Source organism: Micromonospora parva, from assembly GCF_000718515.1.
Lineage (GTDB): Bacteria > Actinomycetota > Actinomycetes > Mycobacteriales > Micromonosporaceae > Micromonospora > Micromonospora parva.
This window is the reverse complement of sequence record NZ_JNZS01000013.1, coordinates 1-115,343: the sequence shown is the minus strand read 5'-3', so window position 1 is coordinate 115,343 and position 115,343 is coordinate 1. Positions and strand designations below refer to the sequence as shown.

Here is a 115,343-nt window from a genome sequence, read left to right as displayed (position 1 = left end):
GGCGGGCCTGGGCGACAAGGTGGCGATCCACTGGGAGGGCGAGCCGGGCGACACCCGCACCATCACGTACGCGGACCTGCACGCGCTGACCTGCCGGGCGGCGAACGCGCTCACCGACCTGGGGGTGACCGCCGGCGACCGGGTGGCGATCTACCTGCCGATGATCCCGGAGGCGGCGGTGGCCATGCTGGCCTGCGCCCGGATCGGCGCCGCGCACAGCGTGGTCTTCGGTGGTTTCTCCGCCGACTCGTTGAGCAACCGGATCCAGGACGCCAGCGCCAAGGTGGTGATCACCGCCGATGGTGGTTACCGGCGGGGCAAGCCGTCGGCGTTGAAGCCCACCGTGGACGAGGCGGTGGCGAACTCCCCGTCGGTGGAGCACGTGCTCGTGGTTCGCCGCACCGGCGAGGACGTGGCGTGGTCGGAGAAGGACCACTGGTGGCACGAGACGGTGGAGACCGCCTCGGCCGAGCACACCGCGCAGCCGTTCGACGCCGAGCACCCGCTGTTCATCCTGTACACCAGCGGCACCACGGCCCGCCCGAAGGGCATCCTGCACACCACCGGCGGCTACCTCACCCAGGCGTCGTACACGACGCACGCGGTGTTCGACCTGAAGCCGGAGACCGACGTCTACTGGTGCACCGCCGACATCGGCTGGGTCACCGGGCACTCCTACATCGTGTACGGCCCGCTCTCCAACGGCGCCACCCAGGTGATGTACGAGGGCACCCCGGACACGCCGCACAAGGGCCGGTTCTGGGAGATCGTCGACAAGTACGGGGTGAGCATCCTGTACACCGCGCCCACCCTGATCCGGACGATGATGAAGTGGGGCGACGACATCCCGGCCGGCTTCGACCTGTCCTCGCTGCGCCTGCTGGGCAGCGTCGGCGAGCCGATCAACCCGGAGGCGTGGATGTGGTACCGCCAGCACGTCGGCCGGGGCGAGCTGCCGGTCGTGGACACCTGGTGGCAGACCGAGACGGGCTCCATCATGATCTCGCCGTTGCCGGGGGTCACCGCGGCCAAGCCGGGTTCGGCGATGACGCCGCTGCCGGGCATCGTGGCCGACGTGGTGGACGACCAGGGCCAGTCGGTGCCGAACGGTGGTGGCGGCTACCTGGTGCTGCGTGAGCCGTGGCCGTCGATGCTGCGCACCATCTGGGGTGACGACGACCGGTTCATCGACACGTACTGGTCGCGTTTCCAGGGGATGTACTTCGCCGGCGACGGCGCGAAGAAGGACGACGACGGGCACATCTGGCTGCTCGGCCGGGTGGACGACGTGATGTTGGTGTCCGGGCACAACATCTCGACGACCGAGGTGGAGTCGGCGTTGGTGTCGCACCCGTCGGTGGCCGAGGCCGCGGTCGTGGGCGCCACCGACCCGACCACCGGTCAGGCGATCGTCGCGTTCGCCATTCCGCGGGGCAGCACTGACATCAGTGGTGACGCGGGCGAGCAGCTCATCGCCGACCTGCGCAACCATGTGTCGAAGACGCTCGGCCCGATCGCCAAGCCGCGCCAGATCATGCTGGTGCCGGAGCTGCCGAAGACCCGCTCCGGCAAGATCATGCGTCGGTTGCTGCGGGACGTGGCGGAGAACCGGTCGCTCGGCGACGTGACCACGTTGCAGGACTCCTCGGTGATGGACCTGATCTCTTCGGGGATGGGCGGCGCGAAGTCCGACGAGGACTGAAGGTAGGCGTACCCCAACGGTGGGTGGCGGTCCGGACGGGCCGTCACCCACCGTCGTCTTTTGTGGAGGCACGTCCGTCGCACATATGTGATACGGGAGTTAAACAGATAACGCATCGATCACGATCCCGCCGTACGGGTTGTTTGTCATTTAGTTTCACGCTCGTCGGGCGGCCCCGATGAGCCCACGCCACCGGATCCGGCCGACGTCCTCTGCCCGAGAAACGGAGTGGCATGAACAGAAACTCCCGTCCGGGGTCGCGCCGACGACTACTCGTCGCGCTACCCGTCATCGCCCTCGCGGCCACGTCACTGACCGTGAGTGGCAGCGCGGCCGCCAAGCCTTCGTCCGACACCCCGCGGGCGGTGATCGGGGCGGACGAGTACTACATCAACTACGCCGAGCCCGAGGTGCAGCCGGACACCGCCGGCCGTGAGGTGAAGGGCAAGGGTGGCGTCTACACCCCTGCCGTGGAGTCCGCGCGCGAGTTCGACCAGAAGCACGCCCGGGGCAACCCGGTGACGGCGCGGCAGCTGGCCAAGGACGAGGCCAAGTCGCTGAAGACGGGCCAGAACCCGCGCAAGTTCAAGAAGGCGCCGACCACCCAGACGGCGAAGTTGCTGACGCTGCTTGTCGAGTTCAACGACAAGGCCAACGACGACTTCACCGATGTGATGGTCCCCAAGACGGTGTTCGAGGACCGCACCTGCGTGCCCGGCACGGTCCAGAACGGCCCGAAGCACAACAAGATCCCGGACCCGGCGCGCCTGCCCCACGAGGACAACAACTCGATGTGGGTGCCGGACTTCTCGCCGCAGCACTACAACAAGATGCTGTACAGCAAGAAGGGCATCACCGAGCGGGTCCGCACGGACCTGAAGGGCCCGGACGGCAAGAAGGGCATCGACCTGTCCGGTCGCACCATGCACAACATGTACCTGGAGATGTCCAAGAACGCGTACACGGTGGACGGGCAGGCCAGCCCGTGGATCACCGTGCCGCACTCGGAGGGCTGGTACGCGGCCAACCGCTGCTTCCAGGACGAGACCGGCGCCTGGGTTCCCGGCCGTGAGCAGTCGATGAACGGCCACCCGGACAACCCGGCCGGCGCGGGCCGCCTGGCGACCGACGCGATCGACGCGCTCGTCGCGAAGGACCCGAACTTCCCGTGGGCCGACTACGACATCGAGGACCAGGCTGACCGCGACGGTGACGGCAACGTCTTCGAGCCGGACGGCGTGATCGACCACCTCGTGCTGGTGCACGCCGGTCAGGGCAAGTCCCGTGGTGGCGGCGCCGAGGGCGTGTACGCCGTGTGGGCGCACTCCTCCACGGTCGCCGGTGGCTACACCATCCCGGGCACCAACATCAAGGCGTCGAACTACATCGTGCAGCCGGAGGACGCCGGTGTCGGCGTCTTCGCTCACGAGTTCGGCCACGACCTGGGCCTGCCGGACCTCTACGACACGTCCGGCAACGCCGACTCCGACGTGGACTTCTGGGACCTGATGGCCTCGGGCTCGCACTCGGGTGAGATCTTCCAGGCGCTGCCGACGCACATGGGCATCTGGGACAAGTGGGTGCTCGGTTGGGCCGACCCGCTGACCATCCGCCCCGGGTCGAACCCGCGCGAGGTGAAGCTCGGCCAGACCTCACGCACCCCGATCGACTCCGAGGACGGCATCAAGGTCGACCTGCCGGACAAGGTGACGACGCTGGCGACCCCGCACAGCGGCACCAAGATGTGGCACAGCAACAACGACCAGGAGTGGGCCGACGTCAAGCTCAGCCGCTCGGTCGACGTGCCGGCGGCCGCCGACTCGAAGTTCTGGATGTGGAACAACTACATCATCGAGGAGGACTGGGACTACGGCTTCGTCGAGCTCTCCACCGACGGCGGCACGACCTGGACCGAGCAGAAGGTGTACGACGAGGGTGGCACTGTTGTCACCACGCCGGACGGTTACCCGGACCCGAACGGCCGGATGAACGACTTCGGCGGCAAGAAGTACGGCCTGACCGGCAGCACCGACGGCTGGCGGCACGACTACGTCGACCTGTCGGCGTACGCGGGCACGACAGTGCAGCTGCGGCTGCGCCTCGCCACCGACGAGGCCTTCGAGGAGCGCAACTGGTTCGTCGACGACTTCTCGGTCACCGGCGGCGGCGCCACCACCTGGAGTGACGACGTCGAGGGCGGCGACAACGGCTGGACCGCCACCGGCGGCACCTTCGTCGACACCACCGGCGCGGGCTGGAAGGTCTCCAGCGGCACCGAGGTCCACGCCCAGTACTACCTGGCGGAGTGGCGCAACTTCGACGGCTTCGACAAGGGCCTGCAGTACACCTACGACACCATCTACTCCCACGAGGCGTGGAAGGTCGACCGGATCAAGTACAACGCGCCGGGCATGCTGGTCTGGTACCGGGACACCGCGCTCGGCGACGTCAACCACGTCACCGGGCAGATGACCGCGCTGCCCAGCTACGGCGCGAAGGGCGGCCTGCTCATCGTCGACTCGCACTTCGACCCGTACCGGCGTACGGGTGAGGCGGCGGAGAAGGACCCGTCGGTGACGGACAACCTGCCCAGCCGTCCGCAGTCGTCGAACGCGGCCTTCTCGTTGCAGCGGACCTACCCGTTCACCGAGTGCCTGGAGGCGGCGGACGAGCCGTACAGCTCGTACTGCACGAAGTTCAAGGGCCAGGCGCCGGTCAAGGCGTTCACCGACGCCAAGGGCTGGTACCCGGGCATCGAGATGCGCGATGGCGCGGCGTACGCCCGGGACAACGACGCGTCGGTGGTCCTGCCGTCGCGTGACAACGCGCCGTACACCACCCGGGTCACCAACCCGGACGGCAGCCCGGCGCCGGAGTTCTACGGCGTGACCCTGGGCGGTGGCGCGATCGTGCTCGGCACCGGCAACCCCGGTGACCAGGGTGTGAACTACGGCGTCTCGCTCACCATCAAGAAGGCGGCCGCGGACAACTCGTCCGCCACGATCTACGTGACGCCGGCCAAGAAGTAACGGTTTCGCAGATCGACAACTGTAACGGTGGGGCCGGTGGCGGAGACGCTGCCGGCCCCACTGTCGTAAGTGCGATCAAACTGATCGAGGGATGTCGTTGTATACGTTCGCGTCTGGGTCTGCGCTGCTCAGCGCGGCTGATGAACCGGTGGGGTGTGACGGTGAAAAGCATTCCCAACAAAATCTTGCAACAAATCGACGCGTTCGTCTTCCCACCCGTCCCGCCAGTGTCTAAGTTCACCATTGGTCCCACTAGTGGGATCGATCTCCCACCGGCCCGTACCCCCGTTGGGCCGGTTCCCTCACACCGGAGGTACCACGTGCGCAAAGTCGCAGTGGGTCTGCTCGGGCTCTCACTGACGGCGACAGGCCTGGCTTTCGGCCCGTCCGCCTCGGCGGCGCCTCAGCCCAAACTGCCGGCCGCGGCACCGGCCGCTGCCGAACCACAGGCACTGAAGGATGAGCTCCCCGACAAGCTCGAGGACAAGCGCCGCGAGCTGCGTGAGCAGGGCCTCGCCGACGTGCTGAGCGGGCGCAGCAAGCCGATCGAGCGCAACGGCAGCACTGTCGTCAAGGTCGGCCAGGTCGGCAAGACGGGCACCAACGCCAAGGCGCGCTCCGCCGCCGGCGGCGGCCAGGAGACCAGGGATCAGTACGTCGAGCTCAAGCGTGAGCGGACCGACAAGATCTTCGTGATCCTGGCCGAGTTCGGCGACGAGCGCCACCCGTCCTACCCGGACAAGGACATGAACCCGGACATCGCCGGACCGGCGACGTTCGACGGTCCGTTGCACAACAAGATCCCCGAGCCCAACCGGGCCGTGGACAACTCCACCATCTGGCAGCCGGACTTCAGCCCGGAGCACTTCCGCCAGCTCTACTTCGGCACCAACCCGGGCGACGAGTCGCTCAAGCAGTACTACGAGGCTCAGTCCTCCGGTCGCTACACCGTCGAGGGTGAGGTGACCGACTGGGTCAAGGTCCGGTACAACGAGGCCCGTTACGGTCGCTCCGACGACCCGAAGGCCGACGACGACCCGACCGGCGACCCCGCCGTCTGCGGCGACAACGTCTGCTCGAACACCTGGAACCTGATCCGCGACGCCGCCAACCAGTGGGTCGCCGACCAGAAGGCCAAGGGCCGGACGGACGAGCAGATCGCCGCCGAGATGAAGTCCTTCGACCAGTGGGACCGTTTCGACTACGACGGTGACGGCGACTTCAACGAGTCGGACGGCTACATCGACCACTTCCAGATCGTCCACTCCGGCGGCGACCAGGCCGACGGTGACCCGCAGCAGGGTGAGGACGCGATCTGGAGCCACCGTTGGTCGGCGTTCAACAGCTCGCCCGTGGGCCCGCCGAACTTCCCGATCGGCGGCACCCAGATCGGCAACACCGGCGTCTGGATCCGCGACTACACGATCCAGCCGGAGAACGGCGGCCGCAGCGTCTTCTACCACGAGTACGGCCACGACCTGGGCCTGCCGGACGACTACGGCCCGGCCGACAACAGCAACGAGCACTGGACCCTGATGGCCCAGAGCCGGCTCGGCGCGAAGAACGACGCCGGCATCGGCGACCGTGGCGGCGACCTCGGCGCGTGGAACAAGTTCCAGCTCGGCTGGCTCGACTACGAGGTGGTCGCGGCAGGGCAGAAGCAGACGCTGAAGCTCGGCCCACAGGAATACAACTCGAAGGAAGCACAGGCCGTCGTGGTCGTGCTGCCCAAGAGGGAATACACCTTCAACTACGGTCCGCCGTTCGAGGGCTCCAAGCAGTACTTCTCCGGTAACGAGGACAACCTCGACAGCAAGATGACGAGGACGTTCGACCTCACCGGCAAGTCCGCGGCGGCGCTGTCGCTCAAGGGCAAGTACAGCATCGAAGCGGGTTACGACTACCTCTACTTCGAGGCGTCGACAGACGGCGGTCAGTCCTGGACCGACCTGGACGGCACTGTCAACGGCAAGCCGATCGGCGTGGACGGTGCCGGTCGCCCGGCCCTCGCCGGCAGCAGCAACGGCGCCTGGGCGGACATCAACATCCCGCTGACCTCGGTCGCCGGCAAGTCGGCGCAGGTCCGCCTGCACTACGTCACCGACGGTGGCGTCTCCGAGGGCGGCTTCTTCGGTGACGCGATCACCGTGACCGCCGACGGCCAGACCGTGTTCAGCGACGGCGCCGAGACCGACGCCGGCTGGAACCTGGAGAAGTTCGAGGTGGTCGGGGCGACCTACACCCGACTGTTCGACAACTTCTACATCGCCGGCAACCGGTCGTACGTCTCGTACGACAAGTACCTGAAGACCGGCCCGTACTTCTTCGGCTACGCGAACACCCGCCCGGACTGGGTGGACCACTACGCGTACCAGGAGGGCCTGCTCATCTCGTACTGGAACACCCGCTGGTCGGACAACAACACCGCCCCGGCCTCCCCGACCAACCCGGGTGGTCACCCCGGTGAGGGTCGCAACCTGTACATCGACGCGCACCCGCGCCCGATCTACAACCTGACCGGGGCACCGTGGCGGGCCCGCGTCCAGATGTACGACGCACCGTTCAGCCTGAACAAGGCTGACTCGTTCACCCTGCACCTCAACAGCCAGCCGCAGTACATCCGTGGCCAGGCCGCTGAGCCGCTGTTCGACGACACCAAGAAGTACTTCTACGAGGAGCTGCCGAACCACGGCGTCAAGCTCCCCGCGACCGGTGTCAAGATCAAGGTTCTGGAGCAGGACGGCACCTCGATGAAGATCCGGATCAGCTGACCACTGATCCCGCACCAACCAGCGACGCCCGGGCAGGTCAACTGCCCGGGCGTCGCCCGTTGTACGACACCCGCTGACGACGCGGACCGGCTTCTCCGAGGGACGGTCGAGGCGGCTCCCCTGGCCCCCGGTCCGGGACAACCCGGGGCTTTCCCCTGTTCAACGCGACCACCGGGGCCGCCTGCGGCAACCGGGTCCTAGGCTGTCTGCCATGACCGACCAGCGCGACGGAGCCGTCGACGAGTCCTGTGTCCTCACCGAGGGGCCGTGGACGCACCGTTTCGTCGGTGCCAACGGCAGCCGGTTCCACGTGGTCGAGGCCGGCACCGGGCCGATGGTGCTCTTCCTGCACGGCTTCCCCGAGCACTGGTGGGCCTGGCACCAGATGCTGCCGGCGATCGCCGACGCCGGCTTCCGGGCGGTCGCCGTCGACCTACGCGGCTACGGCGCCAGCGACAAACCACCACGGGGGTACGACGGCTACACCCTCGCCGCCGACATCGCCGGGCTGATCCGCGCGCTCGGTGAACGATCCGCGACCATCGTCGGCAGCGGACTCGGCGGCATGGTGGCCTGGACGGTGGCCTCGTTCCACCCGTCCCTGGTCCGCCGGCTCGTGGTGCTCGCGGCACCGCACCCGTTGCGGCTGCGCGCCGCCATCTTCGCCGACCCACGCGGGCAGTTCACCGCCTCCACGCCGGCGTTGAAGTTCCAGCTACCCCGCTACGAGCACGTGCTGACCCGCGACGGCGCCGCGGCGGTCGGCGAGATCATGCGCCGGTGGGGCGGCCCACAGTGGGTGGCCGGGCCGGACTTCGAGGCGTACGCCGAGCGGTGCCGGGAGGCGATGTGCATCCCGCAGGCCGCGTTCTGCGCGCTGGAGGGTTACCGCTGGGCGTTCCGCTCCCTGCTGCGGCTGCACGGCTACCGGTTCGTCCGCCTGATGCAGAAGCCGCTGTCCACCCCGACCCTGCAACTGCACGGCGCCCTGGACGCCGCCTCCCTGCCCCGGACCGCACTGGGCTCCGGCCGGTACGTCGTCGCCCCGTACGAGTGGCGACTGCTCGACGGGGTGGGGCACTTCCCGCACCTGGAGGCACCGGAGCTGGTGCTCGGTGAGATCCTGCGGTGGGCGAAGACCTGACGCGTCAGACCCGCTGTTCGCGCAGGTCGGTGACCTCGGCGGCCGGTGCCCAACCCTGGTAGACGCCGAAGTCGAAGACCTCCAGCCGCATCGCCTCGGCCACCGGCCAGCGACCACCGGTGTACTCCACCCGCAGCCACGCGTCGTGCTCGCCGAGCACGATGAACGGCTGCCCCTTCCAGGTGCAGGTGGTCCGCACGTACGCCAGATCCTCGATCTCGCTCGCCGGCAGCACCCGGACGTAACGGCCCGCCCGGACCTCCTCGAAGCCCTCACCGGGCTCGGGCTGGTAGAGGCGGATGTCGTCGCCGTCCGGGCTGGCCTGGTATTCCCGGCCCTGCCACCGGGCCACGTAACCGTCGCGCATCACGCCTCCCCGACCCGTCGCCAGGTGACCGAGTCGGTGTCCAACTCCGCGACCACCCGCTCGGTGCCGTCCGCGCCGATCCGCCAGAGTTGGGCACCGTGCGGCAGGCGCGCGCTGTCCACTTTGAACTCGGCCACCACGTCGCTGCTCTCACCCGGAGCGAAGCCGTTGCCCCGGAAAGGCGGGCGTTCGATGACCCAGCCCTCCATGGCCCGCATCGCCGACTCGTTCTGACCGCCGTAGGGGATGCGGTAGAGGCTCGGCCGATGCGCCGGCCAGCGCAGCACGTAGATCTCGTCGGCGTCCGGGGCGAACGGCGAGCCGGGGTAGCTGAGGCCGAGCGCCTCGTGCAGCTGAGCCGGTGTGGTCAGGTGGGACAGTTCGCCGGCCCGGTGCACGAACCCGGACACCCGGTCGTACCCACGGTCCAGGTAGTACGCGAGCTGGCTCGGTGCGATCGCCTTCTGCATGACCGTCGGGCGGGTCGGGTCGACAGCCGTCGGGGCGTACCGGGGGCGGGCGGCCGGTTCGGCCGCGGCTGGTGCCTCCACCTGGTCGACTTCCAGGTCGTCGCCGAGCCCCACCTCGGCGGCCCAGTTGGCCAACGCGACGATCTGCTCGCCGGGCAACTTGGCACCGACCGGCGTGCCCGGGTTGACGGCGAACGACCAGTCCTCGTCGGGCCAGCGCCGGATCAGTTGGGCGAACTTCACCCGGACCGTGTCGACGTCCCCGTCGACGTGGTCGGCGAGGCGCTCCGGCGACGTGTAGACCACCACGTACGTCTCGCCGTCGAGTTGCCCGGTACGCCAGACGAAGCCGGGGTCTCCCGGGCGGCTTCCCGGCGTCGAGTCCGGTGCCGCCGGAAGCAGCACCCGGGCCAGCAGCAGGGTGGACAGGAAGGTGTCGGTGCTGCCGGAGCTGGCGGCGCTGAGCAGGTCCTCCTCGACCGTGTTGGCCGGCTCGAACTCGACCGGCGTCGGCTCGTCGGCCGGCGGGTGCGGGCCGTCGCCGCCGAACACGCTCTCGCCGCCGAACAGGCTTTCGCCGCCGGTCTGCTCCGAACCGGTCAGGCCGGCCGACGGAGCACCGCTGTCGGCGCGGTCGGCACCGAGCGGGGTGTCGACACGGCCGTCGAAACCCGGATCATTGAGGCCACCGCCGGCCTCCGTCGGAATCGAGGGGTGCGGGACGGGCGGGCTCGCAACCGGTTGACCGAGGTTGAACGACGCGGGAGCGGAGGGGCCGGGGGGTGACGGATCGAACAGGCCGGGGCCGGGGGGCGACGAGCCGAACGGCGGCGGGGTGGCCTCGGCGGGGCCGGGGCCGGGAGGCGAGGGAACGAACAGGCCCGGACCGGGGGACGGCGAGCCGAACGGTGGCGGGGCGGCCTCGGCGGGGCTGGGCCGGTGGGCCGTCTCGGCCGGCGCGCCGCTCTCGACCGGGTCGGTGAGGTCGCGGGATTCGATGATGGTGCCCTCGATGACGATGGGCGTGAAGCCGCGGCGCGGCGCGGGTGGCCCGGAGACCGGTTCCGCGACGGACTCCGGCAGGTCCTCCGCCGGCCCGAGCCGGCCCGGCCGGTCCTGCGGGATCGCCTGCGTCGCCTCCGCCGAAGGGTCGGGCCGCCCAGGCGCACCGGTCAGGGGAGGCTCAGCGGTCACCCGGAACGCGCGGGTGGGCTCCTCGGCAAGCGGGTTGTGCCGACGCGGCGGCAGCGGCTGGGTGATCTCCTCGCCGGATGCCGGTGCGTCCACGCCCCGGGACGTGCCGAGGCCGCCCTCCGGCCGACGGATCGGCTGGGTGGCTGCCGGGTCCGCTGCCACCTGGAAGGCCCTCGTCGCCGGCTCGTCGGCTGGCGCATCGGCTGGGCGACGGCGCGGAAAGGGCTGACTGCCTCGCCCGAACCGGGTCGGCGGGGCCGCCCGGTCACCCTGACGACCCCCGCTCGCGGCCGGATCACGGGCGGGGCTCGGGTCGAAGAAGGAGCGCCGGGGTGCCGCTTGGGGACCGCTGTTGCCGTTGCCCACGGCGGGGCCGTCGCCGACCGGCCGGGTCGGCGCCGGCCAGCCCCCGCTCGGCCCCTGCTGCTCGGTGGTGGGGGCGGCGGACGCCAACGGGGTGAACCGGGACGGCCGGCCGGTGCGGGGCAGGGCTCCGGCGCCGGGTGCGGGCCGGGGCGGCTCGCTCGGGTGCCGCTGGCCGGCGGCGGGCAGGTCCTCCTGGCCGGCGCGGCGCGGCGGCTCGGCGGGAACCGGTGGGCGGGGTGCCGGGCCCGGCACCGACGGCGTACCGACCCGGGGCAGTCCGCCGCGGCTGGGCCTTCGGGGCGCGATCGGAACACTCTCGGGCGCGGGCGAGGCAGCCCCGGTCGCCGGGGCCGATCCGGCGGCTGACGCGGCGTCGCGAGGTGGCATGCCGGGCCGGGTGCGGGCCAACGTCTCGGCTCGCTCCAGCCGAGCGCGGGCACCCATGGCCCGGCCGGGCAGTCGCACGTCGCCCCGGGACAGCTGCGACACGAACCAGGCCGGCAGGTAACCCTCGACCGGCAGCCCTGGATTGACGGCGAGCCACCACTCGTGGTTGGGCCAACCGGCCGCGAGATCGGCGAAGGGGATGCGGCGGTTGCTGCCGGCGTTGTCGCCCAGGCAGGCCCGCAGTGCGGCGGCGGAGGTGAAGGCCAGGACGTGGGTCCGGCCGCCGGTGGTCCAGGTGCCCCATCCGGCGGGTGGCTGGCCGGGCCGCGTCGGCGCGGAGATCGGCAGCAGCACATCGGTGCGGGACAGGAGCCGGAAGTAGAGCTCCTGGTCGTTGGCGCGCAGCGCGTCGCGCATCGCCACCTCGGCCTCCGTGGCCGGCTCCCATGCGGTCACGGCCACCTCCCCTTCCGAGAACAGGCCACAGGTATCGCGTACAACCTACAAGGTGGCACCAAGATCACAATGGCAGGCCGGCGGCGGCCGGTCAGGGTGTCGAGGAGGCGATAACATCCCGTTCCGGAGCCGACACGATACGGAGGGCGTCGATGTCCCGGTCGATCACGCGCCCGGTCCTCGCAGGTCTGGCCGCCAGCCTGTTGACCGTACCGGCCCTTCCGACCGTCGCCGCCGGGTTCCGGGCGGCGCCGGCCTGCGCGACAGCACTCGCCCCCGTCCGGCCGGTCACCGCCACGCCCTGGCCGCAGCAACGGTACGACCCCGCGCGGCTCGCGCCGCTGGCCACCGGCGTCGGGGTGACCGTCGCGGTGGTCGACTCCGGGGTGGACCGGGCGCACCCGCAACTGGCCGGGCGGGTGCTGGCCGGCGCCGACCTGCTCGACCCCGGCGGGGACGGCCGTCGGGACTGCGCCGGGCACGGCACCGGTGTGGCGAGCATCATCGCGGCGGCGCCCCGCCCCGGCGTCGCCTTCCGTGGGCTGGCGCCGGGCGCCCGGATCCTGCCGGTGCGGGTGAGTGAGCAACAGGTGGTGCAGGGGCGGGAGTCGGGGCGTACGGTCAGCGCCGACGAGTTCGCCCGGGCCATCCGGTGGGCCGTCGACCATGACGCCGACGTGGTGAACCTGTCCGTGGTGCTGTACGCGGACGACCCGGAGGTCCGTGCTGCCGTCCGGTACGCGGTCGACCGGAACGTGGTGCTGGTGGCCGCCGCCGGGAACCTGCACGACAGCGGGGACCCCCGACCGTTCCCCGCCGGCTACGACGGGGTGCTCGGCGTGGGTGCGATCGGGGCGGACGGTGGGCGGGCGACCTTCTCGCAGACCGGCCCGCACGTCGACCTGGTGGCACCCGGCAGCGAGGTGCTGACCGCCGCCCCCGGCGCGGGCCACCACCGGGTCGAGGGCACCAGTTACGCGGCGCCCTTCGTGGCCGCCACGGCAGCTCTGCTGCGGGAGTACCGGCCGGAGCTGACCGCCGCCCAGGTCGCGGAGCGGATCATCGCCACCGCCGATCCAGCTCCGGGCGCGGGCCACGGCGGCGGGTACGGCGCCGGGGTGTTGAATCCCTACCGGGCGGTCACCGAGACCAGCGGCGGCCGGCCGGCGGGAGCGCTGCCGGTGGCCGCGCTCGCCGACGATCGGGCCGACCCGGCGCGACTCGCCCGCCAGACACGCCGGGCCGCCGCTCGGGACCGGGCCCTGTTGGTCGGCGCGGTGGTCGGCATGACGGCGCTCACCGTGGCTCTGCTGGCAGTGGTGGTGCCCCGGGGCGCCCGTCGGCGCTGGCGCCCGGCCGGCCCGGCCTGAGCCCACCCACCCGCGGCCCGAACCTGCGACCGGCCGCGGGCGGGGCGCTGACCCGGACACGGTCAGCGCTCCCGGCCCACATCGCTCACTGGAACAGCCCGGTGTTCTTCTTTTCGGTGTCCAGGTAGTCGGTGGCGGAGTCGTTCACCGCCAGCCTGATGTCACGCAGCATCGCCTGGAGGTCCTGTGAGGCCGAGCGCCACCGCGCCTGCCGCTGCTCGTAGGCCTGCCGCGCCTCGCCCGTCCAGCTCGCCACCAGCGGGGCGGCGTCTCGTTCGAGTTGCCCGAGTTGCGCGTCGAGGGTGTTCAACGCTTTCTGGATGTCAGCGCCGGCCTGCTGCAGCGCGGCGAAGTTGACGACCAGCACACCATGGTCCATCGGATTCCCTCCCCAGCGGGATCAGAGCGGCAACTGGATGCCGCCGCGGTTGGTGCCGGCCACCCGGCTGGCCACCTCGTCGTCGGACACGTCGTACTGCCGGCCGGCGGTGCGGATCGCACCGGCGGTCTCCCGCAGGGCGCGGTGCAGCGCGGCCTGGTCCTGTGACCACTGCTGCTTGACCTGCTCGAACGACCGGCCGCCAGCGCCACGCCAGGCCTGCTGCAACACCTCCAGCTCGGCCAACAGGCCGGTCAGCATGGACTGCAACGACTGGTCCACCTGCTCGAACTTCGCGGCGGTCTGCTGCATGACTGCGGCTTCTGCCTTGGTTTGGGACACCCGGACGTCACCTCGTCTCTCGGATCGCACCTGGCCGTCGACGCGTCCACGGTGGGCGACGCGTCGTCGCTTGGCCCGGTCGTCGAGCACTGAGACACGGGTCAGCGAAGGACTTCGTGGCTGACGGTAGCGACCTCGTAGCAGTTCTGCTACCCCCCGGGCTTCCCCTGTGGACAACCGAGGCGGCCATCGGTCGCTTACGATGTGCCGCAGCCACGTCGCGGCGCGTGACGGGCCGTCAGCGGCGGCCGACCGCCCGACCCGGTTCCCACTGGTCGAGGAGGCACGGTGCCGCACCCACCGACCCCTGTCGACTCCGAGGCAGGGGCCCGCGCACCGGCGACCGGGCCGGGCCGACCCACCGACAGTGGCCTGGCCTCGGCCGATCAGCGCGCGCCCCGCCGCCGGTCGACGGTGGGCCGCTGGGCGGCGGTCGGCCGTCGCGCGGGTGCCCGCACGCGAGCCGGCCAACTGGTCACCGCGCAGGTAGCGGCGGCGCTCGTCCTCGTCGCCCTGGGCCGGCCCGCACCAGTCGTCGCGGTAGCCGCCCTGATGGCCGTGCTGCTGGTGGCGGCCGCCTGGGTGCCGCTTCGGGGGCGCTGGCTCTTCGAGTGGCTGGGCACCGCCGTCGGGCACCTCACCCGCCGCCGGGCGCTGACCGGGCCGGCCGGAGCAGCCGAACTGCTCGACCTGGTCGCCCCGGGCACCGTCGTCCGCTCGACCGAGCTGACCGGTGGGCCGGCGGCCGTCCTGGAGGACACCACGGGAATGGTCGCGCTGCTGGAGTTGGGGGACCCGGGCGACCTGCTGGGTGACGCGTCCCAGGCGATCCCCGCCCCGGCCGCGTTGCTCCCGCCGGCCGGGCCGGACCTGCCCCCGCATCTGGTCCAACTGCTGCTCGCGGGCGCACCGGCACCGGTACCGAGCGCCGGTGGCACGGTCGGCACCTCGTACCGGCAGCTCACCGACGGGCGGCTCGCCGGGCGGGAACGGGCGGTGGTTGCCGTCCGGGTGCTGCGGGTCGACGGTTGGTCCGAGGAGGATCTGCGCCGGGTGCTCGCCGGCACGGTCCGCCGGATCGTCAGGCGTCTCGGGCCGTTGGCCGCGCGGCCGCTCGGGGTGCCGGCGGCGCTGCGCGTCCTGGGCGAGTTGGCCCACCAGGACGACGAACCGGTCCGGGAGTCCTGGCCGGTGATCCGGTCGGGCACCCTGGTCCAGGCCACCTTCCTGCTGACCCGGTGGCCCGACCCGGGCGGTACGGGCGGACGCCGGCTGGTGCCCCGCCTGCTCGCGCTGCCGGCGACGGCCACGACGGTGTCCATGTGCTCGGGTCCGGCGCCGACGATGACGCCGTCGTCGCATTCACCGGCGACCACAACGGTGCCGACCGAGCTGACGGTGCGTCTGGCGGCCGGGACGGCGGCCGAGTTGGCGGCGGCCACCGAGGCGCTGATCCGACTGGTGACCGACCTGGGCGGAAAGTTGCGGCGGCTCGACGGTGCCCACCTGAGCGGGCTGGCCGCCACGCTGCCGCTGGCGTTGCCGGCGTCCGGAGCGCAGCCCCGCCCATCGGCACCCGGGTCGCCGCCCGGCGCGGCGGTGACCGACTGGGAGCTCTCGGTGGGCGACGCGGGGCTGATGGTCGGCACCAACCGGCACGGCCGGGCCGTCACCGTACGACTGTTCCGGCCGGAGAGCACCCGGGTGCTGCTGGTCGGCGGGGTGCGCGCCGCCCAACTGGTGGGCCTGCGCGCGCTGGCACTCGGCGCCCTGGTGGTGGTGCAGACGGTCCGGCCACGCGCCTGGGAGCCGTTCGTCCGGGGGGTTGGCGCACCGGGCGGCACGATCCCGTTGCTGCCGCCGGGTCGGGCGGTCGCCGACGGGGTGGGTACGGCGCTGCGTCCGTTGCTGGTGATCGTCGACGCCGGGCCGGTGGCGGCCGAGGCCGCGCCGGGCCCGCCGTGGCGGGCCACACTGGTGGTACGCGACGAGCTGACACCGGCGGATGTGGACACGCTGAGCCGGGCCGACCTGGCGTTGCTCCAGCCGTTGACCTCCGCCGAGGCCGCCCTGGCCGGAGCCGCGCTGGGGCTGGGCGGCTCGGCCGAGTGGCTGACCCGGATCCGGGAGGACATGGTGGCGGTGGTCAACCGCCGGGCGCTGCGCTGGGCGCTGCTGTCCCCCACACCGATCGAGGGGCAGCTGATCGGGCCGCTGAGGCGCGGCTGACCAGTCGGGCCGCCGAGGCGCGGCTGATCACCAGGATGGCCAGCTGTCGGGTTACGCCGGTGCGTGGTCCGTGGCACGATCCCCGCCATGGGTTTTCTGAAAGGTCTGCTGATTCGGCTGGCCAGCACAGCTCTGGCTTTCTGGCTCGCCACGCTCCTCATTCCGGGCATCTCCCTGGATTCGAACTCGGCCACCGAGACGGTGACCACGCTGCTTCTGGTGGCGGTGATCTTCGGTGTGGTCAACGCTGTTCTCCAGCCGATCATCAAGACCGTCGGCTGCGGCTTCTACCTGCTGACCCTGGGTCTCATCGCCCTGGTGGTGAACGGTCTGCTGTTCCTGCTCACCAGTTGGATCGCCGACCAGGCCGGGCTGCCGTTCGAAGTGGACGGTTTCTGGCCGGCGGCGGTGCTCGGCGCCCTCTTCGTGAGCATCGTGACCTGGATCCTCGGCGCCGTCCTCGACCGGGACTGACCGGCGACCAGCCAGCACCGACCCGGCTTGCCGGGGCCCCGACCTGGTCCGGGGCCCCGGCGGGCCGCTGACCAGAGTTCGGGAATTGGCCGGCCCGGGTGCCCATCCCGGCGGTTAGCGTCGCGGCATGTTCTCACTGACCTACGCCGACGGACACCTGCTCAGCACCGATCCGGCGCGGATCGATCTGGACCTGGTGCACCACTGGTTGTCCACCGACGCGTACTGGGCGCTCGGGCGGGACCGGGAGACCACCGAACGGTCGTTCGCCGGCTCACTGCCGTTCGGCATCTACCGTCCGGAGGACGGCCGCCAGGTGGCGGTGGCCCGGGTCGTCACGGACGGTGCCACCTTCGCCTGGCTCTGCGACGTGTACGTCGACCGGGCCGCCCGAGGTCGGGGGTTGGGCGGGTGGCTGGCCGGTGCGGTCCGCGACCACCTGGCCGAGCTGGGCGTACGCCGGATCCTGCTCTGCACCAACGACGCGCACCAGGTGTACGCCGGGGTTGGCTTCACGCCGCTGGACAACCCGCAGCGGTGGATGCAGCTCGACCGGCGACCGCCGGTGACCCCGATCACCGGAAAGGAACAAAGCAGCACTACGCCCCTTACGGTGGAAGCGTGACACCACTCCGCCTGGGATACCTCTACGGCCTCGGCGCGTACCTGCTCTGGGGTTTCTTTCCGCTCTACCTGAAGCTGCTGCGACCCGCCGGCCCGCTGGAGATCCTGGCCCACCGGATCGTCTGGTCGGTGGTCTTCGTGGCCCTGCTGCTGGCGGCGCTGCGCAACGTCGGCTTCCTGCGGGCGCTGCTGCGCCGCCCCTGGGCGATGGCGGGGATCGTGGCCGCCGCCGCGCTGATCGCTGTCAACTGGGGCACCTACATCTACGGGGTGAACTCCGACCGGGTGGTGGAGACCGCGCTCGGTTACTTCATCAACCCGCTGGTCGTGGTGCTGCTCGGGGTGACGGTGCTGCGGGAGCGGCTACGCCCGACGCAGTGGGTGGCGCTCGGGATCGGCGCGTCGGCGGTCGCGGTGCTCACCGTTGACTACGGTCGGCTGCCCTGGCTGGCACTGACCCTGGCGTTCAGCTTCGCCGGCTACGGCCTGGTCAAGAAGCGGCTGGGGCTGCCGGCGGCCGAGGGGCTCTTCGTCGAGTCGGCGGTGCTGGCGTTGCCGGCGCTGGGCTACCTGGGGTGGCTGACGGCGAAGGCCGACCTCACCTTCGGGCACGTCTCCGCCGGGCACACCGCGCTGCTGGTGCTGGCCGGCGCGGCCACGGCGATTCCGCTGCTCATGTTCGCCGGGGCAGCCAACCGGCTACCCCTGAGCGGCCTCGGCATGATCCAGTACCTGGCGCCGATCCTTCAGCTCGGCTGCGGTGTGCTGATCTTCCACGAGCCGATGCCGCCGGCCCGTCTGGCCGGCTTCGCGCTGGTCTGGCTGGCCCTGATCGTCTTCACCGCCGACGCGGTCCGCAACTCCCGCCGCACCCGGGCCCAGGCCCGGATCCTGGAACCCGTCCCCACCCCGTAATCCCACCCCCCGGCCCCCGCGATCTTGCAGTTTCGGTCGTCGATATGCCCTTCCATGCCCCTTATGAGAGTGCAGAAAGTGCAAGATCGCGGAGGACCGCGCGCAGGGTCAGGGGACGGCGTAGGTGAGGATCGGCGTGCCGTCGGCTCTCTGCAGTTCCACGCTGACCAGCTCGGCGTCGGTGAACCTGGTGGCACCGGTGAAGCTGAGATCGTCACCGGGGGCCGCCAGCCAGGAGCCGATCTGCTCGGTGGCGCCGTTCGGTCCGCGCGCCACGAGCCGGAACGGGTACGCCTTGCCGTAGCTCGTCCGCGCGTCGTACCCGCAGCGCATGGTCACCTCGGTACCCCACTTGGTGCCGGTGAGCCCGAGGTCGGCGTGCACCGGCCCGGCGGCGGCCACCGGTCGCATGGCCACCATCGACACCTGCGGGGCCGGGGTGCCCTGCGCCCCGGGCGGCCCGGCCGGTCGAGGCAGCGCCATTGCGGTGCCCACGCCGACCAGCAGCGCCAGCCCGGCGGCGGCCAGTGTGGTCAGCGCGTACCGTCGCCGGTCCGCGGAGCGTTCCCGACGTCGGCGCTGGCGGGCCTCGGCGAGCAGCGCGGGCACCCTGGGCGGTGCCGGCGGCGGCAGGATCTGCTCCAGTCCCGCCGGGTCGAGGCGTCCGAGCAACCCGGGCAGCACGGCGATCTCGGCGACCGCCTCCCGACACGAGGCGCAGCCGCCGAGGTGCCGCTCGTAGGCCGCCCGCTCGGCAGGGGCCAGTGCACCCAGCACGTACGCGCCGTCGTCGTACGCGAACTCGCACCGGGTCATCCCGTCACCCCCATCTCGGCAAGGACCAACCGTAGAGACCGCAGCGCGTAGTGGGTGCGGGATTTCACGGTCCCCGGCGGCACGCCCAGGCGGGATGCCGCCTCGGCCACCGACCGCCCCTGGTAGAAGCACTCGACCAGCACTTCCCGGTGGGTCGGGCTGAGCCGGTTCAGCGCCTCGGCGACGGTCCACGCCTCCACCGCCCGTTCGGCCTCGTCGATCACCTCGGGCGGTTCGGGCAGGTCGTCGGTGAACACCTCGCCGACCCGGGTGGACCGCCGCCGCCAGGCGTCGATGGCCAGGTTGCGGGCGGTAGTGAACAGCCAGGACCGCACCGATCCGCGTCTCGGGTCGAGTGACTCCGGATGTCGCCAGGCCCGCAGCAGCGTCTCCTGGACCAGGTCCTCGGCCCGCTGCCGGTCCCCGTTGACCAGCCGCAGGGCGTGGGCGTACAGCGCCTCCGCGTGCTCGTCGTGCAGCGCGCGCAGCAGTTGGGCGTCGTGGTCGCTGATGGCGGTCTCCTCGCTTCCGGCGCGCGTGCGGCGGTGGCGTCCGCCTGGGAATACGTGCGGTCACGCCGATCGGTTCAGCCCGAGGTCAGGCCGGTTGCGGGGTGGTTGCCGCCCACGAAGGTGTTCATGCCCGGTTCACACCGTGGCCGACGTGCGCTCACCACGTCCTCCTAGCGTCCGGCTGGTACGCCGCCTGTCGTGCCACCGACTCCTCTGGAGGCCTCCCCCATGAGCGACCGCCCCCGGCTGCTCCCCCTGTTGACCGGCGCCCGCCATGGCACCCGTGACGCCATGACCTGTCTGTACCGGTGCGGAAACGCCTGCGACCACCCGGTGCCGAACACCTCCGACAACGCGTACTTCGGCGACGTGGTGAACGCCGAGATGTCCCGGCGTGGCGTGGTCCGGGCCGGCGCGGTGGGCGCGCTGGTGCTCGGTTTCGGCGGCGCGGCGGCCGGTGCGCTCGCCGGTGCGGCCCCGGCCGTGGCCGCACCGGCCACCATCCCGGACGTCCCGGAGGCCTTCGGTTTCGGCCGTCCGAGCACCGGGGTCGGCAGCGGAGCGCTGACCTTCAAGCCGATCCCACCGAACAAGTTGGACACCCTCGTCGTGCCGAACGGCTACGACCACGCCGTGGTGATCAAGTGGGGTGACCCGGTGCTGCCGGGCGCACCGGAGTTCAACCTGCACCACCAGAGCGCCGCCGCACAGTCCAAGCAGTTCGGTTACAACAACGACTTCGTGGGTGTGCTGCCGCTGGACAAGCAGGGCCGGCGGGCGCTGCTCGTGGTCAACCACGAGTACACCAACGAGGACCTGATGTTCCCGGGCTTCCCCGGCCTGGACGGCCTCTCCGTGGAGCAGCTGCGCACCGCCATGGCCGCGCACGGCATGTCAGTGGTGGAGCTCGAACGGGTCGCGGGCACCGGGCAGTGGCAGCCGGTCAGCAAGGGCCCCCGGCCCTACAACCGGCGGGTCACCGCGCTGAGCACCAAGTTCGACCTCACCGGCCCGGCCGCCGGCTCGGCCTGGTTGAAGACCGCCGCCGACCCGAAGGGTCGTACCGTCGTCGGCACGTTGAACAACTGCGCCGGTGGGGTGACCCCCTGGGGCACCGTGCTCTCCGGCGAGGAGAACTTCAACCAGTACTTCGTGGGCGCCGACGCGGCCCCGGCCGAGCTGAAGCCGAAGCTGGACCGCTACGGCATCGGCACCGCCAGCCGCTACCCCAGCGGCAGCCGCAGGTGGGAGCGCGCGGACGAGCGCTTCGACCTGGCGAAGCACCCCAACGAGGCACACCGCTTCGGCTGGGTCGTCGAGATCGACCCGTTCGACCCGGAGAGCCGCCCGCGCAAGCACACCGCGCTGGGCCGGTTCAAGCACGAGGGCGCCAACGTGATCGTCGCGAAGGACGGCCACGTGGTCGCGTACATGGGCGACGACGAGCGGTTCGACTACCTCTACAAGTTCGTCTCGGACAAGAAGTTCATGAAGGGCAACTCCTGGGCTGCCCGCAAGCACAACCTGACCCTGCTGGAGTCCGGCACGCTCTACGTGGCGAAGCTCGACCAGAGCAGCGCCGCCGAGATCGACGGCTCGGGCAGGCTCCCCACCGACGGCGCCTTCAACGGCCGGGGTCGCTGGATCAAGCTGGTCAGCGGCAACCGGTCGTTCGTCGACGGGATGACCGCCGCGGACGTGCTCACCTTCACCCGGCTCGCCGGTGACAAGGTCGGCGCGACCAAGATGGACCGCCCCGAGGACGTCGAGCCGAGCCTGCTCACCGGCAAGGTGTACGTGGCGCTGACCAACAACACCAACCGCGGCGTCGGCAGCAACCCGAAGGCGGACGAGGCCAACCCGCGCACCGCCAACAAGCACGGGCAGATCCTGGAGCTGGTCGAGGACCGCAACGACAACGCCGCGGAGACCTTCGCCTGGTCGCTGCCGATCGTCTGCGGCGACCCGACCGACCCGTCGACCTACTTCGCCGGGTACGACAAGGCCCAGGTGTCAGCGATCTCCTGCCCGGACAACGTCGCCTTCGACGCCACCGGCAACCTCTGGATCTCCACCGACGGCAACGCGCTGGGCAGCAACGACGGCCTGTTCGCCACCGCCGTGGAGGGTCCGCAGCGGGGTCACCTCAAGCAGTTCCTGACCGTGCCGCTCGGCGCGGAGACCTGCGGACCGTTCATCACCGGCGACAACCGTTCGCTCTTCGTCGCGGTGCAGCACCCGGGCGAGATCAGCGGGGCTTCGGTGGAGAACCCGGCCTCGAACTGGCCGGACGGTGACTACGCCAAGCCGGGCGTGGTGGTCACCTGGCGCCTCGACGGCGGCCCGGTGGGCAGCTGAGGTCGTAACCGCGGCCGAGAGGCCGATGACGTTGTTCCCGGCGGTCCGGCGCTGGACCGCCCCGAGAGGCCCTCTCCCAACCGGGGAGAGGGCCTCTCGGCGGTCAGTTGTCGGAGGCGATGCCGTCGGCCACGCTGCGGGCCACGGTGAGCAGCTTGGCGCGTACCACCCGGGCGGAGGTCATCATCTCGCTGGCCGGCAACGCGCAGGCCAGCACGACGCGGCGTTCCATGTCCTTGTCCGGCGCGACGAGCACCGCGGCGCAGGCCACCCCCTGCCGGAACTGCCCCATCTCCAGCTGCATGCCGCGCCGGTCACCGGCGGCCAGGTCGGCCTCGAAACTCTCGGGGGTGGTCAGCGTGGCGGTGGTGAACGGGCGCATGCCGTACTCACGCAGATAGCGGTAGCGCTGGTCGCTCGTGAGGGTGGCGAGCAACGACTTGCCGAGGGCTGTGGCGTGCGCCCCCTCGTCGAAGCCGGGGACCAGGTCCTCCAGGTAGGGCGAGCGGTGCCCCTCGGCGACCGCGGTGAGGGCCACCTGGCCGCCGACGAACCGACCGAGGTAGTGGCTGTAGCCGGTGTCCAGGGCGGCCCGCCGCAGCGTCTCACCGACCGCCGGTGGACCCCGGAACGCGGTGACAAGCTCCCGGTACCGGTCGGCCACCTCCAACCCCACGATGTACGTGCCGTCCTCGCGACGGATCACGTAGCCCTCGTAGGCGAGGGTGCGGACCAGGTGGTAGGTGGTGGCCACGGTCAGCTCACAGCGCCGGGCGATCTGCTTGACGGTCAGGCCCTTCGGGGCGCGACCGACCGACTCCAGCACCCGTAGCGCTCGGGACACGCTGCGAATCAGGTCCGAAGGTTCTGCCAAGGGGTCGCGCACAACCACCTCCGCCGCCGGGGACTTACACCATATGAAAAACAGGCCCGGTGCGAAATGCCTGTTCGGGTCGAGGATGCCAGATCACCATCCACAGCTAGTGCCCCGCCGGTCACCAGGAGTGCGCTGAGCGGGGCTCACGTAGGTTTGCCCAACGATGACCAACACCGCCAACACCCCCGATCCGGCGCTCGCCCGACCCCATCCGGTCCGGGCCAGCGCCGGCGCAGTCGCCACCACCGTGGCCTGCGTACTCCCCGTCTTCCTGCTCGGCGGTCTCGCCGTGCAGATGGGCACCGACCTCGGCTTCTCGCCGGCCGGCCTGGGCCTGGCCGTCTCCGTCTACTTCGGGGTCAGCGCGCTGGCCTCGGTGCCCTCCGGCCGCCTCGTCGAGCGGTACGGACCGGCAGTGGTGGCCCGCAGCGGCATCCTGCTGGCCGCCGGGTCGATGCTGGCCGTGGCCGCCTTCGCCCGGTCGTACCCGGTGCTGGTCGGCCTGCTGGCGCTCAGCGCCGCCGCAAACGCGCTCGGCCAACTGGCCAGCAACACCGCGCTCGCCCAGCACGTGCCGGCGCGACGACAAGGGCTGTCGTTCGGGGTCAAGCAGGCCGCCATCCCGGTCTCCACCCTGCTGGCCGGGGCGGCGGTACCCACCATCGCGCTCACCGCCGGCTGGCGCTGGGCGTTCGTGGCCGCCGCCGTGGCCGCGCTGACCACGCTTGCCGCCGTACCCCGGCAGCTGCCCGGCCCGGCCCGGCGAGCCGGCGCGACGCGCGCTGCTCGGGCGACGGTGGCGCTGGTGGTGATCGGCGCGGCGGCGACGCTGGCGTCGGGCGCGGCCAACGCGCTGGGCACCTTCCTGGTCGACTCCGCCGCCGCCCGGGGCCTGTCGCCGGGCCTCGCCGGCCTCACCCTGACCCTGGGCAGCGCGGTCTGCGTGGCGGCCCGGGTGGGCGCCGGCTGGTTGGCCGACCGCCGCGACACCGGCCACGTCGCCCTCATCGCCGCGATGCTGCTGGTCGGCGCGGCCGGGCTGGGCCTGCTCGCGGTGACCGGCTCGGTGCCGCTGGTCGTCGGCGTGGTGCTCGGCTTCGGCCTGGGCTGGGCCTGGCCCGGCCTGATGAACTTCGCGGTGGTCCGGCTGCACCCGCAGTCACCGGCCGCCGCCACCTCGATCACCCAGACCGGGGTGTACGCGGGCGGCTGCCTCGGCCCGTTGAGCCTCGGCCCCCTCGCCGCGCACCTCGGCTACCCGGCGATGTGGACCACCGCGGCCGTGGCGATGCTCCTCGCCGCCGCTCTCATGCTCGCCGGCAGCCGACTGTTGACCCGCGTCGCCGCCGCAGCGGGGCGGGGCGGGGATCAGCTGGTGCGGTCGGCGATGTAGTCGCAGAGCGACTCGAGCGCGCTGCGGGAGGGGCCGTGCGGCAGCGGGGCGAGCTGCGCGCGGGCCTCCTCGGCGTAGCTGCGCACCGTCTCCCGGGCCCGCTTGAGCGCCGGGCTCTCCCGCAGCAGCCCCAACGCCTCGGCGTGCAACGCGTCGTCAGTCAACGGGCCGGTCGCCAGGATCTCCCGCAGCCGCACCGACGACGCGTCGGAGTCGTCCGCTTCACGGGCGTAGAGCACCGGCAACGTCGGGACACCCTCGCGCAGGTCCGTGCCGGGGGTCTTGCCCGACTGCACCGACTCGGAGGCGATGTCCAGCAGGTCGTCGGAGAGCTGGAAGGCGACGCCGATCGTCTCGCCGTACCCGGCGAGGGCCTCCACGTGCTCGGGGGCGGCGCCACCGAACATGCCGCCGAACCGGGCCGACGTGGCGATCAGCGAACCGGTCTTCTCCGCGATGACGTGCAGGTAGTGGCTCACCGGGTCGTCGTCGGGGCGTGGCCCCACGGTCTCCGCGATCTGACCGTGCACCAGCCGGGCGAAGGTGCGCGCCTGCAACCGGACCGCCTCGGGGCCCAGATCGGCGGCGATGTCCGCCGCACGGGCGAAGAGGTAGTCACCGACCAGGATGGCGACCGAGTTGGTCCACCGGGAGTTCGCACTCGGCGCGCCCCGACGCACGGCGGCCTCGTCCATCACGTCGTCGTGGTAGAGGGTGGCGAGGTGAGTGAGCTCCATCACCACGGCGGCCGGGACCACCTGCGCACCGGTCGGGTCACCGAACTGCGCGCCGAGCGCCACCAGCAACGGCCGGAAACGCTTCCCACCGGCCTCCACGAGGTGCCGGGCAGCCTCCGTGACGAACGGGTCGGCGCTGGACACGCTGGCCCGCAACTCGACCTCGACCGTGTCGAGCAGGCCCACCACGGACGCCTCGACACGGGGATCGGCGAGATTGAGACCAAGCGCGCCGAACTGACTCGTGCTCGCCCGACCCCGCCGACCGCCGGAGCCGGAGGCACCTGAACGCTCGCCCGCCGGATTCACCACGCCATCAACCATGCCACACCCGTACGACCTGCTCCGGGCCGGGGATACGCACCGGGGGCCGGCACGTGAACACGCGCCGACCCCCGGTGATCGATCCTTCGGCTATCGAACGAATTCGGCAGCTCCGGTCGCCAGATCGAGCAGCGGCGCCGGGGCGACACCCAACACCAGGGTCGCCAGCACACCGATCATCAACGCGGCGGCGGTGAGCCCACCGGGCACTGTGACGGTCGGGGTGGACTCGCCCGGCTCGGAGAGCCACATCATCACCACGACCCGCAGGTACGGGAACGCGAGGATCATGCTGGTCAGCACACCGGCGATCACCAGCCAGGCCTGGCCACCCTCCAGCGCCGGCCCGAAGATGGCGAACTTGCTGGTGAAACCGCTGGTCAGCGGAATACCGGCGAAGGCCAGCAGGATGAACGTGAACAGCGCGGCGAAGAACGGCGACCGCCGGCCCAGCCCGGCCCAGCGGGACAGGTGGGTGGCCTCGCCGTCGTCGTCGCGGACCAGCGTCACCACGGCGAACGCCGCCAACACCGAGAAGCCGTACGCGACCAGGTAGAACATCGTGCCGGCGAGCCCGTCACGGCTCGGCGCCAACACACCGACCAGCAGGTAGCCGGCGTTGGCGATCGAGGAGTACGCGAGCAGCCGCTTGATGTCGGTCTGGGTGACCGCGAGCACCGCACCGACCAGCATGGTCAGCACCGCCACCGCGCCGAGGACCGGGGTGAAGTCCCAGTTGGCGTCGGCGAACGCGACCTGGAAGACGCGCAGCAGCGCACCGAACGCGGCGACCTTGGTGCAGGCCGCCATGAACCCGGTGACCGGGGTCGGAGCACCCTGGTAGACGTCCGGGGTCCAGACGTGGAACGGGGCCGCCGCCGCCTTGAAGAGCAGACCGATGGCGAGCAGCGCCATGCCGGCGAAGAGCAGCACCGGGCTGGCCGGCGACTCGCTCACCGCCGCGTGGATGGTCGCGAAGTCGACGCCGGCCGAGCGGCCCGGGATGCCGGCGGTGAAGCCGTAGATCAGGGCCACGCCGAACAGGAAGAACGCGGAGGCGTACGCGCCGAGCAGGAAGTACTTCATCGCCGCCTCCTGGCTCAGCAGACGCCGGCGACGGGCCAGCGCGCAGAGCAGGTAGAGCGGCAGAGAGAAGACCTCCAGCGCGATGAACATGGTCAGCAGGTCGTTCGCCGCCACGAAGATCAGCATGCCGCCGATCGCGAACGTGGTGAGCGGGTAGACCTCGGTGAGACCGTTGCGCCCCTCGGCCTGCCGCCGGTCGTCGGCCGACTCGGCGGTCACCGCGGCCTGGGCGACGAACGCCCCGCCCCGCTCGACCGAGCGGTCACCGATCAGCAGCAGCGCCATCGCGGCCAGCACCAGGATCGCGCCCTGGAGGAAGAGCGTCGGCCCGTCGATGGCGAGGGCCTGCCCGACGGTGATGATCCGCTCGTCGGCGCTGAGGACCACCATGGTCAGTGCCGCGAGCACCGCGAGCAGCGCCAACGTCAACTGCACCAGATGCCGCCACCGCCGCGGCACCAGGGCCTCGACCAGCACACCGAACAGCGCGGCGCCCAGCATGATCAGGATCGGAGCGATCGCCGCGTACTCGATCGACGGCAGTTTCAACTCGGTCACAGTGCCGACCTTTCGTTCGCGACTGCGCAAGCCTCTGCCCGCGACTGCGGGGCTCGCTTCGCTCTCTCCTCGCGCGGGCGGATGGGGCTCGCAAGCTCACTCCTCGCGCTCACCGAGCCGCCTCCTGGACGGTGCCGCCCACGGACGGCGCCGGGTCGGTTCTGCCGATGTCGTCCATGGTCGCCTGGACGGCCGGGTTGATCACGTCAGTGACCGGCTTGGGGAAGAAGCCGAGCAGCACGATCAGCGCGATCAGGGGGGCAACCACGACCTTCTCGCGCAGGTTGAGGTCCCGGCGCATGCCGTCGACCTCGGTCAGCGCCGGGTTCAACGTGCCCTGGGTGGTGCGCTGCACCATCCACAGCACGTACGCGGCGGCCAGGATGATGCCGAGCGTCGCGATGACCGCTACCGGCTTGTTCACAGTGAACGTGCCGATCAGCACCAGGAACTCGGAGATGAACGGCGCGGTGCCGGGCAACGCCAGCGAGGCGAGACCGGCGAAGAACAGCACCCCGGCGAGCACCGGGACCAGCTTGCCCGCGCCACCGAAGTCACTGATCAAGGACGAGCCGCGCCGGGCGATCAGCATGCCCACCACCAGGAAGAGCAGGCCGGTGGCCAGGCCGTGGTTGAGCATGTAGAGCACCGCGCCGGTGCCGGCCTGCGTGGTGAAGGCGAAGATGCCCACCCCGATGAAGCCGAAGTGCGCGATCGAGGTGTACGACACCAGCCGCTTGAGGTCGTTCTGGCCGACCGCCAGCAGCGCGGCGTAGACGATGCCGATCACGCCCAGGGCCAGCGCCCACGGTGCGAACCACTTCGACGCCTCCGGGAACAACGGCAGGCAGTACCGCAGGATGCCGAAGGTGCCGACCTTGTCCAGCACCCCGACGAGCAGCGCCGCCGCGCCCGCCGGGGCGGCCCCACCGGCGTCGGGCAGCCAGGTGTGGAACGGGAAGAACGGCGCCTTGATGGCGAACGCGAGGAAGAAGCCGAGGAACAGCCACCGCTCGGTGCCGGTGCTGATGTCGACCTGCGAGAGCGCCTGCCAGTCGAAGGTCTTCCCGCCGACCACCCACAGGCCGATCACCGCGGCCAGCATGAACAGACCGCCGACCAGCGAGTAGAGGAAGAACTTCACCGCCGCGTACTGCCGCTGGTGGCCGCCGTAGCTGCCGATGAGGAAGTACATCGGCACCAGCATGACCTCGAAGAACACGTAGAACAGGAAGACGTCGGCGGCCGCGAAGACGCCGATCATCGTGCACTCGAGGACCAGCAGCAGCGCGAAGTAGACGGGCACCGACCGCTTCGACGACTCGGCGTCGTGCCAGGACGCCAGGATCACCAGCGGCACCAGCACCGCGATCAGCATCAGCATCACCAACGCGATGCCGTCGGCGGCGAAGGTGAAGCTGACCCCCCAGTTCGGAATCCACGAGTACGACTCGCGGAACTGGAACCGGTCACCGCCGGCGTTGAAGCTGACCCACATCACCACCGAGAGCACCAGCACGAGCAGCGACCAGGCGAACGCCACCTGCTTGGCCAGCTCCGGGCGGTGACGCGGCAGGAAGGCCACCACCAGGGCGCCCACCAGCGGCGCCACGGTGAGCACCGAGAGGAACGGGAAGTTGGACATTATGCGGCCTTACCTCCGTCGTCACTGCGTGGTCCGCCGGCGGGGGCGGGCGTATTGAGGTCGATCACGCCAACCACCCCGCCTGCACCGCCAGGAACGCCGCCATCACCAGCAGCGCACCGGCCAGGATCGAGGTGGCGTACGAGCGGACAAAGCCGGTCTGCATCCGGCGGAGGCGGCCCGAGCCACCGCCGACCGCGGCGGCGAGCCCGTTGACGAGCCCGTCGACGCCCCGGTTGTCGAGGTACACCAGCGCCCGCGTGAGGAAGATGCCCGGCTTCTCGAAGACCGCCTCGTTGACGGCGTCGGTGTAGAGGTTGCGCCGGGCGGCGGTGACCAGCACCCCGGCCGGCTGCGGCGCGGTGGCCGTACCGGCCCGGAAGAGGAACCAGGCGAGCCCGGCGCCGAGCACGGTGACCAGCAGCGACAGCGTGGTGATCACGGCGTGCGAGAGGACCGCCTCGTGCTCGGCGTGTTCGCCGCCCAGCCCGGCGGTCTGGGTCAGCCAGTCCGGAACGGACGTGGAGAGCAGGAAGCCGGCACCGACCGAGCCGACCGCCAGCAGGATCAGCGGGATGGTCATCAGCTTCGGCGACTCGTGCGGGTGCTCGATGTCCTCGGTCCACCGCTGCGGGCCGTGGAAGGTGAGCACGAACAGCCGGGTCATGTAGAACGCGGTCAGCCCGGCGCCGAGCAGCGCCGCCCCACCGAAGAGCCAGGCGGTCCAGTCGTCCCGCTCGAAGGCGGCCACGATGATCGGCTCCTTGGAGAAGAAGCCGGAGAACGGGAACATGCCGATGATGGCCAGCCAGCCCATCATGAAGGTCAGCCAGGTGATCTTCATGTGCTTCGACAGGCCACCGAAGCGGCGGATGTCGACCTGGTCCTTCATCCCGTGCATGACCGAGCCGGCGCCCAGGAACATGTTGGCCTTGAAGAAACCGTGCGCCAGCAGGTGCACGATGGCCAACGCGTACGCCGCGCCGCCGAGACCGACACCGAGGAACATGTAGCCGATCTGGCTCACCGTCGACCAGGCGAGCACCCGCTTGATGTCGTCCTTGGCCGCGCCGATGATGCAGCCGATCAGCAGGGTGAGCGCGCCGACGCTGACCACCACGAGTTGCAGCGTCGAGTTGGCGGAGAAGATCGGGTTGGACCGGGCGATCAGATAGACACCGGCGGTGACCATGGTGGCGGCGTGGATGAGCGCCGACACCGGGGTCGGGCCCTCCATCGCGTCCGGCAACCACGCCTGGAGCGGGAACTGACCGGACTTACCGGCCGCGCCGAGCAGCAGCAACAGGCCGAGGACCAGCACTGTGGTGCCGGTCAGCGCGCCGACACCGTTGAACACCTCGTCGTACTGGGTGGTGCCCAGGGTGGCGAACATGATGAAGATGCCGATGGCCAGGCCGGCGTCGCCGACCCGGTTCATCAGGAACGCCTTCTTTCCGGCGGTGGCCGCGCTCGGCCGCTCGGTCCAGAAGGAGATCAGCAGGTACGACGCCAGACCGACGCCCTCCCAGCCGAAGTACAGCATCACGTAGTTGTTGCCGAGCACCAGCAGCAGCATCGCCGCGACGAACAGGTTGAAGTACGCGAAGAACCGACGACGGCCCGCGTCGTGCGACATGTACTCCACCGCGTACAGGTGGATCAGGAAACCCACCCCGGTGATCAGCAGTACGAAGACCGCGGCCAGCGGGTCGAACAGCAGGCCGAAGTCGACGCGCAGATCACCGACCGCGATGAAGTCCCAGAGGCTCAGCTCGACCGACTTGTTCTCCAGGCCACGCAGCTGAAAGAAGAAGCTCAGGCCGAGCACGAACGCGGCGCCGATGGCAGCGACGCCCAACCAGTGCCCCCAGCGGTCGGCCCGGCGGCCGAGCAGCAGCAGGATGGCCGCGCTGACCAGCGGGATCGCCACCAGCAGCCAGACGCCCCCGAGCAGCCCCGTGGCCTGGGCGTATTCCACAGTCTCTTCCACCGGTGGACCCCTCTAGTACTTCAGCAGGTTGGCGTCGTCGACGCTCGCGGAGCGTCGCGTCCGGAAGATGGACATGATGATCGCGAGCCCGACCACGACCTCGGCCGCCGCCACCACCATCACGAAGAACGCCATGATCTGACCGTTGAGGTCACCGTTGATCCGGCTGAAGGTGACCAGCGTCAGGTTGGCCGCGTTGAGCATCAGCTCCACGCACATGAACAGCACGAGCGCGTTGCGCCGGACGAGCACCCCGGCGGCACCGATGGTGAACAGCACCGCCGCGAGGACCAGGTAGTAGTCAGGCGTCATGAGTCTGTCCCCTTCAGCGTGGTCTCCTGCGCGGTCAGCTCCCGCACCGGCAGGATCTCCGGCGTGCTCCGCTCCGAGAGGCGGCCGTCCGGCAGTCGGGCCGGGGTGGCCACCGAGGACGAGGTCGCGAAGACGCCGGGGCCGGGCTTCGGGCCGGGGTAGTTGCCCGGCGCGAACCGCGCCCGCATCGTCGACACCTGGTCGACCTTGTCCTGCTTGCGGCGCTCGATGTGCGCGAGCACCATGGCGCCGACCGCCGCAGTGATCAGCAGCGCCGAGGTCAGCTCGAACGCGAAGACGTACTTGGTGAAGAGCAGTCGGGCGATGCCCTGCACGTTGCCCTCCGCGTTGGCCTGCTCCAGGCCGACCGCCGTGGTGCCCTCCAGCGCCCGGTAGAGCGCGCCGCCCACCAGACCGGCGAAGCCCAGCCCCAGCACGATCGCGGCGACCCGCTGGCCGCGCAACGTCTCGATCAGCGAGTCGGTGGAATCCCGGCCGACAAGCATCAGCACGAAGAGGAAGAGCATCATGATCGCGCCGGTGTAGACGATGATCTGCACCATGCCGATGAACGGCCCGGCCTGGAGCACGTAGAAGACGCCCAGGCAGAGCATGGTGAGCACCAGCCAGAGCGCGGAGTGCACCGCGTTGCGGGCCGCCACCATCCCGATCGCGCCGATCAGTGCGAGCGGCCCGAGGATCCAGAAGGTGACCTCCTCGCCGCCGGACACCGCACCCGCCGCGGCCAGCACCGTAGACGTGGTCATGCGTTCTCTCCCTTGCCGGCCGCGACCCGCTGGGCGGCCTGCTCGGCGCCCGGGAACGTCACGCCGGGGTGCTCCTCGACCTGGTAGCGGCCGGGGCCCATCGGTGACGTCTCCGCACCGGCGGAGGTGCCCGGGTTGTCCAGCGCGCCGACGTAGTAGTCCTTCTCGCTGTCACCCAGCCGCATCGGGTGCGGCGGCTGCTCCATGCCCTCCAGCAACGGCGCGAGCAACTGCTCCTTGGTGAAGATCAGGTCCTGCCGGTTGTCCCGGGCCAGCTCGTACTCGTTGCTCATGGTCAGCGACCGGGTCGGGCAGGCCTCGATGCACAACCCGCAGAAGATGCACCGGGCGTAGTTGATCTGGTAGATGCTGGCGTACCGCTCACCCGGCGAGAAGCGCTGCTCGTCGGTGTTGTCGCCACCCTCGACGTAGATCGCGTCCGCCGGGCAGGCCCAGGCGCACAGCTCACAGCCGATGCACTTCTCCAGGCCGTCCGGGTGCCGGTTGAGGATGTGCCGCCCGTGGTAGCGCGGCGCCGACACCGGCGGCTTGAACGGGTAGTCGGTGGTGACGACCTTCCTGAACATGTGCGAGAAGGTGACACCGAATCCCTTGAACGTTCCGGTGATCGCGCCCACGTCACACCTCCCTGGAGTCCGAGCCGGCAACGATGTTGGCCGGCTCCCGCTCGGCGACCACGCGCGTGATACGCGGGCTCGGTGGTACCTGAAGATCCATCGGCGGCAGCGGGAAGCTCCCGTGCGGCCGGTTGTCGACCTGTTCCTGCGTCGTCGGCTTCGGCTTCGGACGCCGGCTGGGCCAGAAGATCGTGGCGATCAGCAGGATGCCGGCCGGAATACCGACGGCGATCATCTTGCCGCGGGTGTCCCAGTCCTCGATGGAGCGCAGGCCCGACAGGACCAGGATCCAGACCAGGTTGATCGGCAGCAGCACCTTCCAGCCGAGCCGCATGAACTGGTCGTACCGCAGCCGGGGCAGCGTGCCCCGCAGCCACACGAAGACGAAGACCAGCGCGATCACCTTGCCGAAGAACCAGAGCATCGGCCACCAACCGGAGTTGGCGCCCTCCCAGATGGTGATCGGCCAGGGTGCCCGCCACCCGCCCAGGAACAGCGTCGTGGTGACAGCGGACATGGTCACCATCGCGACGTACTCGCTGAGCATGAAGAGCGCGAACTTCAGCGAGCTGTACTCGGTCATGAAGCCGGCGACCAGCTCGGACTCGGCCTCGGGAAGGTCGAACGGTGCCCGGTTGGTCTCACCCACTGTGGCGATGAAGAAGATGATGAAGCTCGGCAGCAGCAGGATCGCGTACCAGCCCGGGGCCGGAACCGTCTGGCCGAAGATGGTCAGCTCGGTGCCGTCCCCCTGAGCGGCGACGATCCCGCTGGTGCTCATCGTGCCGGCGGTCATGAAGACCGCCACGATGCTCAGCCCCATCGCGACCTCGTAGGAGATCATCTGGGCGCTCGACCGGAGACCACCGAGCAGCGGGTACGTCGAACCGGACGCCCAACCACCCAGGACGACGCCGTAGACGCCCATCGAGGAGCAGGCGAGCAGCAGCAGCACCGCCACCGGCACATCGGTGACCTGCAACGGGGTGTGGTGACCGAAGATGCTCACCATCGGGCCGAACGGCACCACCGACAGCGCGGTGACCGCGCAGATCACCGAGATGGTCGGGGCGAAGAAGTAGACGACCTTGTCGGCCGCCTTCGGCAGGATGTCCTCCTTGAAGGCCATCTTCAGACCGTCGGCGAGGGTCTGCAGCAGGCCGAACGGGCCGACCTGGTTGGGGCCGGGCCGCACCTGCATGTAACCCACGACGCGCCGCTCGAACCAGACACCGAGCAGGGTGGCCAGCAGCCCGAAGGCGAACGCGAAGACAATCTTGCCGAGAACCAGCCACCACGGATCCCGGCCGAAGTCGGCCAGCGTGGGGTCCTGGGCGAGGATTGACGGAGTCACTGGTTACCCCCGGAGTTAAGGAGCGGACCCGGGAGACCGGTCTCGTCGGCCGCCACGCGCCCGGCCGGAATGGCCGTACTCGGTGCGGGGACGGAGATCCGGACGACCGCGCCGGACGTCGCCCCGAGGCTGCGCCGCACTGTCGAGCCGGGTGAGTTGGTCGGCAGCCAGACCACGCCGTCCGGCATCTCGGTGAGTTCCGCGGGCAGGGTCAGCGCCCCCCGGTCGGTGCCGACAGTGACGGCGTCACCGTCGACCACACCGAGCGCCTCGGCGGTGCCCTTACCCAGCCGGACCACCGGCGGACGGGCGGTGCCGGCGAGGTTCTCGTCGCCCTCGGTCAGCGTGCCGAGGTCCACCAGCTGGTGCCAGGTGGCCAGCACGGCTTCCCCGGCCTTCGGCTCCGGCACCCGGCCCGGCGCGACCGACGGCGCGGCCGGCCGCGACATCCGCGTCGCCGGCAGCGTGCCCAGCTCGCGGCGCACGCTCAGCACGTCGGCGGTGCCGAGGCGCACGTCGAGCAGCGCGGCCAGCGCGTCGAGCACCCGGCCGTCGGTCATCGCGGTGGTGTTCAGGACCGCCTCGAACGGGCGCAGCCGACCCTCCCAGTCCAGGAAGCTGCCGGCCTTCTCGGCCACCGGGGCGACCGGCAGCACCACGTTCGCCCGCCGGGTCACCGCGCTGGCGCGCAGCTCAAGGCTGACCAGGAACGGCACCGCGTCCAGAGCGGACTCGGCCAGTCGCGGGTCGGCCAGGTCGGCCGGGTCGACACCTCCGACGACCAGCGCGCCGAGCTGCCCGTTGGCCGCCGCGCTCAGGATGCCGTCGGTGTCCCGGCCGGCCTGACTGGGGATCACCCCGGCCGGGATGTCCCACGCCTCACCCAGCTCGGCCCGAGCGGCCGGTTCGGTCACCAGGCGTCCACCGGGCAGCAGGTTGGGCAGGCAGCCCGCGTCGACCGCGCCGCGGTCACCAGCGCGCCGCGGCACCCAGGCCAGCTTCGCGCCGGTACGCCGGGCCACGTCGGCCGCGGCGGAGAGCCCACCCGGCACGGTGGCCAACCGCTCGCCGACGATCAGGATCGCGCCAGGGGCGCTCAGCGCCTCGCTGACCGTGGCGTGCTCGGCGAGCACGCTGGCCTCCTCGCCCGGCACCACCCGGGCCAGCTTGGCACCGAGCTTCTCCAGGCCGCGCGTGGCGAAGGGCGCCAGCGCGTACACCGTCAGGGTCTTCTTCAGGTACGCCTTGCGCAGCCGCAGGAAGAGGATCGGGCACTCCTCCTCGGGCTCCAGGCCGACCAGCACCACCGCCGGCGCGTTCTCCACGTCGGTGTAGGTGACGTCGGTGACCCCGGCGACCGAGCTGGCCAGGAAGTCGGCCTCCTCGCGGGAGACCGGTCGGGCCCGGAAGTCGATGTCGTTGGTGTTCAACGCGACCCGGGCGAACTTGGCGTACGCGTACGCGTCCTCGACGGTCAGCCGACCGCCGGTGAGCACCGCGGTGCCCTGCCCGCTCTCCCGAGCCGTGTGCAGCCCCTCGGCAGCGACCGTGAGCGCCTCGCTCCAGGACGCCTCGCGCAGCTCACCGGTCTGCTCGTCGCGGACCAGCGGCGTGGTCAGCCGGTCGGCGGCCCGGGTGTACTGGAAGCCCCACCGGCCCTTGTCGCAGTTCCACTCCTCGTTGACCTCCGGCTCGTCGCCGGCCAGCCGGCGCAGCACCTTGCCGCGCCGCCAGTCGGTGCGCTGCCCGCAGCCGGCCGAGCAGTGCTCGCAGACGCTCGGGCTGGAGACCAGGTCGAACGGGCGGGCGCGGAACCGGTACTGGGCACCGGTCAACGCGCCCACCGGGCAGATCTGCACGGTGTTGCCGGAGAAGTAGGAGTTGAACGGGACGTCCCCGCTGTCCTCGCCGGACTCCACGCCGTACGCGTCGTCCCGGTAGATGTTGATCTCCTCAGCGGACGACCGGCCCATCAGGTCGATGAACTTGTCGCCGGCGATCTCCTCGGAGAACCGGGTGCAGCGCTGGCAGAGCACGCACCGCTCGCGGTCCAGCAGCACCTGGCTGCTGATCGCCATCGGCTTCTCGTACTCCCGCTTGTGCTCGTGGAAACGCGAGTCGGTGCGGCCGGTGGACATGGCCTGGTTCTGCAGCGGGCACTCACCACCCTTGTCGCACATCGGGCAGTCCAGCGGGTGGTTGAGCAGCAGCAGCTCCATCACCCCCTCCTGCGCCTTCTTGGCCACCGGGGAGGTGATCTGGGTGCGGACCACCATGCCGTCGGCGACGGTCTGGGTGCAGGAGGCGACCGGCTTGCGCTGCCCCTCCACCTCGACCAGGCACTGCCGGCACGCGCCGGCCGGGGCCAGCAGCGGGTGGTCGCAGAACCGGGGGATCTCGGTGCCCATCTGCTCGGCGACCCGGATCAGCAGTGCCCCCTTGGGGGCGGTGACCTGGACGCCGTCGATGGTGAGGGTGACGGTCTCGGTCTGCTTGGCTACGTCGGTCATCAGAGTCGCCCTTCATTCGCGACTGCGGGACTCGCAAGCTCGTTCCTCGCGCTCATCAGTGCGCACCCACCAAGGTCTTCTCCGACAGCTTGGGAGCTTTACGACCCTCGATGTAGTCGAGGTAGTCCTGCTTGAAGTACTTCAGCGAGGAGGTCACCGGGCTGGTCGCGCCGTCACCCAGGCCGCAGAACGACCGGCCGAGGATGTTGTCACAGGTGTCCAGCAGGGTGTCCAGGTCTTCGTGGGTGCCCTGACCGGCGAGGATCCGCCGGTAGACCCGGACCATCCAGTAGTTGCCCTCACGGCACGGGGTGCACTTGCCGCACGACTCGTGGTGGTAGAACTCCAACCACCGGTACGTCGCGTAGACCGGGCAGTCCTGGTCCGAGAAGATCTGCGTGGCAGTGGTGCCGAGGATCGAGCCGGCCGCCGCCACCCCCTCGAAGTCGAGTGGCACGTCCAGGTGCTCGGCGGCCAGCAGCGGGGTGGACGAGCCGCCCGGGGTCCAGAAGCGCAGGTTGTGGCCGGGCTGCATGCCACCGGCCAGCTCCAGCAGCTCGCGCAGCGTGACACCCATCGAGCACTCGTACTGGCCCGGGTTGGCGACCCGCCCGGAGAGCGAGTAGATCATCGGCCCGGAGGACTTCTCGGTGCCCATGCTCTTCCACCAGTCGGCCCCACCGAGCACGATCGGCGGCACGCTGGCGATGGTGCCGACGTTGTTCACCACCGTCGGGCTCGCGTACAGGCCGTGGGTGGCCGGGAACGGCGGGCGCAGCCGGGGCTGGCCCCGGAACCCCTCCAGCGAGTCCAGCAGCGCCGTCTCCTCGCCGCAGATGTACGCGCCGGCGCCGGAGTGCACCACCAACTCCAGGTCGTAGCCGCTGCGCAGGATGTTCCGGCCGAGGTAACCCTTGTCGTACGCCTCCTGGACCGCGTTGCGCAGCCGACGCGCGGCGTGCACCGCCTCGCCCCGGATGTAGATGTAGGCGCGGGCGGCCCGGATCGCGTACGACGCGATGATCACGCCCTCGACCAGCGCGTGCGGGTCGTGGGTCATCAGCGGCAGGTCCTTGCAGGTGCCCGGCTCGCCCTCGTCGGCGTTGACCACCAGGTAGTGCGGCTTACCGTCGCCCTGCGGGATGAAGCCCCACTTGAGGCCGGTCGGGAAGCCGGCGCCACCCCGGCCGCGCAGCCCGGAGTCCTTGATCAGCTGGATCAGGTCGTCCGGGTGGGCCTTGAGCGCCTTGCGCAGCGCGGCGTAGCCGTCGAGCTGCTCGTACGTGCCGATGCGCCAGGCGTCCGGCGACAGCCAGCGCTTGGTCAGCACCGGCGTCAGCTTGGCCAGCGTCTCCGGGCGGGGAGTGGTCACTTCTGGGCCCCCGTTTCGCTCGCGTCAGCCGATCCGGCGCCGTCGGCGTCCGTGTCGGCCTTCGCTTCGGTGAGGTTGCGCTCCTGCGCCCCGGCCTCGTCGCCGGCGGGCTTGCCGTCGCCGGCCGGCGCGTTGGCCGCCACGCCGGCCGCCTCGGCCGAGCGCGCGTCGCCGGCCTGTGGCGCGGTGCCGCTGCTGTCCGCCGGGGCCTTCGTGCCGGGCGCGTCCGGCACAGCGGTGCCCGCGTCCGGCTGCCGGGTCTCGGCGGTACGCACCTGCGGCGACTTGTCGTCCGGTGCCTTCACGTCCCGGGTGGTGCTGCCGGCGGCGGCCGCCGGCTCGGCGACCCCGGTCGGGGCGGACGCCCCGTCGCCACCCTTGACCGGCGCGGCGCTGGCCTCGACGGGCGCCGGCTTGGCGGCCTCCGCCTTCGCCTTCGCCTCGGCGGCGGCCTTGTCGGCCTCGGCCTTGCTGCGGATCGGGGTGTTGGGGTCGAAGTTCGGCACCGAGACGCCGTGCTGCTGGGCCAGCCGCAGCCCGCGCAGGGTCGGCTCGCCCGGCCCGCCGTCGGCGACGGCACCGTCGCGGTCGTCGGCGAAACCGGCGAGCTGCACCGCCATCTCCTTGAGGGTGCAGAGCCGGGCGCCCCGGGTCGGCATCGGCCGGCCGCCGGCCCGCAGCTCGTCGACCACACCGACAGCGGTGGAGGGGTCCACGCCGTCGAAGAAGTCGTAGTTGACTGTCATCACCGGGCCGTAGTCGCACGCCGCCAGGCACTCGGCGTGCTCCAGCGTGATCGTGCCGTCGGCGGTGGTCTCGTCGTGCCCGACGCCCAGGTGCTCGGAGAGGGTGTCGTAGACCTCCTGGCCACCGAGCACGTTGCACATGGTGTTGGTGCAGACGCTGACCAGGAAGTCACCGGTCGGCTTGCGCTTGTACATCGTGTAGAAGGTGGCCACCGCGCCGACCTGGGCCTTGTTCAGCCCCAGCACCTCGGCGCAGAACGCGACACCGGCCGGGGAGACGTAGCCCTCCTCGGCCTGCACCAGGTGCAGCAGCGGCAGCAACGCCGAGCGGGACCGGTCCGCCGGGTAACGGGCGATGATCTCGCGCGCCCGCTCCCGGGTCTCGTCAGTGAAAGTCGTCATCAGCGCCGCCTTCCGTTCGCGACTGCGGGGCTCGCAAGCTCACTCCTCGCACTCACCGGTCACAACCCCCCATGACCGGGTCCAACGAGGCTCCGCCGGCGATCACGTCGGCGATCAGACCGCCCTCGGCCATCGCCGGGAGGGCCTGCAGGTTGACGAAGCTCGGCTCCCGGTAGTGCACCCGGTAGGGCCGGGTGCCACCGTCGGAGACCGCGTGGACGCCCAGCTCGCCGCGGGGCGCCTCGATGGCGACGTACACCTGGCCGGGCGGGACCCGGAAGCCCTCGGTCACCAGCTTGAAGTGGTGGATCAGCGACTCCATCGACTGACCCATGATCTTCGCGACGTGCTCCAGCGAGTTGCCCATGCCGTCAACGCCGATGGCCAGCTGCGCCGGCCAGGCGATCTTGCGGTCGGCGACCATCACCGGGCCCGGGCGGAGCCGGTCCAGCGCCTGCTCGACAAGCTTCAGCGACTCCCGGATCTCGGCGAGCCGGACCTGGTAGCGACCCCAGACGTCACCGTCGGGGTGGGTCGGCACGTCGAACTCGTACGTCTCGTAGCCGCAGTACGGCATGGTCTTGCGCAGGTCCCAGGCAAGGCCGGCGGAGCGCAGCACCGGGCCGGTGATGCCGAGCGCCACGCAGCCGGTGACGTCCAGCACCGCGACGTTCTTCGTCCGCTCGGTCCAGATCGGCTGGCCGGAGAGGAGGTCCTCGTACTCCTTGAGCTTCTTCGGCATCATCTTGAGGAACTCGCGGATCTTGACGACCGCGTCGTCCGGCACGTCCTGCGCCACACCGCCGGGCCGCACGTACGCGTGGTTCATCCGCAGACCGGTGATGGTCTCGAAGATGTCGAGGATGTACTCCCGCTCCCGGAAGCCGTACAGCATGATCGAGATCGCGCCCAGCTCCATGCCGGTGGTGGCCAGCCAGACCAGGTGCGACGAGATCCGGTTGAGCTCCATCATCAGCACGCGGATGGTGGTGGCCCGCTCGGTGATGTCGTCGGTGATGCCGAGCAGCTTCTCGACGGCGAGGGCGTACGCGGTCTCGTTGAAGATCGGGGCGAGGTAGTCCATCCGGGTCACGAAGGTCGAGCCCTGGACCCAGTTGCGGTATTCGAGGTTCTTCTCGATGCCGGTGTGCAGGTAGCCGACGACCGAACGGGCCTCGCGGACCGTCTCGCCCTCGAGCTCCAGGATCAGCCGCAGCACCCCGTGCGTGGACGGGTGCTGCGGACCCATGTTGACCACGATGCGCTCGTCGTTGATCGGGTCGGTGCCCGAGACGATCGTGTCCCAGTCCCCACCGGTGACGGTGAAGACCCGACCCTCGTCGGTCTCACGCTCGCTGGCGTAGTTCGACGTCGTCACTGGTACGACCTCCGCTCGTTCGGCGGCTGGATCTCCGCGCCCTTGTACTCGACGGGGATGCCGCCGAGCGGGTAGTCCTTGCGCTGCGGGTGCCCCTCCCAGTCGTCCGGCATGAGGATCCGGGTCAGGCTGGGGTGGCCGTCGAAGACGATGCCGAACATGTCGTACGCCTCCCGCTCCTGCCAGTCCGCGGTCGGGTAGACGGCGGTCACGCTGGGCAGGTGCGGGGCCTCGACGGAGACGGCGGCCTCCAGCCGGACCCGCCGCCGGTACGTCATCGAGGTGAGCAGGTAGACCACGTGCAGGCGACGCTCGTCGGCGCCCAGGTAGTCCGCGCCGGACACCGAGGAGCAGAGCTCGAACCGCAGCGCCAGGTCGTCGCGCATCACCTGGCAGACCTCGGCGATCCGCTCCGGGCGTACGTGCAGGGTCAGCTCACCCCGGTCGACCACGACCTTCTCGATGGCGTCGTTGAAGGCCGGGTACGCCTCCTCCAGCGCGTCGCGGACCTCGTCGAAGTAGCCCCCGTACGGCCGGGACGCCTCCTCGATGGGCTGGCGCTGGCGGACCAGGCCGCCGTAACCGGACACGTCGCCGGTGCCCTGGTTGCCGAACATCCCGCGACCGGCCGGGCTGGCCGGCGGGAACTCGGCGGGGGCGCCACTGGTGGCGCCGGCCGGCACCACCGGCAGCGGTACGCCGCCGTCGTTTGGCTTGTCCGTGGGTGACGTCATTTCGGGCCTGCCTGCGGGTGGAGGTGGTTCTGAGCGTTCATCCAGTTCTCGATGCGCAGCTGCTCCTCGCGCCCCTCGCGGACCGCCCGGGTCCACTCGGCGCGCCGGGCCTTGTCGTTGCGGTACGAGGACGGCATCGAGCCGTAGGGCACCACCGGAACGTCGCCGCGCTCCTGGCGCGCGGCCAGCATCTTGCGACCGTTCGGGCCCAGTGGCTCGTACATGATCTTTTCGCGGAGCTTGAGGATCGCGTCGATGAGCATCTCCGGCCGGGGCGGGCAGCCGGGGAGGTACATGTCGACCGGCACCACGTGGTCGACGCCCTGCACGATCGCGTAGTTGTTGAACATGCCGCCGCTGCTGGCACAGACGCCCATCGAGAGCACCCAGCGCGGCTCGGCCATCTGGTCGTAGATCTGGCGCAGCACCGGGGCCATCTTCTGGCTCACCCGGCCGGCCACGATCATCAGGTCGGCCTGCCGGGGCGACGCCCGGAAGACCTCCATGCCCCAGCGGCCCATGTCGTAGTGCGGACCACCGGCGGCCATCATCTCGATGGCGCAGCAGGCCAGGCCGAAGGTGGCGCCCCACACGGACGACTTCCGAGACCAGTTGACCAGCTTCTCCACCGAGGTGAGCAGGACGCCGGCGGGAAGCTTCTCCTCGATGCCCATCTGACGTTCCTTCCTCAGTCCCAGTCCAGGCCGCCGCGCCGCCACACGTAGGCGTACGCAACGAAGACCGCGACGATGAACAGGACCATCTCCACGAAGCCGAAGATCGGCAGAGCGTCGAACGAGACCGCCCAGGGGTAGAGGAAGATGATCTCGATGTCGAAGACGATGAAGAGCATCGCCGTCAGGTAGAACTTGATCGGGAACCGCCCGCCGCCGACCGGCTGCGGGCTGGGCTCGATGCCGCACTCGTAAGCCTCGAGTTTGGCCTTGTTGTAGCGCCGGGGACCGGCGAAGCGGGCGGCGCCGACGGAAAACAGCGAGAACGCCGCGGCGAGGGCGAACAGCCCGATGATCGGTGCGTAAGGCGAGAGCGACATCGTTTTCTCCTGCTCGTCCTTCCCTGCCCTCGGTGCTTGACGAAAATCACACTATTCACGTCCCTCGCAGTGGCAGTCGGCGGGGGTCGATCTTTGTCGGCGCCGGGGCCGTGACCAGCACCGATGCCGTCCTACGTATACAGTTCCGGCTGTCGTCGATGACCGCTGGACCCGCAGGGCCACTCCTCGCGCTACACGGCGGGAGCGGCTTTCGTCATCGCGTTGATGACCCGGTCCATCGCGTCCCCGCCGCGCGGGTCGGTCAGGTTGGCCAACAACTTGAGCACGAAACGCATCAGCGTCGGATGCGGCATGCCGTGTTTGGTGGCGATCCGCATGATCTCGGGGCGGCCGATCAGTTTCACGAAGATGCCGCCCAACCGGTAGTAGCCGCCGAGTCGGGCCTTCAGCTCGTTCGGGTACGCCAGCAGCGCGCGCTCCCGCTCCGGGCCGGCCGGCCGGGCGAGGGCCTGGACCACGACCTCCGCGGCCAACTCGCCGGACTCCATGGCGTACGCGATGCCCTCACCGTTGAACGGGTTGACCATGCCGCCCGAGTCGCCGACCAGCAGCACGCCGCGCGTGTAGTGCGGCACCCGGTTGAAGCCCATCGGCAGCGCGGCGCCCAGGATCGGGCCGTCGGCGTTGGCCTCGTCGGTCATCCCCCAGTCTTCCGGGGTGTTGGCGAGCCAGTCGGTGAGCAGCCGGCGATAGTTGGTCTTGCCGAACGCCGAGGACGAGTTGAGCACGCCGAGGCCGACGTTGACCCGCCCGTCACCGAGGCCGAAGATCCAGCCGTACCCGGGCAGCAAGTTGTCGCCGCTGTCCTTGCTGCGCAGCTCGAGCCAGGACTCCAGGTAGTTGTCCTCGTGCTTGGCCGGCGAACGGTAGTAGCGGCGGACGGCCACACCGATCGGCCGGTCCTCCCGCTTGGCCAGCCCGAGCGCGAGCGGGAACCGGCCGGAGACACCGTCGGCCGCGACGACCAGCGGGGCGCGGAAGGTGGTGGGCTCCTTGCCCGGCCCGACCTCCGCCTCGACGCCGGTGACGCGACCATCGTCGTCGAGCACGGGGCCCAACACGTTGACGCTGGTCCGCAGCTTCGCGCCGGCCGCCACCGCCCGCTGGGCGAGCAGGTCGTCGAAGTCCAGTCGCGTGCGCACCAGACCGTAGTTGGGGAAGCTGGCCAGCTCCGGCCAGTCCAGTTCCAGGCGCACCCCACCGCCGATGACCCGCAGGCCGCGGTTGTGCAGCCAGCCCGCCTCAGGCGAGGTGTCCACACCCATCCGGATGAGTTGGCGCACCGCGCGCGGGGTCAACCCGTCGCCGCAGACCTTCTCCCGTGGGAACTCGGTCTTCTCCAACAACAGCACCCGTACGCCGTGCCGGGCCAGGTGGTACGCAGTCGCTGATCCACCGGGACCGGCGCCCACGACAATGACGTCGGCGTCGTGTTCCACCGCGGTCATTCGCGCCTCCTCCCGCATGCTCGTGAAATGCTTCACAAGCCAGACGGGACGAGTGTATGACCGGCGTCATACCAGCGCAGGATCAGGGGTACCTAACTCGCCGATGTGACACCCCATGACCGTCCACAGCGGTCAGGTGTCAGGCCGGGCTGGAGGCGTCCAGGCCCGCGTCGACCCGGATCGTCTCCGGCAGATGCTCGCGGAGCGCCCCGCCCGCCGCGCGGTCCAGCGCGGCCAGCACCTCGGCGACCACCTGCCGGACCTCGACCGGGTCGGCCCCGGCCAGCTCGCGCAACTGGGCGATGAGTTCGGCCGCGTCGTCGTCGGTGGCGGCCACCGGGTCCGCCGGGTCTGCTCCGGTCATGCGGTCGAGCGTACGGGGCAAAGTGGACTAAGGCCTGATATTAGCGGAACCTGAATAATGTCCGCGCCCGCTGGAGGGGTCCGCCGCTACTGGCGGATCCCCCGGTGCAGGGCCACCACGCCACCGGTCAGGTTGCGCCACGCCACCCGCCCCCACCCGGCCGCGGCCACCCGCCCGGCCAGCGCGGACTGCGCCGGCCAGGCCCGGACCGACTCGGCGAGATAGACGTACGCCTCGGGGTTGCTCGACACCGTACGAGCCACCGCCGGCAACGACCGCATCAGGTACGACAGGTAGACCGTCCGGAAGACGGGGTTGACCGGGGTGCTGAACTCGCAGACCACCAACCGGCCACCCGGCCGGGTCACCCGGGCCAGCTCACGCAGCGCCGCGTCGGTGTCGTTGACGTTGCGCAGCGCGAAGGAGATCGTCACCGCGTCGAAGCTCGCGTCGGCGAACGGCAGGCGCAGCGCGTCCCCCGCCAACAGCGGCACCTCGGGCCGGGCCCGCTTGCCGGTGTGCAGCATGCCCAGCGACAGGTCCACCCCGACCGCGTACGCCCCGGACTGGGCCAGCTCACGCGTCGAGACGCCGGTGCCCGCGCCCACGTCCAACACCCGCTCGCCCGGCCGCAACCCGAGCGCCGCCCGGGTGGCCCGACGCCAGGAGCGGTCCTGCCCCAGCGAGATCACGGTGTTGGTCAGGTCGTAACGCTCTGCCACGCCGTCGAACATCGCGGCGACCTCGTGCGGCTGCTTGTCCAGACTGGCGCGCTGGCCCTGCGGGGTACGGCTCACCCCTCCACTCTGCCAGCCGCCCGCCAATCGACACTCGCTGGGTGGCGTGGCACGCACCACTGACGCGAAGGGGCGGGGTGGTCGCCCACCCCGCCCTCGCGTCGTGCCTGCGTCCCTGACGCCTCAGTCAGGACGCGTACCGCCGTCGCTGTCGCGCCTCGTCCGCGCGCCGTCGCCAGCGGCCCGGTGTCAGTCGGTCGACTTCTCGTCGGCCGGCGAGACCACCACCACCTTGCGGCGACGGGTGAGCACCAGCAGCGCTCCACCCACGAGCAGGATGACCGCGCCGATACCGCCGATCAGGCCGACCTGCACACCGGTCACCGGCAGGCCACCACCTCCCGAGCCGCCACCGGTGGAGCCGCCACCGGCACCCGGCGAGACGGTCGCGCCCGGCGTCGTCGTACCGCTCGGACCCGGCGTCGGAGTGACAGTCGCGCTCGGCGTCTGGGTCGGCGTGGCCGTCGCGGTCGGCGTCGGCGTGACCGTCGGAGTGTCAGTCGGGGTCGGGGTCGGGGTCGGGGTCGGGGTCGTCGTCTCCGTCGGAGTGGCCGTCGGGGTCGGCGTCTCGGTCGGGGTGACCGTCGGCGTCGGGGTCGGCGTCTCCGTCGGGGTCGGCGTCTCCGTCGGAGTCGGAGTCTCCGTTGGGGTCGGCGTCTCCGTCGGAGTCGGCGTCTCGGTAGGAGTCGGGGTCGGGGTCTCCGTCGGGGTCGGGGTCTCCGTCGGGGTCGGCGTCTCCGTCGGAGTCGGAGTCTCCGTTGGCGTCGGGGTCTCCGTCGGCGTGACGGTCGGTGTCGGGGTCGGCGAGCCGGTCGGGGTGACCGTCGGCGTCGGAGTGGGCGACCCCGTCGGAGTGACAGTGGGCGTGGGCGTCGGCGTCGGGTCCACGGCCAGGTCGACGAAGACGTCGAAGACCGCCTGGTTGTCGCCCTCGTCGACCTCGGTGAAGGTCTTCCGCTGTGCGGTGCTGGCCCGCCGCGGCTGCTCCTCGGGCCTGCCGGCTGCCACGTCCAGACCGTGCGCCACCAGCTCGCCGACCCGCAGCACCGGCTCGGTGACGTCCTTACCGACGGTCACCTTGATGTCCGCCGTGTAGTAGTCACCGGGCCGGATCACCGCGCCGTCGTCCTGACAGAGCGCCTGAGCGACACCGAACGTCTGTGTGGTGCAGGTGTCCGGCAGCGTGTCGAAGGTGACGCCCGCCGGGAGGGTGAGCACGTAGGCGAGGCCGGTGGCCTTGCGACTGCCGTCGTTGTAGACCGCCCAGTCGACCGGCACCGTCTCGCCCGGCCGCACCGGACGAAGGTCGGGGTCGTCACCGTTGACACCGTTCACCACGACGTTCGCGTTGACGTCCTGCACCCAGCTGGTGAGGTCGTACCCGGGCTCGGTGACGGTGATGTCGTGCTCGACCTTGTTGTCTTCCTTGTTGGGGTCCTCGGTCGCCGACCGGATGGTGACCACCAGGGTGCCGGCAGCGCCCTTGCCACCGGTGGAGAAGATCGGGATGCCGAAGTCCTCGCTGGTGCCGGCGGCCAGGTCACCAAGGCGGCAGGTGAACTTCTTGCCGTTCACCCGGCAACCGTCGGGCACCACGACCCGAACCTTGTTCATCGTCAGCTTGCTGGTGTCCACCGTGTAACTGACACCCTTGGCGTCTTCCTTGCTCCGGGTGTTGTCGACAGTGAACTTGAACGGCTTGCTCTTGGCCTCCGTCACGCCCTTGGCCAGGTTGTAGCTGAGCGGCACCAGGGCCAGATCGGCCTGCTCGGCCGCCAGCACCGGGGCGGCAACGGCGGCGATGCCACCGGCCGCGATCAGCGCCACGACACTGGCGCGCACCAGCGTCGAGCGGTGGAACGCTGTCATCAGTCCCCCGGGGGTAGGGAAGAAAGAATGGTTGCGGAACGAGCGGACGCTATCGGAGGCCGTTCTCCCACGCCAGCAGGCGGACCCGATTTCATCCGTCCGGCCCGAGCTGGGCAGACAGTGCGGGCGGGATGGTCACCCATCCCGCCCGTACTGCCGTGCGTTATATGAACGACCCGCAGCGGGCCGATGGAGGACAGCCCCGTACGTCGACGGTGGTGCCAGATATGAGCCGGGACGCTAGCCGCCGACGATCATCTCCACCAGACCCGGACCGGACAGGCTGACGCTGCGGCGGCGGGGACCACCCGTACCGCCGGGGCGATCCGGCGGGAGCATGAGCGTCGATCAGCCGAACGGCCACCTGCCGACCGTCAGCTGACGTCCACCAGGGGTAGGGACTTTCCCGCACCACCGCCGGGCAGCGCGATCGAGGAGAAGTGCGAGACCACCCGCTCGTCGGTCGGGTCGTCGGCCGGCGTGTGGTGCACGGCGAGCCGGTTGTAGAGGGTGTCGCGCTGTGCGGGGATCCGGTCCGCCGAGCGGATCATGCCGATCAACTCGTGCAGGTTGGAGCGGTGCCGCGCACCGGCGGAGGAGATCACGTTCTCCTCCAGCATGATCGAGCCGAGGTCGTCCACGCCCATGTGCAGGGAGAGCTGCCCGACGTCCTTGCCGGTGGTCAGCCAGGACGCCTGCAGGTGCGGGACGGTCTCGAAGAACAGTCGGGCCACCGCGACGAGGCGCAGGTATTCCACCGTGGTCGCCTGGGTGCGGCCCTTGAGGTGGTTGTTCTCCGGCTGGTACGTCCACGGGATGAAGGACCGGAAACCGCGGGTGCGGTCCTGCACGTCCCGGATCATGCGCAGGTGCTCGATCCGCTCGGCGTGCGTCTCGCCGGTGCCCATCATCATGGTGGCGGTCGACTCGATGCCCTGCCGGTGGGCCAACTCCATGACCTCCAGCCAGCGCTCGCCCGACTCCTTGAGGGGGGCGATGGCCTTGCGGGGCCGCTCAGGCAGCATCTCCGCGCCGGCGCCGGCGATCGAGTCCAGACCGGCGGTCTTGATCCGGGCGATGGCCTCGTCCAGGCTCACCCCGGAGACCTTGGCCATGTGCAGGATCTCGCTGGGGCCGATCGAGTGGATGACCAGGTTCGGGTACGCCTGCTTGACCGAGGAGAACAGCTCCTCGTAGTACTCCACGCCGTAGTCGGGGTGGTGCCCGCCCTGGAGCATCACCTGGGTCGCGCCCAGCTCGACCGCCTCGCCGCACCGGCGCAGGATCTCCTCGGTCGGGTGGGTCCACCCTTCCTGGTGCTTGGGCGCGCGGTAGAAGGCGCAGAACTTGCACGCCGTCACGCAGACGTTCGTGTAGTTGATGTTGCGGTCGATCAGGTACGTGACGACGTTGTCCGGGTAGCGCCGCCGGCGCACCGCGTCCGCCGCCTCACCCAACGCGTGGAAGGGCGCCTCGGTGTAGAGCAGCAGGGCCTCCTCGGGCGTGATCCGCCCGCCGTCCGCGCCGCGCTGCAGGATGTCGTCGATCTCCCGGCTCACCGTCACACCCCGAGCCTACGCCGACGACGCGCCCCTTCCCTGAGGGGTGCTTAAGGCTGTGATTCGCTCCGCACGCGCCAGGCCGGCACTGAACCGGGTCACCGCCACACCCTCACCGCGATCTTGCAGGTACCGTCGCGACACACGGGGCATTCCGCGCATACCGACGACCGAAACTGCAAGATCGACGCGGGCGAGGGGCGATCAGGCGTCGTAGTCGATCGTGAGCTTGTCGGTGGTAGGGCTGGACTGGCAGGTCAGGACGTAGCCGGCGGCCAGCTCGTCGGGCTCCAGCGCATAGTTGCGGGCCATCGTGACCGCGCCGTCGACGACCTTCGCCTTGCAGGTGGAGCAGACGCCACCCTTGCAGGCGTACGGCAGCTCGCCGCGCACCTTCAGCGCGGCGTCCAGCACCCGTTCCTCGCGACCCATGGTGAAGCTCGACGAGCGGCCGTCCAGCACGATGGTCACCTCGGCCCCGGCACCCGCATGGTCGACGGGCCGGCGCACCGGCTCCGGCGGCGCGTCGACGTGGAACAGCTCGGTGTGCACCGCCGACTCGGGCAGACCGCGTGCGGTCAGCACGTCCCGGACGTCGACCACCATGCCGTACGGGCCGCAGAGGAACCACTCCTCGATGACGTCGCCCGGCACGATGGTGTCCAGCAACCGGCTCAGCCGCTCGGCGTCGATCCGACCGGACAGCAGCGGCGACTCGCCCTGCTCCCGGGAGAGGACATGCACCAGGTGCAGCCGGGTCGGGTGGCGGTCCTTCAGGTCGGCCAGCTCCTCGGCGAACATCACGGTGTTCGCCGTGCGGTTGCCGTACACCAGTGTGAAGGTGCTGGCCGGCTCGACGGCCAGGGCGGTCGCGACCAGCGCGAGCACCGGGGTGATGCCGGAGCCGGCGACGACCGCGCCGTAGTGCCGGGCGCGCTCCGGTGCGAACGCCGTGGTGAAGGTGCCCAGCGGCGGCAGCACCTCGACGGTGTCGCCACCGCGCAGCGCCCCGCAGGCGAACGCGGAGAAGGCGCCGCCGGGGATCTCCCGCACCCCGATCCGCAACCGGCCGCGCCGGGCCAGGTCGTCGGGGGTGGAGCAGATCGAGTACGACCGACGCACGTCGGCGCCGTCCGGCGCGGCCTGGCCCGGAAGACGCACGGTGAGGTGCTGGCCCGCACGGAACGCGAATGTCTCCCGCAGTTCCTCGGGTACGGCGAAGGTCACCGCCACTGAGTCGTCGGTGAGCCGGTCGACGGCGGCGACGGACAACGGGTGGAAGACCGGCCGACGGCGAACCGGGCGGGTGATGGTGACAGTCACAGCGCCTTCAGGTGGTCGAAGGGTTCGGAGCAGGAACGGCACCGCCACAGCGCCTTGCACGCGGTGGAGCCGAACCGGCTGACCTGCTCGGTCTCCGGCGAGCCGCACCGCGGGCAGCGGACCGCGAGGGTCAGCGACACGACGCCGGCGGCGGGCACCGGGGCGGGCGGGGCGATCCCGGCGGCGGCGAGCTTGGCCCGCCCGCCCTCGGAGATCCAGTCGGTGCTCCACGGTGGGCTGTAGACGGTCCGGACCTCGGCGTCCGGGTGGCCGGCGGCGGCAAGCGCGCGGCGGATGTCGGCCCGGATCACGTCCATCGCCGGGCAGCCGGTGTAGGTCGGGGTGATGGTGACGGTGACCCGGCCACTGGCCGGATCCTCCTCGACCGCGCGCAGGATGCCCAGCTCGTCGATGGTGATGACCCGGATCTCCGGGTCCACCACGCTCGCCACGGCCGTTCTCGGGTCGGTGCCCGCCGCCACCCGCTGCGCTGCACTCCTCACGCTCACCATTTCGCTCCCGGGTGGGCGCGGTGCAGCACCTGCATCTCGGCGAGCAGGTAGGCCAGGTGCTCGCTGTGCACACCGGCCCGCCCGCCGGCCGGGGCCCAGGCACTGCCCGGCCGGGTGAGCGTCGCCTCGGCCAACACCGGGCCAACGACCTCGTCGAACGCCGGCCGCAGGGTGGCTGGGTCGACCGGCGCCGCCGGGTCCGCGGCGAACAGCTCGTGGGTGTACGGCCACACGTGGTCGACGGCCGCCTGCATCCGACGGTGCGACTCCTCGGTGCCGTCACCGAGCCGCTTCACCCACAGCGCGCCGTGGTCCAGGTGGTACGCCGACTCCTTGCGCGCCTTCCCGCCGATCGCCGCCAACCGCTCGTCAGCACAGCCGGCCAGCGCCGTGTACAGCGGCAGTTGGTACGCCGCCAGGAAGAACAGCTTCGCCATCGTCACCGCGAAGTCGCCGTTGGGCAGCTCGACCAGGAGAACGTTGCGGAACTGGCGGTCGTCACGCAGGTACGCCAGCGCGTCCTCGTCGCGCCCGGCGCCCTCCAACTCGCCCGCGTACGACAGCAGCAGGCGCGCCGCGCCGAGCTGGTCGAGGGCGATGTTGGCCAGCGCGATGTCCTCTTCCATCTCCGGGGCACGGGTGGTCCACTCGGCCAGCCGCTGGGCCGCGATCAACGCGTCGTCGGCGAGGGCGAGGGTGAAGTCGAAGGGCCCGTTCACGCCGTCACCCCGCTGCTGAGCTGACTGGTTCGCTCGCTCACAGGTGAGCCACCCCATCCGGCACCTCGTAGAAGGTGGGGTGGCGGTAGACCTTGTCGGCGGCCGGGTCGAAGAAGGCGTCCTTCTCGTCCGGGCTGGACGCGGTGATCGCGCCGGCCGGCACCACCCAGATCGACACGCCCTCCTGACGGCGGGTGTAGAGATCGCGGGCGTTGCGCAGGGCAAGCTCGGCGTCGGGGGCGTGCAGGCTGCCGACGTGGGTGTGCGACAGCCCGCGCCGGGCCCGCACGAAGACCTCCCACAGAGGCGAATGACCTGTCACGCCGGATTGCTCGGCACGCTCGCTCACGCGGCCACCTTCTCCTTGTTCGTCCGCTTCGCGGCGTACGCCGCGGCGGCCTCGCGTACCCAGCTGCCGTCGGCGTGCGCGGCGCGGCGGTGGGCCATCCGCTCGCGGTTGCACGGCCCGTCGCCGGAGATCACCCGCATCAGCTCGTCATAGTCCGGCTGGGTGTAGTCGTACGCCTGCCGCTCGTCGTTCCACCGCAGGTCGTCGTCGGGGATGCGGACCCCGAGGATCTCGGCCTGCTGGACGCACATGTCGACGAAGCGTTGACGCAGGTCGTCGTTCGAGAAGCGCTTGATCTTCCAGGCCATCGACTGGGTGGAGTGGGTGGAGTCGCCGTCCGGCGGGCCGAACATGGCCAGCGACGGGTACCACCATCGGTCCACCGCGTCCTGCGCCATGGCGTGCTGCTCGGGGGTGCCGTGCGCCAGGGTGTGCAGGATCTCGTAGCCCTGCCGCTGGTGGAACGACTCCTCCTTGCAGACCCGGATCATCGCGCGGGCGTACGGGCCGTAGGAGCAGCGGCACAGCGGCACCTGGTTGACGATCGCCGCACCGTCCACCAACCACCCGATGGCGCCGACGTCGGCCCAGCTGAGGGTGGGGTAGTTGAAGATCGAGCTGTACTTCTGGCGGCCGTCGAGCAGCAGCTGGACCAGTTCGTCGCGGCTGATGCCGAGGGTCTCGGCGGCGGCGTAGAGGTAGAGGCCGTGACCCGCCTCGTCCTGCACCTTGGCCAGCAGGATCGCCTTGCGCTTGAGCGACGGCGCCCGACTGATCCAGTTGCCCTCCGGCTGCATGCCGATGATCTCGGAGTGGGCGTGCTGGGCGATCTGCCGGATCAGCGTCCGCCGGTACGCGTCGGGCATCCAGTCGCGGGGTTCGATCTTCTGCTCGGCGTCGACCACCTCGGCGAAGTACGCCGCCAGGTCCTCGTCCGGCGCGGGCCCGCCCCGCCGCCCGCGCGCCGCCGCTGCCCGCAGCTCCGCCTCGGCGGCCTCGACCTCGCCCAGCAGACCGCCGGGCGCCTCGTCCGGGGCGCTGTTCGGGGCGGAGAAGTCGTTGCCATACATGAGGCTAAGTGTTACAGCTTGCGCCTCGTTGCACCAGGGGGTGTAACAGGAATCCGCGCATCCCATCCGTAGCCGAATGACTGCTTTGCGCGACCTGGGCGGCATTCCATCGCCGTGACTTGGGCCACGAAACAAAGGTGAACCCCTGCAAAAACCTCATACCGGCCCCATAACTCGCCTTTATCGCAGGTTGCCTAGTGTCGAAGTCTGGCGGCCGGCCGGTCCGGACGTAGACTTCTGCCGGACAACCGATCGGCTGCCGCGCATCGATATCTCCACCGAGGCCACCTCCCCCGGCCTCGGCGATCGCACCCGATTCGTCCCGACGACAAGCCGGTCCCCCCGGCCCTGACACCTGGAGTTCACCCACTCATGCGATCTCGCGTGACCCTGGTGCTCGCCATCACGGCAGTCGTGCTCGGCGGCGTCCTGCTGGTCCCCACCGCGTACGCCCGGCTTGCCAGCGACGACAGCGGCGGAGGCGGCGGTGGCGGCACGTCGAGCGTCGCCGCGCCCGCACCCGCGCCACCGCCGCCGCCCACCCTGGCGGCCGGTCCGGTGTCGGTGAGCTTCAAGGGTGACTTCTTCTCCTGGGCCCTGATGGACCGCAAGACGGGCAAGATCTCCGGGTCGTCGAACATGGCCGCGACCAGCTCCACCGAATCGATGATCAAGGCGTGGATCGTCTCCGACTACCTGCGACAGCTCGGTGACAAGGAGCCGCCGGCATCGTTGAAGGAGGCGTCCCGACTCGCCATCGTCGACAGCAACGACAAGGCCGCCAACGCGGTCCACCGGGCTGCCGGCGGGTCCTACAAGGCCTCGTCGAGCAGCGTTCCGGACGCGGTGATCCAGCGGGCGATCAAGATCTGCGGGCTGACCGACACCAAGCGCGGCAACACCAAGCCGTACACCGGCTTCTGGAGCTACACCCGGATGTCTCCCCGCGACGCGGTCCGACTCGGCGACTGCATCGCCGACGGCAAGGCCGCCGGCCCGAAGTGGACGAAGTGGGTGCTGGACCAGATGAGCAAGGTCACGGGCACCACCGCGGCCAAGGACCAGAAGCCCGACTCCGGTGGCGGCCGCTGGGGGATCATCGACGGTCTACCCAAGTCGATCACCTCGCAGGGCCCGGTCAGCATCAAGAACGGTTGGACCCCGATCTACGGCGACGGCAACTGGCACGTCAACTGCCTCGCCGTCACCAGCAAGTGGAGCCTGGCGGTGATGCTGCGCTACCCGATCAGGACCGGCCTGGACTACGGCGCGAAGGTCTGCGCCAGCGTGGCCACCCAACTGGTCACCCCGCAGCCGGGTGCCGCGCTCAAGGTGCCGCAGCAGCCGGTCGGGAAGCTCTGATGGCCGGCACCCGTCGGGGAGACCGGCGTGGCGACGGTGACGCCTCCCCGATGCGGCTGATCGCCATCGCGGTCATCCTCATCGGCCTGGTGCTGGTGTCGCTGCGGTTGCTGCCCGGGTCGCCGTTCGAGTCGTCCGCCGCCGCCAAGTGGGGCGACGCCGGCACCAGCGACCGGCCCACCGGCTCCGGCACCGACCGCAGTGCCCGCCAGCCGTCCGCGCCGTCACCGAGCCCCAGCCCGTCGCTGGAGCCGCTGCCCTTCGCGGCCAAGAATCTCGACCTCGACATCGAGGGCTGGTACGCCTGGAGCGTCCTGGACCGCCGAACCGGAAAAATCATCGGTTCGAAGAACATGGACGAGACCAGCACGACCGCCTCCATGATCAAGGCGTGGATCGTCGCTGACTACCTGCGCCGCGCGGCCGACGCCGGCCAGACCCCGAGCGACGCGAAGCTCGCCGACGCGACCCGGATCATCCGGGACAGCGACAACACCCGGGCCGAGCAGTTCTACAACCTGGTCGGCCGAGACGCCTCGATCAAGCGCCTGATCTCCATGTGCGAGCTGACCGACAGCAGCGTCGCCCCCGACAAGGGCTGGAGCCGGACGGCGCTCTCACCCCGGGACACCGCCCGGATGGGCAACTGCATCGCCACCGGCACCGCCGCCGGGCCGAAGTGGACCAAGTGGCTGCTCAACGAGATGAAGCTGGTTCGTGGCGGCGGCGACTTCGGTATCCGCAAGGCCTTCCCGGCCGCCGAGCAGAAGAAGATCGCCATCAAGAACGGGTGGATCGACCGGACCAGGGAGCAGGAGATGCACATCAACTGCCTGGCCATCGGCGACACCTGGACGATGGGCGTGATGGTCAAGTACCCGATCAACATGGGCTACGACTACGGCATGAAGAACTGCGAGAAGATCACCGAGGCGCTGCTCCGCACCGGCACCTGAGCCGTCCACGCTGACGCCGGCCCGGGCCGCTGCCGACCCGGGCCGTTGGTGCGCCGTCGGCAGGGGTCAGCCGGCGAAGAACTCCGGACCGCCCTCCGGCAGCGCCGGGGCCTCCCCGATCGCGGCGGCCCGTCGGGCCCACTCGCGCAGCCCGGCGACCTGCCGATCGCCGAGGGAGAAGTCGAGGGTCCGGAAGTACGTGGCGAGCGTCTGCGCGTCGAACGTCTCCCAGCGCGCCGCCGCCTCGGCCACCTGGTCCAGCTCCGCCAGGCAGAGGTCCCGGGAGCGCAGGAAAGCCTCGTGCACCTCCTTGACCAGGCCCGGGTGGGCGGCGGCGAAGTCACGGCGGACCGCCCAGACGGCGAAGACCATCGGCAGCCCGGTCCAGTCCCGCCACGCCTGCCCGAGGTCGGTGACAGTGAGGCCCTTCTGCGGCGCCTCGTAGTACGCCCGCAGCGCCACGTCCCCGATCAGCACGGCCGCGTCGGCCTCCAGCAGCATCTGGGTCAGGTCCGGCGGGCACCGGAAGTACTCGGGCCGCACGTTGTACTGCTCGGCGAGCAGTAGTTGCGCCGTCATCACCCCGGTCCGCGAGGTCGAGCCGAGCGCCACCCGGGCGCCGTCCAACTCGTCGAGGGGTCGGGTGGAGACCATGTTGACCGACAGCACCGGACCGTCGCTGCCGACCGCCAGGTCCGGGAGGAGCAGCAGCTCGTCGGCGTGCTTCAGGTACTCCAGCAGCGTGATCGGGCCGATGTCGAGGTCGCCGGCGACCAGCGCCGCACTCAACCGGTCCGGCGAGTCCTTGTGCAGGTCCACGTCGAGCAGGGCACCGGAGCGCATCAGACCCCAGTAGATCGGCAGGCAGTTCAGGAACTGGATGTGCCCGACTCGCGGGCGTGCGATGCGCTCAGCCATGGCCCGACCGTATCCCCGGCGGCGGGCGCCGGCTCGGCGGGCCGGCCCGAAGTGGCCAACCCCGCACTTGACCGGGCAGCTCGGCCGCCTTCTGGGGCGTCGGCCGCTCGTCGACCGTCTGCCGGGGCGTCGGTCAGCGACGACCGTCGTACCGCCCGGGTCACGACCGGCACGAAACCCAGCACCACCAACAACCCGAGCACCCCGGCGCCGGCGATCAGCGGTCGGGGCGGAACGACGGCGAGCAACGCCCCGCCGATCAGGAAGCCCGCCATCGAGCCACCCTGCACCGCCGCGCCGTAGCTGGCGTACGCCCGGGCGCGCATCGCCTCCGGCACCCGCCGAGCGGTGAGCAGGTTGGCGAAGACGTTGTCGCCACCGTTGGCCGCGCCTCCCACCAGCCAGAGCGGCACCAACACACCCGCCGCCGGCACCGTCGCCGCGAGCAACACCATCAAACTGCACACGGCCAGGGTGGCCAGCACCCCGCGTACCAACGCGCCGTCGTCGTCGAGCCGCCGAGCGAGTCGTACGGCGAGCCAGGTCCCCGGCAGCATGCCGGCCATCCATGCGGCGCTGACCAGGCCGTACGTGGTCGCCGAGCCCTCCAGGGTCTCCCGGATGAAGAAGACCTCGATCACGTTGATGCCGCCGATCGCCGCGATCACCACGGCGGTGCTCACCACCATCACGAGCATCAGCGGGTCGCGGCGCAGCTGCCAGCCGATCTCCGTACCCCCCGGTGTTGTCACGCCGCCCGAGGCGGCCTGGCTTCCCGAGATGGCCTGGCTGCTCGCGGCGGCGGCCTCGCTGCTCGCGGCGGCGGCGGTCTGGCTGGCGGCGGACCGCCGGCCGCCGCGTCGGGTCCGCAGCAGCAGGCCCGCGACCACCAACGCCAGGTAGGTCGCGGCATCGAGAAGCAGCGGTACGCGGGTGCCGAACTGTCCCACCAGCAGACCGGCCAGCACCGGGCCGCCGAGCGCACCGAGCGAGACGGCGGTCTGACTGATCGCGCTGGCGCGCGGCAGGTCGGCCGGGCGGACCATCGCCGGCAGCAGCGCCGCCAGGCAGGGTTGGGTCACCGCGAGCCCACAGGCCAGCAGTGCGACGAGCCCGACCACCAGTGCCGGTTGCTCGACGACGGCGAGGAGGGCACAGACGCAGGCCTGCCCGAAACCAACTGTCACCAGCAGGGTACGGCTGTCCGTCCGGTCGGCGAGTCGCCCCGCGAGCGGGGCAAGCACCACCAGGGGCAGGGTGGCGGCGAGCAGCAGGCCCGACACGGCCAGTCCACCGGCACCGGCACCCTGCAGGGCCAGTGCCAGCGCGGTCGCCGCGAGGAAGTCGCCGCAGATGGTGGTGCCCCGGGCGGCGGCGGCGAGCCAGACGTCCGCCCAGCGCGACTCGTCAGTTGTGAAGGACATACTTCGAAAATAATCCTTCACAACTGATTCATGCAACCCCGCCTATGCCAACGGCACCGTCCGGTACTGCACGGCGACAGTGCGCGCCCCCGGCGGCGGCTCACCCTGCCGCCGTCGCGGGTGGTACGGCCGGAGCAGCGCCAGCACCGCCTCGTTCAACTCGGCCAACTCCTCAGCGGTGAGCAGCACCAGCGTGTCGGTGAACAGCGCCGTGTCGTACCACTCGGCGGGCTCGTCCCCGGCGCGCCGCAACCAGTCCCGGGTCCGCTCCATGGCCCGGACCGCATGCGCCTCCACCAGCGCCTGCTCGGCCGCCCGCGCCTCGGGCCCGGCATCACGGCCCGCCTCGACCAGCACACTCCCACTCGGCACGCGCCACAACCGCTCACGCGCGTCCCCCCGACTCGGCGCCTGCTCGACCAGCCCGAACTTCGCCAGCGCCCGCAGGTGGTAACTGGTGGCGCTCGGCGACAGCCCGACGATCTCGGCACACTCGGTGGCGGTCCCGCCGGCCTCGCGGCTGTTCAGGTACTCCATGATCGCGATCCGCGCCGGATGGGCCATCGCCCGCATCACCTGCGGGTCGCTGATCGTCATCCGGCGCGAATCGGAGCGGGCCTCGGTCATAGGCCCATGATCCCGGCAGACCTTCCAACCTGCCATCACCACCACGTCCCGCTCGGGTCACATGGCGTCTGTCCTTTGCTAGTGAGCAGGCGGATTCGACGGCACGCGCGGCGTGGATCGCTTGGTTCCCCTCATTGATCGACACCGACCCGGAAGTGATCGGCCGCCGAGGTGGTGCGACGGCCACCACATCCGACACTGGGCCGACGGTGGGGTGACGGCGCTGGGCAATGCGGTGCTGCTCTGCGGCTACCACCACCGGCTCATCCACCACGGCGATTGGGCGGTCCGTATCGCGGCGGACGGTCGCCCTGACTTCCTCCCGCCCAGTTGGCTCGACCCGCTGCACACTCCACGTCGCAACCACTACCACCTGCGCTGCTGACGCTGCCGAGCACGCCCACGCCGCCCATGACCGCGACCAGGAACCGCGAACCGCGGCAAGCGGCCAGCGACCCGCGACCCCCGACCCGCGGCCGGTGACCCACGGCCAGCGGCCAGCGGCCCGTGACCCACGGCCCGAGACCCACGGCCAGCGACCCACGGCCAGCGGCCAGCGGCCAGCGGCCACGACGATCCGCCAGTCCCCGCCGCCCAAGCCGCGTCTCCTGTTGATCGACTCGGTTTCCTGAAAGTCGGGGCGTCGCACCGGCTTGGACACCGCGACTTCATGAAAACCGAGTCGATCACGGCACCCACGGCGGTCGCGGTGTGCGAGAGCACGGCGCGCAGCGCGCAGCGCGAGGCGCGAGTACAGCGCGAGGCGCGAGTACAGCGCGCAGCGCGAGGCGCGAGTACAGCGCGCAGCGCGAGGCGCGACGCGGGACAGGGCGGGGGCGCACGGCGCGGGACCTGATGATCAGTCGGCATCCGACCTCGGCATCACGTCCATCTCGATGCGGTGCTACCCGTCAACGCGTCACTTCGGCGACGTCCGGCGCTGCAACACGCCGTCTCGGATGGGTGGTCGCGTCGGTAATTCGCTGGCTGCGGCGGGCTGGGGAGCGTAGGGTTGCAGGCCGCTTGACGGCCGAGGTGAGCTGCACCGGAACGGGCGTCGTCGCGCCGGGCGGCCGGCCATCCGCCCCCGGACACGCGAGCGCGCAGCAGATGTGAACGATGGGACGTCAGCATGCCCGCACTTGACCTCGACACCCAGCCTGACACCGACCTCGACGCGGACCTGGCCGCCGAACGCGCACACCTGTCCACCTCGCGGGCGGCGTTGGCTCGGATGCGGGCGAGGGCCGAGTCTCTCTTCGCCACCGGTGACCAGGTGGCCGGCGACGCCTACGCGGCCGAGACCCTCGGTCGCACCCTCGCTCGCCGGGTCGCCGAGCTGGCCGACGACCCGACCACACCACTCTTCTTCGGCCGCCTCGACTTCGCCGAGGCCCCAACCGACGCGACCCCAACCAGCGGGACTCCGACCAGCGCGGCAACGACCAGCCCGGCAACGACCAGCCCGGCGCCAACCAGCGCTGCCCCAACCAGCACGGCCCCAACCAGCACGACCCCAACCAGCACGACCCCAACCAGCGCGGCCACCCACGACCGGCCCACGGACAGCACTGCCACCGGCAGCCCGACCACGAGCGACCCGACCGCACCCGACACCAGCGGTGATCATGAGGGGCGGCGCTATCACGTGGGGCGGCGGCATGTCACCGACGAGCGCGGCGAGCCGCTGGTGCTGGACTGGCGGGCACCGGTCTCCCGCTCGTTCTACCGGGCCAGTGTGCGCGATCCACAGGGGGTGGCGGTCCGGCGACGGTTCGGGTTCAGCAACGGCGTCCTGACCAGCTTCGAGGATGAGCGGCTGGATCGGGGCGAAGAGTTTGGTACGACCAGTCGGATCCTCACCGCCGAGATCGAGCGTCCGCGCGTCGGGCCGATGCGGGACATCGTGGCCACGATCCAGCCGGAGCAGGACGAGCTGGTGCGGGCCGACCTCGCCGACTCGATCTGTGTGCAGGGCGCGCCGGGCACCGGAAAGACGGCGGTGGGTCTGCACCGGGCCGCGTACCTGCTCTATCTGCACCGGGAGCGGTTGCGGCGGGCGGGTGTGTTGATCGTCGGGCCGAACCGGGCGTTCCTGTCGTACATCGCGGCGGTGCTGCCGGCGCTCGGTGAGGTCGAGGTCGAGCAGGCCACGGTGGAGGAGTTGATCTCCCGGGTGCCGGTCCGGGCGGTCGAGGCGCCGGCGGTGGCCGCGCTCAAACACGACGTACGGATGGCCGACGTGCTGCGGCGCGCGGTGCAGGCGCAGATCGGCACCCCGACCGAGTCGATCACGGTGTCGGACGGTTCGTTCCGCTGGCGGATCGGGCTGGAGCCGTTGCACCGGATCGTCGAGGAGACCCGCCGGGAGGGGCTGCCGTACGGCACTGGTCGGGAACGCGTTCAGGCACGGGTGGTGAGCCTGCTGCAACGGCAGGCCGAGGCGCGGCGGGCGGAGTCGCCCAGCGATGCCTGGCTGCGCCGGATGAGCCGCTGCCGGCCGGTGCTCGACTTCCTGGACGCGGTCTGGCCGGCGCTCACCCCGGAAGGGCTGGTGCACGGCCTGTTCGCCGACCCGGCGCGGCTCGCCGCCGCGGCGGACGGGCTGCTCAGCGACGCCGAGCAGGCGCAGCTCGTCTGGGCCAAGCCGGCCCGCACCCCGAAGGCGACCCGTTGGACCGCCGCCGACGCGGTGTTGATCGACGAGGCGACCGGGCTGCTGGAACGGCTCTCCGGGTTCGGGCACGTGGTGGTGGATGAGGCGCAGGACCTCTCCCCGATGCAGTGCCGGGCCATCGCTCGGCGCAGCGAGCACGGCTCGGTCACGCTCCTGGGTGACCTTGCCCAGGGCACCGCGCCGTGGGCGGCGACGGACTGGCGGGAGTCCCTTGCCCATCTGGGTAAGCCGGACGCGGTGGTGGTGCCGTTGACCGTCGGTTTCCGGGTGCCCGCGGCGGTGGTCGCGTTCGCGAACCTGCTGCTCCCGGCGCTCGCTGTGGACGTACCGCCGGCCGAGTCGCTGCGCCGCGACGGCGGCCTGGACGTGCGTACGGTGACCGACCTGACGTCGGCGACGGTGGCCGAGGTGCGGGCGGCGCTCACGCATGACGGCTCGGTCGGTGTGATCGCCGCGGACGACGCTGTCGACGGCCTGCGCGCGGCGCTGGCCGAGGCGGGTGTCGAGACCGCGACCGCCGACGATGTGGCGGCCGCGGAGCGGGTCACGGTGGTGCCGGCGACACTGGTCAAGGGCCTTGAGTACGACCATGTGGTGGTGGTCGAGCCGGCGGCGATCGTCGCGGCCGAGCCACGCGGGCTGCACCGGTTGTACGTGGTGCTCACCCGGGCGGTGTCCCGGCTGGCGGTGCTGCACGTTGCGCCGCTGCCCGCCCCGCTCGTCGGCGGGTCAGCCGGCTGACAGGACCGCCGCGATCTCCCGCAGCGGGCGGCCGGATTCGGCCATCGGCACGTGGAACGACAGCCACGACCCGTCGGCGAAGTCGAGCCGCAGCCGCTTCCAGTTCAACCGGTACCTGCCGAACCGGGCGGTGACGGAGGTGCGCGGCACCGACCCGAGCAGTTCGATGTCGGCCTGCGCCCGTTCGTCCGCCGACGAGCGGGAGAGCAGGCCGACGGGTGCTGTCGCACCGAGCAGCAGCCGCTGGTCGGTGACCCCCAGCACGAGGTGACGGATGCCGAAGCCCTTCGTCGCCACGGTCACTGCATGGTGCAGCTCGGATGCCCGGGAGTCGGGTTGGCCTCGACCTCCGACACCGAAGAAGAGCCAGTCGACGGCGCTGTCCGCCCGACCGAAGGTGATGTTCGGTGAGAGCACAGTGAGCAGGACACCCAGAAAACTCGGCCGACCAGCGGCGGGTGGCGCCGACGGCAGTGCCGGCGGAGCCGGGGTCAGCCCACCGCCCGCTCGGACCTTGGCCACCGCGCGCACCCGCTCGTCGGCCGGTAGCAGTCGGCTGAACCCCTCGGCGTACCGCGCCTGACTTTCGTCGTCAGTCACCAGGGCCCCCTCGTGCTCGACGATGTCCGCCGCAGTGTCCGGCTCAACGCTCGGGCTTGCCACGGACCCTCCCCTGTGGCCTGTGCGACGGATCAGCCCGTCGCCGCGACTCCTCACCATAGGCACTGCTCGCCGCGACCGAAGTCCCCATCTGTCGTGATGGGGACATCCGGCCTCGACTTTGTGCCGTAAAGTAGTTTGCGTGGACCTAGACGATGATTCACCACCCACCGACGCCGCAGCGGCGCTGCGGCTGATCCAGGACCAACGGTCGGCGACGGCACGCCGGCTCGATCCCGATGCCCGCCTGCTCTACTGGCCGTGGGGTGTCGCCTGGCTGGTTGGCTTCGGGCTGTTCTTCCTGCGGTTCGCCCCCGGCGACCGTGCGCTTGTCGACCTGCCGAGCTGGCTGCCGCTGACCGTCCTCTTCGTGCTGCTCGCGGCCGCCGGAACGATCCAGGCGGTGGTCAGCGTGCGGGCCTACGGCCAGGTGAGCGGCGACTCCGCCCGGCGTGGGAAGTGGTACGGCTACGCGTGGGCCCTCGGATCGGTGAGCATCTACGCGGGGCTCGGCCGGATCTCCGAGCACCTGCCGCACGACCTGGCGGCACTGCTCTGGTCGGCGACCGCCGTCGGGCTGACCGGCGCGCTGCACATGGCCGGCGGGGCGGTCTGGCTGGACCAGGACCTGTTCCGGCTGGGCGTCTGGATCAGCGTGATCAACCTGGTCGGGGCGTTCGCCGGGCCGGGCTGGCACCCGCTCATCGTTGCGGTGGCCGGCGGTGGCGGAATGCTGGTGGCCGGCGCGATCGCCCGGCGGCGACAGCAACAGCGACAGCAGCCGTGACCGAGCTGGATCCGGTCATCCACGCGCAGGCCCGACTGCGGGTGGTCGCCAGCCTCTCGACTCTCAACGTCGGCGACAAGATCGCTTTCCCCCGCCTGCAGGAGCTGCTCGCGATGACCGCCGGCAACCTCTCGGTGCACCTGCGCAAGCTCGAGGAGGCCGGCTACGTGGAGATCAGCAAGACCCACCGTGGACGCACCCCGGCGACCCTGGTCGGGCTCAGCCGACGCGGCCGGCTGGCGTTCGAGGAGTACACCGAAACCATCCGCGCCCTGCTCGACCCCACCTCGTCGAAGGAGCAGCCATGACCCTCGCCCGCGCCGAACAGGCCAGCCGCCGGTACGGCGACGTCCTCGCCCTCGATCGCGTCGACCTGGAAGTCCGGGCCGGTGAGCTGGTCGGCCTGCTCGGGCCGAACGGCGCCGGCAAGAGCACCCTGATCAACCTGCTGGTGGGCCTGCGCCGCCCCAGCTCGGGACGGGTCGAACTGAACGGCCGCGACCCCCGCGACCCGGCCAGCCGACGGCAGATCGGAGTCACCCCGCAGGAGACCGGCCTGCCCGGCACGCTGCGCGTCGGCGAGGTCGTCGACTTCGTCTCCGCGCACTACCCCGACCCGGTGCCCCGCGGTGAACTGCTCGACCAGTTCGGTTTGGGCGACCTCGCCCGACGACAGACCGGTGGGCTCTCCGGTGGGCAGCGCCGCCGGTTGGCGGTGGCGTTGGCGTTCGTCGGCCGGCCGCGGTTGGTGCTGCTCGACGAACCGACCACCGGCCTGGACGTGGCCGCCCGGCACACCCTGTGGGACGCGATCCGGGCCTTCCACGCCGACGGTGGCACCGTGCTGTTGAGCAGCCACTACCTGGAGGAGGTGGAGGCGCTCGCGCACCGGGTGGTGGTCATCGGGCAGGGCCGGGTGCTCGCCGACGACACGGTGGACGCGGTGCGCGGCATCGTGGGCGTACGCCGGGTCAGCCTGGTCGCCGACGACCTGCCCGACCTGCCCGGGGTGGTTCGCACCGAACGGGTCGACGGTCGGCTGCACCTGCTCACCACCGACGCCGACGAGCTGGTCCGAGCGCTGGTCACGGCCCGGGTTCCGTTCACCGACCTGGAGGTACGGCCGACGTCACTGGAGGAGGCGTTCCTCGCCATCACCACCGGCGACACGCCCAGCGGGGACGCGCCGACCAGCACCGGCCGACCCATCACCGCCGCTGCCGGCGGCCGACCCACCACCGTCTGAGGAGGCGACAGTGCAGCTCGCTCTGGTCCACGCCCGCTACCAACTTCTGGAGATCATCCGGATTCCGGTGGCCGTTTTCGGCAGCGCCTTCTTCCCGGCCGCCGCCATGATCTTCTTCGTGGTGCCGTTCGCCGGTGACGATGCGGTGGGCGCCACCTACGCCACCGCGTCGATGGTCACCTTCTCGGTGATGAGCGCCAACATCTTCCAGTACGGCGTCGGTGTCGCCGAGGACCGCGACCAGCCCTGGAATCCGTACACCCGGACCCTGCCGACCGGGCCGGCACCGCGGTTCGCCGGCCGGGTGCTGGCCGGCCTGGCGCTCACCTACCTCTCGCTGATCCCGGTCGTGGTGATCGGCGCGACGCTGACCGCGGCCCAGGCCACCCCGGCGGCGTTCCTGCTGGCTCTCGGCACCGTGGCGGTGATCTCGGTGCCGTTCACGCTGATGGGGCTCGCCATCGGCTACTCGCTGCCCAGCAAGGCGGCGATCGTGGTGGCACAGCTGATCTTCCTGCCGCTGGCGTTCGGCGGCGGCCTGCTCTCCGCGCCGGGCGAGGCGCCCGGGTTCATCGAGACGATCGCGCCCTACCTGCCCACCCGGGGCGCTGCCGAGTTGATGTGGGCGGCGGTCGGCGACTACGACGTGGAGCCGCTGGCGCTGATCATGCTCGGCGTCTGGGTGGTGCTGCTCGCCGCGCTCGCCGGCTGGGCGTACCGACGGGACGAGGGTCGCCGGTTCAGCTAAAGATTCGTCCGTTTCCTCCCCGGGGCGCGGCGGGACGGTGCCAGGATTCCGACAGGGGGCCGCCGTGGCCGCCCCGGCCGAGAGGGGTCTTGACGTGAGCACCGTCCCGCCGGGTACGCCCTGCTGGGCCGACCTGGCCACCCCGGACCTGACCGACGCCCGGCGGTTCTATCCGGAGCTGTTCGGTTGGACCGGCCAGGTCACCCCGGAGCCTGAGGCGGGCGGCTACACGGTCTTCCTGCTCAACGGCAGGCCGGTGGCCGGCGTGGGCCCGCCCGCGATCCCGGACCAGGTTCCGATCTGGTCGACGTACCTCGCCACCGACGACGCGGAGCTGGTCGCCGGCCGGGTCGAACGGGCCGGCGGGCAGGTCGTCGTCCCACCGTTCGAGGTCTTCGACAGGGGCTGGATGGCGGTCTTCGCCGATCCGGCCGGTGCCACGTTCAGCGTCTGGCAGCCGCTGACCATGGCCGGTGCCGAGGTGTTCAACGTGCCGGGCGCGATGAGCTGGAACGAGCTGGTCACCCCCGACCCCGAGGGCGCGAAGGTCTTCTACGAGCTGGTGTTCGGTTGGCAGCCGGACGACCAGGCGGTGGGCGACATGACGTACACCGGGTGGCGGCTGGGGACGCAGATCGTCGCCGGGATGATGCCGCCGCTGGCCGAGGACTTCCCGGCCGACCTGCCCGCGTACTGGACGGTGTACTTCGCGGTGGCCGACGCGGACGCCGCCGCGGCCCGCGCCGCCGAGCTGGGCGGAACGATCCTGGTCCCGCCCCGGGACATCCCGGCGGGCCGGTTCGCCGCCCTGCGCGACCCCCAGGGGGCCCTCTTCTCCGTCATCGACCTGGGCCCCTGACCCCGCGCGGAACTGTTCGCCAGCGCGCCGACGACGACGCCTCCCGCCAAGATCGTGCTCGAACCTGGATGTCGTGGTGTTCTGACGCTCGGATACCACTCTTTCCAGGTTCGAGCACAATCTTGCGGTGCTATTCGACACCGAGGGCCGCAGCCGGGCGGCTACCGGCGGGTGGGACGGACGGGCACCACCAGGGGGCCGTGCGCACCGGGCACCACCCGGACGCTGGCCCGGTAGTGGGCGGCGAGCAGTTCTTCGGTCAGCACCTCGGACGGGGTCCCGGCGGCCACCACCCGACCGCCGGCGAGCATCACCATCCGGTCGGCGTACTCACCGGCCAGGGAGAGGTCGTGCATCGTGGCCAGGACGGTCAGGCCATGCTCGCGGCGCAGCTGGTCGACAACTTCGAGCACGTCCTGCTGGTGCCCGATGTCGAGCGCGCTGGTCGGTTCGTCGAGCAGCAGCAGCGTCGCGCCCTGGGCGAGCGCCCGGGCGAGGAACACCCGCTGCCGTTCGCCGCCGGAGAGGGTGGCCAGTTCGCGATGGTGGAAGCCGGTGAGGTCCAACCGCCCCAGCACCTCGTGCACGGCGTCGACGTCGGCGGTCGACTCCCGGCCCAGGGTCGGGATGTACGGGGTGCGGCCGAGCAGCACGTAGTCCAGCACCGACATGCCCGACGGCACCACCGGGGACTGGGCCACCGTGGCCACCACCCGGGCCCGGTCCCGACGGCGCAGCGCGGCACTCGGCGTACCGAAGAGGGTGATCGCTCCCGGCGCGGAGAGCAGGCCGCCGACGGCGCGCAACAGTGTCGACTTGCCGGCGCCGTTCGGGCCGATCACGGTGACCCACTCGCCGGCGGTGACGGTGAGGTCGACGCCGGTCAGGATCGGCGTGCCACCGAGGTCGACGTGCAGCCCGCGCACCTCGACGGCCGGCGCACCGGCGGTGGGCTCGCGGCTCACGTGAGCACCCGCCGGGCGGTCCGCAGCACGAGGACGAAGAACGGGCCGCCCAGCAGGGCGGTCACCACACCGATCGGCACCTCGGACGGAGCGGCGGCGGTCCGGGCCACCACGTCGGTCAGCGCCAGGAACGCGCCGCCGAACAGCAGTGACATCGGCAGGATCACCCGGTAGCTGGAGCCGGCGAGCAGTCGGACGGTGTGCGGCACGATGATGCCGACGAAGCCGATCAGCCCGGTCGCGGAGACCGCCGCCGCGGTGCCCAGCGAGGCGGCGGCGATCAACAGGTAGCGGGTGCGTTGCGGGTGCAGGCCGAGACTGCGCGCCTCGTCGTCGCCGACCGCGAGGACGTCCAGCTCGCGGCGGTGCAGCAGCACCACCACTGTGGTCAGCGCGGCGTACGGCAGCACCAGGAGCACGTCGTGCCAGCCGGCGGTGGCCAGCCGGCCGAGCAGCCAGGAGTAGACCGGCTGGATGCTGTCCGCGTTTCGTTGCAGCAGGTACGTCTGCCCGGCGGAGAGGAACGCGGAGACCGCCACCCCGGCCAGGATCAGCATCGCCGGTGACCCGCGTCGCCCGCCGGCCGCACCGAGCACGTAGGTCATCGTGACGGCGAGCAGGGAACCGGCGAACGCGGCCAACGGAATGGTCATCGGCAGCCCGGAGAGCGTGCCCTGCCGGCCGCCGCCGCCGAGCGCGATCGCCGCGGTGACCGCCAGGCCCGCGCCGGCGGCCACCCCGAGCAGGTACGGGTCGGCCAGCGGGTTGCGGAACACGCCCTGGTAGCAACCACCGGCGAGGGCGAGCAGACCGCCGACGAGCAGACCCAGCACCACTCGGGGCAGGCGCAGCTCGGTGACGATCGCGATCTCCCGCTCGGTCAGCCCGCTGTCGAGGTGCACCCCGGGAACGAGGTTGAGCAGCTCGGCGGCGACGCTGCCCGGGGGCAGGCTCACCGGGCCGAGCGACACCCCGGCGACGAGCGCGACGAGCACCGCGAACAACCCCGCGACCAGCCAACGCTTGCGCAGCCCGGCCGGCCGGGCGACGGGCAGCGGCCCGGAGGGCCGGGCCACCGCGAGCGGCCCGGCCGGCCGGGGCGCGGGCAGTGGCCCGGTCACCGACTGACGACTGTCACGCGGGCACCTTGGCGACCGCGTCGACGATCACCCGGAGCAGGTCCACGACCCGCGGGCCCCAGCGCGAGGCGATGTCGTCGTCCAGGGCCACGACCTGGTTGTTCTTGACCGCGGTGAGGCCGGCCCAGCCGCTGCGCGCCTTGACCGTGTCGGCGTTCTGCTGGCAGCACTTGGCGTCGGCCAGGAAGACGAAGTCCGGGTCGGCCTTGACGACGAACTCCTGGGACAGCTGGGGGTAGCCGAAGTTCTTGCCGTCCGCGTCGGCCGGGTCGGCGATGTTGGTCAGGCCGACCTGGCTGTAGAGCGAGCCGATGAAGGTCTTGCTGGTGGCGCTGTACAGCTCCGGGCCCAGCTCGTGGAAGTAGGTGAGCTTCTCGGCGCGCTGCGGCAGGTCCTTGACCAGCTTGGTGATGTCGTCCTTCATCCGGGTGACCACGTCGGTGGCCTGGTCGGCGTGCCCGGTCAGCGTGCCCAGCTCGGTGATCTGCCGGTACGAGTCGTCGAGCGTGGTCGCGGCCGGGGTCTGGTACACCGGGATCTTGAGCTTGCCGAGCTGGTCGACGATCTTGTTGCGGTCGTCGGAAAGCACCACCAGGTCGGGGTTCTTACCGGCGATCGCCTCGGCGTTCGGCTGGAACGCGGAGAGGTCGGTCTTGGGCGCGTCGGCCGGGTAGTTCGACTGGTCGTCGACGGCGGTCACCTGCGGGCCGGCACCGATCGCGAAGAGCATCTCGGTGGCGGTGGGCGACAGCACGACGATCTTCTCGGGCCGCTTGTCGAGGGTGAGCGCCCCGACCGTCACCGGGTAGGCGGCGGCCGCGGTGCCGGTGCTCGGTGTGTCGTCGGCCTTCTCGGCGCAGGCGCCGAGGGTGAGCGCGGCGACCGCGAGGGTCGCCGCGAAGAGCCGAGGGGTACGTCTGTTCATGGGGCCTCCTGTCGGTCGAGGAGTGTGGTGCTTCGCCGACAGGGACTTTCGTACGCCCGCCCACGAGGCGCCCTTCCTCGAGAGCGCGTATCGCGACCGGTCCGCAGGCGACCTGGCTCGTCCCCACCGGTCGGTGGGGCATCACAGTTGCGGGACAGCGCCGGTTTCGCACCGGCTTCGCTGCGGGCTGGTCGGTAAGACGGTAGCGCACCGCCGGGACGTGCCGGATCGATCAAGGATCGATCGGCGCGCGACGATCGGTTGGACCGCCGCAGGGTGAGGGGTATGTCCCGGATCAGGAGGATCGGGAGCGGGTGGTGGGGCCCCGCCGGGGGGCGGGACGGGGCCCCACCCGATCAGGAGGATGTGATGGTGACGTTGTCCACAGCCGCCTCGACCAGACTCGCCCCGGAGGCGTCAGCCGCTTCGACGAGGATGCGGACCGACTGGCCGGCGTACGGGGTGAGGTTGAGGTTCGCGACCGCCCAGCTTCCGTTGCGGTTGCTGGCCGCGCCGGCCTGGGTGAGCAGCGATGTCGTTCCGCCGTTGTGCACCACGCTCACCCGCAGGTAGTCCGCCGACGAGGCGTTCGAGCCGTGCGCCAGGTACCAGGCGAGCGACAGGGTCAGCGTGCCGGACGACGGCAGGGTCACCGCCGGCGACCGGGCGCTGGTCACGCCGCCGTCGACGTCGTAGTCACCGGCTGCCGAGCCGGCCAGCCGGCCGGTGACCAGGTCGTTGGAGCCGGCGTACGGGGTGAGCTGCTTGGCCCCGGAGGACGTGGTCGCCTGGGCGGCACCCCGCTCGAACGCGCCAGCCGTGGCGGTGTCGGTGCCGGACGGGTTGATGGTCCAGCCGGTGGCGGTCTCGAAGGTGTCCGACCAGACAGTGGTGCCGCCACCGCCGCCGCAGTACTGCGCCTGCTTGCCGATGGCCCGGTACGGGCAGTCGGCGTACTCGCTGAGGATCAGCACCGCCTCCCGGTTGCGCGAGGTCTGTGCGGGGATCACCTCGTCGGGCGGGTAGAAGCCGCCGCCGCTGGCGGAGCCCGGGTACATCTCGAAGGTGTACGCCCAGATGTTGTGGGTGGCCCACATCCAGTCGAGGCTGTCGCCGTCGGTGATGTAGAGGTCGCTGGACTGTTCCGGGGTGTAGTTGTTGGTGGCCGCCATCTGCTGGCCGATCGTGGCGAAGGTGTTGTACTGGTCCGCGTTCATCCCGGTCGCGGTGTTGGCGGTGGTGTAGCCGTACGGCCAGAGCACCAGCTGCGAGTACGTGTGGAAGTCGATGTTGGCCTTGATCTGCTGCACGCCGCCGACCACCCGGCTGTTGACGAAGTTGCGCAGCGCCTGCGTCTCGGGTGCGGAGAACGCCGACGGCCCCCGGTAGGTCTCCGACGAGGTGGAGCCGGACGAGCCGCCGCAGCAACCCCAGTTGTAGCCCCAGTTGCGGTTCAGGTCGGTGCCCACGTTGGACGAGCCGCTGTTGGGCTGGCGGTTCTTGCGCCACGATCGGTACGACCCGGTGGCGATGTCGTACTCGCTGCCGTCCGGGTTGACGGTGGGCACGATCCAGATCTCCCGGCCGTTGACGATGTTGGTGATCCGGGAGTCGCTGCCGTAGCTGTCGGTGAAGAGGTTGAGCAGATAGATCGCCATCTCGACGGTCAGGTGCTCACGGGCGTGCTGTTGGGAGTTGAACAGGATCTCCGGCTCGTTCTCGTCGGTGCCGACGTTGTCGGAGATCTTCACCGCCATCAGGTCGCGGCCCTCGTACGACGAACCGATGCTGATCTTGCGAGCGATCGCCGGATGGTCGGCGACCACCTGGTTCACGACGGCGGTCAGCTCCGCGTAGTCGTGGTAGTTGGAGTCGGCCGGCGGGAAGGCCAGGGTGCCGATCTCGCCGGCGCCGCGCTCCGCGTTCGGCGGCGGGGCGAGCGGTTCGAGCCGGAAGCCGAGCTTGCCGATCGCGGCGGCCTCGCTCGCGGTGGCCGAGATGTGCAGCACGCCGTGTTCGGAGTAGTCGATGGCGGCTCCGGTGCGGGCCACCGCGTTGCGGTCGGCGAGGGTTCGGGGCCCGAGGACCCGGTAGCTGGCGGCGGCCGACTCTGCGGTGCGGTCCGGTGCCGGTCGGGCGGCGACCGGACCGGCGGCGACGGTGACGATGCCCAGCCCGGTGACGACAGCGAGCACCAGGACACGGCGGAAGGGGATGGGCGTGCGGAGGGCCATGGACTACCTCCTCGAAGGGCGGGAGATCCCGCTGGGTGAAGGACACTTCACCACCTGTCACATGGTCATATCAATATCGATCGCTGCCTTATGCATCCCAGGAGGATCATCACGGCGGCAATGATTTTCCACCTATCAACGTCTGGCGAAACTTCCCTCCAAGCGGAAAACTGACCAGCGACGATGCCCCCTCGACACCGCGGAGCACCCATGGCCAGATCCCGCCTGCGCGCGGCCGCCCTCGCCGGCGTCACCACGCTCACCCTGCTCGCCACCACCGCGCCCGCGATGGCGGCACACCCGCCCGCCCCCGCCCATGACGAGCAGATCACCTACCAGGACTGGTCCGGGCCCGCCGACTGGCACCGGGGCAGCCAGGCCGGCACCCGCGTCGTGCCCGGCGCCCGCGCGGGCGTCACCCTGGCCCGCCCCGCCGGCACCATCGAGTACGCGGACCCGCACACCGGCGCCACCCGCACCTGGGAGTACGGCACCTGGACCTCACCGGTGACCCGGATCGGGTTCGACGCCACCGAACTGATCGCCTCCTGGAACGCGGAAACCCCGGCCGGCACCTGGATCCAAATGGAGATGCAGGGCAACTACACCAGCGGCGACCAGACCCCGTGGTACGTGCTGGGGCGCTGGGCGTCCGGCGACACCGACATCAAGCGGACCAGCGTCAACCGACAGGGCGACCCCTGGTCGACGATCTGGACCGACACGTTCAGCATCGACGACGCTGCGGCCGGGGTGCTGCTGCGGTCGTACCAGCTCAAACTGACCCTCTACCGCGCGCCCGGGCAGAGCGCCGCGCCGGTGGTCCGGATGCTGGGCGCGATGAGCTCGACAGTGCCGGACCGGTTCACCGTCGCGCCCAGCGCCGGGCACATCGCCTGGGGCGTCGAACTGCCGGTGCCGCGCTACTCGCAGAACGTGCACAGCGGGCACTACCCCGAGTACGACGGCGGCGGCGAGGCGTGGTGCTCGCCCACCTCGACCGAGATGGTGGTCGAGTACTGGGGCCGCGGACCGTCGGCGGCCGACACCTCCTGGGTCGACCCCACCTACCCCGACCCGACGGTCAACCACGCCGCGCGGATGACCTACGACTACGCGTACGACGGCGCGGGCAACTGGCCGTTCAACACCGCGTACGCGGCCAGCTTCCCCGGGCTGGAGGGTCGGGTGACCCGGCTGCACTCGCTGGACGAGCTGGAACGTTTCATCGCCGCCGGCATCCCCGTGGTGACCAGCCAGTCCTTCCTCGCCAGCGAACTGGACGGCGCCAACTACGGCACCTCCGGGCACCTGTTCGTGGTGGTCGGCTTCACCGCCGACGGCGACGTCATCGTCAACGACCCCGCCTCGTCCAGCAACGACGTGGTGCGCAACGTCTACAAGCGGGCGCAGTTCGAGCAGATCTGGCTGCGGACCAAGCGCACCAACGCCAGCGGCGGCGTCTCCGGCGGCTCCGGCGGCATCGCCTACCTGATCAAGCCCACCGCAAAGCCCTGGCCCAAGGTCCCCGGCTCCACCAACTGGTAGGCCCACCCCTCCCGCCACCCACCTCTTCGGAGTTGATCATGAGGTTAGCGGCTGCCACTCGGCGTGTCGTAGCCGCTAACCTCATGATCAACGCGGGGAGTCGGTGGGCGGGTCGGTGGGATCTTGGGGGTTTTCGCCGGCCAGGGCGGAGCGGAGGCGTTCCTTCTCCACCTTGCGGCGCTCGGCCGCTTCGGCGATCTCCCCGGCCATCTCGTCCCGCCAACCGCGCAGCAGGAAGAAGGAGAGCGCGGCGGAGAACACCAACGCCAGCATCAGCTTCAGGAACACGTTCATGTCGATCAGCCAGAGGCCCGCCAGCACGGCGACGAACAGCCCGATCCGGCCCAGCGTGTACTTGAGCGCGGCGCTCACCTGCACCACTCCGTTCTCTCCGTCGCCCGCCACTGCCGGCGGAAGGTTCGAGCCGCCCGGCGGGCGGTAGTGCTCAGCCGGTCCGCCGGGCCAGCCAGCGGACGCCCGGGAACCAGATGGCCGCGTACGCCACTGTGAACGCCCCCGCCGCCAACGCGCCGGACAGCAGCGGCGGCAACCCCCCGCCCAGACCGGCGATCAGCAGCCCCACGAACACCCCGACGGCAGCCGCGACCACCGCCGCCACCACGCGGGCCGCGCCGAACTCCCAGGCCCGGAAGTCGTCCCAGAACAGCCAGGCCGGCAGGATCACCGCCAGCCAGCCGTTGGTGTGCCCGAAGTCGCCGGCGCCGATCGAGGCGAACGCCCAGTCGAACAGCACCAACGCGAGCACGCCGATGACCAGGCCGGCCAGGCACACCCCGAGCAGGTCGCCCAGGGTACTGATGCGGCCCTGGTCGTCCCGGCGGGGAAAGCCGCCCTGCTGCTCAGATCCTCGTTGCTCGGTCATCGACTGCGAGGGTACGTGGCGACTCAGGCCCAGACCTGCTGCGGCTCGGCGCGCCGCTCGGCCAGCGACGGGGCCTTGTCGTACTCCCGGACCACGTTGTAGCGGGTGTCCCGCTCGACCGGCTGGAAGCCGGCGTCCCAGATCAGGTGCAGCAGGTCGTCGCGGTGCATGGTGTTCGGGGTGCCGTACGAGTCGGCGTCGTGAGTGATCTTGTATTCGACGACGGAACCGTCCAGGTCGTCCACGCCGAAGTTCAACGACAGCTGAGCCACCGACAGCCCGTGCATCACCCAGAAGTTCTTCAGGTGCGGCACGTTGTCGAAGAGCAGCCGGGAGACGGCGAACGTCTTCAGCGACTCGGCCGGCGAGGCCATCGTGGTGCGGGCCTGGATCCGGTTACGGATCTTGCCGTCCGCCGAGTCGACGAAGTCGTGCTGGTAGCGCAGCGGGATGAAGACCGCGAACCCGCCGGTCTCGTCCTGCAACTCGCGCAGCCGCAGCACGTGGTCGACGCGGTGGCGGGGCTCCTCGATGTGGCCGTACAGCATCGTCGCCGGGGTCTTCATGCCCTTGCTGTGCGCCAGGGCGTGGATCCGCGACCAGTCTTCCCAGTGGCAGGCGTGGTCGACGATGTGCTGGCGGACCTCCCAGTCGAAGATCTCCGCGCCACCACCGGTCAGCGACTCCAGGCCGGCGTCCATCAGCTCGTCGAGGATCTCGTCGGCGCTCAGGCCGCTGATCTTCTCGAACCACTGCACCTCGGTCGCCGTGAAGCACTTGAGCTTGACGGTCGGCAGCGCCGCCTTCAGCTCACGCAGCACCTTCGGGTAGTAACGCCAGGGCAACGTGGGGTGCAGACCGTTGACGATGTGCAGCTCGGTGAGCTGCTCGTCCTCCATCTCCTTGGCCTTGCGGACCGCCTCGTCGATGCGCATCGTGTACGCGTCCTTCTCGCCCGGCTTGCGCTGGAACGAGCAGTACGCACACGACGCCGAACAGACGTTGGTCAGGTTGAGGTGCCGGTTGACGTTGAACATCACCCGGTCGCCGTTCAGCTCGGTGCGCTTGTGGTGCGCCAGCCGCCCCAGCCAGGTCAGGTCGTCGCTCTCGTAGAGGGCGACCCCGTCCTCCCGGGTCAGCCGCTCACCGGCGTACACCTTCGCTTCGAGCTCACGCTTGAGTCCGGCGTCCATGGCACGTCCCTTCCACCTGCGGTCCGGATCGAGCGTACGTCGCGACGCCGACGGGCCCGGCGGCACGGTCGGCGGCAGCGACCCACTTCACCAGACTCTCAGCCTCCCGTAACCCGACAACGCATCGACATGAGTGGCGAGGTGCGGTAGTAACAAGGTGGGGCGGAACACACACACTGGTACCGTCCCGGCGGTCGCGCCCACCGAGCGCGACGACGAGCGGTTGGACGGGGAGCGGCATGGTCTACAGCGGGCGCGGGCGACGGCAGCGACGACGGAGCCCGGTGATCTCGCCGGTCCTGCGTCCGAAGCTCTGGGCCGCCCTGCTCGGTGCCATCGCCGCAGCGGTGCTGGCCACCCCCGCGTACGCGGAGCCCGGCGTGCCGACCACCGTGCCGGACACCGGCTCCCGCCCGGCGATCACCGGCTCGCTCCAGTTGCCCGGCGGCGCACCGGTCGCCGGCGTGCCCGTCCCGCCGGTGGTCAACATCGGCAGCGGCCCGCTGGCCACCGCGATCGCCGCCGGCGAGGTTCAGGTCGGCACGCTCGGCGAGGCGTTGCTGGTCAGCCGACAGAAACGCGTCGACGCGCAGGCCCAGCTCGACGCGGCCGGCAAGGCGCTGGCGACCGCACAGGACGCCCTGCTGCGGGCCCAGCAGACCGCCGACACCGCCGCCGCCGAGGCCATCAAGCAGGCCGCCGCGCTCCCGCCGGGCGACCTCGCCCAGGACATCCGTGGGCTGAGCCGCCTGCAGGCGATCACCCGTGGCGAGAAGGTCGACGGCGGCACCACCGGGGTGGCCGGGGAGCTGTCCCGGGCCCGCGCCGGTGAGCAGGCCGCGTACCAGAAGCACAGCGAGGCCAAGGACCTGCTCGCCGCCGCCGAGCTGGAGTTCACCACTGGCGAGACGGCGCTGCGCGCCGCCGAGGCGAGCCTGCTCAAGCTGCGCAAGGACAACGCCGCCGCGCTGATCGAGATCGAACGCCAGCAGGAAGCCACCGAGCAGCAGATCGGCGCCGGCTACGTCTCCAACCAGAGCATCAGCGGCATGGCCGCGCACCCCCGGGCACTGGCCGCGGTCCGGTACGCGCTCGCCCAGCTCGGCGACCCGTACAAGTGGTCCGAGGAGGGGCCGAACCAGTTCGACTGCTCCGGCCTGATGTGGGCGGCGTACCGCTCCCCCGGTGCCGACTACTTCGACCTGCCCCGGGTCTCCCGCGACCAGTACGCGGCCACCCGGGGACGCACGGTTCCGCAGAGCGCGCTGCTCCCCGGCGACCTGCTCTTCTTCGCCTCGGGCAGCAGCTGGACGACGATCCACCACGTCGGCATGTACATCGGCAACGGCAAGATGGTGCAGGCACCCACCACCGGCGACGTCGTCAAGATCTCGGTCGTCCGTTGGTCCCGGCTGTACGCCGCCACCCGGGTGATCGGCGCGGTGCCGGCACCGGCCGTGACCAATCCGACCCCGCCCGTCACGACCCCGCCCGTCTCGCCCCCGAAGCCGACGCCGCCGAAGCCCACGCCCACGCCGACGAAGACCACCAAGCCGACGCCCACGCCGACGCCGACGAAGACCACCAAGCCGACCCCGACGCCGACCTTGACGACCACCCCGACGCCCACGCCGACCGGCAGCACCACGCCGAAGCCGTCGAACACCCCGAGCAACACTCCGACGACCCTGCCGCCGGCACCGCCCAGCGCACCGAACAGCGCGTCTCCGACGACCACGCCGAAGGCCAGCACGAGCGCGACCGGCACCCGCAGCGCGACGGCCACCCCCAGCGACGCGGGCTGATCCGCCACGACCCGCTCCGGCTGTCCGCTCGGGGAGATCTGTGGCACCGTGACAACCAGGCACATCCGACCCGACGTCACGGGTCCGGGTGCGAGCATGGCGCGGAGGGCGGAAATGGCCGAGCAGAAAGATCCGGCGGAGACTGTCGACCCCGTGGTCGACCAGGCCGACCCACCAGGGCCGGACACCGCCGACCCGGTGACCGCCGCCAGCCCGGCAGGCACCAGCCCGGCAGACAGCGACGCCAGCCCGGCCGACCGCTCCGCTGACAGTGATGCCGAGGCGGCCGACAGCGGCCCCGCCGACAGCGACATCAGCTCAACCGCCAGCGATGCCAAGGCGGCCGACAGCAGCACGGCACCGGTCGTCGCGGACGCCTCGACCGACGCCGATGACGATGCGCCCGCCGCCGAGGTACCCGCCGGTGCCGCCCCCGGCGGAACGGACGCCGCCGTGGACAGCGGCGGGACCGACGCCGCCACGGACAGCAGCGGGACCGACGCCGGGGAGCCGGCAGTGGTCGACGCGCCCCCTGCTCAGGCCACCGCACCGGTACGCGCCCGCGCCAGCGTCGTGACCGCCACGGCGCGCCGGGCCGACATGCCGGCCAGTGCTCCGAGCACGGCGACCACCTACCGGGCGACCGGCTCGGCCAGCCCGGCCGGCTCGGCCGACGTGTCATTGCCGGGTCAGCGGCACGGCTCCCCCGCGCCCGCCCGGGCCAGCGCCACGGTTCCGAGCGGCAGCCGGGGCACGGCCGGCACCCTGGGCAGCCCGGATCCTCGGGAGAGCACGCCCGGCGTCTACCGGTCCGCGCCGGTGGGCACCGAGCCGGAGCCGGCCCCGACGCCCTCGACTCCGGAGCCGGAGCCCGCCCCACCCGGCCCCGGGCCGACGCAGCCGCCGCCACCCGAGCCGGAGCCCGCACCGGCCCCGGGTCCGTACCCGCCCGGGCCGACGCCGACGCCGAACCCCCGCCCAACGCCGCCGCCCGGTCCGGTTCCGCCCGTTCCGGGCCCGCCCATCCCGCCGCCCTCGCCGGTGCCGCCCATTCCCGGCCCGCCGTCGCCGCCCGTCCCGAGCCCGCCGCTGCCGCCACCCGGTCCGCCGGTGCCGGCACCGCCAGCCCCGCCCGGCCCGATGCCGGCACCGCCGTTTCCGCCGCCACCGGCGATGACCGACACGCCCGGCGTACGGGCCACCGCGTCGGTCTCCGCACCGCCATCCGGGTGGTCACCCACCGGTGGGGCGACCCGCCCGATGTCCGCCGGCGGATGGGCCCCGCCAGCCGCCTCCGCACCGCCGGTGGTTCCCGCGCCAGCGCTGCCGAGCTGGCCGCCGTCGACCACCGGGGCTCCGTCGTCGACCCGGAACAGCACCATGAACTCCCGGACGACCGCGCCGCCGAGCGGCCCTCCGGCCGGTTCCGCCGGACGGGTTACGGCCGGCACCCGTGGTGTGCGGCACGACGGCGGCTCCGACCTGGCCGGCACCGTCTACGGCAACGGCGAGGGGGCCGGATTCACCACTGTCGCGATACCCGCCAACGCGGTGGAGACCTCCGGCTCGTTGACCGGGCACATCCTGGCCCAGGGCTGGTCCGACACGCCGACCGAACGGTCCAGCAACGCCCGGGTGATGATCGTCCTGGCCGCCGCTCTGGGGCTGCTGGTGGCGATCAGCGTCGCGGTCGTCCTGCTCGCCGGCGACGCCCTGGACGGTCTGGTGGGCAGCGTGCTCAACGGGTGAGCCAGCGAGCGCCAGCGATGGTGAGTCCGCCCACTACGGTCGGACAACCGGCTGGCGGCTTCGCCGGACCGCCGTACACTGGATGAGATCACTGACCCGGCGCGCGTGGTGTGCGCCCCTGGGCGATCTTGCGGGCGATCCGGCGGCACAGCCGCGGCAGGCCATCGCGAAGATGCGCCCCGCTCGAAAGGTTTTTGTTGACCACCTCTGCTGACCCCAGCACCGTTACGTCCGTTTTCAACTCAGTCCCGGCGGCCGACACCGCACGGGAGCAGCTCGACGTCGCTCCGGGCGAGGCCGCCACCCCGCAGGCCGAGCCCGTGCCGACGGAGACCGCCGACCCGATCAGTTTCACTACCCTCGGCCTGCCCGACCCGCTGGTCCGCGCACTGGCGCAGCAGGGCATCACCAGCCCGTTCGAGATCCAGCGGGCCACCCTTCCGGACGCGCTCGCCGGCCGCGACGTGCTGGGTCGGGGGCAGACCGGTTCCGGCAAGACGCTCGCCTTCGGCCTGCCGATGATCGCTCGGCTGGCCGACCGCAACCGGGCCCGGCCGATGCGCCCGCGCGCCCTGGTGCTGGTGCCCACCCGAGAGCTGGCCATGCAGGTCAACGACGCTCTGGTGCCGCTGGGCAAGGCCGTCGGCATCTTCCTCAAGACCGCCGTCGGCGGCGTTCCGTACGACCGTCAGATCGACGCGCTGCGTCGCGGTGTGGAGATCATCGTGGCCACCCCGGGGCGGCTCGGCGACCTCATCGAGCGGGGCATCTGCCAGCTCGACGACGTCGAGGTCACGGTGCTCGACGAGGCCGACCAGATGGCCGACATGGGCTTCCTGCCCGAGGTGACCGAGCTGCTGGCGAAGACGCCGGCGAACGGTCAGCGGCTGCTCTTCTCGGCCACCCTGGACGGTGACGTCGACGCGTTGGTCAAGCGGTTCATGACCGACCCGGTCACCCACTCCACCGCGCCGTCCACCGCCTCGGTGTCCACCATGGACCACCACATGCTGTTGATCCCGCCGCACGAGAAGTTCCCGGTGGCGGCCTCGATCGCCGCCCGGGACGGCCGGACGATGGTCTTCGCCCGTACCCAGCTCGGGGTGGACCGGCTGGTCGAGCAGCTCGCGGCCGTCGGCGTACGCGCCGGTGGGCTGCACGGCGGCAAGACCCAGCGGATGCGCACCAAGACGCTTGCCGAGTTCCGCGAGGGCCGGATGAACGTGCTGGTCGCCACGGACGTGGCGGCGCGGGGCATCCACGTCGACGGAGTCACCCTGGTGCTGCACGTCGACCCGCCGAAGGACCCGAAGGACTACCTGCACCGTGCGGGTCGTACCGCCCGGGCCGGCGAGTCTGGTGCGGTCGCCACGTTGGTGCTGCCGAAGCAGCGCCGTACCACCCTGGCGATGATGGAGAAGGCCGGCGTCGCGCCGGCCGAGACCCGGGTCCGGGTCGGTGACGCGGCGTTGGCCGAGCTGGTCGGCGCCCGCGAGCCCAGTGGCGTCCCGGTCCGCGTCGAGGCGGAGCCCCGGGGCTACGGCGACCGCTCCGGCGGCTCGCGCCGGTTCGACGACCGGGCCGGCGGCCCGCGTCGGTTCGGTGACCGCTCAGGCGGCGAGCGTCGCTACGGCGACCGCCCGCAGGGCGACCGGCGCTTCGGCGACCGGCCCACCGGCGAGCGCCGCTTCGGCGACCGGGCCCAGGGCGACCGCCCGCAGGGCGACCGGGGCTACGGCGACCGGCCGCAGGGCGACCGCCGCTACGGCGACCGGCCCACCAGCGAGCGCCGCTTCGGCGACCGCCCGCAGGGTGACCGTGGCTACGGCGACCGCCCGCAGGGTGACCGACGCTTCGGCGACCGGCCCACCGGCGAGCGTCGCTTCGGCGACCGGGCCCAGGGCGACCGCCCGCAGGGCGACCGTGGCTACGGCGACCGCCCGCAGGGCGAGCGGCGTTACGCCGATCGGGACACCCGGGGGTACGGCGACCGGCCGCAGGGCGAGCGTCGGTTCGGGGACCGGCCGCAGTTCGGTGACCGGGACGGTCGGGGCGATCGGCCGACCGGCGAGCGGCGCTTCGGCGACCGGCCGCAGGGTGAGCGGCGCTTCGGCGACCGGGACGCTCGCGGTGGTTTCCGCCCGGAGAGCCGGGTCCGCGACGACCGGCCCCGTGACGACCGGCAGCGCGATGACCGGCCGCGCGACGACCGGCGCGGTTTCGGCGGGCGACCGCCAGCGCGTACCCACTGATTGATCCACCGAACGCCGTCGCGAAGCCCAGGCTTCGCGGCGGCGTTCGCGCATGCCCTGCCGATGCCGACCGGGTCGCGTAACGTCCGGCTCATGCCGACCATGCCGAAGTCAATCTTCTGGTCCCGGACGGACACCGCCGGCAGCGAGCAGGTCCTGCTCGACGACGGCCACGGGTTGGCGGCCAGGGGCACGCTGCTCGCCGTGGACCCGGTCCCGTGGACCGCCCGCTACCAGCTGACCACCACGCCGGACTGGGCCACCGCGCGGGTCGAGGTCGAGGCCGAGGGTCCCGGCTGGCTGCGCCGGGTGACGCTGGAGCGGGCCGTGGGCCGGTGGCGGGTCACCACCGCCGAGCAGGGCGACCTGGACGCGGCCCTCGTCGTGGCCGGTCATCCCCGGGCCGGGCTGCCCGGCACCGACGACCCGGACCGACTGGCCGACGCGCTCGACGTCGACCTGAGCGGCTCGCCGCTGTTCAACGCCCTGCCGTATCACCGGCTCAGGATGGCGGCCGAGCCCGCCGACGTGGCCCACCGGATCACCGTCGCCTGGGTGCTGCTGCCCGGCCTGGAGGTGGTGCCGGCCGAGCAGATCTACACCGGGCTCGGGCCGGGGCGGATGCGCTTCGCCAGCGGCACCTTCACCGCCGACATCGATCTGGACGACAGCGGCTATGTGGTGCGCTACCCCGGGCTGGCCGAACGGATCGACCCCCGCTGACCGACACCGAGCCCGGCCACGGCCCGCTTGGCGGTTCAGCCGGGCCAGACTCCGGTGGCCAGGAAGCGGTCGATCGTGGCCAGGTGCGGGGTCAGGTCGAGGCCCTGGGCGCTCACCCAGTCGTCGGCGTAGTACGTGTCGGCGTACCGGTCGCCGGGGTCGCAGATCAGGGTGACCACCGAACCGGTCCGACCCTCGGCGAGCATCGCGGCGATCAGGCCGAACGCGCCCCACAGGTTGGTGCCGGTGGAGCCGCCCACCCGACGGCCCAGCAGCGCCGATCCGGCGCGCATCGCGGCCAGCGACGCCGCGTCCGGCACCTGGACCATCCGGTCCACCACCGAGGGCAGGAACGACGCCTCCACGGTGGGCCGGCCGATCCCCTCGATGCGGGAGCCCTTCCCGGTCCGTACCGACCAGTCGGCGGCCAGCCAGGCCGGGTAGAACGCCGAGTTCTCCGGGTCGACCACGCAGAGCTTGGTGGCGAGCCGGCGGTACCGGGCGTACCGGCCGATTGTCGCGCTGGTGCCCCCGGTGCCGGCACCCACCACCACCCAGGCGGGGATCGGGTGCCGCTCCAGCTCCAGCTGCGCGTAGATCGACTCGGCGATGTTGTTGTTGCCCCGCCAGTCGGTCGCCCGCTCGGCGTAGGTGAACTGGTCCATGAAGTGCCCGCCGGAGTCCTCGGCGAGCCACCGGGCCTCGACCACCACACTCGCCGGGTCGTCCACCAGGTGGCACCGGCCGCCCTGGAACTCGATCTGCGCGATCTTCTCCGGTGAGGTGGAGGCGGGCATCACCGCGATGAACGGCAGGCCCAGCATCCGGGCGAAGTACGCCTCGGAGACCGCAGTGGAACCCGACGACGCTTCGACGATCGTGGTGCGCGGCCCGATCCAGCCGTTGCAGAGCCCGTACAGGAACAACGAGCGGGCCAGCCGGTGCTTCAGGGAGCCGGTGGGGTGTGACGACTCGTCCTTCAGATAGAGGTCGATCCCCCATTCGCGGGGCAGCGGGAACGGCAGCAGGTGGGTGTCGGCCGAGCGGTTCGCGTCCGCCTCGACGGTGGCGATCGCCTCGGTCACCCAGGTCCGGCTGGATTCGTCGCACCTGTCGAGATGAGTCACGCTCGGAAACGTAGCAAGCTGACCAGGGGTGGTCAGCGCCGGTCCGGCGATGCCGACCGGCGGCGTTGGCGGCGCTGACCTGCGCGGCCCGCGGCGCGGACCAGTGGGGTCAGTGTGACGGCCAACCTGGGCAGCGCGTCCAACAGACGCACCTGCGCACCCCGCCAGCGGGGCAGGCTGACCACCGGGCGTGGTCGGCGGGCCAGCCGGACCACCCGGGCCGCCACCCGCTGCGCGGTCAGCATCGACCCGGTGAACGAGGCCACCGCCCCCGGGTCGTCCAGCCGGTCGTGCAGCATCGGGGTCCAGATGCCGTCCGGGCAGAGGCAGGAGACGTGCACCCGCCGGTAGCCGGCCATCCGCAGGTCGGACAGGGTGCCGAGGCTGAACGCCAGCAGTGCGTGCTTGCTGGCCGCGTACACCGTCTCGCCGGGCGCGGCGATCAGCCCGGCCAGCGAGACGACGTTGAGCACGTGCCCGTGGCCCTGCGCGCGCATCACGGTCAGCGCGGCGAGGGTGCCGTTCATGGCGCCGTGGGCGTTCACGTCGAGCACTCGGCGGCGAGTCGGGGCGTCGTGCTCCCACGACGCCCCGGTGACCAGGATTCCGGCGTTGTTCACCCAGAGTGCGAGGTCACCCCGGCTCGCCGCGTTCGCGGCGATGGCGCGGCAGGCGTCCTCGTCCCGGACGTCCAGGGCTGCCGACCAGCCGCCGAGCGGTGCCGCGGCGGCCCGCACCGCCGCCGGGTCGAGGTCGGTGAGCAGCACCGACCAGCCGTCGGCGTGCAGCGCGGTGGCGATGGCGCGGCCCAGGCCCCCGGCGGCGCCGGTCACCACGGCCACGGGACGCGCCGGAGGGGTCATCGGCGCACGCTACCGCCGGTCGACCGGGCGACACCAGGGGTACGGGATGGTCAGGTCGCGGTCGGGCCGACCGGCTGCGGGCGGTTCTCCCACTTCGTGGAGAGCGCGATGGCGGTACGGGTGGAGGCGACCCCCGGTGTCCGGTTCAACCGCACGATCAACTGCTCCAGTTCGGCGATCGTGCCGACCCGCGCCTTGAGCAGGAACGACTCCACGCCGGCCATGAAGTAGCAGGACTCGATCTCGGGCAGCACCCGCAGCGACTCGAGCATGTCGTCGGTGTCGGCACCGGAGTCCTCGACGATGCCGATCAGCGCGGTGACACCCAGCCCGATCGACTCCGGGGCCACGTCCGCGCGGTAGCCCCGAACAACCCCGCTGCTCTCCAGTTTGCCGACCCGTTCGTGCACGGCCGGGGCGGAGAGGCCCACCTGTCGGGCCAGCTCGGCGTACGAGAGGCGCGCGTTGCCGCGCAGCAGGTCGACGAGGCTCAGGTCGATGGCATCCACAGAGAGTGACCCTAACCGTTGCCACGTAACGTGCGGCCTTCGGCACCCGTTGGACTGAGCGGTGAGTCACTGTTCAAAAACCGGCGGTCAGGGCAGAGGTAGCACCAGTAACATTACTAACTCCCCACTCAGTGCATTTTTCGCGTTTGGGCGGACAGGCCATGTCCCTGGTGCTGTAATTGCCATACGTCCCTCATGACGGCTCTGGGCTACGCACCAGCCGGGGGCAGTGTGTTCAGCCGGGGGCTTCGTCGACGCGAGGAGGGGGCTGTGGACACTGGAGATCGCCTGCTGACACCGGGTGAGGTCGCCGCGCTGTTTCGGGTAGACCCGAAAACTGTGACGAGATGGGCGGCGGCCGGCCGGATAGGAAGCATCCGGACTCCAGGCGGGCATCGCCGGTTTCGGGAATCCGAGGTGCGGGCCCTGCTTGAGGGGGAGGGCATGCTGGACGAGGTGGATGAGGTCGGAAAGCCACGCAATGTGGGGCCGGCCGCTTCCACGGGGCCGGGTCCGGCCAACGCCGGCATGTACTGAACTGGTGCGGACAACGCCACGCGGACCGGACACCAGTCCGGTCCGCGTCCCACTTCGGCCGACCGTCGTGCGGCAACGCTGCTCGTCCTGAGCAGCACTGTTCGGCACGAGCGGCGGCTCAGCTTCGCGCTGCGCCGAGCTGGCCGGACCACCGCCGGAACAGGGTGTGTGGGACGCCGAGGGCGTCCAGCACCTTGCCGGCCACGAAGTCGACCAGTTGCTGCGCGCTGGCCGCCGCGCCGGCACCGTAGAAGCCGGGGCTGGCCGGCAGCACCACAGCGCCCGCGTCGTGCAGCGCGATGAGGTGTTCCAGGTGACTGCGGGTCACCGGTGTCTCCCGGGGCACCAGCACCACGGGTCGGCGTTCCTTGAGGTTGACCTCGGCGGCGCGCTGCAACAGGTCCTTGGAGAGCCCGATCGCGACGCCCGCGCAGGCCGCCGTGCTGGCCGGGACGACGGCCATCCCGCGTACCCGGTAGGAGCCGCTGCTCGGCCCGGCGGCCAGGTCACCGGCCGGCCAGTGCCGGACATCCGCAGAGGTCAGGTCCCGGCCGAGCCAGGCGGCGAGGTCCTCGGCCCAGTGCCCGTCACGGAAGGGCCGGCCGGTCTCGTCGAGCACTGTGAGTCGTGCCGCCCGGGACACGATCAGGTCCACCGGCTCGCCCGCGTCGAGCAGCCCGCCGATGACGGCCGCCGCGTACGGCGTACCGGAGGCACCGGAGACCCCGACCACCCATGGTTCCCGCATACCCCCAGCCTGCCTGGTCCGGCTGGTCCGCCGGTGGGCACCCCCGGGGTCGGTACGGTCCGACATGTCGGGCGGGGCACCTGTGCCTCCCGCCGACCTGACATGCTGCGGCTGGCGATTCGCACCGGAACCATCTCGTAGAGGAGGCATCGGTGACGACCGGCGAGATCCTCCGGGCGCTGCGTGCCGAATGTCCGATCCCGTCCCAGCTGCCCGCACACGCCGACCGGGTGCAGGGCTGGCTGCTCGATCTGCTGCCCGAGCTTGGCCTGCCACTGGACGACGCCGCGCTGCGCCGGCTGTCCCGGGGGGCCTTCGCCCGGTACGCCGGGCGGCTCTACCCCGGGGCGACCGAAGCCGACCTGCGGGTGCTGACCGCGCTGTTCACCTGGTTCTTCCTGGTCGACGACGCCTGCGACGGGCCGAACCGGTTGACTCCGGAGCAGATCCGGGCGTTGCGCAACGGCACCCTGGCACTGCTGCACGACGGCGCCCGGCTGCGGCAGACCGGGCTGAGCGGGCCGCTGCGGCGACTGCTGGTGCTGGCGTGGCGGGAGCCGCGCCGCCGGATGCCGGCCCGGTGGCGGCTGCGCTTCGCCGACGCGGTGGCCCGACACCTCGACGGCACCTGGCAGGAGGCGGTCAACAAGGAGACCGGCCGCCGCCCGAGCGTCGACGAGTACGTCGAGCTGCGTCGGGCGACGTCGGCGGCGGAGGTGTCGTACCCGCTCGTGGAGTTCGTCAGCGGCCGACCGTTGCCCGACCCGGTCTACCACCACCCGCTGCTGCGTCAGATCGCCCGCACCGGCAACGACCTGCTCTCCTGGTACAACGACCTGGCCTCGCTGGACCGGGACCGGACGACCGCCGGCGGGCACAATCTGGTCCTCGCCCTGCAGGCCGAGCTCGACCTGCCGGAGGCGGAGGCGGTCGAACGCGCGGCCGAGCACTGGCGGGAGGCGATGCGACGTTTCGTCGCGCTGCGCGCCGCGGTGCCGTCGTTCGGTCCGGCGTTGGACAGGGCGGTCGCCGACCATCTCGACGGGGTCGCGTACGCCGTGCGCGGGACCATCGACTGGACCTTCGAGAGCGCCCGCTACCCCGTCAGCGCCGCACCACCAGCCCCGGAGCCGTAGGCCGGGCCGGATCACCCAGCCCCAGACCCATCGGCCGGGCCGGATCACCCGACCTCAGGGCCGCAGGCCGAGCCGGATCACCAGGTCGAGCAGGGCGAAGAGGAACAGCGCGATGCCGACGAACCCGTTGGCGGTGAAGAACGCCCGGTTGACCTTGCTGAGGTCGGTCGGGGTGACCACCAGGTGCTGGTAACCGAACGCCACAGCTGTCAACGCCAGCCCGATCCACCAGAGCCAGCCGAGGCCGATCAACGCGCCGAACCAGATGAACAGCGCGAACGTCACCACGTGCGCGACCGTGGAGGCGTGCAGCGCGAAACGCCGACCGTAGCGGGCGGGCACGCTGTGCACGCCGATCTCCCGGTCGATCTCCGAGTCCTGGCAGGCGTAGATCAGGTCGAAGCCGCCGATCCACAGGCCCACGGCCGCGCCGAGCAGCCAGGCCGGCCCGGAGCCGTCCAGGGTGCCGGTGACCGCCAGCCAGGCGCCGACCGGGCCGACCGCCTGGGCGATCCCGAGGATGGCGTGCGGCCAGTTGGTGAACCGCTTGGCGTACGGGTAGACGACCAGCGGCACCACGGCGAGCGGCGCGAGCACCAGGCAGAGCGGGTTGAGCAGGGCGGCAGCGACGAGGAAGACCACCAGTGCGACGGCCGCGCCGGTCCAGGCCGTCCGCACGCTCACCGCTCCGGTGACCAGTTCCCGTCCGGCGGTACGCGGGTTCCGCGCGTCGATCTTGCGGTCGAGGATCCGGTTGGCGGCCATCGCGAACGTCCGCGCCCCGACCATCGCCACGGTGATCAGCAGCAGGTCGAGCCACCGTACCCGCCCGCCGTTGATCTGCATGGCGGTCAGCGCGGAGAGGAACGCGAACGGCAGCGCGAACACGGAGTGCTCGACGGCGACGAGCTTCAGGAAGGACTTGGTCCGGCCCGGCTTCGCCGCCGGTGCGTCGAGGACGGCCATCAGATCCCGTACTCCTTCCAGCGCTTGTCGACCAGGGCCGTGACCTCGGGCGCCATGCTCATCTCCTCGGGCCAACCACGGGTGTAGCCCTCGGTGGGCAGCTTGCGGGTCGCGTCGACGCCAGCCTTGCCGCCCCAGAACTGCTGGTACGACGAGTGGTCGAGGTGGTCCACCGGACCCTCGGTGAGCAACAGGTCGCGGGCGTAGTCGACGTTGCCGAAGGCCCGGAAGGCGACCTCGTTGTAGTCGTGCACGTCGCAGTCCTCGTCGACGATCACGATCAGCTTGGTCAACGACATCAGGTGCGCGCCCCAGATCGCGTTCATCACCTTCTGCGCGTGCTTCGGGTAGCGCTTGCGGATGGAGACGATCGCGCAGTTGTGGAAGACGCCGGCGGCCGGCAGGTCGTAGTCGACGATGTCCGGGATCATCAGCTTGAGCAGCGGCTGGAAGATCCGCTCGGTGGCCTTGCCGAGGCCGTGGTCCTCCTGCGGCGGCTTCGAGGTGACGATCGAGTGGTAGACCGGCTTCCGCTGCATGGTCATCGCCTCGATGTGCAGCACGGGGAACGGCTCGACCGGCGTGTAGAAGCCGGTGTGGTCGCCGAACGGCCCCTCGGGCAGCCGCTCACCGGGCTCCAGGTAGCCCTCCAGCACGATCTGCGCGTGCGCCGGCACCTGCAACGGCACGGTGAGGCAGTCGACCATCTCCACCCGCTCGCCGCGCAGGAACCCAGCGAACAGGTACTCGTCGATGTCACTGGGCAGAGGCGCGCTGGCCGCGTACGAGACGACCGGGTCGCAGCCGATCGCGACCGCGACCGGCAGGCGCTGCCCGAGCCGCTCGGCGACCGCGTGGTGTGCCGTCGAGTCCTTGTGGATCTGCCAGTGCATGCCCAGGGTGTTGCGGCCGTGCTGCTGGAGCCGGTAGAGGCCCAGGTTGCGCTTGCCGGTCTCCGGGTGCTTGGTGTGGGTCAGCCCGTAGTTGTGGAAGATCCCGCCGTCGTCCGGCCAGACCTGCAACCCCGGCAGTCGGTTGAGGTCGACATCGTCGCCCCGGTAGACGACCTCCTGGCAGGGCGCGGTCTTCACCTTGCGCGGCGGCAACGACTTGAGCTGCATGACCTTGCCGAGGCCCTCGCGGATGCCGGACCAGCCAACCGGCAACTCCGGCTTGATCATCGCGCCGATCCGGGCACCGATCTCGTCCAGCGTGTCGACGCCGAGCGCCATCGCCATCCGCTTCTCGGTGCCGAAGAGGTTGATCGCCACCGGCATCTCGCCCCGGGTCGGACGCTCGAAGAGCAGCGCCGGGCCGCCGGCCCGCACCGTGCGGGTGACCACCTCGCTGATCTCCAGGGTCGGATCAACCGGGACGTCGATCCGGCGCAACTCCCCCGCGCGCTCCAGCGCCGCGATGAAGTCCTTGAGATCGGTGTACGGGAAGCCACGAGCCGCCATGTCGCCCAGTCTCCCGCACCGGCTCCCACCCGGCCCAAGCCGGGTGCTGTGACGCGCGCGATGGCCGCCACGGCGAGCCCGGTGCGGACGGCGCGGCGTGCCTAGATCCACTCGGCTTTCAGGAAGTCGGGGTGTCCTGCGCCTGGAGATAGGCCGACTTTCTGAAAGCCGAGTGGATCAAGACCCGGCGCATGTGCGGGCTGCCGGCGCCCAGGCGTGGGCGGCCAGCGGCGGGTCGAGCGGTGCCCGGGTGAGTCGGTTGGCGAAGGTGGACATGGTGTACGCGCCGACGCCGAGCACCACGTCCAGTGCGTGCCGGGGCTGGTATCCGGCGGTCAGGAAGTCGTCCAGCTCGTGGTCGGGCACCGCGCCCCGGTGGTCGAGCACGGCCAGCGTGAACCGGCGCAGCGCCTCCAGTCGCGGCTCGGGCAGTACCGAGCCGGCCCGCAGCGCGGCGATCAGCTCGGGAGTCGCGCCGAGCTGGGTGAGCTTGCCGGTGTGCAGGGCGACGCAGAAGTGGCATTCGTGACTGGTGGAGACCGTCAGGATGACCACCTCCCGGTCCAGCGGGGCGAGGTCGGTCTGCTCGAAGCCCGCGCTGGCGGCGAGGAAGCCGGTGAGCAACTGTGGCGAATCGGCCATCAGTGCCACCGGGGTGGGCAGCCAGCCGAACCGGCCGCTTACTCCCTCGATGGACCGGCGGGCGGCGGCGGGGGCGGTCTCAGCGGTGTGGGCGGTGAAGACGGACATGGTTACCTGCTTTCCAGGGCTTGGTTCGGGGACGGTACGATAGTCAACGTGGTTGACGAAATAGTAAACGTGGTTGTCGAACATGGCAACCCCTGATCCCGCGCGGCCCGGCTTCGCGCTACCGCTGTTGCTGCTGGCCGGCTTCCGGACGCTGATCGACGACCTGCACGCCGAACTGGCCCGGGAGGGGCATCCGGAGCTACGACCGCTGCACGGGTTCGTGCTCCAGGCCGTCGGTGCGGACGGCACCACCGCCACCGAGTTGGGCCAACGGCTGGGCATCTCCAAACAGGCGGCGGGCAAGACCGTCGACCGGCTGGTCGCCGTGGGATACCTGGAGCGGGCCGACGACCCCGCCGACGCCCGACGCCGGCTGGTGCGGGTCACGCCGCGCGGCGCCGACGGGCTACGCCGCTCGGCCGAGATCTTCGACCGGCTGCGGGCACAGTGGGCCGACACCCTCGGCCCTCAACGGGTCACCGCGATGGAGGACGACCTCACCACGATGGCCGCGGCCAACTGGTTCCGGCTCGACGTGCCCGGCTGGTTCGGCGGCTGATCGCCCGCAGCCGTGCGGGGCTGCCCGACAACCGGTGGGCGGGCGAACTGACCGAAGGCGTCCGCCCAGGTGGAGGGGCCGTTGCGGTGTTGCTGACCGGTGCTGCGGGCACCCGACCGTGTCCCGTTTCGACGGAGATCACGCCCCTGCTCGGCCGATCAGAAACTGTCACAGGCGATCCCTAAGATCATGGATGCCGGTCGGGTCCGGGGTGTTGCAGACCTGACGTCTTCCGATCGGCTCACCCCTCAGCAAGGAGATCAATGAGATCTGTGCGCGTTGCCCGTGGTCGGCTTCTGCGTGGCGTGACAGCGCTGCTCGTCGGCACCGCAGCAGTCGGTGTGGCGGCTGGCCCGGCTGCGGCCGAGGACGACCCCGGCTGGGTCAGCGGATGGCTTGATGACGTCACCGTCGGCGGCCCCGGCGCTCCCGGCCGCACGATGCCGCTGACCCTGACCAGCACCGGGGCCAGCCAGCCCCGGGTGACCATCGACCTGACCGGCCTGGCGGGCGTGGCCACCGCCGCCTTCCCCGACTTCTGCGTCACCGAGGGCACCTCGGTGACCTGCCCGATGCCGCCGACCGCCGTCGACGAGTTCGGCACGCTCACCGGCACCGTGCCGGTGGTGTTCCGGCCCGCGCCCGGCGCCCTCGACGGCGCGAGCGGCACCCTCGACTACACGCCGCTCGGCGAGCAGACCGAGGCGTACACCCAGCAGGCGACCGTCACCGTGCGATCCGGGCCCAACCTGCTCGACCTGGTCGACGAGACCGTGACCGGCGTGCAGGTGGGCGACACCCTTCCCGTCCCGGTGGCCGTGGTCAACGCCGGCGACCAGCCGGCCGTGGACCTGCGGCTCACCATGCGCTTCCCGGTGGGCCTGGTGCCGACCAGCTACCGCAACTGCCGGTACGGCACCGACCAGGTGCTCGCCACCGTGGTCGTCTGCACCGTGCGCGGCACGTTCGCGCCCGGCCAGCGGCACGAGCTGCGGGACGGGTTCGCGACCACTGTCGGCCCGGCGACCCTCGGCAGCAAGCGGATCACCCAGGCCGTGCAACCGCTGGCCAGCGCCGGCCCGCTCCCCAGTGGAGTGAAGCTCCGGAGCCGCGACGCCGACCAGGCGCTACGGCTACGCGCGGTGGGCGCACCGCTCGACGTGCTGCCGGCCGAGGCGACGCGGGCCGAAGGCCAGACCTACCTGCGGGGCGTGCACGGCGCCTTCGACATCGTCGCGAAGGGCGCGGCCGTCACCGGAGCCGTCGGTGACACCGTGCGGGTCACCGTGGGCCTGCGCAACAAGGGTCCGGGCGTGCCGGACGGCAGCCTCTCCGGCGAGGGCGTCGGAGCCTTCCTCTTCGTCCCGCCCGCCGGGGTCACCGTGCTCGCCGCCCCGTCCGACTGCTGGCTGAACGGCGACGAGGAAGAGCCCGAGACCGTCCCGGCAACCTGGTACTGCAACGGACCGGGGTCGGTCTTCCCGGCCGGCACGACTCACAAGGTCGGGTTCGACCTGCGGATCGACACCCTCTCCGGGGCCCCCGGCAAGGTTGAGCCGTTCCAGCGCTACCCCCGGGTGGACGACAACCCGAACAACGACGTCGCCCCCGTGACGGTGAGCTGAGCACCGCACCAGAACGACGCGGGCCGGTCACGGATGATCCGTGACCGGCCCGCATCGCGTAGCCAGGTCAGTGATGACCCGGCGGACGGTCGGCGGGTACGGCGGTCACGAGGATCCGGCGGATGGTCAGTGGGTGCGGGCCAGCTCGACGAAGGCCCGCCACGCGGCCGGGGTGAAGGTCAGCAGGCCGCCGTCGCGGTCCTTGGAATCGCGGACGTGCACCCGGCCGGGCAGGTTGTCGGCGACCTCGACACATGCGCCGGCGTCGTTGCCGCTCCGGGTGGACTTGTGCCAACGGGCTCCGGTCAGATCCATGGCTTCACGATCTCCTCGAGCAGGTCGATCGACTGCTGCCGGGGCAGCGCGTCACTGCGCAGACTCTCCCACCTTCCGAGTAGGGTCGCCACCTCGTTGATGTCGTCCACGGCAGTGCCACCGGTCTGGTTGTCGAGGAAGCCGAGCCAGCTGCCGTCGGCGGTGCGGCCGAGGATGAACGGCCCGAAGAGACCCGCGTGCAGCCCCACCCCCTGCGGCAGCACATGCACCCTGATGTGCGGACGGCGGGCGCACGCCACCAGGTGTCGGAGCTGCCCGGCCAGCACCCCGGCGCAGCCCTCCGCGAAACGCTGGAGCGCCGCCTCGTCAATCACGGCGGTGAGCTGCGGCGGGTGCTCCCGGTCGAGGATCGTCTGCCGCTCCAACCGGGCCGCCACCAACTCCTCGATGCGATCGGCGGTGAGGCCCAGGTCGAGCCGGAACACCGCCCGGGCGTAGTCGGCGGTCTGCAACAGCCCGGGAATCATCGTCGCGCCGAAGCAGCGCAGCTGGCTGGCGACCCGTTCGACCTCCAGCCAGGGGCGGAACCAGACCGGTTCGCCGTCGCGCCGGCCCAGCTCGCGCAGCGAGACCAGCAGGCCGCCGGTGTCGAGCACCTCGTCGGCCCGGGTCAGGTACGCCTCGTTGGGCGCCGCCTGCCCCAGCTCGACCGCCGACACCATCGACGGCGAGTAGTGCGCCCGTTTGCCGTACTCCTCCTGAGTCAGCCCAGCCGCAAGCCGGGACCGTCGAAGCTGCTCCCGGATCAGCGCCGCCGTGGACACCACTGAGGTCACTGCGTCCCACCTTCCGCCGCGAACGTTGGGTAACCGGACCCACCTGCGCACGGTAGCGATCCCTCAACACTGCGTCATCCCCTGACACTCATATCGGGGTGACGACCGCCTGGCTCGACGACAGTCCAAGGCTCGACGGCAGTCCGGGGCTCGACGGCAGTCCGGGGGCTGGACATCCGTCAAGACCGGCGGGGACATCTCACCGTGCCTGGCCGAACGGCGGGACGCGGGAGCAGAGTGGATCCATGTCGGATGCGTACGTCGTCGGCGACCCGGACGGGTTGTCGTCCCTCCAGGTCGAGCTTCGCGACGCCATCGCCCGGGAGCTGCACGCCCAACTGGCGTTGCGCGGCGAGCGGATCGAGCTGGCCGACCTACCCGAGGTGTCCTACCAGGTGACGATCCAGGTCGAGCGGACCATCCGGGCCTCGCTACCCACCCGGTAGACGCGCGGTCCCGACAAGGCCCCGGATGGCCGACCACCCGAGCAACGCGACCTGACCCCGGCGACCGGGACCGGGACCGGCGACCGTGGGCGGGACCGGCGACCGGAACCGGGTCCGGCGACCGCGAGCGGGGCCGGTGGAACGACGCGGGCCGGTCACGGATGTTCCGTGACCGGCCCGCACCGCGTTGCGGCTGTCAGTCAAGCCCGCCGTAGGAGTGCAGGCCGGTGAAGAAGATGTTCACGCCGAAGAGGTTCATCAGCACGGTGAGGAAGCCGAGCACCGCGATCCAGGTGGCCACGTTGCGCTTCACGCTGGGCGTGGCGCGGGCGTGCAGGTAGCCGGCGTACACCACCCAGGAGATGAACGCCCAGGTCTCCTTCGGGTCCCAACCCCACGGCCGGCCCCAGGCCGCCTCGGCCCAGATGGCCCCGGCGATCACCGCGAAGGTGAAGATCGGAAACGCGAAGGCGTGCAGCGTGAAGGTCAGCCGCTCCAGGCCGGCCGCGCCGGGCAGCCGCTTGGCCAGGGTGTACGGGAAGCTCCGCTTGCCCTGCTCGTACCCGCTGCGCATCAGGAAACCGACCGCCGGCACCACACCGAACAGGAAGATGCCGGACGCGAAGACGATCGTCGAGACGTGGATGACGAACCAGTACGAGTTCAGCGCCGGCACCAGCGGCACGATCGGCACGTACAGCACCAGCTCGGCGGTGGCGACCAGCAGCACCATCACCAGGGTGAGGAAGAGCCCGAGCTTGCGCAGCGACGGCCGCTTCCAGAGCACCACCAGCCAGGCGGCGACCCCGATGAACGTCACAGTGAGCACGAACTCGTACATGTTGCCCCAGGGCATCCGGTCGGCGGCGAGCCCCCGGGTGACCAGCGCGGCCAGGTGCAGCGCGGCGGCGACAGCGGTGGCACCCACCCCGACCAGGCCCGCGAGCCGGGCCTGCCGGGCGGAACGGTCGGCCGGGGGCGACGACGGGACCGGCGCGGGCGGCGTCGGGAGGACACCACCGCCGGCACCGACCAACTCGCGCACCGGAGCCGCCGTGGCGACCCGGGTACGGGCGTTGCCCAGCGCGTACTCGACGGCATGGCCGATCATCGCGACCAGGTAGGCCAGGATCGCGAAGGTCACCAGATTGTCGGAGAGTGCGGACATCACTCGGCTCCTTCTCGCACGCCGGCCCGTTCGGCCGCTGGGTCAGCATCACCCTTGACCGCAGCGATGAGCTGGGTGAACTCGTCGGCGAACCCCGGATAGTCGGTACGCGGCAACCCGCCGACCTCCACCAAGCTACTACCGCTCGTCGGAGATCCTTCCCCGGGGTCGGCCGGCACCACCCGGAAGAACACCCGGCGGCGCTTGCCGAACAGCGAACCCATCAGCCCGACCAGCAGGACACCGCAGCTGACCAGCAGCATCGTCGAACCGGGGTCGTGCCGGATGGAGAGGGTGACGTACCGCTCGGTGCCCAGGAACTCGACTGTCGTGCCGTCGTCCAGCGTCCACTTCTCGCCCTTGCGGAGCAGTTTGGTGCCGACCTCCTTGACCTTCCCGGTCCGCACCTGCCGCTGATCGAGTTCGTAGACCGAGCCGGGGATGCCGGCGTCCAGGCCGAGGTTGCCCCGGTAGGCGACCAGGTTCAGCGCCGGGTTGCGCTCGGTCGGGTACTGCGAGCGGACGAACGGCGCCTGCTCGGGTGCCGTGGGCAGGTAGATGCCGGTGAACGCCATCTGCTGGTCCGGTGCCCGCTGGCCGGTCGCCGGGTCGACGTTGGCGTCCGGGAAGGCGGCCAACCCTTCGCTGGTCAGGCCCATGTCACCGGTGGTCAGGAACGGCTCGTCACTGATCTGGCTGTTGCCGAACCGGTCGGTGTAGCGGATCACCGGGGCGTACCCGTGGCCGAGCAGGTAGACGTTCGCGTCGTTCAACCGCAGCGGCGAGTTCACCGAGAAGTCGGCGCTGCGGGTCGGCTCGTCCGGGCCGTCAACCGTCACCGTGGCGTTGAAGAACTCCGGCTGACCGCTGTCCAGGAAGCGGGCCTGGAAGTCGTCCAGCCGCAGACAGAAGCGGGGCAGGTCGGCGCTGTCCACCCGGGGGCCGAGCTTCGCTTCGGCGTACTGCTGGCGGGTGTTGCAGAACGCGTTGTCCGCGCCGGCCACCAGCAGCCGGTTGCCGCTCCAGCCGTACCAGGAGCCCAGCGCCACGCCGATCAGCACCGCGATCAGCGAGGTGTGGAACAGCAGGTTGCCGGTCTCCTTGAGGTAGCCCTTCTCGGCGGAGACCTCGTCGCCGCGCACCTCGACGCGCCAGCGGCGCTTGCGCAGCACCTCGGCGATCGCCGCCGTGCCACCGGGCGGGGCGGGCAGCACTGTGTGCTGCGGCAGCCGGGCCATCCGCTTCGGCGCGGCCGGCGGCCGGGACCGCAGGGCGCGGATGTGGTCCCGCAGGCGGGGCGTGATGCAGCCGATCAGGGAGGTGAACAGCAGCAGGTAGATCGCGGAGAACCAGACCGAGCCGAAGACCTCGAACGCGCCGATCCGGTTCAGCCGGGGAGCCCAGTCGGGGTGGTCGACGAAGTACTGGTTGACCTTCTCCGGGCTGATCCCGCGCTGCGGCAGCACCGAGCCGGGGATGGCGGCGATCGCGAGCAGGAAGAGCAGGATCAGGGCCGTACGCATGCTGGTCAGCTGCCGCCACGAGTTGCGCAGCAGGGCCAGCAGCCGGTTCGGCCGGCGGCGCGGCGCGGGCGCCACGGTCTCCGGTCGGTCGTCGACGACCGTCATCAGATGCTCACCTCGCCCACCCCGACGGTGGTCTGCAACCAGATCACGAAGCTCTGCCATCCGCCGGTGACCAGGGCCAGGCCGATCAGGATGAGCAGGGCGCCGCCGACCCGGGTGACCCAGCGGCTGTTGCGCCGGACGGCGCGGAAGACCCCGAGCAGACGTTCGAAGCCCAGCCCGAAGACGATGAACGGTATCCCCAACCCGAGGCAGTACGCCACGGCGAGCACCACCGCGCGGTCGCTCTGCCCGCTGGTGGCGGCCATGCCCATCACCGCGCCGAGGGTGGGGCCGGTGCAGGGCACCCAGCTCAGCGCGAAGACCGCACCGAAGACCGGTGCGCCGAGCAGGCCGGCCGACGGCAGCCGGGAGATCCGGAACTCGCGTTGCAGCGCCGGGATCATCCCGAGGTAGCCCAGGCCGAGCACGATGATCAGCGCGCCGACGACGATCTCCAGCTGCCGCTCGTACTCGAAGAAGACCCGGCCGATGCCGGCGAACAGGATCGCGGTGGCGACGAAGACGACGGTGAAGCCGGCGATGAACAGCAGCGTCCCGGCGAGCACCCGGCCCTTGACCGCGCCCACCCGCGCGACCCGTTCCTTGACGGCGACACCCCCGCCGGTCGGCGCCGGGTCCGCCGCCGGTCGGCGGCCCTCCAGGTCGGCACCGGCCAGGCCGGTCACGTACGACAGGTAGCCGGGGACGAGCGGAAGCACACACGGGGACAGGAAGCTGACCAGACCGGCGAGCGCCGCCGCGGCCATGGCGAGCAGCAGCGGCCCGTCCAGCGCGAGTTGCCGGAACGTCTCGCCCATCAGTTTGGCGCCGGCTTCTCGGCGGCGATCCGTTCGACGATCGGTTGCAGGCCCTCCTGCTTGACGGCGGCCCGGATCACCGCGGCGATCCGGCCGTCCCGGTCGAGCACCACCGTCGCCGGGACGGTGTTCGGCGGGATGTCCAGGTCGAGCGCCAACCGGCTGGACGGGTCGAAGAGGCTCGGGTAGGTGACCCGCCCCTTCTCGAACGCCTTGGCCTTGTCCCGCGAGTCCTGGACGTTGACGCCGAGGAAGTCCACCCCGGAACCCTTGGTGGCCTGGTAGACGGCTTCCAGGTCGTCGGCCTCGGCGCGGCACGGCGCGCACCAGGAACCCCAGAAGTTGACCACCACCACCTGCCCGCGAGCGTCGCTGACGTCATAGCTGCCACCGAGAAGCAGCTCACCGGCGAGTTTCGGGGGCGCGGAGCGCTGGTCCGGTGCGCACTCGAAGATCCCGTCGGTGGTGGTCGTGCAGGTCTTCTCCTGCGCCTTCGACGACGTGCAGCCGACCAGCGCCACCGCGGCGACGCTGGCGAGCAGACCCGCGGTCCACCTCCGGGCGTTCATCAGGCCCCCTTGGCCGTCCGGGCGGTCGCGGAGAGAGCGATCAGGTGCGCGGCCGGCTCGCTGTAGCCGATGCCCACCACCTTCGCGCCGTCGAAGTGGAACGAGGTGAGACTCGCCAGCCCGCACTGCCGCTTACGCGGGTCGTGCCAGAGCCGCTTGCGCTCGACGTAACGGCGCAGCGTCCAGATCGGGAGCTGGTGCGACACCAGCACCGCCTCGCGGCCCTCGGCGGCGACCCGGGCGGCGTGCACGGCGGCGAACATCCGCTCGGCGATCACCCGGTACGCCTCACCCCAGGACGGGGTCACCGGGTCGCGCAACACCCACCAGTTACGCGGGTCGCGGAACGACCCGTCACCCGGGGAGACCTTCTTGCCCTCGAACCAGTTGGCGCTCTCGATCAGCCGCTCGTCCACCCCGACCGGCAGCCCGAACTGGGCGGCGATCGGCTCGGCGGTCTGCTGGGCGCGTTCCAGCGGGCTGGCCACCACGTGCACGATCTCCCGCTCGGCCAGGCCCTGCGCGGCGGCCTTGGCCATCTGGACGCCCAGCTCGGAGAGGCGGAAACCGGGCAGCCGGCCGTAGAGGATCTGGTCGGGGTTGTGCACCTCGCCGTGCCGGAGCACGTGAACCACCGTCTTACTCACCGTTGACTACCCCCCGTGACCGGCCGCTGCCGCCGCGTTCGCCGCCGTCGGCAGCGCGTCGGCGATGTGCTCCAGAGCGGCGTCGTCGATCGCCGCCGACACGAACCACGACTCGAACGCGCTGGGCGGCAGGTAGACCCCGGCGGCGAGCATCGCGTGGAAGAACGCCTTGAACGCCGGCACCTGCTGGGTGCGCGCGCTGTCGTAGTCGACCACGTCGGCGTCGGTGAAGAAGATCGAGAACATGCTGCCCGCGTACGACAGGCGGTGCGGGACCCCGGCGGCGGCCAACGCGTCGGACGCCAGCTTGCCCACGACGGTCGCCGTCTCGTCGAGGCGCTGGTACAGCGCGTCGTCGGCGAGCCGCAGGGTGGCCAGACCGGCGGCGCAGGCCAGCGGGTTACCGGACAGGGTGCCGGCCTGGTAGACCGGGCCGGCCGGCGCGAGCCGCGCCATGATGTCCGCCCGCCCGCCGAACGCCGCGGCCGGCAGGCCACCACCCATGACCTTGCCGTACGTCCACAGGTCGGCGTCGGACGCGTCGAGGCCGTGCCACCCGGCGCGGGAGACCCGGAACCCCGTCATCACCTCGTCCACCACGAGCAGGGCGCCGTGGGCGTGCGCGATCCGGGCGAGCTGCTGGTTGAAGCCGTCGCGGGGGGCCACCACGCCCATGTTGCCGGCGGCGGCCTCGGTGATCACCGCGGCGATGTGCTGGCCCTCGGCGGCGAACGCCTCCTCGACGGCCCGGATGTCGTTGTACGGCAGCACGATCGTCTCGCTGGCCGCCGCGCCGGTCACGCCGGGCGAGTCGGGCAGGCCCAGCGTGGCCACGCCGGAGCCGGCGGCGGCGAGCAGGGCGTCGACGTGACCGTGGTAGCAGCCGGCGAACTTGACGATCTTCGAGCGGCCGGTGAAGCCGCGCGCCAGCCGGATCGCCGACATGGTCGCCTCGGTGCCGGAGTTGACCAGACGGACCTGCTCGACCGGGGTGCGGGCGACGATCTCGGCCGCCAACTCCACCTCACCGGGAGTGGGCGTGCCGAAGCTGGTGCCCCGGGCCGCGGCGGCCTGGACGGCTTCCACCACCTCCGGGTGGGCGTGCCCGAGGATCAGCGGACCCCACGAGCAGACCAGGTCGACGTAGCGGCGACCGTCGGCGTCGTACAGCCACGGGCCCTCACCACGGACCATGAAGCGGGGGGTGCCGCCAACCGCCTGGAAGGCGCGCACAGGGGAGTTGACCCCGCCCGGCACGATGGCGCGGGCGCGGTCGAACAGGGCCTCGGAGGCCGGCGCGTCGGCTGGGTAGCGGCCTGGTCCGGCGGGAAAGATGTCGGTCACGATGCGGTCATTGTGACAGCGCCAGACGGCCCACCAGCAGCCACCCCGTTGTCGGGTTACCCGGCTCACCCATGACCCGCGCCCCTCGGCAGCGCCGAGAAGGGGACCCTCGTGGCCTCGACGACCATGCTCACGGCCTCGACAGGCCAGGTCGGTCGGATCGCGCTAGGCTGATCGGGTGGATCGTGCCGAACTGTCCATCACGCTACACCGGACGGGCGACGAAGCAGTGCTGCGCCTGGCCGGTGAGATCGACATGCTCACGGCGGCGCAGCTCTCCACCGTCGTCAACGAGGTGCTGGCCGACCCACCTCCGCGGATCGTGCTCGATCTCGGTGGTGTCACCTTCTGCGACTCGCAGGGTCTGGGCACCCTCGTCGTGCTCAGCCGCAAGGCCAGCCACGCGCAGAGCCTGCTGATGCTGACCCACGTGGGTGACTTCCTGATCCGCGTACTGGACATCACCGGCCTGCGCAGCGCCCTGATGATCCGCAACGACCAGCCCACCGGCTGAGCCGCCCGCCGCCTCAGGCGGTGTTGCCCCAGCGGGCCTGTTCGAGCAGCCGCACCGCCCGGTCGCGGACCTCCGGGTCGTCCGAGCGGAGCAGGGCCGTCGCCTCGTCGACGGCGTCGGTGAGCCGCCGCCACTGCGTGTCGCGCTCCCGGACCAGGTCCGACTGGGTGGCCAGCTGCCGGGTCTTCACCCACAGCTCGACGAAGACCGACACCTTGGCCCGCAGCACCCACGGGTCGAACGGCTTGGTGAGATAGTCCACCGCACCCACCTGGTAACCCCGCAGAGCGAGCTGGGCGTCCCGGTCGGCGGCGGTGAGGAAGATGATCGGCACGTGTCGGGTCCGTTCGCGGCGCTTGATGTGGCTCGCCGTCTCGAAGCCGTCCATGTCCGGCATCTGCGCGTCCAACAGGATGACCGCGAAGTCGTCCACCAGCAGCTGCTTGAGCGCCGCCTCGCCGCTCTCCACCGCCACGGACTGGACCGGCAGCCCCTGGAGGATCGCCTCCAGGGCCGTCAGATTCTGCCGCCGGTCGTCCACGAGCAGCGCTTTGGCCATCTGGGTCACGAAGTCTCCTCGGTGCGGCTGCCGTTGATCCAGGACGACATCAGCTCGATCAGGTCGTCCAGGTCGACCGGCTTGGTGATGTAGTCGCTGCCCCCGGCAGCGAGCGCCGACTCACGGTCGCCGGGCATCGCCTTCGCGGTCAGGAAGACCACCGGAAGGTCCGCGAACCGGTGGTTGCGGCGAATCTGACGGGTGGTCTCGTAACCGTCCTGGTCAGGCATCATGGCGTCCATCAGCACGATGTCCACCTCCGGGTGCTCGGCCAGCAGGCGGACACCGTCCGCCCCGTTGTCCGAGTACAGCACGGTCATCCCGTGCAGCTCCAACGCACTGGTCAGGGCGAAGACGTTGCGGACGTCGTCGTCAACGATCAGCACGGTGGCGCCGTCCAGTTGCCGGGTGGCCGGTGCCTCCGGCCGATCCGGCAACAGCTCCAGCGGCGGCATCAGCAGCGACGACGGCAGGCCGGCCCGCTGCGGGGACGGGGTCTGCGGCGCGACCACGGCGTCCGGGGCCAGCACCTGCGGCACGAACAGGGTGAACGTCGACCCCTGACCGGGCGCGGACGAGACGGTGATGGTGCCGCCGATCAGTCGGGCCAGATCGCGGCTGATCGACAGACCCAGGCCGGTGCCGCCGTACCGGCGACTTGTCGTGCCGTCGGCCTGCTGGAACGCCTCGAAGATGATCGACAACTTGTCGTCGGAGATGCCGATCCCGGTGTCGATCACGGTGAACGCGATCACCTGCTGGGCGTTCGTCAGCGCCGGGACGTCGAAGACCGCGTTCTCCGCGGCCGGGGCGATCCGCAGCGTCACCGCACCGTTGTCGGTGAACTTCACCGCGTTGGAGAGCAGGTTGCGCAGGATCTGCTGCAACCGCTGCGGGTCGGTCACCAACGCCGGCGGCAGATCCTTGCTCACCCGTACCTGGAAGTCCAGGTTCTTCTCCTCGGCCTGCGGCGCGAACGCCTGCTCGACGTAGCCGCGCAGCTCGGTGAAGCGGATCTCGGTCGGCTCGACGTCCATCCGACCCGCCTCGATCTTCGACAGGTCGAGGATGTCGTCGATCAGACGGAGCAGGTCGGAGCCGGACCCGTGGATGGTCCGGGCGAACTCGATCTGCTTCGGGCTGAGGTTCTGCTCCGAGTTCTCGGCCAGCAGACGGGCCAGCAGCAGCAACGAGTTCAGCGGGGTCCGCAGCTCGTGGCTCATGTTGGCCAGGAACTCCGACTTGTACGCCGACGCCCGGGTCAGCTGCTGCGCCTTCTCCTCCAGGCCCAGCCGGGCCAGCTCGATCTCCCGGTTCTTCGTCTCGATGTTGCCCTTCTGCTCGGACAGCAGCGTGGCCTTCTCCTCCAGCTCGGCGTTGGTGCGCTGCAACTCCGCCGACTGCTCCTGCATCTCGTGCGCCAGCCGCTGCGACTGGGCCAGCAGTTCCTCCGTACGCCGGTTGGCCTGGATGGTGTTGACGGCGATGCCGATGGTGAGCACCAGCCGCTCCAGGAACGACAGGTGCAGCTCGGAGAAGGCCGACACGCTGGCGAACTCGATCACCCCGAGCAGCTCACCCTCGAACAGGACGGGCAGCACCACCAGGTCGGACGGGGGTGTTTCGGCCAGCCCGGAGCGCAGGGTGAGCCGGCTGTTCGGGGAGGCGCTGACCCGGATGGTGCGACGGGAGAGCGCCGTCTGACCGACCAGCCCTTCACCCGGCCCGAAGGTGACGTCGTGCCCGCGCGCCACGTACCCGTACGAGGAGGTCAGCCGCAGCCGCATGCTGCCGTCGGCGTCGTCGGCCAGGAAGAAGGCACCGAGCTGGGCGTCGACCAGCGGGGTCACCTCCGTCATGATCATGCGGCAGACCTCACCGAGGTCGCGCTGGCCCTGCAACAGGCCGCCGATCCGGGCGAGGTTGGAGTCCAGCCAGCCCTGCTCGGCATTCTTCTTGGTCGTCTCCCGGAGGGTGACGATCATCTGGTTGATGTTGTCCTTCAGCTCGGCGACCTCGCCCTGCGCCTTGACCGCGATCCGCTGGGTCAGGTCGCCGCGGGTCACCGACGTGGACACCTGGGCGATGGCGCGCAACTGCGTGGTCAGCGTCGAGGCGAGCTGGTTGACGTTCTCGGTGAGGTCCCGCCAGGTGCCGGAAACCCCCTTCACCTGCGCCTGCCCGCCGAGCTTGCCCTCGATACCGACCTCGCGGGCAACCCGGGTCACCTCGTCGGCGAACGACGACAGCTGGTCGACCATGGTGTTGACAGTCGACTTCAGCTCCAGGATCTCGCCCTGGGCGTCCACCGTGATCTTCTGCGACAGGTCACCCTTCGCCACGGCGGTGGTCACCGACGCGATGTTGCGGACCTGGCTGGTCAGGTTCGACGCCATCGAGTTGACGTTGTCAGTCAGATCCCGCCAGGTGCCGGAAACGCCCTTCACCTGCGCCTGACCACCGAGCTTGCCCTCGGTGCCCACCTCACGGGCAACCCGGGTCACCTCGTCGGCGAACGACGACAACTGGTCCACCATCGTGTTGACAGTCGACTTCAGCTCCAGGATCTCGCCCCGCGCGTCCACCGTGATCTTCTGCGACAGGTCACCCTTCGCCACCGCCGTGGAGACCTGCGCGATGTTGCGCACCTGGGCGGTCAGGTTCGACGCCATCGAGTTGACGTTGTCAGTCAGATCCCGCCAGGTGCCGGCGACCCCGCGTACCTGCGCCTGGCCGCCCAGCTTGCCCTCGGTGCCCACCTCACGGGCAACCCGGGTCACCTCGTCGGCGAACGACGACAACTGATCCACCATCGTGTTGACAGTCGACTTCAGCTCCAGGATCTCGCCCCGCGCGTCCACCGTGATCTTCTGCGACAGGTCACCCTTCGCCACGGCGGTCGTCACCGACGCGATGTTGCGGACCTGGCTGGTCAGGTTCGACGCCATCGAGTTGACGTTGTCAGTCAGGTCCCGCCAGGTGCCGGAGACGCCCTTCACCTGCGCCTGACCACCCAGGTTGCCCTCGGTGCCCACCTCACGCGCGACCCGGGTCACCTCGTCGGCGAACGACGACAACTGGTCGACCATCGTGTTGACGGTGTTCTTCAGCTCCAGGATCTCGCCCTGGGCGTCCACCGTGATCTTCTGCGACAGGTCACCCTTGGCCACGGCCGTGGAGACCTGGGAGATGTTGCGGACCTGGCTGGTCAGGTTGCCGGCCAGCTGGTTGACGTTCTCGGTGAGGTCACGCCAGGTGCCGGAGACGCCGCGTACCTGGGCCTGGCCGCCCAGCTTGCCCTCGATGCCCACCTCACGCGCGACCCGGGTCACCTCGTCGGCGAACGACGACAACTGGTCCACCATCGTGTTGACGGTGTCCTTCAGCTCCAGGATCTCGCCCTGCGCCGCCACGGTGATCTTCTGCGACAGGTCACCGCGCGCCACCGCGGTGGAGACCTGCGCGATGTTACGGACCTGGGCGGTCAGGTTCGACGCCATCGAGTTGACGCTGTCGGTGAGGTCCTTCCAGGTGCCCGCCACGTTCGGCACCTCGGCCTGGCCACCCAACTTGCCCTCGGTGCCCACCTCACGGGCCACCCGGGTCACCTGCTCGGCGAAGAGCCGCAGGGTGTCGGTGAGGTAGTTCATCGTGGCGGCCAGCTCGGCGACCTCACCCCGCGCGCCGACAGTGATCTTCTGCGACAGGTCACCCTTCGCCACCGCCGTCGCCACCTGCGAGATCGACCGCACCTGGCCGGTCAGGTTCGACGCCATGGTGTTCACCGAGTCGGTGAGGTCCTTCCAGGTGCCGGCGACGCCCCGCACGTCGGCCTGGCCGCCCAGCTTGCCCTCGGTGCCCACCTCACGGGCCACCCGGGTCACCTCGTCGGCGAACGACGACAACTGGTCCACCATCGTGTTCACGGTGCGCCCGATGCGCAGGTACTCACCGCGCAGCGGCCGACCGTCGATCTCCAACGCCATGTGCTGGGACAGGTCACCGTCGGCCACCGCCACGATCACCCGGGCGATCTCGGTGGTGGGTCGACCCAGGTCGTCGATCAGCGAGTTGATCGCCCGCTGCCCCTCCGCCCAGGAGCCGTCCAGCCCCTCGTCGTCGAGCCGCTCGGTGAGCCGGCCGTCGCGGCCGACGATCCGGCTGATCCGCCGCAGGTCCAGGTACTGCCGTTCCTGGAGCGAGACCACCTCGTTGAAGGCGTCCGCCACCTCGCCCGCCTTGCCGGCGCGGCGGGGAAGCCGGACCTTCAGGTCGCCGCGACCGATCCGTCGCAGGGCCTCGGTCAACTCGCCGAGGAGCGCCTCGTGGTCGGGCGCGGACGGATCCGCGAACGACTGCTTCGCCGTGGTCATCATTCCTCGCTCAACTTGGGGGCGCCGGTCCGTGCGGACACGCCGGCACCCCATATTGTGCCCGCGCACGCCGTGGTGCCAGGGTGCGCGACCCGCCAGATCACATCGATCGCCCCGCCGAGCCGCCCGATCGGCGCCGAGCCGGCACGGCGCGCCGCAAACCTCGCCCGGCGCCCGCGCCGGCCCTTTCGACGCGTCAGCGGCGTGCCCCGCCGCAGGTGGGACTGACCGACGCGACAGTCCCGATTGATGATCCGCTTGGCACCCGGCAGGGGAACGGTGGAGGATACGGGGGTGTCAGCCGAGGCGGGGCCCGCGACGGCCGGGGCCCGGGACGGGGCCGTCCGGCGTGTCCGGCTGCCCGCCGACCGCCGTACGCCGGCCGCCGCCCGCGCCGTGGTCCGCTCGGTGTTGACCGAGTCACACCTGGACGAGCTGGCCAACGAGGCACTGCTGCTCACCACCGAGCTGACCACCAACGCCGTCGAACACGCCGGCACCGAGCTGGACATCGAGGTCGTCGCCGACGAGGTCGGGCTGACCGTCACCGTCTCCGACTTCGCCCCCGGCTCGGGCGACGAGCTGACAGTCGGCGACCGCAACGACGCCACCGAGATCAACGAGGTCTCCGTGCGGGGCCGGGGTCTGCTGCTCGTCGACCACTTCGCCAGCCGCTGGGGCACCACGTACCTGCCCACCGGGAAGGGCGTCTGGTTCCGGCTGGACCGCCCCGGCGTCGACCCGCCCGCCGCGGGCACCGTCGGCGAGTCGACACCGGCCAGCGCCGGCCCACCGACGGGCGCCGACCCGTCCGCGCCGAGCGCCAGCGCGATGAGCGAACTCATGCAGACCGCCCCCGACCTGTACGGGGACGACCCGCTGCCCGACTTCGCCACCAGCCTGCTGAGCCGGGTCGCCGAGATGGTGGGCGCGGCCGGCGGCACGATCCGACTGGACCGGGGCGACGGGCAGGGCAGTCAGGTGCTGGCCCGCTTCGGTCGGCCGCCCCGCCCCGGCAGTGAGCTGCTCCGGGTGCCGCTGACGGTGCACCGCCCGTACGCCGGCGAGTTGGAGCTGGACGCGGCGCCGTCGGCGTACGCCCAACCGTTGGCGGTGCTCACCGCCGAGCGGCTGTCGCTGCACCTGGAGAACGACCGGCTGCGCCGGGCCGACATCCGCCGGCAGGTATGGCTGACGTTCCTGGCCGAGGCGAGTGAACTGTTGGCCCAGTCGTTGGACGTCGACCTGACCATGGCGCTGGTGCCGCAGTTGGTGGTGCCGCGACTCGGTCAGTGGTGCGCGGTGCACACCACCGACGAGTGGGGCCGGCTGCGGTTGGCGGCGGCCAGCCACGCCGACGAGTCGATGCTGCCGCAGTTGCACAAGGTGCTGGCCGAGACCGGGCCGGATTCGGTCCAGGCCCGCCTGCGCGAGGCGTCCCGCAGCGCGGCGCAGATCCCGCTGGGCGGGCCGATGGAGGGTTTTGCGGTCCCGCTGATCGCCCGCGGGCAGCGGCTCGGCACCCTGGCGGTGGGGCGGCACCAGCGGCACCGGCACGACCCGGACGAGGTGGCCGTGTTGGAGGACGTGGCCCGGCGGGCCGCGCTGGCCATCGAGAACGCCCGGATCCACGCCGAGCGCCGTCGCGTGGCGCAGACGTTGCAGCAGTCGCTGCTGCCCCCGGTGCTGCCGGTGGTGGACGGGATCGGGTTCGCCGCCGAGTACGTCCCGACCGGCGACGACGCCGAGGTGGGGGGCGACTTCTACGACGTGGTGCCGCTGCCGGACGGGCGCTGGCTGGTGGTGATCGGTGATGTCTCGGGCAAGGGTGTCCAGGCCGCCGCGGTGACCGGGCTGGTCCGCGACGTGATCAGGGTGCTGGTCGGCGACGGCAAACCGTTGCCGGAGGCGCTGGCCCGGCTCAACGAGACGCTTGTCGAACGCGGTGGCGGCCGTTACTGCACGTTGGCGCTGGCGGCGGTCGGGCCGGGCCAGGGCGACCAGTTGGCGGTGTCGCTGCACCTCGCCGGGCACGACCGGCCGGTGCTGCTGGCCGGGACGGGCGGCGCTGAGTTCGTCGGCACCGGCGGCACCGCGCTCGGCCTGCTCGACACGATCACCTCGCCGACGGCGGAGATCACGCTCGCCCCGGGCGATTCACTGATCTTCTACACCGACGGGGTCACCGAGCGGCGGCGCGGCCGGGAGCTGTTCGGTACCGACCGGCTGCGGGACGCCGCCGCGCCGCTGGCCGGTTACTCGGCCGACGTGGTGGCCGCCCGGCTGCGCGCCGCGGCGATCAACTTCTCGGTGGAGCCGCCCCGGGACGACATCGCCGTCCTGGTGCTGCGCAACGACGCGACCTGACCGTCGCGCCGTCTCCGGGTCTCGGGTCGCAGCTCCGATGCCCTGCCCCGACCTCACAGGCCGCCGGGGAGCCGGCCGGGGGCGAGTCGGTGCTCCGGATCGAGGTGACGCTTCGCGGCGCGCAACTGGGCCAGGCCGGCCAGCTCACCCCAGAGGTCGACCGCCTGGCGGACCGCTGCCGGAGCGGAGATCACCACGCAGCGACCCTGCCGGGCCAGCAGCACCCCGCGGACGGCGGCCAGGATGGACGCCACCCGGTCGGGTGCCAGCGCCCCGGGCAGTGCCGCGTGCACCATGCCCAGCCCGGCGGACCCGCGCACCGGGACGGGCGTGCCGGCCGCGTCGCGGAGCGCGTACACGGCGGCGTGCAGATCGCCGATCGGCACCTCCAGGCGCAGCGCCGTGTCACCGGGCGCGAACGGATAGCGGCGCCACCACGTCGGCGCCGAGTGGGCGATGGTGGCCTCGCCGTGCAACAGGCCGACCAGCCGCTCGGCCCGCTCGGTGACGTCGGCGGGGCCGCCCTCCAGCAGCACCACCAGGCTGCCGGCCCGGGACGGGGCACCGGCCCGGCCGGACATCGACGGGTGGCGCTCCCGGGCGGTGGCCGCCGGGTGACCGGGCGGGTACGGCGTACGCGGGCGGGGGGTGCCCCCGGGCAGATCCAGTTCGATGGCCGACGGCTCCAGTCGGGCGGCGAGGATCGTCCGGACCAGGTCGTGCACCTCCAACGGCGTCCACACCGGGCGGGACACCCAGAGCCTGCTGGCCGGCAGCGGCTGCACCCGCAGGCTCGCCGAGACCAGCACACCGAGCGCGCCCTGGGAGCCGCAGAGCAGGTGGGCCAGGTCGAGGCCGGGCGCGCCGCCACCGATGCTGATCAGCTCGCCGTCGGCGGCCAGGTAGCGCACACCGAGCAGCTGGTCGCAGGGACTGCCGTGGCGGTGCCGGAGCGGACCGGCCTCGCCGGCGGCGAGCACGCCACCCAGAGTCGCGCCGGGTGACGGGGCGTCCATCGCGAGCCGCTGCCCGGTGCGCTCCAGGGTGGCCTGCACCGCCCGCAGTGGAGTGCCGGCCCCCACGTCGGTGACCAGCGACTCGACCGGCTCGTGACCGATGCCGGCGAGCCGGCCGGTGTCGAGCAGGATGTCGACCTGAACGGGGGTGGCACCCCAGTCGATCTTCGTGCCCGCGCCTCGGGGCACCACCGTCAGATCGTGTCTGGCGGCCAGCCGCAGCACCTCGGCGGCGGCGTGCGGGCCGCCGGGAACGGCCACCCAGCGTGCCGGCCGCCCCGCCACCTCGTCGGCGGGCCCGGCCAGCCGGGAGAAGGGCGGGCCGCAGATCGCCGCCAACCGCCGGGTGATCTCAAGGGCTCCGGACCGGCCGAGGGAACTCGCTGCTGCCGCCATGCCGGCCATCGTACATGTGTTCGAATGCAGTGGTAGCGGGTATCGGGATGCCGCTGGTCCGGCGCACTGCCGCTGCCGGCCGGTAACGTGGCCGCCGTGACCACCGAGACTGCCCCGCCCGCGGCGAAGCGGGTGCCCAGCGAGCGCACCCACCACGGCGACACCGTCGTCGACGAGTACGCCTGGCTCGCCGCCAAGGACGACCCGGAGACGATCGCCTACCTGACCGCCGAGAACGAGTACACCGACGCGCGGACGGCACACCTGGCCGACCTGCGCGCCGACCTGTTCGAGGAGACTCGCCGACGCACCCAGGAGACCGACCTGTCCGTGCCGACCCGCAAGGGCGGTCACTGGTACTACACCCGGACGGTCGAGGGGCAGCAGTACGGAGTGCAGTGCCGACGGGCGGTCCGCGACGGTGAGACCGACCCGCCGGTCAGCGTGGACGGCGCCCCACTCGACGGCGAGGAGGTGCTGCTCGACGGAAACCTGCTGGCCGAGGGGCACGACTTCTTCTCGCTCGGCGCGTTCGACGTCAGCCCGGACGGTCGCTGGCTGGCCTACTCCACCGACTTCTCCGGCGACGAACGGTTCACCCTGCGGGTGAAGGACCTGACCACCGGTGAGCTGCTGCCCGACGAGGTGCCGGACACGTTCTACGGCACCGCCTGGTCGACCGACGCCTCGGTGCTGTTCTACGTGACGGTGGACGACGCCTGGCGACCGAACCGGGTCTGGCGGCACACCATCGGCTCCCCCGCCGCCGACGACGTGGTGGTCCACCAGGAGGACGACGAGCGGTTCTGGGTGGGCGTGGAGCTAACCCGGTCGGAGAAGTTCATCCTCATCGACGTGCACAGCAAGATCACCAGCGAGGTCCTGGTGATCCCCGCCGGCAACCCGACCGGCGCGCCCGCCGTGATCGCGCCCCGCCGGCAGGGCGTCGAATACACGGTGGAGCACCACGGGCACCGCTTCCTGATCCTGCACAACGACAACGCGGAGGACTTCGCACTGGCGTTCACCTCGGCGGACGTACCGGGCGACTGGGTGCCGCTGATCGAACACACCCCCGGCACCCGGCTGGAGGCCGTGGACGCCTTCGCCAACCACCTGGTGGTGTCACTGCGCACCGACGGGCTCACCGGGCTGCGGGTGCTGCCGGTGGGCAGCGACGACGGGTACGACATCGACTTCCCCGAGCCGCTGTACAGCGTCGGGTTGGACGCCAACCCCGAGTACCGCACCGGTCGGGTCCGGCTGCGCTACTCCTCCCTCATCACCCCCGACTCGGTGTACGACTACGACCTGGTCACCCGGCAGATGGTGCTGCTCAAGCAGAAGCCGGTGCTGCCCGGGCCGGACGGGCGACCGTACGACCCGGCCGAGTACGAGCAGCACCGCGACTGGGCGCTCGCCGACGACGGCACCCGGGTGCCGATCTCGCTGGTCTGCCGGGTCGGCACCCCCCGGGACGGCTCGGCGCCCTGCGAGCTGTACGGCTACGGCTCGTACGAGGCCAGCATGGACCCGTGGTTCTCGGTGGCCCGGCTGTCCCTGTTGGACCGGGGCGTGGTCTTCGCGGTGGCGCACATCAGAGGCGGCGGTGAGCTGGGCCGACGGTGGTACGACCAGGGCAAGCTGCTGGCCAAGAAGAACACCTTCACCGACTTCGTGGCGTGCGCCCGGCACCTGGTCAAGGCCGGCTGGACGGCCAGCGACCGACTGGTCGCCCGGGGCGCCTCGGCCGGTGGCCTGCTGATGGGTGCGGTGGCCAACCTCGCGCCGGACGCGTTCACCGGGATCGTGGCGCAGGTGCCGTTCGTGGACGCGCTCACCTCGATCCTCGACCCGTCGCTGCCGCTGACAGTCACCGAGTGGGAGGAGTGGGGCAATCCCCTCGACGACCCCGAGGTGTACGCGTACATGAAGTCCTACACGCCGTACGAGAACGTCACCGCCGTGGACTATCCCGCGATCCTCGCGGTGACCAGCCTCAACGACACCCGGGTGCTCTACTCCGAGCCGGCGAAGTGGATCGCCCGGCTGCGGGCGGTCGCCCCGGGCGGCGACTACCTGCTGAAGACCGAGATGGGTGCCGGGCACGGCGGCCCGAGCGGTCGCTACGACTCCTGGCGTGAGGAGGCGTTCATCAACGCCTGGATCCTGGACCGCCTCGGCCGCGCCTGACGACGGGGCGGCGGCGATGACCGACGAGGACGAGCCGGGGTCGACGCCCCGGCGCACCTCCGCGTGGATGATCCTCGCCGTGGTCGCCGCCGCCCTGCTCGTCTGCTGCTGCTCCGCCGCCGTGGGCCTGCTGATCTCCTGGTCGGCCGGGCTCTTCCACACCCCGGCCTGACCGCCGACGCGGCTTCAGCCGCGGCCGGCACCAACCAGCGCCGCCGCCTCGCCGGTACGCACCATCCGCTGCCAGCGCAACCGGTTGCCGATCAGTGCGGTGACCACCGACTGCACCACCACCAGGTACATGAGCTGCCGGTAGACCAGTTGCTGGAACGGCAGCGCCCACAGCGGCCCGTACCGCTCCCGGTCCAGTCGCAGCGCGTACCCGGCGGTGGCCGCCTGGAGCAGCAGCAACCCCGCCCAGGCCAGGGCGAGGGTCGACCAGGGCAGGAAGAGCAGGCCGTACACGGCGAACACGTCGACCGCCGGAGCGGTGAGCGGCAACACGATCTGGAACACCGTGAGGTACGGCAGGCCGCGTCGGCCCAACTTGCCGCCGGCACCCGACTCGCGCAGCGCGTGCCGGTGCTTCCACATCGCCTGCATCGTGCCGTAGCACCAGCGGTAGCGCTGTCGCCAGAGTTGGCGCAACGACGACGGAGCCTCGGTCCAGGCGATGGCCGACTCCTCGTAGACGACCCGCCAGCCGGCCCGCAGCACCTTCATGGTCAGGTCGGTGTCCTCGGCCAGCGTGTCCGACGGCACCCCACCCACCCGCAGCAGCACCTCGCGGCGGAACGCACCGATCGCACCGGGGATGGTCGGCATGCACTCCAGCACGTCGTACATCCGTCGGTCGAGGTTGAAGCCGATCACGTACTCCAGGTGCTGCCACCGGCCGAGCAGTCGACGCCGGTTGGCGACCTTGGTGTTGCCGCTGATCGCGCCCACCGACGGGTCGGCGAAGCCCTGCACCAGTCGGTACACGGTGTCCGGCTGGAAGACAGTGTCCCCGTCCACCAGCACCAGCAGGTTCGCCCGGGCGGCCCGGATGCCGGTGTTCAGCGCCGCCGGCTTGCCGGCGTTGGCCTGCCGGATCACCCGTACCCCGCGCAGTCGCATCCGCTCGACGATGTCGGCGGTCCCGTCGTCCGACCCGTCGTCGACGACGATCACCTCCAGCGCCGGGTACGCGCTGGCCATCAGCGACCGGACCGTGGCGGCGATGTTCGCCGCCTCGTTGTACGCGGGCACGATCACCGAGACGGGTGCCCGCACCTCCGGTCGGTCCCGCCGCGGACGGCGGACCCGGCGCACGTGCCGCTGGGCACAGACCACCTGCACCACGAGACGTGCGATCCCCAGTACGAGGGCGGTGGCGAGCAGCACGTTCATCACGTCGGCCGCCCAGCGGGCACCGGTCTGGGTCCAGCGCAGCGCGGTGCCGCTCAGCCGGGCACCAACGCCGGCCGGCACCATCGACGGCGAGGCGTCGATGCCGGCGGAGACGGTGGTGAACCGGTAGCCCTGCTCGCCCAGCGCGGGCAGCAGCCGGTCCAGCGCGGCGAGGGTCTGCGCCCGGTCACCGCCGCCGTCGTGCATCAGCACCACCGCTCCCCGGCCCTGCTTCGGGGTGGCCGCCCGCACGATCCGGTCGGCTCCGGGGCGCTGCCAGTCCTTGGTGTCCAGGTCGGTGAGCACCGCGACGTGCCCGGCACCGGCGGCGGCCCGCAACGCGGCGTACTCGGACCCGGTCAGCGCCGTCGGCACCGAGGAGAACGGCGGCCGGAACAGGGTCACCTCCCGGCCGGCGGCCGACGCGACCGCCTTACGGGTCAGCGACAGTTCGAGGTCGCGACGCCACGGCGACACGTCGGCGAGGTTGGCGTGGGTGAACGTGTGCGACCCGATCTCGTGCCCCTCGGCGAGGATCCGCCGGACCAGTTCGGGGTGCTCGTTGACCCGGGCACCCACCACGAAGAAGGTGGCGTGCGCGCCGTGCCGGCGCAGCACGTCGAGAACCTGCGGCGTCCACCGCGGGTCCGGCCCGTCGTCGAAGGTCAGCGCGATGGTGCGGTCCGGCAGCGCCCGACTGACCGGTTCGGCGCGGTCCAGCCGCAGCACCGGGCCACCCGAGCCGACGGCGGCCGGGACGTCCGGCGCGGGCCGCGCGGTGGCGTTTCCCGAACCACCGGCGAGGCCACTCACCAGACCGTTGACGGTGAGCGCCGCGAGCAGCAGGAGCAGCCCGAGCAGGAGAAGCAGCCAGTGTGCCCGGGGGTCACGCCGGGCCACGTGTTTCGCCATCGTCACTGCGGCTTACCGGGCGACCTGCTCGGCTTGGCGGTGTTGCGGTGCTCGTCGCCGCGACCCGGTCGGTCGGTGGCCGACGGCGCACCGGTGACGTCGGCGGTCGCACCGGCAGGGGTGGGGCTTCGGTCGCCGGCGGTCCGGGTGACGCGCGGCAGCGGCGCCGACGTCCGGGTCAACGGCGACGGCGACGGCGAGGTGGCCACCCGGGGCTGGTTGATCTCGTCGACGCCGGCCTCCACCGGGCGCGTCCCCCGGGAGTCGTCCGACCAGCCGGGCAGCGGCACCGAGGTGTCCAGGAAGAGCCCCGCGACGATCAGGGCCAGGCTGGTGAGCAGGCCAAGACCCATGGTGGTGCCAACGATGACGGTCAGCCGCCGACGACGCCCGGTGCCGTCGACGAACACCGGCGGGGCGGTGCCCGGTTGGTTGTGCATCTGGCGAACTCCCATGGTCACCGTGCCGGGACCGTCGGGTCCGACACCGGAAACCCGATCGTCCGGGCCTCCGGTGCACACAGCGACGCCGCCACCTGCTGTGTTACATCGACTCAGGCCGTACGCAGCTCGTCCAACGCCGTGCTGGTGCGCAGGAAGAGCAGACCGACACCGACCGTCACCAGCACCGCGGCCAGCGTGCCGGCACCGAGCCAGGCCAGGTGCTCCAGGGGTACGGGAACGGCTCGCTCGATCCCGGGGGTGTACACGATCCGGGTGTACTGCTCGCGGGTGGCCGGGTCGTCGCACAGCGCGGCCGTGGCCTCGCAGATCTCCGCCGATGAGCCGCCCGTCGACACCTTCGCGATGAGCCCTCGACCGAGCAGCGTGCCCACGGTGAGCGCGAGCAGGATCGCCGGCACCGCCGGGGTCAGCGCCTGCCAGGCCACCGAACGGCTCAGCACGGCGCGGGGCACCCCGGTGGCCACCAGCGCGGCGTAGGCACGTCGGCGGGCGACGATCCCCTCGACCAGCGCGACGATCAGCCCACCCGTCGCGATCAGAATGGCCACGGCCACCGCGCCGTCGACGAGATCCATGGTGGACAGATAGAAGGGGTTGTCGCCACCGTCAATCCCGGCGAGTCGACTCTGCTCCCGCTCGAGCTGGTCCTTGGTGGCGAAGTAGGCGCGCTGGGCGGCCGCACCCCCGCCGAAGATCACGGCGGCGAGCAGCGCGGCGAACGTGCGGCTGCCCGCCCACGGGTCGGCCATCAGCCGACCGGCCGCGAGCAGGGCCGCGGGACGGCGGGCGTGCCGGCGCAGCAACAACCCGCAGTTGTACGAGATCCAACCGGTGCCGATCACCACGCCGACCATCGCCGCGATCCCACTCGCCGCGAACATCAGCGGCATCAGCCAGGTCACCAACTCCTCGTTGTCGTCGAACCGTTCCCCCACCGGCTGGATCGCCGCGAACGAGAGCACACCAAGCACGATCAGAACGCCGGCCCACGGTCGCGGGCCGCGCTCGCGGGGGGCCTTCCGGCTCACCCCGAGCGGGCTGGTGGTGACCGTACGCAGCATCACCGCAGTGGCCAACGCCGCGACGACCGGCAGACCGAGCACCACCCCGGCCAGCGCGCCGGGTGACGGCAGCACGTCGGTGGGCAGGGCCAGTTGACCTCGCGCGTCCGGGCGGTGCAGCAGATCGCGACCCACCAGGTAGACACCCAGCCCGGTGAGCGTGCCGAACAGAGCGGCCACGCCGGTCTCCAGCACCACCAACCGGGTGACCTGCCCGGGAGTGGCGCCGGCCAACCGGAGCCCGGCCAACCGGCGGTCCCGTGCCGGCGCGCCGAGCCGGGCGCACTGACCGGCCAGCGCCAGCACCGGGAGCATCAGCATCAGCAGCGCGAACGCCGTACCGCCACGCAACCCGGGCTCCACCAGCAGCGCGTTGTGGTACTGCTCCGACCACCTGTTCGGGTTCTCCTCCGTCGCGGTGGGCGTGGGGATGGCCAACACGGTGAGCGCCGCGAGCCCGGCCAGTGTCGCCAGCAGGGCGCTGAGCGCCGTGAGCACCACCCGGGCGGTGTCGGTGCGGGTGCCGGCGAGGGCGAGCCGGACCAGCGTCGCCGGTCTCACCGCGCGCCGCCGGTCAGCGGCACGTCGAGCCCCAGGCCGGTGTGGTCCACCAGGCCGTCGCGCAGCACGATCTCCCGATCGGCGTACGCGGCGATCCGCGGCTCGTGGGTGACGAGCAGGACGGAGGTGTGCTGCTCACGGGCGAGCCGGACCAGTTGGGTGAGGACCTGTTCACCGGTGAGCGTGTCCAGCGCTCCGGTCGGCTCGTCGGCGAAGAGCACCCGCGGTTCGGTCACCAACGCCCGCGCCGTGGCGCACCGCTGCTGCTGACCGCCGGACATCTCACCCGGCCGGACGTCGGCCAACTCGGCCACCCCGAACCGTTCCAGCCAGGTGAGTGCCGCCACCCGCGCCTCTCGCCGCCCCGTGCCGGCGAGAAGCAGCGGCAGGGAGACGTTCTCCGCCGCGGTCAGTTCGGCCACCAGCTGGCCGAACTGGAACAGCACCCCGAACTCGGTACGCCGCAGCCGGGACCGGGCCGCCTCCGACCAGGTGTCGATGCGGTGCCCGCGCCAGCTGACCTCACCGGCGTCCGGCCGGAGGATCCCCGCCAGGCAGTGCAGCAGGGTCGACTTGCCGCAGCCACTCGGCCCGGTCACGGCGACGATCTCGCCCTCGGCCACGTCGAGCGTCACGCCGCGCAGCGCGGGCGTCGGACCGTACGCCCGAACCACGCCGCGAGCCTGGAGTTGCGTCACGGATGCACCTCCCGGTGCCAGTCGGCGACCCGGCCCAGGGTGGCGTGCAACCACCCCAGATCCGCGTCGAGGTGGGCGATCGCGAAATCGGCCGCGATCACATCGCTGAGGGTGGCGGTCGGGTCGGTCTTGACCACTGTCAGTTCCCGCAGGCGTGCGGTGTGCGCGGCCCGCTGGGCGACCAGGTAGGAGCGGGCCCGGTCGACGTCGGCGACCAGCAGCGCCACCACGACCTTGGCGAAGAGCGTGCTGGCCACGTACGGCATCGGCGGTTCCACTGTGGACAGCCACTGGTCCAGCGTGTCCCGCCCCTGGTCGGTCAACGCGTACGCGGTGCGGTCCGGCCCGGCCACGCGGTCCTGCCCGGCGGCGGCCACCAGCCCGTCGCGTTCCAGCCGGCCGAGAGTGGCGTAGACCTGCCCGAAGGCCAGCGGCCGAGCGCGCGGCAGCCGCTCGTCGTGCGCACGCTTCAGCTCATACCCGTGCCGACTGCCCCCAGCGAGCAACCCGAGCAGAACATGCGGCGTCGACACCCCGCCCACTATTCACCCAGCGAATACCCAAGTCAACAACCCCACCCCTCCTGCCCCC

The 115,343-nt window shown here is 71.3% G+C and carries 100 protein-coding genes and 1 riboswitch (1 of these 101 running past the window's edge); of the genes, 34 read left to right on the top strand and 66 right to left on the bottom strand.

The genetic code is table 11. The annotated features are described in order from the left end of the window. The 4 genes from acs to IF22_RS0119935 form a co-directional block, all read left to right on the top strand. Positions 1–1,702, top strand: the 3' portion of a protein-coding gene (gene acs, locus IF22_RS0119950) for an acetate--CoA ligase (RefSeq protein WP_030334184.1). Its footprint begins 263 nt before the window's first position; only the last 1,702 of its 1,965 coding nucleotides appear in the window; its start codon lies off the left edge, out of view; its stop codon occupies positions 1,700–1,702. Between the two features lie 233 nt (positions 1,703–1,935). Continuing rightward, on the top strand, positions 1,936–4,731 hold the full coding sequence (locus IF22_RS0119945; protein ID WP_030334182.1) for an immune inhibitor A domain-containing protein: 2,796 nt from the start codon (positions 1,936–1,938) through the stop codon (positions 4,729–4,731). A gap of 335 nt (positions 4,732–5,066) precedes the next feature. Continuing rightward, the gene (locus tag IF22_RS0119940) at positions 5,067–7,502 is read left to right on the top strand and encodes an immune inhibitor A domain-containing protein (RefSeq protein ID WP_030334180.1); all 2,436 of its coding nucleotides are present in this window, start codon (positions 5,067–5,069) and stop codon (positions 7,500–7,502) included. Positions 7,503–7,713: 211 nt separating this feature from the next. Further along, positions 7,714–8,646, top strand: a complete 933-nt coding sequence (locus tag IF22_RS0119935) for an alpha/beta fold hydrolase (RefSeq protein WP_030334178.1) — start codon at positions 7,714–7,716, stop codon at positions 8,644–8,646. 4 nt (positions 8,647–8,650) lie between these two features. Here the strand turns inward: IF22_RS0119935 and IF22_RS0119930 are convergent, their stop codons facing one another. Both IF22_RS0119930 and IF22_RS0119925 read right to left on the bottom strand, forming a co-directional pair. Then, a complete protein-coding gene (locus tag IF22_RS0119930; RefSeq protein ID WP_030334177.1) occupies positions 8,651–9,016 on the bottom strand; it encodes a hypothetical protein in 366 nt (121 codons plus the stop codon). Continuing rightward, positions 9,013–11,886: an SseB family protein gene (locus IF22_RS0119925; RefSeq protein ID WP_030334175.1), complete on the bottom strand. Its 2,874-nt coding sequence runs from the start codon at positions 11,884–11,886 to the stop codon at positions 9,013–9,015. The genes IF22_RS0119930 and IF22_RS0119925 overlap by 4 nt, the downstream gene beginning before the upstream one ends. A 152-nt stretch (positions 11,887–12,038) precedes the next feature. On the opposite strand from IF22_RS0119925, the gene mycP reads away from it, so the two are divergent. Continuing rightward, positions 12,039–13,256, top strand: coding sequence for a type VII secretion-associated serine protease mycosin (gene mycP, locus IF22_RS0119920; RefSeq protein WP_030334173.1), 1,218 nt, complete (start codon positions 12,039–12,041; stop codon positions 13,254–13,256). 85 nt (positions 13,257–13,341) lie between these two features. Here the strand turns inward: mycP and IF22_RS0119915 are convergent, their stop codons facing one another. Both IF22_RS0119915 and IF22_RS0119910 read right to left on the bottom strand, forming a co-directional pair. After that, on the bottom strand, positions 13,342–13,635 hold the full coding sequence (locus tag IF22_RS0119915; RefSeq protein WP_030334171.1) for a WXG100 family type VII secretion target: 294 nt from the start codon (positions 13,633–13,635) through the stop codon (positions 13,342–13,344). A gap of 21 nt (positions 13,636–13,656) precedes the next feature. Then, positions 13,657–13,977, bottom strand: coding sequence for a WXG100 family type VII secretion target (locus IF22_RS0119910; RefSeq protein WP_030334170.1), 321 nt, complete (start codon positions 13,975–13,977; stop codon positions 13,657–13,659). 288 nt (positions 13,978–14,265) lie between these two features. On the opposite strand from IF22_RS0119910, the gene eccE reads away from it, so the two are divergent. From eccE to rarD, 4 genes are all read left to right on the top strand, one after another. Next, positions 14,266–16,206: a type VII secretion protein EccE gene (gene eccE, locus IF22_RS0119905; protein WP_209444580.1), complete on the top strand. Its 1,941-nt coding sequence runs from the start codon at positions 14,266–14,268 to the stop codon at positions 16,204–16,206. An 87-nt stretch (positions 16,207–16,293) separates the two neighbouring features. After that, entirely contained in the window at positions 16,294–16,680 is a 387-nt protein-coding gene (locus IF22_RS0119900; protein ID WP_030334166.1) for a phage holin family protein, read from the top strand. A gap of 127 nt (positions 16,681–16,807) precedes the next feature. Further along, complete coding sequence (locus IF22_RS0119895) at positions 16,808–17,305, top strand: GNAT family N-acetyltransferase (protein ID WP_030334164.1); 498 nt, start codon at positions 16,808–16,810, stop codon at positions 17,303–17,305. Next, complete coding sequence (rarD, locus tag IF22_RS0119890) at positions 17,302–18,219, top strand: EamA family transporter RarD (protein WP_030334162.1); 918 nt, start codon at positions 17,302–17,304, stop codon at positions 18,217–18,219. The genes IF22_RS0119895 and rarD overlap by 4 nt, the downstream gene beginning before the upstream one ends. Positions 18,220–18,327: 108 nt before the next feature. Here the strand turns inward: rarD and IF22_RS0119885 are convergent, their stop codons facing one another. Together IF22_RS0119885 and IF22_RS0119880 are read right to left on the bottom strand one after the other, a co-directional pair. After that, positions 18,328–19,035 (bottom strand): anti-sigma factor family protein, encoded by a 708-nt coding sequence (locus IF22_RS0119885; protein WP_030334160.1) that lies wholly within the window; start codon positions 19,033–19,035, stop codon positions 18,328–18,330. Then, a complete protein-coding gene (locus IF22_RS0119880) occupies positions 19,032–19,526 on the bottom strand; it encodes a sigma-70 family RNA polymerase sigma factor (RefSeq protein WP_030334158.1) in 495 nt (164 codons plus the stop codon). Before IF22_RS0119880 ends, IF22_RS0119885 begins: the two co-directional genes overlap by 4 nt. 249 nt (positions 19,527–19,775) lie before the next feature. Here IF22_RS0119880 and IF22_RS0119870 point away from each other — a divergent pair, with 249 nt between their 5' ends. After that, complete coding sequence (locus tag IF22_RS0119870) at positions 19,776–21,905, top strand: PhoX family protein (RefSeq protein ID WP_030334154.1); 2,130 nt, start codon at positions 19,776–19,778, stop codon at positions 21,903–21,905. Positions 21,906–22,008: 103 nt separating this feature from the next. On the opposite strand, the gene IF22_RS0119865 is transcribed toward IF22_RS0119870, so the two are convergent. Next, positions 22,009–22,791 carry an IclR family transcriptional regulator gene (locus tag IF22_RS0119865; protein ID WP_030334152.1) on the bottom strand — a complete coding sequence of 261 codons (783 nt, stop codon included), beginning with the start codon at positions 22,789–22,791 and terminating at the stop codon, positions 22,009–22,011. A gap of 154 nt (positions 22,792–22,945) precedes the next feature. On the opposite strand from IF22_RS0119865, the gene IF22_RS0119860 reads away from it, so the two are divergent. Further along, entirely contained in the window at positions 22,946–24,175 is a 1,230-nt protein-coding gene (locus IF22_RS0119860; protein ID WP_051708643.1) for an MFS transporter, read from the top strand. Here the strand turns inward: IF22_RS0119860 and IF22_RS0119855 are convergent. The 25 genes from IF22_RS0119855 to paaA all read right to left on the bottom strand — a co-directional run bounded on the left by IF22_RS0119855 (position 24,151) and on the right by paaA (position 51,813). Further along, complete coding sequence (locus tag IF22_RS0119855) at positions 24,151–25,236, bottom strand: polyprenyl synthetase family protein (protein WP_030334147.1); 1,086 nt, start codon at positions 25,234–25,236, stop codon at positions 24,151–24,153. The genes IF22_RS0119860 and IF22_RS0119855 overlap by 25 nt on opposite strands. A gap of 90 nt (positions 25,237–25,326) precedes the next feature. After that, positions 25,327–26,880, bottom strand: a complete 1,554-nt coding sequence (gene nuoN / locus IF22_RS0119850; RefSeq protein ID WP_030334145.1) for an NADH-quinone oxidoreductase subunit NuoN — start codon at positions 26,878–26,880, stop codon at positions 25,327–25,329. A gap of 109 nt (positions 26,881–26,989) precedes the next feature. Next, positions 26,990–28,525 (bottom strand): NADH-quinone oxidoreductase subunit M, encoded by a 1,536-nt coding sequence (locus IF22_RS0119845; protein ID WP_030334143.1) that lies wholly within the window; start codon positions 28,523–28,525, stop codon positions 26,990–26,992. A gap of 64 nt (positions 28,526–28,589) precedes the next feature. Next, the gene (gene nuoL, locus IF22_RS0119840) at positions 28,590–30,515 is read right to left on the bottom strand and encodes an NADH-quinone oxidoreductase subunit L (protein ID WP_030334141.1); all 1,926 of its coding nucleotides are present in this window, start codon (positions 30,513–30,515) and stop codon (positions 28,590–28,592) included. A gap of 12 nt (positions 30,516–30,527) precedes the next feature. Continuing rightward, the gene (gene nuoK, locus IF22_RS0119835) at positions 30,528–30,827 is read right to left on the bottom strand and encodes an NADH-quinone oxidoreductase subunit NuoK (RefSeq protein ID WP_030334139.1); all 300 of its coding nucleotides are present in this window, start codon (positions 30,825–30,827) and stop codon (positions 30,528–30,530) included. Next, positions 30,824–31,594 (bottom strand): NADH-quinone oxidoreductase subunit J, encoded by a 771-nt coding sequence (locus tag IF22_RS0119830; protein WP_030334138.1) that lies wholly within the window; start codon positions 31,592–31,594, stop codon positions 30,824–30,826. The genes nuoK and IF22_RS0119830 overlap by 4 nt, the downstream gene beginning before the upstream one ends. Continuing rightward, positions 31,591–32,232, bottom strand: a complete 642-nt coding sequence (nuoI, locus tag IF22_RS0119825) for an NADH-quinone oxidoreductase subunit NuoI (protein ID WP_030334137.1) — start codon at positions 32,230–32,232, stop codon at positions 31,591–31,593. Before nuoI ends, IF22_RS0119830 begins: the two co-directional genes overlap by 4 nt. A gap of 1 nt (position 32,233) precedes the next feature. Beyond that, positions 32,234–33,586, bottom strand: a complete 1,353-nt coding sequence (gene nuoH / locus IF22_RS0119820) for an NADH-quinone oxidoreductase subunit NuoH (RefSeq protein WP_030334136.1) — start codon at positions 33,584–33,586, stop codon at positions 32,234–32,236. Continuing rightward, positions 33,583–36,096: an NADH-quinone oxidoreductase subunit G gene (locus tag IF22_RS0119815; protein ID WP_030334135.1), complete on the bottom strand. Its 2,514-nt coding sequence runs from the start codon at positions 36,094–36,096 to the stop codon at positions 33,583–33,585. Before IF22_RS0119815 ends, nuoH begins: the two co-directional genes overlap by 4 nt. A 55-nt stretch (positions 36,097–36,151) precedes the next feature. Continuing rightward, the gene (nuoF, locus tag IF22_RS0119810; protein WP_030334132.1) at positions 36,152–37,468 is read right to left on the bottom strand and encodes an NADH-quinone oxidoreductase subunit NuoF; all 1,317 of its coding nucleotides are present in this window, start codon (positions 37,466–37,468) and stop codon (positions 36,152–36,154) included. Continuing rightward, positions 37,465–38,616, bottom strand: a complete 1,152-nt coding sequence (gene nuoE, locus IF22_RS0119805) for an NADH-quinone oxidoreductase subunit NuoE (RefSeq protein WP_030334129.1) — start codon at positions 38,614–38,616, stop codon at positions 37,465–37,467. The genes nuoF and nuoE overlap by 4 nt, the downstream gene beginning before the upstream one ends. A 52-nt stretch (positions 38,617–38,668) precedes the next feature. Next, entirely contained in the window at positions 38,669–39,994 is a 1,326-nt protein-coding gene (locus tag IF22_RS0119800) for an NADH-quinone oxidoreductase subunit D (protein ID WP_030334127.1), read from the bottom strand. After that, entirely contained in the window at positions 39,991–40,728 is a 738-nt protein-coding gene (locus IF22_RS0119795; RefSeq protein ID WP_030334125.1) for an NADH-quinone oxidoreductase subunit C, read from the bottom strand. Before IF22_RS0119795 ends, IF22_RS0119800 begins: the two co-directional genes overlap by 4 nt. After that, entirely contained in the window at positions 40,725–41,402 is a 678-nt protein-coding gene (locus IF22_RS0119790) for a NuoB/complex I 20 kDa subunit family protein (RefSeq protein WP_030334123.1), read from the bottom strand. The genes IF22_RS0119795 and IF22_RS0119790 overlap by 4 nt, the downstream gene beginning before the upstream one ends. 14 nt (positions 41,403–41,416) lie before the next feature. After that, entirely contained in the window at positions 41,417–41,782 is a 366-nt protein-coding gene (locus IF22_RS0119785; RefSeq protein ID WP_007454588.1) for an NADH-quinone oxidoreductase subunit A, read from the bottom strand. 191 nt (positions 41,783–41,973) lie between these two features. Continuing rightward, positions 41,974–43,251 carry a geranylgeranyl reductase family protein gene (locus IF22_RS0119780; RefSeq protein WP_030334120.1) on the bottom strand — a complete coding sequence of 426 codons (1,278 nt, stop codon included), beginning with the start codon at positions 43,249–43,251 and terminating at the stop codon, positions 41,974–41,976. A gap of 139 nt (positions 43,252–43,390) precedes the next feature. Beyond that, positions 43,391–43,615, bottom strand: a complete 225-nt coding sequence (locus IF22_RS0119775) for a hypothetical protein (RefSeq protein WP_030334118.1) — start codon at positions 43,613–43,615, stop codon at positions 43,391–43,393. A gap of 86 nt (positions 43,616–43,701) precedes the next feature. Further along, entirely contained in the window at positions 43,702–44,412 is a 711-nt protein-coding gene (locus IF22_RS0119770; RefSeq protein WP_030334115.1) for a demethylmenaquinone methyltransferase, read from the bottom strand. Between the two features lie 189 nt (positions 44,413–44,601). Further along, on the bottom strand, positions 44,602–46,281 hold the full coding sequence (locus IF22_RS36480; RefSeq protein ID WP_245233677.1) for a hypothetical protein: 1,680 nt from the start codon (positions 46,279–46,281) through the stop codon (positions 44,602–44,604). 374 nt (positions 46,282–46,655) lie between these two features. Continuing rightward, positions 46,656–47,846, bottom strand: coding sequence for a cyclic dehypoxanthinyl futalosine synthase (mqnC, locus tag IF22_RS0119755; protein ID WP_030334111.1), 1,191 nt, complete (start codon positions 47,844–47,846; stop codon positions 46,656–46,658). 198 nt (positions 47,847–48,044) lie between these two features. After that, positions 48,045–49,163: a 1,2-phenylacetyl-CoA epoxidase subunit PaaE gene (gene paaE, locus IF22_RS0119750; RefSeq protein WP_030334109.1), complete on the bottom strand. Its 1,119-nt coding sequence runs from the start codon at positions 49,161–49,163 to the stop codon at positions 48,045–48,047. Continuing rightward, on the bottom strand, positions 49,160–49,675 hold the full coding sequence (gene paaD / locus IF22_RS0119745; RefSeq protein ID WP_051708641.1) for a 1,2-phenylacetyl-CoA epoxidase subunit PaaD: 516 nt from the start codon (positions 49,673–49,675) through the stop codon (positions 49,160–49,162). The genes paaE and paaD overlap by 4 nt, the downstream gene beginning before the upstream one ends. Beyond that, positions 49,669–50,394: a 1,2-phenylacetyl-CoA epoxidase subunit PaaC gene (gene paaC / locus IF22_RS0119740; protein ID WP_030334105.1), complete on the bottom strand. Its 726-nt coding sequence runs from the start codon at positions 50,392–50,394 to the stop codon at positions 49,669–49,671. Before paaC ends, paaD begins: the two co-directional genes overlap by 7 nt. A gap of 37 nt (positions 50,395–50,431) precedes the next feature. Next, on the bottom strand, positions 50,432–50,743 hold the full coding sequence (gene paaB / locus IF22_RS0119735) for a 1,2-phenylacetyl-CoA epoxidase subunit PaaB (RefSeq protein WP_030334103.1): 312 nt from the start codon (positions 50,741–50,743) through the stop codon (positions 50,432–50,434). After that, on the bottom strand, positions 50,740–51,813 hold the full coding sequence (gene paaA, locus IF22_RS0119730) for a 1,2-phenylacetyl-CoA epoxidase subunit PaaA (protein ID WP_030334101.1): 1,074 nt from the start codon (positions 51,811–51,813) through the stop codon (positions 50,740–50,742). The genes paaB and paaA overlap by 4 nt, the downstream gene beginning before the upstream one ends. Before the next feature lie 372 nt (positions 51,814–52,185). On the opposite strand from paaA, the gene IF22_RS0119725 reads away from it, so the two are divergent. Both IF22_RS0119725 and IF22_RS0119720 read left to right on the top strand, forming a co-directional pair. Then, a complete protein-coding gene (locus IF22_RS0119725; protein WP_030334099.1) occupies positions 52,186–53,175 on the top strand; it encodes a serine hydrolase in 990 nt (329 codons plus the stop codon). A gap of 50 nt (positions 53,176–53,225) precedes the next feature. Next, entirely contained in the window at positions 53,226–54,131 is a 906-nt protein-coding gene (locus IF22_RS0119720) for a serine hydrolase (protein WP_374224232.1), read from the top strand. A gap of 66 nt (positions 54,132–54,197) precedes the next feature. Here the strand turns inward: IF22_RS0119720 and IF22_RS0119715 are convergent, their stop codons facing one another. From IF22_RS0119715 to IF22_RS0119705, 3 genes are read right to left on the bottom strand one after another with little or no spacing between them, the layout of a single operon-like run. Beyond that, positions 54,198–55,049 carry a menaquinone biosynthetic enzyme MqnA/MqnD family protein gene (locus tag IF22_RS0119715; RefSeq protein ID WP_030334095.1) on the bottom strand — a complete coding sequence of 284 codons (852 nt, stop codon included), beginning with the start codon at positions 55,047–55,049 and terminating at the stop codon, positions 54,198–54,200. Beyond that, entirely contained in the window at positions 55,001–56,473 is a 1,473-nt protein-coding gene (locus IF22_RS0119710; RefSeq protein WP_036411906.1) for an MFS transporter, read from the bottom strand. The genes IF22_RS0119715 and IF22_RS0119710 overlap by 49 nt, the downstream gene beginning before the upstream one ends. A 42-nt stretch (positions 56,474–56,515) precedes the next feature. After that, complete coding sequence (locus IF22_RS0119705; protein WP_030334090.1) at positions 56,516–57,100, bottom strand: winged helix-turn-helix domain-containing protein; 585 nt, start codon at positions 57,098–57,100, stop codon at positions 56,516–56,518. Positions 57,101–57,314: 214 nt separating this feature from the next. Here IF22_RS0119705 and IF22_RS34510 point away from each other — a divergent pair, with 214 nt between their 5' ends. Both IF22_RS34510 and IF22_RS33200 read left to right on the top strand, forming a co-directional pair. Continuing rightward, a complete protein-coding gene (locus tag IF22_RS34510) occupies positions 57,315–57,485 on the top strand; it encodes a hypothetical protein (RefSeq protein WP_309140739.1) in 171 nt (56 codons plus the stop codon). A gap of 747 nt (positions 57,486–58,232) precedes the next feature. After that, positions 58,233–60,518: a HelD family protein gene (locus tag IF22_RS33200; RefSeq protein WP_036411904.1), complete on the top strand. Its 2,286-nt coding sequence runs from the start codon at positions 58,233–58,235 to the stop codon at positions 60,516–60,518. On the opposite strand, the gene IF22_RS0119690 is transcribed toward IF22_RS33200, so the two are convergent. Beyond that, a complete protein-coding gene (locus IF22_RS0119690) occupies positions 60,507–61,118 on the bottom strand; it encodes a hypothetical protein (protein WP_030334083.1) in 612 nt (203 codons plus the stop codon). The genes IF22_RS33200 and IF22_RS0119690 overlap by 12 nt on opposite strands. A gap of 202 nt (positions 61,119–61,320) precedes the next feature. Between IF22_RS0119690 and IF22_RS0119685 the strand changes: the two genes are divergently transcribed. The 5 genes from IF22_RS0119685 to IF22_RS0119665 all read left to right on the top strand — a co-directional run bounded on the left by IF22_RS0119685 (position 61,321) and on the right by IF22_RS0119665 (position 64,818). After that, positions 61,321–61,965, top strand: a complete 645-nt coding sequence (locus IF22_RS0119685) for a hypothetical protein (RefSeq protein ID WP_030334081.1) — start codon at positions 61,321–61,323, stop codon at positions 61,963–61,965. Then, on the top strand, positions 61,962–62,273 hold the full coding sequence (locus tag IF22_RS0119680) for a transcriptional regulator (RefSeq protein WP_030334078.1): 312 nt from the start codon (positions 61,962–61,964) through the stop codon (positions 62,271–62,273). Before IF22_RS0119685 ends, IF22_RS0119680 begins: the two co-directional genes overlap by 4 nt. Then, positions 62,270–63,211 carry an ABC transporter ATP-binding protein gene (locus IF22_RS0119675; protein WP_030334076.1) on the top strand — a complete coding sequence of 314 codons (942 nt, stop codon included), beginning with the start codon at positions 62,270–62,272 and terminating at the stop codon, positions 63,209–63,211. Before IF22_RS0119680 ends, IF22_RS0119675 begins: the two co-directional genes overlap by 4 nt. Positions 63,212–63,221: 10 nt before the next feature. Next, entirely contained in the window at positions 63,222–63,959 is a 738-nt protein-coding gene (locus tag IF22_RS0119670; RefSeq protein WP_030334074.1) for an ABC transporter permease, read from the top strand. Positions 63,960–64,053: 94 nt separating this feature from the next. Beyond that, a complete protein-coding gene (locus IF22_RS0119665; RefSeq protein WP_030334072.1) occupies positions 64,054–64,818 on the top strand; it encodes a VOC family protein in 765 nt (254 codons plus the stop codon). A gap of 161 nt (positions 64,819–64,979) precedes the next feature. Here the strand turns inward: IF22_RS0119665 and IF22_RS0119660 are convergent, their stop codons facing one another. The 4 genes from IF22_RS0119660 to IF22_RS0119645 all read right to left on the bottom strand — a co-directional run bounded on the left by IF22_RS0119660 (position 64,980) and on the right by IF22_RS0119645 (position 70,081). Continuing rightward, positions 64,980–65,783, bottom strand: coding sequence for an ABC transporter ATP-binding protein (locus tag IF22_RS0119660; RefSeq protein ID WP_030334070.1), 804 nt, complete (start codon positions 65,781–65,783; stop codon positions 64,980–64,982). Next, complete coding sequence (locus tag IF22_RS0119655) at positions 65,780–66,859, bottom strand: FecCD family ABC transporter permease (RefSeq protein WP_030334068.1); 1,080 nt, start codon at positions 66,857–66,859, stop codon at positions 65,780–65,782. The genes IF22_RS0119660 and IF22_RS0119655 overlap by 4 nt, the downstream gene beginning before the upstream one ends. A 58-nt stretch (positions 66,860–66,917) precedes the next feature. Next, positions 66,918–67,847, bottom strand: coding sequence for an ABC transporter substrate-binding protein (locus IF22_RS0119650; protein WP_030334066.1), 930 nt, complete (start codon positions 67,845–67,847; stop codon positions 66,918–66,920). A 111-nt stretch (positions 67,848–67,958) separates the two neighbouring features. After that, a riboswitch (cobalamin riboswitch) is annotated at positions 67,959–68,023 on the bottom strand. Between the two features lie 180 nt (positions 68,024–68,203). Continuing rightward, positions 68,204–70,081, bottom strand: coding sequence for a M14 family metallopeptidase (locus tag IF22_RS0119645; protein WP_030334065.1), 1,878 nt, complete (start codon positions 70,079–70,081; stop codon positions 68,204–68,206). Positions 70,082–70,291: 210 nt separating this feature from the next. Between IF22_RS0119645 and IF22_RS0119640 the strand changes: the two genes are divergently transcribed. Beyond that, positions 70,292–71,629, top strand: coding sequence for a C39 family peptidase (locus tag IF22_RS0119640; RefSeq protein ID WP_030334063.1), 1,338 nt, complete (start codon positions 70,292–70,294; stop codon positions 71,627–71,629). Positions 71,630–71,716: 87 nt separating this feature from the next. On the opposite strand, the gene IF22_RS0119635 is transcribed toward IF22_RS0119640, so the two are convergent. From IF22_RS0119635 to mqnE, 3 genes are all read right to left on the bottom strand, one after another. Continuing rightward, the gene (locus IF22_RS0119635) at positions 71,717–72,001 is read right to left on the bottom strand and encodes a DUF4229 domain-containing protein (protein ID WP_030334061.1); all 285 of its coding nucleotides are present in this window, start codon (positions 71,999–72,001) and stop codon (positions 71,717–71,719) included. Between the two features lie 73 nt (positions 72,002–72,074). Then, positions 72,075–72,512, bottom strand: a complete 438-nt coding sequence (locus IF22_RS0119630) for a hypothetical protein (protein WP_030334060.1) — start codon at positions 72,510–72,512, stop codon at positions 72,075–72,077. 23 nt (positions 72,513–72,535) lie between these two features. Further along, entirely contained in the window at positions 72,536–73,705 is a 1,170-nt protein-coding gene (gene mqnE, locus IF22_RS0119625) for an aminofutalosine synthase MqnE (RefSeq protein ID WP_030334058.1), read from the bottom strand. A 239-nt stretch (positions 73,706–73,944) separates the two neighbouring features. On the opposite strand from mqnE, the gene IF22_RS0119620 reads away from it, so the two are divergent. From IF22_RS0119620 to IF22_RS0119605, 4 genes are all read left to right on the top strand, one after another. Continuing rightward, on the top strand, positions 73,945–75,510 hold the full coding sequence (locus IF22_RS0119620) for a C40 family peptidase (protein ID WP_030334057.1): 1,566 nt from the start codon (positions 73,945–73,947) through the stop codon (positions 75,508–75,510). Positions 75,511–75,624: 114 nt separating this feature from the next. Continuing rightward, the gene (locus IF22_RS35955; protein ID WP_051708639.1) at positions 75,625–77,259 is read left to right on the top strand and encodes a hypothetical protein; all 1,635 of its coding nucleotides are present in this window, start codon (positions 75,625–75,627) and stop codon (positions 77,257–77,259) included. 197 nt (positions 77,260–77,456) lie between these two features. Then, positions 77,457–79,511, top strand: coding sequence for a DEAD/DEAH box helicase (locus IF22_RS0119610; RefSeq protein WP_374224229.1), 2,055 nt, complete (start codon positions 77,457–77,459; stop codon positions 79,509–79,511). Between the two features lie 102 nt (positions 79,512–79,613). Then, a complete protein-coding gene (locus IF22_RS0119605) occupies positions 79,614–80,234 on the top strand; it encodes a putative glycolipid-binding domain-containing protein (protein ID WP_036411914.1) in 621 nt (206 codons plus the stop codon). A gap of 35 nt (positions 80,235–80,269) precedes the next feature. On the opposite strand, the gene cds1 is transcribed toward IF22_RS0119605, so the two are convergent. Genes cds1 through IF22_RS0119590 form a run of 3 tightly spaced genes read right to left on the bottom strand, consistent with a single transcriptional unit; the run spans position 80,270 to position 82,733 of the window. Continuing rightward, positions 80,270–81,361, bottom strand: a complete 1,092-nt coding sequence (cds1, locus tag IF22_RS0119600) for an L-cysteine desulfhydrase Cds1 (RefSeq protein WP_030334047.1) — start codon at positions 81,359–81,361, stop codon at positions 80,270–80,272. A 32-nt stretch (positions 81,362–81,393) separates the two neighbouring features. Further along, positions 81,394–82,224 carry an SDR family NAD(P)-dependent oxidoreductase gene (locus IF22_RS0119595; protein ID WP_030334046.1) on the bottom strand — a complete coding sequence of 277 codons (831 nt, stop codon included), beginning with the start codon at positions 82,222–82,224 and terminating at the stop codon, positions 81,394–81,396. Between the two features lie 50 nt (positions 82,225–82,274). Further along, positions 82,275–82,733: an Lrp/AsnC family transcriptional regulator gene (locus tag IF22_RS0119590; protein ID WP_030334044.1), complete on the bottom strand. Its 459-nt coding sequence runs from the start codon at positions 82,731–82,733 to the stop codon at positions 82,275–82,277. 270 nt (positions 82,734–83,003) lie between these two features. Here IF22_RS0119590 and IF22_RS34505 point away from each other — a divergent pair, with 270 nt between their 5' ends. Next, positions 83,004–83,270: a BldC family transcriptional regulator gene (locus IF22_RS34505; protein ID WP_007454516.1), complete on the top strand. Its 267-nt coding sequence runs from the start codon at positions 83,004–83,006 to the stop codon at positions 83,268–83,270. A gap of 118 nt (positions 83,271–83,388) precedes the next feature. On the opposite strand, the gene IF22_RS0119580 is transcribed toward IF22_RS34505, so the two are convergent. Continuing rightward, positions 83,389–84,018, bottom strand: a complete 630-nt coding sequence (locus IF22_RS0119580) for a UbiX family flavin prenyltransferase (protein ID WP_030334042.1) — start codon at positions 84,016–84,018, stop codon at positions 83,389–83,391. 152 nt (positions 84,019–84,170) lie between these two features. Between IF22_RS0119580 and IF22_RS0119575 the strand changes: the two genes are divergently transcribed. After that, a complete protein-coding gene (locus tag IF22_RS0119575) occupies positions 84,171–85,154 on the top strand; it encodes a terpene synthase family protein (RefSeq protein ID WP_030334039.1) in 984 nt (327 codons plus the stop codon). 54 nt (positions 85,155–85,208) lie between these two features. On the opposite strand, the gene mqnP is transcribed toward IF22_RS0119575, so the two are convergent. From mqnP to IF22_RS0119560, 3 genes are all read right to left on the bottom strand, one after another. Further along, positions 85,209–86,120: a menaquinone biosynthesis prenyltransferase MqnP gene (gene mqnP, locus IF22_RS0119570; RefSeq protein WP_030334038.1), complete on the bottom strand. Its 912-nt coding sequence runs from the start codon at positions 86,118–86,120 to the stop codon at positions 85,209–85,211. Beyond that, a complete protein-coding gene (locus tag IF22_RS0119565) occupies positions 86,120–87,580 on the bottom strand; it encodes a menaquinone biosynthesis decarboxylase (RefSeq protein WP_030334033.1) in 1,461 nt (486 codons plus the stop codon). The genes mqnP and IF22_RS0119565 overlap by 1 nt, the downstream gene beginning before the upstream one ends. A 177-nt stretch (positions 87,581–87,757) precedes the next feature. Further along, entirely contained in the window at positions 87,758–88,330 is a 573-nt protein-coding gene (locus IF22_RS0119560; RefSeq protein ID WP_030334031.1) for a carboxymuconolactone decarboxylase family protein, read from the bottom strand. Positions 88,331–88,412: 82 nt separating this feature from the next. On the opposite strand from IF22_RS0119560, the gene IF22_RS0119555 reads away from it, so the two are divergent. Both IF22_RS0119555 and IF22_RS0119550 read left to right on the top strand, forming a co-directional pair. Continuing rightward, on the top strand, positions 88,413–88,889 hold the full coding sequence (locus tag IF22_RS0119555; RefSeq protein ID WP_030334029.1) for a MarR family winged helix-turn-helix transcriptional regulator: 477 nt from the start codon (positions 88,413–88,415) through the stop codon (positions 88,887–88,889). 263 nt (positions 88,890–89,152) lie between these two features. Beyond that, positions 89,153–90,514, top strand: coding sequence for a COG1361 family protein (locus IF22_RS0119550; protein WP_156057689.1), 1,362 nt, complete (start codon positions 89,153–89,155; stop codon positions 90,512–90,514). A gap of 126 nt (positions 90,515–90,640) precedes the next feature. Here IF22_RS0119550 and IF22_RS0119545 read toward each other — a convergent pair whose 3' ends face one another. Beyond that, positions 90,641–90,823, bottom strand: coding sequence for a DUF397 domain-containing protein (locus IF22_RS0119545; protein WP_030334025.1), 183 nt, complete (start codon positions 90,821–90,823; stop codon positions 90,641–90,643). Then, entirely contained in the window at positions 90,820–91,626 is an 807-nt protein-coding gene (locus IF22_RS0119540; RefSeq protein WP_030334023.1) for a helix-turn-helix domain-containing protein, read from the bottom strand. Before IF22_RS0119540 ends, IF22_RS0119545 begins: the two co-directional genes overlap by 4 nt. A 245-nt stretch (positions 91,627–91,871) precedes the next feature. Between IF22_RS0119540 and IF22_RS0119535 the strand changes: the two genes are divergently transcribed. After that, positions 91,872–92,072, top strand: coding sequence for a hypothetical protein (locus IF22_RS0119535; RefSeq protein ID WP_030334021.1), 201 nt, complete (start codon positions 91,872–91,874; stop codon positions 92,070–92,072). Positions 92,073–92,268: 196 nt separating this feature from the next. Here the strand turns inward: IF22_RS0119535 and ccsB are convergent, their stop codons facing one another. From ccsB to hemL, 6 genes are read right to left on the bottom strand one after another with little or no spacing between them, the layout of a single operon-like run. Continuing rightward, a complete protein-coding gene (gene ccsB, locus IF22_RS0119530) occupies positions 92,269–93,240 on the bottom strand; it encodes a c-type cytochrome biogenesis protein CcsB (protein ID WP_030334019.1) in 972 nt (323 codons plus the stop codon). Next, on the bottom strand, positions 93,240–94,868 hold the full coding sequence (gene resB, locus IF22_RS0119525; RefSeq protein ID WP_030334018.1) for a cytochrome c biogenesis protein ResB: 1,629 nt from the start codon (positions 94,866–94,868) through the stop codon (positions 93,240–93,242). Before resB ends, ccsB begins: the two co-directional genes overlap by 1 nt. Continuing rightward, complete coding sequence (locus IF22_RS0119520) at positions 94,868–95,686, bottom strand: cytochrome c biogenesis CcdA family protein (protein ID WP_030334017.1); 819 nt, start codon at positions 95,684–95,686, stop codon at positions 94,868–94,870. Before IF22_RS0119520 ends, resB begins: the two co-directional genes overlap by 1 nt. Then, positions 95,686–96,255: a TlpA family protein disulfide reductase gene (locus IF22_RS0119515; RefSeq protein WP_030334016.1), complete on the bottom strand. Its 570-nt coding sequence runs from the start codon at positions 96,253–96,255 to the stop codon at positions 95,686–95,688. The genes IF22_RS0119520 and IF22_RS0119515 overlap by 1 nt, the downstream gene beginning before the upstream one ends. Beyond that, positions 96,255–96,902, bottom strand: coding sequence for a histidine phosphatase family protein (locus IF22_RS0119510; protein ID WP_030334015.1), 648 nt, complete (start codon positions 96,900–96,902; stop codon positions 96,255–96,257). The genes IF22_RS0119515 and IF22_RS0119510 overlap by 1 nt, the downstream gene beginning before the upstream one ends. A 6-nt stretch (positions 96,903–96,908) precedes the next feature. After that, positions 96,909–98,246, bottom strand: coding sequence for a glutamate-1-semialdehyde 2,1-aminomutase (hemL, locus tag IF22_RS0119505; RefSeq protein ID WP_030334014.1), 1,338 nt, complete (start codon positions 98,244–98,246; stop codon positions 96,909–96,911). A 178-nt stretch (positions 98,247–98,424) separates the two neighbouring features. Between hemL and IF22_RS0119500 the strand changes: the two genes are divergently transcribed. After that, the gene (locus IF22_RS0119500; protein ID WP_007454492.1) at positions 98,425–98,760 is read left to right on the top strand and encodes an STAS domain-containing protein; all 336 of its coding nucleotides are present in this window, start codon (positions 98,425–98,427) and stop codon (positions 98,758–98,760) included. A 13-nt stretch (positions 98,761–98,773) separates the two neighbouring features. On the opposite strand, the gene IF22_RS0119495 is transcribed toward IF22_RS0119500, so the two are convergent. Continuing rightward, positions 98,774–99,328 carry a response regulator gene (locus IF22_RS0119495; protein ID WP_030334012.1) on the bottom strand — a complete coding sequence of 185 codons (555 nt, stop codon included), beginning with the start codon at positions 99,326–99,328 and terminating at the stop codon, positions 98,774–98,776. Further along, positions 99,325–103,692 (bottom strand): HAMP domain-containing protein, encoded by a 4,368-nt coding sequence (locus IF22_RS0119490; RefSeq protein ID WP_030334010.1) that lies wholly within the window; start codon positions 103,690–103,692, stop codon positions 99,325–99,327. Before IF22_RS0119490 ends, IF22_RS0119495 begins: the two co-directional genes overlap by 4 nt. A gap of 294 nt (positions 103,693–103,986) precedes the next feature. On the opposite strand from IF22_RS0119490, the gene IF22_RS0119485 reads away from it, so the two are divergent. After that, a complete protein-coding gene (locus IF22_RS0119485) occupies positions 103,987–106,059 on the top strand; it encodes a SpoIIE family protein phosphatase (protein ID WP_030334009.1) in 2,073 nt (690 codons plus the stop codon). Between the two features lie 53 nt (positions 106,060–106,112). Here the strand turns inward: IF22_RS0119485 and IF22_RS0119480 are convergent, their stop codons facing one another. Beyond that, on the bottom strand, positions 106,113–107,471 hold the full coding sequence (locus IF22_RS0119480) for an FAD-binding oxidoreductase (RefSeq protein WP_030334007.1): 1,359 nt from the start codon (positions 107,469–107,471) through the stop codon (positions 106,113–106,115). Between the two features lie 96 nt (positions 107,472–107,567). Here IF22_RS0119480 and IF22_RS0119475 point away from each other — a divergent pair, with 96 nt between their 5' ends. Then, positions 107,568–109,664: a S9 family peptidase gene (locus tag IF22_RS0119475; RefSeq protein ID WP_030334005.1), complete on the top strand. Its 2,097-nt coding sequence runs from the start codon at positions 107,568–107,570 to the stop codon at positions 109,662–109,664. Between the two features lie 16 nt (positions 109,665–109,680). Beyond that, positions 109,681–109,836, top strand: a complete 156-nt coding sequence (locus tag IF22_RS35445; protein ID WP_167337316.1) for a hypothetical protein — start codon at positions 109,681–109,683, stop codon at positions 109,834–109,836. A 14-nt stretch (positions 109,837–109,850) separates the two neighbouring features. On the opposite strand, the gene IF22_RS0119465 is transcribed toward IF22_RS35445, so the two are convergent. The 5 genes from IF22_RS0119465 to IF22_RS0119445 all read right to left on the bottom strand — a co-directional run bounded on the left by IF22_RS0119465 (position 109,851) and on the right by IF22_RS0119445 (position 115,285). Then, positions 109,851–111,968, bottom strand: a complete 2,118-nt coding sequence (locus tag IF22_RS0119465) for a bifunctional polysaccharide deacetylase/glycosyltransferase family 2 protein (RefSeq protein ID WP_030334003.1) — start codon at positions 111,966–111,968, stop codon at positions 109,851–109,853. A 2-nt stretch (positions 111,969–111,970) separates the two neighbouring features. After that, a complete protein-coding gene (locus tag IF22_RS0119460) occupies positions 111,971–112,408 on the bottom strand; it encodes a hypothetical protein (protein ID WP_030334001.1) in 438 nt (145 codons plus the stop codon). A 113-nt stretch (positions 112,409–112,521) separates the two neighbouring features. Continuing rightward, on the bottom strand, positions 112,522–114,054 hold the full coding sequence (locus tag IF22_RS0119455) for an ABC transporter permease (RefSeq protein WP_030333999.1): 1,533 nt from the start codon (positions 114,052–114,054) through the stop codon (positions 112,522–112,524). Then, entirely contained in the window at positions 114,051–114,752 is a 702-nt protein-coding gene (locus tag IF22_RS0119450; protein WP_030333997.1) for an ABC transporter ATP-binding protein, read from the bottom strand. The genes IF22_RS0119455 and IF22_RS0119450 overlap by 4 nt, the downstream gene beginning before the upstream one ends. After that, positions 114,749–115,285 (bottom strand): PadR family transcriptional regulator, encoded by a 537-nt coding sequence (locus IF22_RS0119445; protein WP_030333995.1) that lies wholly within the window; start codon positions 115,283–115,285, stop codon positions 114,749–114,751. Before IF22_RS0119445 ends, IF22_RS0119450 begins: the two co-directional genes overlap by 4 nt. Between the last annotated feature and the right edge of the window lie 58 nt (positions 115,286–115,343).

Excerpts from the sequence above, each read along its gene's own strand:
- IF22_RS0119945 (WP_030334182.1), top strand. The coding sequence starts at position 1,936 with ATGAACAGAAACTCCCGTCCGGGGTCGCGCCGACGACTACTCGTCGCG.
- IF22_RS0119935 (WP_030334178.1), top strand. The coding sequence starts at position 7,714 with ATGACCGACCAGCGCGACGGAGCCGTCGACGAGTCCTGTGTCCTCACC.
- mycP (WP_030334173.1), top strand. The coding sequence starts at position 12,039 with ATGTCCCGGTCGATCACGCGCCCGGTCCTCGCAGGTCTGGCCGCCAGC.
- IF22_RS0119915 (WP_030334171.1), bottom strand. The coding sequence starts at position 13,635 with ATGGACCATGGTGTGCTGGTCGTCAACTTCGCCGCGCTGCAGCAGGCC.
- IF22_RS0119900 (WP_030334166.1), top strand. The coding sequence starts at position 16,294 with ATGGGTTTTCTGAAAGGTCTGCTGATTCGGCTGGCCAGCACAGCTCTG.
- IF22_RS0119895 (WP_030334164.1), top strand. The coding sequence starts at position 16,808 with ATGTTCTCACTGACCTACGCCGACGGACACCTGCTCAGCACCGATCCG.
- IF22_RS0119885 (WP_030334160.1), bottom strand. The coding sequence starts at position 19,035 with ATGACCCGGTGCGAGTTCGCGTACGACGACGGCGCGTACGTGCTGGGT.
- IF22_RS0119870 (WP_030334154.1), top strand. The coding sequence starts at position 19,776 with ATGAGCGACCGCCCCCGGCTGCTCCCCCTGTTGACCGGCGCCCGCCAT.
- IF22_RS0119860 (WP_051708643.1), top strand. The coding sequence starts at position 22,946 with ATGACCAACACCGCCAACACCCCCGATCCGGCGCTCGCCCGACCCCAT.
- IF22_RS0119855 (WP_030334147.1), bottom strand. The coding sequence starts at position 25,236 with ATGGTTGATGGCGTGGTGAATCCGGCGGGCGAGCGTTCAGGTGCCTCC.
- IF22_RS0119845 (WP_030334143.1), bottom strand. The coding sequence starts at position 28,525 with ATGTCCAACTTCCCGTTCCTCTCGGTGCTCACCGTGGCGCCGCTGGTG.
- nuoK (WP_030334139.1), bottom strand. The coding sequence starts at position 30,827 with ATGACGCCTGACTACTACCTGGTCCTCGCGGCGGTGCTGTTCACCATC.
- IF22_RS0119830 (WP_030334138.1), bottom strand. The coding sequence starts at position 31,594 with ATGACCACGTCTACGGTGCTGGCCGCGGCGGGTGCGGTGTCCGGCGGC.
- IF22_RS0119815 (WP_030334135.1), bottom strand. The coding sequence starts at position 36,096 with ATGACCGACGTAGCCAAGCAGACCGAGACCGTCACCCTCACCATCGAC.
- nuoE (WP_030334129.1), bottom strand. The coding sequence starts at position 38,616 with ATGACGACTTTCACTGACGAGACCCGGGAGCGGGCGCGCGAGATCATC.
- IF22_RS0119795 (WP_030334125.1), bottom strand. The coding sequence starts at position 40,728 with ATGACGTCACCCACGGACAAGCCAAACGACGGCGGCGTACCGCTGCCG.
- IF22_RS0119790 (WP_030334123.1), bottom strand. The coding sequence starts at position 41,402 with ATGGGCATCGAGGAGAAGCTTCCCGCCGGCGTCCTGCTCACCTCGGTG.
- IF22_RS0119785 (WP_007454588.1), bottom strand. The coding sequence starts at position 41,782 with ATGTCGCTCTCGCCTTACGCACCGATCATCGGGCTGTTCGCCCTCGCC.
- IF22_RS0119780 (WP_030334120.1), bottom strand. The coding sequence starts at position 43,251 with ATGACCGCGGTGGAACACGACGCCGACGTCATTGTCGTGGGCGCCGGT.
- IF22_RS0119775 (WP_030334118.1), bottom strand. The coding sequence starts at position 43,615 with ATGACCGGAGCAGACCCGGCGGACCCGGTGGCCGCCACCGACGACGAC.
- IF22_RS36480 (WP_245233677.1), bottom strand. The coding sequence starts at position 46,281 with ATGACAGCGTTCCACCGCTCGACGCTGGTGCGCGCCAGTGTCGTGGCG.
- paaD (WP_051708641.1), bottom strand. The coding sequence starts at position 49,675 with ATGGTGAGCGTGAGGAGTGCAGCGCAGCGGGTGGCGGCGGGCACCGAC.
- paaA (WP_030334101.1), bottom strand. The coding sequence starts at position 51,813 with ATGTATGGCAACGACTTCTCCGCCCCGAACAGCGCCCCGGACGAGGCG.
- IF22_RS0119725 (WP_030334099.1), top strand. The coding sequence starts at position 52,186 with ATGCGATCTCGCGTGACCCTGGTGCTCGCCATCACGGCAGTCGTGCTC.
- IF22_RS0119720 (WP_374224232.1), top strand. The coding sequence starts at position 53,226 with ATGCGGCTGATCGCCATCGCGGTCATCCTCATCGGCCTGGTGCTGGTG.
- IF22_RS0119715 (WP_030334095.1), bottom strand. The coding sequence starts at position 55,049 with ATGGCTGAGCGCATCGCACGCCCGCGAGTCGGGCACATCCAGTTCCTG.
- IF22_RS0119710 (WP_036411906.1), bottom strand. The coding sequence starts at position 56,473 with ATGTCCTTCACAACTGACGAGTCGCGCTGGGCGGACGTCTGGCTCGCC.
- IF22_RS0119705 (WP_030334090.1), bottom strand. The coding sequence starts at position 57,100 with ATGACCGAGGCCCGCTCCGATTCGCGCCGGATGACGATCAGCGACCCG.
- IF22_RS33200 (WP_036411904.1), top strand. The coding sequence starts at position 58,233 with ATGCCCGCACTTGACCTCGACACCCAGCCTGACACCGACCTCGACGCG.
- IF22_RS0119675 (WP_030334076.1), top strand. The coding sequence starts at position 62,270 with ATGACCCTCGCCCGCGCCGAACAGGCCAGCCGCCGGTACGGCGACGTC.
- IF22_RS0119650 (WP_030334066.1), bottom strand. The coding sequence starts at position 67,847 with ATGAACAGACGTACCCCTCGGCTCTTCGCGGCGACCCTCGCGGTCGCC.
- IF22_RS0119645 (WP_030334065.1), bottom strand. The coding sequence starts at position 70,081 with ATGGCCCTCCGCACGCCCATCCCCTTCCGCCGTGTCCTGGTGCTCGCT.
- IF22_RS0119640 (WP_030334063.1), top strand. The coding sequence starts at position 70,292 with ATGGCCAGATCCCGCCTGCGCGCGGCCGCCCTCGCCGGCGTCACCACG.
- IF22_RS0119630 (WP_030334060.1), bottom strand. The coding sequence starts at position 72,512 with ATGACCGAGCAACGAGGATCTGAGCAGCAGGGCGGCTTTCCCCGCCGG.
- mqnE (WP_030334058.1), bottom strand. The coding sequence starts at position 73,705 with ATGGACGCCGGACTCAAGCGTGAGCTCGAAGCGAAGGTGTACGCCGGT.
- IF22_RS0119620 (WP_030334057.1), top strand. The coding sequence starts at position 73,945 with ATGGTCTACAGCGGGCGCGGGCGACGGCAGCGACGACGGAGCCCGGTG.
- IF22_RS35955 (WP_051708639.1), top strand. The coding sequence starts at position 75,625 with ATGGCCGAGCAGAAAGATCCGGCGGAGACTGTCGACCCCGTGGTCGAC.
- IF22_RS0119605 (WP_036411914.1), top strand. The coding sequence starts at position 79,614 with ATGCCGAAGTCAATCTTCTGGTCCCGGACGGACACCGCCGGCAGCGAG.
- IF22_RS0119595 (WP_030334046.1), bottom strand. The coding sequence starts at position 82,224 with ATGACCCCTCCGGCGCGTCCCGTGGCCGTGGTGACCGGCGCCGCCGGG.
- IF22_RS0119580 (WP_030334042.1), bottom strand. The coding sequence starts at position 84,018 with ATGCGGGAACCATGGGTGGTCGGGGTCTCCGGTGCCTCCGGTACGCCG.
- mqnP (WP_030334038.1), bottom strand. The coding sequence starts at position 86,120 with ATGGCCGTCCTCGACGCACCGGCGGCGAAGCCGGGCCGGACCAAGTCC.
- IF22_RS0119565 (WP_030334033.1), bottom strand. The coding sequence starts at position 87,580 with ATGGCGGCTCGTGGCTTCCCGTACACCGATCTCAAGGACTTCATCGCG.
- IF22_RS0119560 (WP_030334031.1), bottom strand. The coding sequence starts at position 88,330 with ATGTCCGTCTTCACCGCCCACACCGCTGAGACCGCCCCCGCCGCCGCC.
- IF22_RS0119555 (WP_030334029.1), top strand. The coding sequence starts at position 88,413 with ATGGCAACCCCTGATCCCGCGCGGCCCGGCTTCGCGCTACCGCTGTTG.
- IF22_RS0119550 (WP_156057689.1), top strand. The coding sequence starts at position 89,153 with ATGAGATCTGTGCGCGTTGCCCGTGGTCGGCTTCTGCGTGGCGTGACA.
- IF22_RS0119535 (WP_030334021.1), top strand. The coding sequence starts at position 91,872 with ATGTCGGATGCGTACGTCGTCGGCGACCCGGACGGGTTGTCGTCCCTC.
- ccsB (WP_030334019.1), bottom strand. The coding sequence starts at position 93,240 with ATGTCCGCACTCTCCGACAATCTGGTGACCTTCGCGATCCTGGCCTAC.
- resB (WP_030334018.1), bottom strand. The coding sequence starts at position 94,868 with ATGACGGTCGTCGACGACCGACCGGAGACCGTGGCGCCCGCGCCGCGC.
- IF22_RS0119520 (WP_030334017.1), bottom strand. The coding sequence starts at position 95,686 with ATGGGCGAGACGTTCCGGCAACTCGCGCTGGACGGGCCGCTGCTGCTC.
- IF22_RS0119515 (WP_030334016.1), bottom strand. The coding sequence starts at position 96,255 with ATGAACGCCCGGAGGTGGACCGCGGGTCTGCTCGCCAGCGTCGCCGCG.
- IF22_RS0119490 (WP_030334010.1), bottom strand. The coding sequence starts at position 103,692 with ATGACCACGGCGAAGCAGTCGTTCGCGGATCCGTCCGCGCCCGACCAC.
- IF22_RS0119480 (WP_030334007.1), bottom strand. The coding sequence starts at position 107,471 with ATGGCGGCAGCAGCGAGTTCCCTCGGCCGGTCCGGAGCCCTTGAGATC.
- IF22_RS35445 (WP_167337316.1), top strand. The coding sequence starts at position 109,681 with ATGACCGACGAGGACGAGCCGGGGTCGACGCCCCGGCGCACCTCCGCG.
- IF22_RS0119465 (WP_030334003.1), bottom strand. The coding sequence starts at position 111,968 with ATGGCGAAACACGTGGCCCGGCGTGACCCCCGGGCACACTGGCTGCTT.
- IF22_RS0119460 (WP_030334001.1), bottom strand. The coding sequence starts at position 112,408 with ATGCACAACCAACCGGGCACCGCCCCGCCGGTGTTCGTCGACGGCACC.